The organism is Pseudomonas sp. 28 E 9 (assembly GCF_900004785.1).
Taxonomy (GTDB): Bacteria; Pseudomonadota; Gammaproteobacteria; order Pseudomonadales; family Pseudomonadaceae; genus Aquipseudomonas; species Aquipseudomonas orientalis_A.
The window spans coordinates 115,656-197,888 of record NZ_CVTK01000047.1; the positions used below are offsets into that span (position 1 = coordinate 115,656).

Annotated in this window: 75 protein-coding genes; 48 read left to right on the forward strand and 27 right to left on the reverse strand. The window is 60.9% G+C overall.

Translation table 11 applies throughout. The annotated features are described in order from the left end of the window. Positions 1-18: 18 nt before the first annotated feature. The 3 genes from aat (at position 19) to infA (ending at position 1,782) form a co-directional block, all read left to right on the forward strand. Positions 19-699 carry a leucyl/phenylalanyl-tRNA--protein transferase gene (aat, locus tag BFQ00_RS14540; protein ID WP_065933910.1) on the forward strand — a complete coding sequence of 227 codons (681 nt, stop codon included), beginning with the start codon at positions 19-21 and terminating at the stop codon, positions 697-699. A gap of 56 nt (positions 700-755) precedes the next feature. Further along, positions 756-1,463 carry an arginyltransferase gene (locus BFQ00_RS14545; RefSeq protein WP_065884965.1) on the forward strand — a complete coding sequence of 236 codons (708 nt, stop codon included), beginning with the start codon at positions 756-758 and terminating at the stop codon, positions 1,461-1,463. A 100-nt stretch (positions 1,464-1,563) separates the two neighbouring features. Next, positions 1,564-1,782 carry a translation initiation factor IF-1 gene (gene infA / locus BFQ00_RS14550; protein WP_002553999.1) on the forward strand — a complete coding sequence of 73 codons (219 nt, stop codon included), beginning with the start codon at positions 1,564-1,566 and terminating at the stop codon, positions 1,780-1,782. A gap of 186 nt (positions 1,783-1,968) precedes the next feature. On the opposite strand, the gene clpA is transcribed toward infA, so the two are convergent. Together clpA and clpS are read right to left on the reverse strand one after the other, a co-directional pair. Further along, on the reverse strand, positions 1,969-4,239 hold the full coding sequence (clpA, locus tag BFQ00_RS14555) for an ATP-dependent Clp protease ATP-binding subunit ClpA (RefSeq protein WP_065884964.1): 2,271 nt from the start codon (positions 4,237-4,239) through the stop codon (positions 1,969-1,971). A gap of 29 nt (positions 4,240-4,268) precedes the next feature. Beyond that, complete coding sequence (clpS, locus tag BFQ00_RS14560; protein WP_005789091.1) at positions 4,269-4,637, reverse strand: ATP-dependent Clp protease adapter ClpS; 369 nt, start codon at positions 4,635-4,637, stop codon at positions 4,269-4,271. A gap of 224 nt (positions 4,638-4,861) precedes the next feature. Here clpS and BFQ00_RS14565 point away from each other — a divergent pair, with 224 nt between their 5' ends. Further along, positions 4,862-5,125, forward strand: coding sequence for a cold shock domain-containing protein (locus BFQ00_RS14565; protein WP_065885049.1), 264 nt, complete (start codon positions 4,862-4,864; stop codon positions 5,123-5,125). A gap of 72 nt (positions 5,126-5,197) precedes the next feature. Here the strand turns inward: BFQ00_RS14565 and icd are convergent, their stop codons facing one another. After that, positions 5,198-6,454 (reverse strand): NADP-dependent isocitrate dehydrogenase, encoded by a 1,257-nt coding sequence (gene icd, locus BFQ00_RS14570; protein WP_065885048.1) that lies wholly within the window; start codon positions 6,452-6,454, stop codon positions 5,198-5,200. A 494-nt stretch (positions 6,455-6,948) separates the two neighbouring features. On the opposite strand from icd, the gene BFQ00_RS14575 reads away from it, so the two are divergent. The 24 genes from BFQ00_RS14575 (at position 6,949) to BFQ00_RS14690 (ending at position 34,089) form a co-directional block, all read left to right on the forward strand. Then, entirely contained in the window at positions 6,949-9,174 is a 2,226-nt protein-coding gene (locus BFQ00_RS14575) for an NADP-dependent isocitrate dehydrogenase (RefSeq protein ID WP_065933911.1), read from the forward strand. Between the two features lie 568 nt (positions 9,175-9,742). Continuing rightward, on the forward strand, positions 9,743-10,189 hold the full coding sequence (locus tag BFQ00_RS14580) for an NUDIX hydrolase (RefSeq protein WP_065933912.1): 447 nt from the start codon (positions 9,743-9,745) through the stop codon (positions 10,187-10,189). Between the two features lie 59 nt (positions 10,190-10,248). Continuing rightward, on the forward strand, positions 10,249-11,373 hold the full coding sequence (gene mnmA / locus BFQ00_RS14585; RefSeq protein WP_065884958.1) for a tRNA 2-thiouridine(34) synthase MnmA: 1,125 nt from the start codon (positions 10,249-10,251) through the stop codon (positions 11,371-11,373). After that, a complete protein-coding gene (gene hflD / locus BFQ00_RS14590; RefSeq protein WP_017137510.1) occupies positions 11,370-11,993 on the forward strand; it encodes a high frequency lysogenization protein HflD in 624 nt (207 codons plus the stop codon). The genes mnmA and hflD overlap by 4 nt, the downstream gene beginning before the upstream one ends. A gap of 125 nt (positions 11,994-12,118) precedes the next feature. Continuing rightward, positions 12,119-13,489 carry an adenylosuccinate lyase gene (gene purB / locus BFQ00_RS14595; protein ID WP_065884957.1) on the forward strand — a complete coding sequence of 457 codons (1,371 nt, stop codon included), beginning with the start codon at positions 12,119-12,121 and terminating at the stop codon, positions 13,487-13,489. A gap of 84 nt (positions 13,490-13,573) precedes the next feature. Next, entirely contained in the window at positions 13,574-14,740 is a 1,167-nt protein-coding gene (locus BFQ00_RS14600; protein WP_065933913.1) for a ribosomal protein uL16 3-hydroxylase, read from the forward strand. Beyond that, on the forward strand, positions 14,733-15,155 hold the full coding sequence (locus BFQ00_RS14605) for a GNAT family N-acetyltransferase (RefSeq protein WP_065884955.1): 423 nt from the start codon (positions 14,733-14,735) through the stop codon (positions 15,153-15,155). Before BFQ00_RS14600 ends, BFQ00_RS14605 begins: the two co-directional genes overlap by 8 nt. 211 nt (positions 15,156-15,366) lie before the next feature. Next, positions 15,367-16,104, forward strand: coding sequence for a secretin N-terminal domain-containing protein (locus BFQ00_RS14610; protein WP_065884954.1), 738 nt, complete (start codon positions 15,367-15,369; stop codon positions 16,102-16,104). 177 nt (positions 16,105-16,281) lie between these two features. After that, on the forward strand, positions 16,282-17,607 hold the full coding sequence (gene aceA, locus BFQ00_RS14615) for an isocitrate lyase (RefSeq protein ID WP_025858968.1): 1,326 nt from the start codon (positions 16,282-16,284) through the stop codon (positions 17,605-17,607). 637 nt (positions 17,608-18,244) lie between these two features. Then, positions 18,245-18,658 carry an NADH-quinone oxidoreductase subunit A gene (locus BFQ00_RS14620; protein ID WP_003192109.1) on the forward strand — a complete coding sequence of 138 codons (414 nt, stop codon included), beginning with the start codon at positions 18,245-18,247 and terminating at the stop codon, positions 18,656-18,658. A 10-nt stretch (positions 18,659-18,668) separates the two neighbouring features. Then, entirely contained in the window at positions 18,669-19,343 is a 675-nt protein-coding gene (locus tag BFQ00_RS14625) for a NuoB/complex I 20 kDa subunit family protein (protein ID WP_003174719.1), read from the forward strand. 72 nt (positions 19,344-19,415) lie between these two features. Further along, positions 19,416-21,200: an NADH-quinone oxidoreductase subunit C/D gene (gene nuoC / locus BFQ00_RS14630; RefSeq protein WP_057721785.1), complete on the forward strand. Its 1,785-nt coding sequence runs from the start codon at positions 19,416-19,418 to the stop codon at positions 21,198-21,200. Positions 21,201-21,202: 2 nt separating this feature from the next. Then, positions 21,203-21,700, forward strand: coding sequence for an NADH-quinone oxidoreductase subunit NuoE (gene nuoE, locus BFQ00_RS14635; protein ID WP_003232080.1), 498 nt, complete (start codon positions 21,203-21,205; stop codon positions 21,698-21,700). Beyond that, entirely contained in the window at positions 21,697-23,055 is a 1,359-nt protein-coding gene (gene nuoF / locus BFQ00_RS14640; RefSeq protein WP_065933914.1) for an NADH-quinone oxidoreductase subunit NuoF, read from the forward strand. Before nuoE ends, nuoF begins: the two co-directional genes overlap by 4 nt. Positions 23,056-23,191: 136 nt before the next feature. After that, complete coding sequence (gene nuoG / locus BFQ00_RS14645) at positions 23,192-25,906, forward strand: NADH-quinone oxidoreductase subunit NuoG (protein ID WP_065933915.1); 2,715 nt, start codon at positions 23,192-23,194, stop codon at positions 25,904-25,906. Beyond that, complete coding sequence (gene nuoH, locus BFQ00_RS14650) at positions 25,903-26,910, forward strand: NADH-quinone oxidoreductase subunit NuoH (RefSeq protein WP_003192116.1); 1,008 nt, start codon at positions 25,903-25,905, stop codon at positions 26,908-26,910. The genes nuoG and nuoH overlap by 4 nt, the downstream gene beginning before the upstream one ends. A gap of 11 nt (positions 26,911-26,921) precedes the next feature. Further along, positions 26,922-27,470 (forward strand): NADH-quinone oxidoreductase subunit NuoI, encoded by a 549-nt coding sequence (nuoI, locus tag BFQ00_RS14655; protein WP_003174725.1) that lies wholly within the window; start codon positions 26,922-26,924, stop codon positions 27,468-27,470. A 9-nt stretch (positions 27,471-27,479) separates the two neighbouring features. Further along, positions 27,480-27,983 (forward strand): NADH-quinone oxidoreductase subunit J, encoded by a 504-nt coding sequence (gene nuoJ, locus BFQ00_RS14660; protein ID WP_065884950.1) that lies wholly within the window; start codon positions 27,480-27,482, stop codon positions 27,981-27,983. A gap of 2 nt (positions 27,984-27,985) precedes the next feature. Beyond that, positions 27,986-28,294: an NADH-quinone oxidoreductase subunit NuoK gene (gene nuoK, locus BFQ00_RS14665; RefSeq protein WP_003174727.1), complete on the forward strand. Its 309-nt coding sequence runs from the start codon at positions 27,986-27,988 to the stop codon at positions 28,292-28,294. Further along, a complete protein-coding gene (nuoL, locus tag BFQ00_RS14670) occupies positions 28,291-30,144 on the forward strand; it encodes an NADH-quinone oxidoreductase subunit L (RefSeq protein ID WP_065894935.1) in 1,854 nt (617 codons plus the stop codon). The genes nuoK and nuoL overlap by 4 nt, the downstream gene beginning before the upstream one ends. Before the next feature lie 49 nt (positions 30,145-30,193). Beyond that, positions 30,194-31,726 (forward strand): NADH-quinone oxidoreductase subunit M, encoded by a 1,533-nt coding sequence (gene nuoM, locus BFQ00_RS14675; RefSeq protein WP_065884948.1) that lies wholly within the window; start codon positions 30,194-30,196, stop codon positions 31,724-31,726. Positions 31,727-31,733: 7 nt separating this feature from the next. Then, complete coding sequence (nuoN, locus tag BFQ00_RS14680) at positions 31,734-33,197, forward strand: NADH-quinone oxidoreductase subunit NuoN (RefSeq protein WP_065884947.1); 1,464 nt, start codon at positions 31,734-31,736, stop codon at positions 33,195-33,197. 237 nt (positions 33,198-33,434) lie between these two features. Then, on the forward strand, positions 33,435-33,785 hold the full coding sequence (locus tag BFQ00_RS14685) for a toxin (RefSeq protein WP_065894987.1): 351 nt from the start codon (positions 33,435-33,437) through the stop codon (positions 33,783-33,785). Then, positions 33,775-34,089 (forward strand): helix-turn-helix domain-containing protein, encoded by a 315-nt coding sequence (locus BFQ00_RS14690; protein ID WP_065933916.1) that lies wholly within the window; start codon positions 33,775-33,777, stop codon positions 34,087-34,089. Before BFQ00_RS14685 ends, BFQ00_RS14690 begins: the two co-directional genes overlap by 11 nt. Before the next feature lie 62 nt (positions 34,090-34,151). On the opposite strand, the gene BFQ00_RS14695 is transcribed toward BFQ00_RS14690, so the two are convergent. After that, positions 34,152-34,904 (reverse strand): outer membrane beta-barrel protein, encoded by a 753-nt coding sequence (locus BFQ00_RS14695; RefSeq protein WP_065933917.1) that lies wholly within the window; start codon positions 34,902-34,904, stop codon positions 34,152-34,154. Positions 34,905-35,154: 250 nt separating this feature from the next. Between BFQ00_RS14695 and BFQ00_RS14700 the strand changes: the two genes are divergently transcribed. After that, the gene (locus BFQ00_RS14700) at positions 35,155-35,391 is read left to right on the forward strand and encodes a DUF6555 family protein (RefSeq protein WP_065884944.1); all 237 of its coding nucleotides are present in this window, start codon (positions 35,155-35,157) and stop codon (positions 35,389-35,391) included. Positions 35,392-35,420: 29 nt separating this feature from the next. On the opposite strand, the gene BFQ00_RS14705 is transcribed toward BFQ00_RS14700, so the two are convergent. Next, complete coding sequence (locus tag BFQ00_RS14705; RefSeq protein WP_065884943.1) at positions 35,421-35,615, reverse strand: DUF6021 family protein; 195 nt, start codon at positions 35,613-35,615, stop codon at positions 35,421-35,423. Between the two features lie 14 nt (positions 35,616-35,629). Beyond that, positions 35,630-35,809, reverse strand: coding sequence for a hypothetical protein (locus BFQ00_RS14710; RefSeq protein WP_065933918.1), 180 nt, complete (start codon positions 35,807-35,809; stop codon positions 35,630-35,632). Positions 35,810-35,922: 113 nt separating this feature from the next. On the opposite strand from BFQ00_RS14710, the gene BFQ00_RS14715 reads away from it, so the two are divergent. Next, the gene (locus tag BFQ00_RS14715) at positions 35,923-36,444 is read left to right on the forward strand and encodes a DUF3087 family protein (protein ID WP_065933919.1); all 522 of its coding nucleotides are present in this window, start codon (positions 35,923-35,925) and stop codon (positions 36,442-36,444) included. 4 nt (positions 36,445-36,448) lie between these two features. Here the strand turns inward: BFQ00_RS14715 and BFQ00_RS14720 are convergent, their stop codons facing one another. From BFQ00_RS14720 to BFQ00_RS14735, 4 genes are all read right to left on the reverse strand, one after another. Continuing rightward, positions 36,449-37,576: an MFS transporter gene (locus BFQ00_RS14720; protein WP_065933920.1), complete on the reverse strand. Its 1,128-nt coding sequence runs from the start codon at positions 37,574-37,576 to the stop codon at positions 36,449-36,451. 57 nt (positions 37,577-37,633) lie between these two features. Further along, a complete protein-coding gene (locus tag BFQ00_RS14725; protein ID WP_065933921.1) occupies positions 37,634-39,007 on the reverse strand; it encodes an MFS transporter in 1,374 nt (457 codons plus the stop codon). A 116-nt stretch (positions 39,008-39,123) separates the two neighbouring features. Next, positions 39,124-39,510, reverse strand: coding sequence for a hypothetical protein (locus BFQ00_RS14730; protein ID WP_128876389.1), 387 nt, complete (start codon positions 39,508-39,510; stop codon positions 39,124-39,126). Between the two features lie 80 nt (positions 39,511-39,590). Next, positions 39,591-40,466 carry a Dyp-type peroxidase gene (locus BFQ00_RS14735; protein ID WP_065933922.1) on the reverse strand — a complete coding sequence of 292 codons (876 nt, stop codon included), beginning with the start codon at positions 40,464-40,466 and terminating at the stop codon, positions 39,591-39,593. Between the two features lie 138 nt (positions 40,467-40,604). On the opposite strand from BFQ00_RS14735, the gene BFQ00_RS14740 reads away from it, so the two are divergent. Further along, complete coding sequence (locus BFQ00_RS14740; RefSeq protein ID WP_065894926.1) at positions 40,605-42,221, forward strand: NADP-dependent glyceraldehyde-3-phosphate dehydrogenase; 1,617 nt, start codon at positions 40,605-40,607, stop codon at positions 42,219-42,221. 262 nt (positions 42,222-42,483) lie between these two features. Continuing rightward, a complete protein-coding gene (locus BFQ00_RS14745; RefSeq protein ID WP_065933923.1) occupies positions 42,484-43,545 on the forward strand; it encodes an FUSC family protein in 1,062 nt (353 codons plus the stop codon). Between the two features lie 61 nt (positions 43,546-43,606). Here the strand turns inward: BFQ00_RS14745 and BFQ00_RS14750 are convergent, their stop codons facing one another. Together BFQ00_RS14750 and BFQ00_RS14755 are read right to left on the reverse strand one after the other, a co-directional pair. After that, on the reverse strand, positions 43,607-47,437 hold the full coding sequence (locus BFQ00_RS14750; protein WP_256536530.1) for a hypothetical protein: 3,831 nt from the start codon (positions 47,435-47,437) through the stop codon (positions 43,607-43,609). Between the two features lie 282 nt (positions 47,438-47,719). Continuing rightward, complete coding sequence (locus BFQ00_RS14755; RefSeq protein ID WP_065884934.1) at positions 47,720-48,472, reverse strand: TetR/AcrR family transcriptional regulator; 753 nt, start codon at positions 48,470-48,472, stop codon at positions 47,720-47,722. A gap of 355 nt (positions 48,473-48,827) precedes the next feature. Between BFQ00_RS14755 and BFQ00_RS14760 the strand changes: the two genes are divergently transcribed. Genes BFQ00_RS14760 through BFQ00_RS14775 form a run of 4 tightly spaced genes read left to right on the forward strand, consistent with a single transcriptional unit; the run spans position 48,828 to position 53,439 of the window. Continuing rightward, positions 48,828-49,535 carry an ABC transporter ATP-binding protein gene (locus BFQ00_RS14760; protein ID WP_065884933.1) on the forward strand — a complete coding sequence of 236 codons (708 nt, stop codon included), beginning with the start codon at positions 48,828-48,830 and terminating at the stop codon, positions 49,533-49,535. After that, the gene (locus BFQ00_RS14765) at positions 49,532-50,731 is read left to right on the forward strand and encodes an ABC transporter permease (RefSeq protein WP_065933925.1); all 1,200 of its coding nucleotides are present in this window, start codon (positions 49,532-49,534) and stop codon (positions 50,729-50,731) included. The genes BFQ00_RS14760 and BFQ00_RS14765 overlap by 4 nt, the downstream gene beginning before the upstream one ends. Further along, positions 50,724-52,202, forward strand: coding sequence for a TolC family protein (locus BFQ00_RS14770; RefSeq protein ID WP_065897537.1), 1,479 nt, complete (start codon positions 50,724-50,726; stop codon positions 52,200-52,202). Before BFQ00_RS14765 ends, BFQ00_RS14770 begins: the two co-directional genes overlap by 8 nt. Next, complete coding sequence (locus BFQ00_RS14775; protein WP_065933926.1) at positions 52,192-53,439, forward strand: efflux RND transporter periplasmic adaptor subunit; 1,248 nt, start codon at positions 52,192-52,194, stop codon at positions 53,437-53,439. Before BFQ00_RS14770 ends, BFQ00_RS14775 begins: the two co-directional genes overlap by 11 nt. A gap of 185 nt (positions 53,440-53,624) precedes the next feature. Here the strand turns inward: BFQ00_RS14775 and BFQ00_RS14780 are convergent, their stop codons facing one another. The 13 genes from BFQ00_RS14780 to BFQ00_RS14840 all read right to left on the reverse strand — a co-directional run bounded on the left by BFQ00_RS14780 (position 53,625) and on the right by BFQ00_RS14840 (position 67,398). Beyond that, entirely contained in the window at positions 53,625-55,019 is a 1,395-nt protein-coding gene (locus tag BFQ00_RS14780) for an FAD/NAD(P)-binding protein (RefSeq protein ID WP_065933927.1), read from the reverse strand. 12 nt (positions 55,020-55,031) lie between these two features. Continuing rightward, positions 55,032-55,799 carry an ABC transporter ATP-binding protein gene (locus BFQ00_RS14785; protein ID WP_065894920.1) on the reverse strand — a complete coding sequence of 256 codons (768 nt, stop codon included), beginning with the start codon at positions 55,797-55,799 and terminating at the stop codon, positions 55,032-55,034. Between the two features lie 3 nt (positions 55,800-55,802). After that, positions 55,803-57,143: an ABC transporter substrate-binding protein gene (locus BFQ00_RS14790; RefSeq protein WP_065933928.1), complete on the reverse strand. Its 1,341-nt coding sequence runs from the start codon at positions 57,141-57,143 to the stop codon at positions 55,803-55,805. 21 nt (positions 57,144-57,164) lie between these two features. Next, positions 57,165-58,211: a branched-chain amino acid ABC transporter permease gene (locus tag BFQ00_RS14795; protein WP_065933929.1), complete on the reverse strand. Its 1,047-nt coding sequence runs from the start codon at positions 58,209-58,211 to the stop codon at positions 57,165-57,167. A gap of 4 nt (positions 58,212-58,215) precedes the next feature. Beyond that, on the reverse strand, positions 58,216-59,097 hold the full coding sequence (locus BFQ00_RS14800) for a branched-chain amino acid ABC transporter permease (protein WP_065884925.1): 882 nt from the start codon (positions 59,095-59,097) through the stop codon (positions 58,216-58,218). Next, positions 59,097-59,867, reverse strand: coding sequence for an ABC transporter ATP-binding protein (locus BFQ00_RS14805; protein ID WP_065933930.1), 771 nt, complete (start codon positions 59,865-59,867; stop codon positions 59,097-59,099). The genes BFQ00_RS14800 and BFQ00_RS14805 overlap by 1 nt, the downstream gene beginning before the upstream one ends. Continuing rightward, positions 59,864-60,712 (reverse strand): acyl-CoA synthetase, encoded by an 849-nt coding sequence (locus tag BFQ00_RS14810; RefSeq protein WP_065933931.1) that lies wholly within the window; start codon positions 60,710-60,712, stop codon positions 59,864-59,866. Before BFQ00_RS14810 ends, BFQ00_RS14805 begins: the two co-directional genes overlap by 4 nt. A 111-nt stretch (positions 60,713-60,823) precedes the next feature. Beyond that, positions 60,824-62,257 (reverse strand): LLM class flavin-dependent oxidoreductase, encoded by a 1,434-nt coding sequence (locus tag BFQ00_RS14815; RefSeq protein ID WP_065933932.1) that lies wholly within the window; start codon positions 62,255-62,257, stop codon positions 60,824-60,826. Next, positions 62,257-62,583, reverse strand: coding sequence for an acyl-CoA dehydrogenase (locus tag BFQ00_RS14820; protein ID WP_065933933.1), 327 nt, complete (start codon positions 62,581-62,583; stop codon positions 62,257-62,259). The genes BFQ00_RS14815 and BFQ00_RS14820 overlap by 1 nt, the downstream gene beginning before the upstream one ends. A 12-nt stretch (positions 62,584-62,595) precedes the next feature. Then, complete coding sequence (locus tag BFQ00_RS14825; RefSeq protein ID WP_065884920.1) at positions 62,596-63,792, reverse strand: SfnB family sulfur acquisition oxidoreductase; 1,197 nt, start codon at positions 63,790-63,792, stop codon at positions 62,596-62,598. Between the two features lie 196 nt (positions 63,793-63,988). After that, a complete protein-coding gene (locus BFQ00_RS14830; protein WP_139114993.1) occupies positions 63,989-65,452 on the reverse strand; it encodes a hypothetical protein in 1,464 nt (487 codons plus the stop codon). Between the two features lie 126 nt (positions 65,453-65,578). Beyond that, positions 65,579-66,715, reverse strand: coding sequence for a hypothetical protein (locus BFQ00_RS14835; protein WP_130184034.1), 1,137 nt, complete (start codon positions 66,713-66,715; stop codon positions 65,579-65,581). A 119-nt stretch (positions 66,716-66,834) separates the two neighbouring features. Continuing rightward, the gene (locus BFQ00_RS14840) at positions 66,835-67,398 is read right to left on the reverse strand and encodes a helix-turn-helix domain-containing protein (RefSeq protein WP_065933936.1); all 564 of its coding nucleotides are present in this window, start codon (positions 67,396-67,398) and stop codon (positions 66,835-66,837) included. Between the two features lie 92 nt (positions 67,399-67,490). On the opposite strand from BFQ00_RS14840, the gene BFQ00_RS14845 reads away from it, so the two are divergent. The 10 genes from BFQ00_RS14845 (at position 67,491) to BFQ00_RS14890 (ending at position 76,863) form a co-directional block, all read left to right on the forward strand. Then, the gene (locus BFQ00_RS14845) at positions 67,491-68,420 is read left to right on the forward strand and encodes a DMT family transporter (RefSeq protein ID WP_065933937.1); all 930 of its coding nucleotides are present in this window, start codon (positions 67,491-67,493) and stop codon (positions 68,418-68,420) included. A 188-nt stretch (positions 68,421-68,608) separates the two neighbouring features. Beyond that, positions 68,609-71,533, forward strand: coding sequence for a monovalent cation/H+ antiporter subunit A (locus tag BFQ00_RS14850; RefSeq protein WP_065884915.1), 2,925 nt, complete (start codon positions 68,609-68,611; stop codon positions 71,531-71,533). Further along, positions 71,533-71,877 carry a Na+/H+ antiporter subunit C gene (locus tag BFQ00_RS14855; RefSeq protein WP_003192163.1) on the forward strand — a complete coding sequence of 115 codons (345 nt, stop codon included), beginning with the start codon at positions 71,533-71,535 and terminating at the stop codon, positions 71,875-71,877. The genes BFQ00_RS14850 and BFQ00_RS14855 overlap by 1 nt, the downstream gene beginning before the upstream one ends. Then, positions 71,874-73,556, forward strand: a complete 1,683-nt coding sequence (locus tag BFQ00_RS14860; RefSeq protein ID WP_065884914.1) for a monovalent cation/H+ antiporter subunit D — start codon at positions 71,874-71,876, stop codon at positions 73,554-73,556. The genes BFQ00_RS14855 and BFQ00_RS14860 overlap by 4 nt, the downstream gene beginning before the upstream one ends. Next, positions 73,553-74,041: a Na+/H+ antiporter subunit E gene (locus BFQ00_RS14865; protein WP_065884913.1), complete on the forward strand. Its 489-nt coding sequence runs from the start codon at positions 73,553-73,555 to the stop codon at positions 74,039-74,041. The genes BFQ00_RS14860 and BFQ00_RS14865 overlap by 4 nt, the downstream gene beginning before the upstream one ends. Beyond that, a complete protein-coding gene (locus BFQ00_RS14870) occupies positions 74,038-74,316 on the forward strand; it encodes a K+/H+ antiporter subunit F (RefSeq protein ID WP_010209507.1) in 279 nt (92 codons plus the stop codon). Before BFQ00_RS14865 ends, BFQ00_RS14870 begins: the two co-directional genes overlap by 4 nt. Continuing rightward, positions 74,313-74,651: a Na+/H+ antiporter subunit G gene (locus BFQ00_RS14875; RefSeq protein ID WP_065933938.1), complete on the forward strand. Its 339-nt coding sequence runs from the start codon at positions 74,313-74,315 to the stop codon at positions 74,649-74,651. Before BFQ00_RS14870 ends, BFQ00_RS14875 begins: the two co-directional genes overlap by 4 nt. 429 nt (positions 74,652-75,080) lie before the next feature. Next, positions 75,081-75,416 (forward strand): DUF6124 family protein, encoded by a 336-nt coding sequence (locus BFQ00_RS14880; protein WP_065933939.1) that lies wholly within the window; start codon positions 75,081-75,083, stop codon positions 75,414-75,416. A 194-nt stretch (positions 75,417-75,610) separates the two neighbouring features. After that, positions 75,611-76,096, forward strand: a complete 486-nt coding sequence (locus BFQ00_RS14885) for an Hcp family type VI secretion system effector (protein WP_065933940.1) — start codon at positions 75,611-75,613, stop codon at positions 76,094-76,096. Next, positions 76,093-76,863, forward strand: a complete 771-nt coding sequence (locus tag BFQ00_RS14890) for a DUF4225 domain-containing protein (protein ID WP_065933941.1) — start codon at positions 76,093-76,095, stop codon at positions 76,861-76,863. Before BFQ00_RS14885 ends, BFQ00_RS14890 begins: the two co-directional genes overlap by 4 nt. Before the next feature lie 319 nt (positions 76,864-77,182). On the opposite strand, the gene cysS is transcribed toward BFQ00_RS14890, so the two are convergent. Next, positions 77,183-78,565: a cysteine--tRNA ligase gene (gene cysS, locus BFQ00_RS14900; protein ID WP_065933943.1), complete on the reverse strand. Its 1,383-nt coding sequence runs from the start codon at positions 78,563-78,565 to the stop codon at positions 77,183-77,185. Positions 78,566-78,584: 19 nt separating this feature from the next. Then, on the reverse strand, positions 78,585-80,285 hold the full coding sequence (locus tag BFQ00_RS14905) for a glutamine--tRNA ligase/YqeY domain fusion protein (RefSeq protein WP_065933944.1): 1,701 nt from the start codon (positions 80,283-80,285) through the stop codon (positions 78,585-78,587). Between the two features lie 261 nt (positions 80,286-80,546). On the opposite strand from BFQ00_RS14905, the gene BFQ00_RS14910 reads away from it, so the two are divergent. After that, a complete protein-coding gene (locus BFQ00_RS14910; RefSeq protein ID WP_057721741.1) occupies positions 80,547-81,050 on the forward strand; it encodes a peptidylprolyl isomerase in 504 nt (167 codons plus the stop codon). After that, positions 81,047-81,796: a UDP-2,3-diacylglucosamine diphosphatase gene (gene lpxH, locus BFQ00_RS14915; RefSeq protein ID WP_065933945.1), complete on the forward strand. Its 750-nt coding sequence runs from the start codon at positions 81,047-81,049 to the stop codon at positions 81,794-81,796. Before BFQ00_RS14910 ends, lpxH begins: the two co-directional genes overlap by 4 nt. Positions 81,797-82,233 lie beyond the last annotated feature (437 nt).

Below are 82,233 nucleotides of genomic sequence, written 5' to 3' on the forward strand. Positions count from 1 at the left end.
TCCGTAAGCCTGGATGCCATGCTGACCTGGTTACAACGCGACACCCTGACATTCCCGCCACTGGCCAAGGCCATGCGCGAACCCAACGGCCTGCTTGCCGCCGGCGGCGACCTGTCGGCCGAACGATTGATCCAGGCCTATCGCCACGGCTGCTTTCCCTGGTTCTCCGAAGGCCAGCCGATTCTCTGGTGGTCACCCGACCCACGCACGGTGATCTTCCCCGACGAGCTGCACGTCTCGCGCAGCCTGGGCAAATTATTGCGTCAACAGCGCTATAGCGTGACGTTCGATCAGGATTTCGCAGCGGTCATCCAGGCCTGCGCGGCGCCTCGTGCGTATGCAGACGGCACGTGGATCACCGAAAGCATCCAGAGCGCCTACCTGGAGCTGCATCAGCGTGGTTACGCGCACTCCGTGGAGGTCTGGGACCAGGGCGAGCTGGTCGGCGGCCTGTACGGCCTGGCGATGGGCCAGTTGTTTTTTGGCGAATCCATGTTCAGCCGCGCCGATAACGCCTCGAAATTCGGCTTCGTCACGCTGACCCGGCAATTGCAGGCCTGGGGTTTTGTGCTGATTGACTGCCAGATGCCCAATGATCATCTGCACAGCCTGGGCGCACGCGGCATACCACGCAGCGAATTCGCCGGGTATCTGCGCGATCATTTGGACCAGCCCAGCTCGGGGCCGTGGGTTTCTTAGGCGCCATCCGCGTACCTGGCTTACACTTATTTCAAAGCTTATTCCGAGGGTTGATCATGACCGAGTTGGCGCGCTTGAAGTTTTATGCCACTCAAGCCCACTCTTGCAGCTATCTGCCCGACGAGCAGGCCACCACACTGTTCCTCGATCCCAGCCAGCCGATGGACGTGCATGTGTACGCCGACCTGTCGGAGATGGGCTTTCGGCGCAGCGGCGATCACCTGTACCGACCGCATTGCCAGAACTGCAACGCCTGCGTGCCGGCGCGCATCCCGGTCGCGCAGTTTTTACCGGATCGCAACCAGAAGCGCATTCTCAAGCGCAACGCCGACCTGACGGTAAACGCGGTCAAGCCGCAGTACAGCGAAGAATATTTCGACCTCTATCAACGCTACATCGAACAACGCCATGCCGACGGCGATATGTTCCCGCCCAGCCGCGATCAATTTTCCACGTTCCTGGTGCGTGACCTGCCTTTTTCGCGCTTCTACGAGTTTCGCCTCGACGGACGGTTGCTGGCGGTGGCAGTGACCGACCTGCTGCCCAACGGGCTGTCGGCGGTGTACACCTTCTATGAGCCCGCCGAAGAACGCCGCAGCCTGGGGCGCTTTGCGATTCTCTGGCAAATAGGTGAAGCGCTGCGCCTGGAACTGGAGGCGGTGTACCTCGGATACTGGATCAAAAACTGCAAAAAGATGAACTACAAGACCCAATATCGGCCCATTGAGCTGCTGATTAATCAAAGATGGGTAACGCTTAACTAGAACCCCTTGGCTTGAACACCCTTTTTCGGGCACAATGCACGCCGCTTTTGCCTGGCGCAGTTGCACCGGGCCATTCACTGGATACCGAGGGCTTTACTGCATGTCGAAAGAAGACAGCTTCGAAATGGAAGGCACTGTCGTCGACACCCTGCCCAACACCATGTTTCGTGTGGAGTTGGAAAATGGGCACGTCGTAACCGCGCATATCTCCGGCAAGATGCGCAAGAACTACATTCGTATTCTTACCGGTGACAAAGTGCGCGTCGAGCTGACGCCCTATGACTTGAGCAAAGGGCGCATCACTTACCGCGCTCGCTAAGCAAGTCAATACAAAACGCCCGGTTATGCCGGGCGTTTTTGTGTGCATGGGTTTTATAGAGGCTGCAAAACGACTGTAGGAGCGAGCTTGCTCGCGAAGAACTCAAGAACAACGCAGTGAATCAAAAAGCATGCGTTATCGTTGAAGATTTTCGCGAGCAAGCTCGCTCCTACAGGTTTACAGCGATCAGGCCATTTCCGCCGTGGTTTCGAAGTCGAAGGTCAGTTCGCCATCCTTCAGATCGATATGCACCACGCCACCATGGTCGGAAAGCTCGCCGAACAGGATCTCTTCGGCCAACGGCCGCTTGATCTTGTCCTGGATCAGACGCGCCATCGGGCGTGCGCCCATTGCCGCGTCGTAGCCACCTTCGGCAATCCAACTGCGCGCCGCTTCGGTGACTTCCAACTGCACGCGCTTGTCTTCCAACTGCGCCTGAAGTTCGGTGAGGAACTTGTCCACCACGCTTTTGATAACCTCATGACTGAGGCGACCAAACTGGATAATGGTGTCCAGACGGTTGCGGAACTCCGGCGTAAAGCTCTTCTTGATCACTTCCATTGCATCGGAAGAGTGATCCTGATGGCTGAAGCCGATCGAAGCCCGCGCGGCGGTTTCGGCACCGGCGTTGGTGGTCATGATCACGATCACGTTGCGGAAGTCCGCCTTGCGCCCGTTGTTGTCGGTCAGGGTGCCGTGGTCCATCACCTGCAGCAGCAGGTTGAAGACTTCCGGGTGGGCCTTCTCGATTTCATCGAGCAGCAATACACAATGCGGCTGCTTGGTAATTGCCTCGGTCAACAGACCGCCCTGGTCGAAACCGACATAGCCCGGAGGCGCACCGATCAGGCGCGACACGGTGTGACGCTCCATGTATTCGGACATGTCAAAGCGCACCAGCTCGATGCCCATGGCCTTGGCCAACTGCCGCGCCGCCTCGGTCTTGCCGACGCCGGTCGGGCCTGCGAACAGGAACGAACCCACGGGTTTGTCCGGCGACTTGAGGCCCGCACGCGATAGCTTGATCGCGGTGGACAACGCGTCGATGGCCGCATCCTGGCCGAATACGGTCAGCTTGAGATCACGCTCAAGATTACGCAGCAGCTCCTTGTCGGAACTGTTGACGTGTTTAGGCGGAATCCGCGCGATCTTCGCCACGATGTCCTCGACCTGCGGCACGTCGATGCGCTTTACACGCTTCTCGACCGGCTGCAGGCGCTGGTAGGCACCCGCCTCGTCGATCACATCGATGGCTTTGTCCGGCATATGCCGGTCATTGATGTAGCGTGACGCCAGCTCAGCCGCCGCACGCAAGGCTTCATCGGTGTACTCGATGCCATGGTGCGCTTCGAAACGCCCCTTGAGACCGCGCAGGATGCCGATGGTGTCTTCAACCGAAGGCTCGGACACATCGACTTTCTGGAAGCGCCGCGCCAGGGCACGGTCTTTCTCGAAGATGCCGCGAAACTCCTGGAACGTGGTCGAGCCGATGCAGCGGATATCACCGGACGACAGCAACGGCTTGAGCAGGTTGGACGCATCCATCACCCCGCCCGACGCGGCACCCGCGCCAATAATGGTGTGGATCTCGTCGATGAACAGGATCGCCTGCGGGCGTTTTTTCAGTTCGCCGAGCAGCGCCTTGAAGCGCTTCTCGAAATCGCCACGGTACTTGGTCCCGGCGAGCAATGCGCCCAGGTCCAGGGAGTAGACGACACTGTTGGCCAGCAGATCCGGCACCTGGTTGTCGACGATACGCTTGGCCAGGCCTTCGGCAATCGCGGTTTTACCCACGCCCGCCTCACCGACCAGCAACGGGTTGTTCTTGCGACGCCGCGCGAGGATCTGCGCTACGCGCTCAACCTCCAGCTCACGCCCCACCAGCGGATCGATCCGCCCCTGGCGCGCCAGCTCATTGAGGTTGCTGGCATAGGCATCCAGCGGGTTGCTTGAAGAAGAAGACTCACCGCCCTCGTCGTCCTGCATATCCTGCTCACCCTCGGAATGATCGCCGTGCCCGGGCACCTTGGAGATGCCGTGGGCGATGTAGTTGACGACATCGATACGGGCCACGCTCTGCTGCTTGAGCAGAAACACGGCCTGGCTTTCCTGCTCGCTGAAAATCGCCACCAGCACATTGGCGCCCGTGACTTCACGCTTACCGGAGCTCTGTACGTGGAAGACAGCACGCTGCAATACCCGCTGGAAGCCCAGGGTTGGCTGGGTCTCACGGTCCTCGTCATGCACGGGGATCAGTGGCGTCGTGGAGTCGATAAACTCCTGCAGGTCATGCTTGAGTTTGTCGAGGTTGGCGCCGCACGCACGTAGAACGGTGGCGGCAGCTTCGTTATCCAAAAGTGCCAGCAGCAGGTGTTCGACGGTCATGAATTCATGACGCTTCGAACGAGCCTCCTTGAAGGCAAGATTGAGGGTGACTTCGAGCTCGCGGTTTAACATAGCTTCACCTCATACCCAAGTGGTCGGCGTTAACCGTCCTTCTCGATTTCACAGAGTAGCGGATGCTGGCTTTCCCTGGCGTACTGGTTGACCTGCATGGCCTTTGTCTCGGCGATGTCGCGGGTAAACACTCCACATACTGCCCGTCCTTCTGTGTGAACGGCCAGCATTACCTTGGTCGCCAACTCGCGGTTCAGGTTAAAAAACACCTCGAGCACTTCGACCACGAAATCCATCGGTGTGTAGTCATCATTGAACAAAACCACCTTGTACATCGGCGGCGCCTGTAAAGCAGGCTTGGCCTCCTGAACAGCAATGCCTGCAGAACCGTCGTCGTCATGTTCCTGATCCGGGCGATCCTGATTGAATGTTAGTCGAATCTGGCTATTTGCATGCATGGAAAGAAAGGTTCGTCAGTGGTTCAAATACAGTGGTGGGGGCGACCTGTCAGATTTTCAACTCCAACCCTTTGGTCGCCTTGACTATCGGCAAATCAGTGTTACAACCAATAGAGCCCACAGTGGGTAAAAAAGGTCCGCGCAGTCAACCTTATTTATTCGGGTTAGGACGGATAGACGGGATGATACTCCAGTGATGGAGTCTGGTGCAGAGGGATAAGGGAATGGCTAGTGGTAAGGTCAATTGGTTCAACAACGCCAAAGGGTTTGGGTTTCTTCGAGTGGAAGGCTACGAAGAAGACATTTTCGTGCATTACTCACAAATAGAAATGGAAGGGTATAAAACGCTGAAAGCGGGCCAGCTTGTGCAGTTCGAAAAAATTGTTGAAGGCCGAAAAGGAAAACAAGCCGAAAGAGTTTCTCCTGCCACGACCCCAGCGACCGACGAGCCTTTGGCAATGACCGCCCAGAAAGAAGAAACAGCCTGATCCTGCATCCTGCGTCGGGCGAAAAGACCGGCCACTCCAATCATCGGATGGCCGGCTTTTCATACAGCGGCTTTACATATGCGAAATCAACGCATCACCAAAGCCCGACGACGACACCAATGTCGCCCCCTCCATCAGCCGCTCGAAGTCATACGTCACGGTCTTGGCCGAAATAGCGCCGTTGGTGCCTTTTATAATCAGATCCGCCGCCTCGACCCAGCCCATATGCCGCAGCATCATTTCCGCCGACAGAATCAATGAGCCCGGGTTGACCTGATCCTTGCCCGCGTACTTCGGTGCCGTGCCGTGGGTAGCCTCGAACATGGCCACGGTGTCCGACAGGTTGGCGCCCGGCGCGATACCGATGCCGCCCACTTCCGCCGCGAGGGCGTCGGACAAGTAGTCGCCGTTGAGGTTGAGCGTCGCAATCACATCATATTCAGCCGGACGCAGCAGGATCTGCTGGAGCATCGCATCGGCGATCGCGTCCTTGACCACTACATTCTTGCCGGTCCTGGGGTTCTTGAACTGCATCCACGGCCCGCCATCGAGCAGCGTCGCGCCGAACTCCTCGGCCGCCACTTCGTAGGCCCATTCCTTGAAGGCACCTTCGGTGAACTTCATGATGTTGCCTTTGTGCACGATGGTCAGCGAGTCGCGGTCGTTATCCACCACATATTGCAGGGCCTTGCGTGCCAGGCGCTTGGTGCCCTCTTTCGACACCGGCTTGACGCCAATCCCGCAATCCTGGTCGAAACGGATCTTGGTGACACCCATTTCCTCCTTGAGGAACTTGATCACCTTGATCGCCTCGGGCGAACCGGCTTTCCACTCGATGCCGGCGTAAATGTCCTCGGAGTTCTCACGGAAGATGGTCATGTCCACGTCCCCGGGCTTCTTGACCGGGCTGGGCACGCCTTCGAACCAGCGCACCGGGCGCAGGCACACATACAGGTCGAGTTGCTGGCGCAGGGCCACGTTCAGGGAACGGATGCCGCCGCCGACCGGGGTGGTCAGCGGGCCCTTGATGGACACCACGTAATCCTTGACCGCGTCCAGGGTTTCCTGGGGCAGCCAGGTGTCCTGGTCGTAGACTTGAGTGGCCTTCTCACCGGCATACACCTCCATCCACGAGATCTTGCGCTTGCCGCCGTAGGCCTTTTCAACAGCAGCGTCGACCACCTTGATCATCACCGGGCTGATGTCGACGCCGATACCGTCTCCTTCGATATACGGGATGATCGGTTGGTCAGGAACATTGAGAGAATGGTCTGCATTGACGGTGATTTTGTCGCCGACTGCCGGAACCTGAATCTTCTTGTATCCCATGCTGAACTCCATCTATGGATTGAACATCTGGCTGCGTTCGAGCCTACTCCAGATAAATGGCGACTGAAACCTCGCGCCATGCTCATTTGCGTCGAAAACAGCATAACTTGTCGCCTACAAGCCTGAAATCAAAGGGAAAACCGCCAATCTTGAGCACAACGTGCGACATTGCCCGCACCCGGCCCGCCTGCGACCTTTAGACCAATGGACGACCCACCTTTTGTATGAAGGCTCAGCGTAAGCATAGCGACCTATGTATAATGCCGCCGCTGACCAAAGAGTCACGACGGTTGACCGCTCTAGACAGTAGCCTTCAGCCAGAAAGCAGGACTATTACAATAGTCCAAACGCTTGACGCTCGACTGATGCAACCCAACATCACCGCGAAGAACACTCGACATTTCGCTCATGGATGACTTTGAACGAACGCGCTCCACCCGGCGCATCTCGAGTTTCTGCGCACGCTTTCAGCAAAGAAGAGAGTTAATCCGAATATGCCCACCCGCTCGAAGATCATCTACACCTTCACCGACGAAGCCCCAGCCCTCGCCACCTATTCACTGCTGCCTATCGTAGAGGCCTTCACCGCTTCCGCTGATATTGCCGTGGAAACCCGCGACATTTCCCTCGCCGCGCGCATCCTCGCAAGCTTCCCCGAGCAACTGGGCGCCAAGGCCATCCCGGACCACCTCGCCGAACTGGGCGACCTGGCCGTTACGCCTGAAGCCAACATCATCAAGCTGCCTAACATCAGCGCCTCGACCCCGCAGCTGCAAGCCGCGATCAAGGAACTGCAGGCCCAGGGCTACGCCCTGCCGGACTACCCGGAAACCGTAACCACCGACGCGGAAAAAGAAACCCGTGCACGTTACGACAAGGTCAAGGGCAGCGCCGTGAACCCGGTACTGCGCGAAGGCAACTCCGACCGCCGCGCACCGCTGTCGGTCAAGAACTACGCACGCAAGCACCCGCACAAAATGGGCGCCTGGGCTGCCGACTCCAAGTCGCACATCGCCCACATGAGCAATGGCGACTTCTACGGCAGCGAAAAAGCCGTACAGATCGAAGCCGCTGACGCTGTCAAAATCGAGCTGATCGCTCAAGACGGCACCGCCACTGTCCTGAAGGAAAAGACCTCGGTACAGGCCGGCGAGATCATCGACACCGCCGTGCTGAGCAAAAAAGCCCTGCGCGCATTCATCGCCGCCGAGATCGAAGACGCCAAGAAGCAAGGCGTGCTGCTGTCGGTTCACTTGAAAGCCACCATGATGAAGGTCTCCGACCCGATCATGTTCGGCCAGATCGTCGCCGAGTTCTATAAGGACGCCCTGGCCAAGCACGCCACCGTGCTGGAGCAGATCGGCTTCAACCTGAACAACGGCATCGGCGACCTGTACGCCCGTATCAAGGCGCTGCCGGCTGACCAGCAGGCGCAGATCGAAGCGGACATCCAGGCGGTCTACGCCGCTCGCCCATCGCTGGCGATGGTCAACTCCGACAAAGGCATCACCAACCTGCACGTACCGAGCGACGTGATCGTCGACGCCTCAATGCCGGCCATGATCCGTGACTCCGGCAAAATGTGGGGCACCGACGGCCAGTTGCACGACACCAAGGCCGTGATCCCGGATCGCTGCTACGCCACCATCTACCAGGCCGTCATCGAAGACTGCAAGGCCAATGGCGCCTTCGACCCAACCACCATGGGCAGCGTGCCGAACGTTGGCCTGATGGCCAAGAAAGCCGAAGAGTACGGCTCCCACGACAAGACCTTCCAGATCAAGGCTGACGGCGTCGTCCGCGTCACCGACAGCCAGGGCAAGCTGCTGATGGAACAGTCGGTCGAAGCCGGCGACATCTTCCGCATGTGCCAGACCAAAGATGCGCCGATCCAGGACTGGGTCAAACTGGCCGTCAACCGCGCTCGCGCCAGCAACACCCCGGCCATCTTCTGGCTGGACCCACAGCGCGCACACGATGGCGTCGTGGTCGAGAAAGTTCAGGCTTACCTGAAAGACCACAACACTGAAGGTTTGGACATCCGCATCATGTCGCCGGTCGACGCGATGAAGTTCACCCTGGAGCGCACCCGCAAGGGCCTGGACACCATCTCGGTGACCGGTAACGTACTGCGCGACTACCTGACCGACCTGTTCCCGATCATGGAACTGGGCACCAGCGCCAAGATGCTGTCCATCGTGCCGCTGATGAACGGCGGTGGCCTGTTCGAAACCGGCGCCGGCGGCTCGGCGCCGAAACACGTGCAGCAGCTGGTGGAAGAAAACTTCCTGCGCTGGGATTCCCTGGGCGAGTTCCTGGCCCTGGCCGCGTCCCTCGAGCATTTGGGCGTGACCTACAACAACCCGAAAGCCCTGGTGCTGTCCAAGACCCTGGACCAGGCCACCGGCCAGTTCCTCGACAACAACAAGTCGCCATCGCGCAAAGTCGGCAACATCGACAACCGCGGCAGCCACTTCTACCTGGCGCTGTACTGGGCCCAGGCCCTGGCCGCCCAGACCGAAGACACCGCCCTGCAAGCGCAGTTCGGCGAACTGGCCCAGACCCTGGCCGCGAACGAAGCAACCATCGTTGCCGAGCTCAACGCCGTACAGGGCAAGCCAGTGGACATCGGCGGCTACTACGCGCCGAACCCCGTGCTGACCAGCAAGGCCATGCGTCCGAGCAGCACCCTCAATGCGGCGATTGCCAAGTTGAAGTAAGGTTGTAACGATGCAAAGAAGCCCCGGCCGAGTGCCGGGGTTTCTGTTTCCACTGTTCAACTGAAGAAATCGGTTCAAATGGGCCTGCCCTAACGCCAATCACTCAGGGCTTTTTTTGTAGGAGCGAGCTTGCTCGCGAAAAACGTCAACGATAACGCGTGCTTTCTGAATGAGCGCGGTGCCTGTGGGTTTTTCGCGAGCAAGCTCGCTCCTACAGACGGCGGCGTACACTTAACAACGCAGCCGCGCCCAAACGTAACCACGATGCGAAGCGAGCCGCTCTTGATCTTGCTTTTGATCTCAGGCGCCCCGTTAAACCACGCTGGCCGAACGCAGGCGAGGTGCCGAGTGGTGGGGCAAGAGCGTTTTGCTTACTTTTGCGCTTTTCAAAAGTGAGCCGCTGTAAAAGCGGAACCATTAGCAGCCTTTACCGCAGAAACGGATATGTACCCGGTCCAATCAAACATCCCGACCAGCCCAGAGGCCATCATCAGGAGCAAGCTCCCACATTGCCTGCACAATCCTGCCCCAAGAACGCACCGCCCCTCCCTGAATCTAGAGGCACCCCATGACCTGGCTCCCCCACATCACCGTCGCCACCCTCGTCGAAGAAAACGGCCGCTTCCTGATGGTCGAAGAACTCAAGGGCGGCCGTGCCGTGCTCAATCAGCCCGCCGGCCACCTGGACCCGAACGAAACACTGACCGAAGCCGCCGTGCGTGAAACCCTCGAAGAAACCGGTTGGGACGTCGAAGCCACCGGCATCGTCGGCATCTACCTCTACACCGCCCCGAGCAACGGCGTGACCTATCAACGCGTCTGTTTCATCGCCAAGGCCCTGAAACACCACCCGGACTATCAACTCGACGAAGGCATCCTGCGCGCCCGCTGGCTGACCCGGGACGAGCTGCTGGGCCTGCGCGACGACTGGCGCAGCGAGCTGATCATCCGCTGTATCGATGATTATCTGGCCGGCCAGCGTCACAGCCTGGAATTGATCCGTCCTTCTCTTTAGCCTTGCGGGCCCAGGCCTGCTAGAATCGCGTCCTTTTTCAAGACACCCGTTGAAACCCTATGCGTGATCCAGCCCCTTCTGACACACAAAAGAAGCGCGTCATCGTCGGCATGTCCGGCGGCGTGGATTCTTCCGTTTCCGCCGTTCTGCTCATGGAGCAGGGTTATGAGGTGGAAGGCCTGTTCATGAAGAACTGGGAAGAAGACGATGGAACGGAATACTGCACCGCCATGGACGACCTGGCGGACGCCCAGGCCGTGTGCGACAAGATCGGTATCAAGCTGCACACCGCCAACTTCGCCGCCGAGTACTGGGACAACGTGTTCGAGCACTTCCTGGCCGAATACAAGGCCGGCCGTACGCCGAACCCGGACATCCTGTGCAACCGCGAGATCAAGTTCAAGGCGTTCCTCGACTACGCCATGATGCTGGGCGCCGACCTGATCGCCACTGGCCACTACGTACGCCGCCGCGACATCGATGGCCGTACCGAACTGCTCAAGGGCCTGGACCCGAACAAGGACCAGAGCTACTTCCTGCACGCCGTCGGCGGTGAACAGATCGCCAAGACCCTGTTCCCGGTTGGTGAGCTGGAAAAGCCCGAAGTGCGCAGGATCGCCGAGAAACACGGCCTGGCCACCGCCAAGAAGAAAGACTCTACCGGCATCTGCTTTATCGGCGAGCGCCGCTTCAGTGATTTCCTCAAGCAATACCTGCCGGCACAACCGGGCGAAATCAAAACCACCGACGGTGAAGTGATCGGCCGTCACCATGGCCTGATGTACCACACCATTGGCCAGCGCCAGGGCCTGGGCATCGGCGGCTTGAAGGACGCCGGTGAAGAGCCGTGGTACGTGCTGGTCAAGGACCTGGAAAACAACGTGCTGATCGTCGGCCAGGGCAACGAACACCCGCTGCTGTTCTCAGGCGCCCTGCTTGCTTCGGACATCTATTGGGTCAACCCGATCGACCTGAGCGCCCCACGCCGCCTGACCGCCAAGGTGCGCTATCGCCAGAGCGACCAGCCGTGCACCCTGGAAAAAACCGCCACGGGTTACCGCGCCACCTTCGATGACCCGCAACGTGCGGTCACCCCAGGCCAATCCGTGGTGTTCTATGACGGCGAAATCTGCCTGGGCGGCGGCGTCATCGAAGTCGCGCAAGCCTGGAGCAACCCGGCATGAGCCCGACCCAGGAGCAATTGACGGCCCTTGGCGGTGTATTTCTCGCTGCGGTACTGGTGGACAAGATCGCCAAGACCGGCCAGGTCACCGAGGCAGGCCTGACCTGCATGCTCGGCAGCCTGTTGATCCGCGACCCCAAGGACACCCTGGAAGTCTACGGCGGCGACGACCTGGCCTTGCGTGAAGGTTACCGGGCCTTGATCGGCGCCCTGGAACGCGACCCCAGCACCTTGCAGCGCGAACCCTTGCGCTACGCCCTGTCGATGCTCGGCCTCGAGCGCCAGTTGGCCAAGCGCGACGACCTGCTCGAAACCATCGGCAAACGCCTGCCGCAGATCCAATCCCAGGTTGAACATTTTGGCCCGGCCCACGAAAACGTGATCGCAGCCTGTGGCGCGCTGTACCAGGACACCTTGAGCACCTTGCGCCAGCGCATCCAGGTGCACGGCGATATGCGCAACCTGCAGCAACCGAACAACGCCTCGAAAATCCGCGCCCTGCTCCTGGCGGGGATTCGTTCGGCACGGTTGTGGCGCCAGTTGGGCGGTCATCGTTGGCAGTTGGTGATCAGCCGACGCAAATTGCTCAAAGAGCTTTACCCGTTGATGCGCAACGAATAAGTCGCACCAGCAAAACTTTTTCACGCTGTTACGCGTAATACGCCGGTCAGTTGGCAACGGACCGGCGGATTTTTTCATGTATGATACGCGCCCCATTTCGTTGCCCGACTGTCCGAGAACACCCCATGCAGCTTTCTTCGCTCACTGCGGTTTCCCCTGTTGACGGCCGCTACGCCGGCAAAACCCAGGCCCTGCGCCCTATTTTCAGCGAATACGGTTTGATCCGTGCTCGCGTCCTGGTTGAAGTGCGCTGGCTCCAGCGCCTGGCCGCTCACCCCGCCATCAGCGAAGTGCCGGCGTTTTCCGCCGAGGCCAACGCTGTCTTGAATACCCTGGCGGAAAACTTCTCCCTGGAGCACGCCGAGCGTGTGAAAGAGATCGAGCGCACCACCAATCACGACGTCAAGGCCATCGAGTACCTGCTCAAAGAGCAAGCGGCCAAGCTGCCGGAACTGGCCCAGGTCAGCGAGTTCATCCACTTTGCCTGCACCAGCGAGGACATCAACAACCTGTCCCACGCCCTGATGCTGCGCGAAGGCCGTGATGACGTAATGCTGCCGCTGATGCGCCAGACCGCCGAAGCGATCCGCGAACTGGCGATCCGCTTCGCCGCCGTGCCGATGTTGTCGCGCACCCACGGCCAGCCGGCATCGCCGACCACCCTGGGCAAGGAACTGGCCAACGTGGTGTACCGCCTGGAGCGCCAGATCGCACAAGTCGCCGCCGTGCCGCTGCTGGGCAAGATCAACGGCGCCGTGGGCAACTACAACGCACACCTGTCGGCCTACCCCGAGATCGACTGGGAAGCCAACGCCCGCGCCTTCATCGAAGACGAGTTGGGCCTGGGCTTCAACCCCTACACTACGCAGATCGAACCCCACGACTACATCGCCGAGCTGTTCGACGCGATCGCACGCTTCAACACTATCCTGATCGACTTCGATCGCGATATCTGGGGCTACATCTCCCTGGGCTATTTCAAGCAGCGCACCATTGCCGGTGAAATCGGTTCGTCGACCATGCCGCACAAGGTCAACCCGATCGACTTCGAAAACTCCGAAGGCAACCTCGGCATCGCCAACGCCCTGTTCCAGCACCTGGCCAGCAAGTTGCCGATCTCGCGCTGGCAGCGCGATTTGACCGACTCCACCGTACTGCGCAACCTCGGCGTGGGCTTTGCCCACAGCGTGATCGCGTACGAAGCCAGCCTCAAGGGCATCAGCAAGCTGGAGCTCAACGAGCAGAAAATCGCCGCTGACCTGGATGCCTGCTGGGAAGTCCTGGCGGAGCCGATCCAGACCGTGATGCGCCGCTACAACATCGAAAACCCTTACGAGAAGCTCAAAGAGTTGACGCGCGGCAAGGGCATCACCTCCGATGCGCTGCAAACTTTCATCGACGGCCTGGACATGCCAGCTGCCGCCAAGGCCGAGCTGAAACTGCTCACCCCGGCCAACTACATCGGTAACGCTGTAGAGCAAGCCAAGCGCATCTGATCATCGAACGACCCTTTGAGACGCCCGGCCGCGCCGGGCGTTTTTATTCCTGTCTTAAAAGTGCTTTTTTTCAATAGGTTACACATGAATCCTGATATCCCTCTTCAACTTCTGGGCGGCATCACGGCACGGGAATTCCTGCGCGACTACTGGCAGAAGAAACCGCTGCTGATCCGCCAGGCCATCCCCGACTTCGAAAGCCCGATCGACGCCGACGAACTGGCCGGCCTGGCCCTGGAAGAAGAAGTCGAGTCGCGCCTGGTGATCGAACACGGCGAACGTCCGTGGGAACTGCGTCGCGGCCCGTTCGCCGAAGACGCCTTCAGCACCCTGCCCGAGCGTGAATGGACCCTGCTGGTACAGGCAGTGGATCAGTTCGTGCCGGAAGTCGCCGAGCTGCTCGAGCACTTTCGCTTCCTGCCAAGCTGGCGCATCGATGATGTGATGATCAGCTTCGCCGCACAGGGTGGCAGCGTCGGCCCGCACTTCGACAACTACGATGTGTTCCTGCTGCAAGCCCAGGGCAAGCGCAACTGGAAAATCGGCCAGATGTGCAACTCTGAAAGCCCGCTGCTGCAGCACGCCGACCTGCGCATCCTCGCCGAATTCGAAGAAAGCGCCGAATGGGTCCTCGAACCGGGCGACATGCTTTACCTGCCGCCGCGCCTGGCGCATTTCGGCATTGCCGAAGACGACTGCATGACCTACTCGGTAGGCTTCCGTGCGCCGAGCGCTGCCGAGGTGCTGACCCACTTCACCGACTTCCTCAGCCAGTACCTGACCGACGAAGAGCGCTACACCGATGCCGACGCCCAGCCGGTCAGCGACCCGCATCAGATTCAGAGCGATGCGCTGGATCGCCTCAAGAGCCTGCTGGCCGAGCACATGAGCGACGAGCGCATGCTGCTGACCTGGTTCGGCCAGTTCATGACCGAACCGCGCTACCCGGAGTTGGTGGCAGGCGAAGAGCTGGGCGAGGACGACTTCATCAGCAGCCTGCAAGACGGCGCGATCCTGGTGCGCAACCCGAGTGCGCGCCTGGCCTGGTCGGAAGTGGACGACGACGTGTTGCTGTTCGCCAGCGGCCAGAGCCGTTACCTGCCGGGCAAACTGCGCGAACTGTTGAAACTGGTGTGCTCGGCAGACGCCCTGCACAGCGAGAACCTCGGCGCCTGGCTGGCCGACGAAGACGGCCGCGACCTGCTGTGCGAACTGGTCAAGCAAGGCAGCCTGGGGTTTGCGGATGAATAGGATTCACGTAAGTGTCGCGGACTGGCGAAAGGATATCGACGAGATTCGGCGCATTCGTGAAGCGGTATTCATCGCTGAACAATCGGTTCCCCCCGAGCTGGAATGGGACGCGGACGACGCCGGTGCGATGCACTTTCTGGCGTTCGAAGGTGATTTCCCGATTGGCACCGCGCGGCTGCTGCCCAGCGGCGAGATCGGCCGCGTGTCGGTACTCAAGGACTGGCGCGGGCTGAAGGTCGGCGACAAGCTGATGGAAGCGGTGATCGGCGTGGCCGAGAAGCGCGGCCAGAGCCGGCAATTCCTCAGTGCGCAGGTCTATGCGGCGCCGTTCTACGAGCGGCTGGGTTTCAAGATTGTCAGTGATGAGTTTCTTGAAGTCGGGATTCCGCATGTGGATATGGTGCGCGGGGACTGATCCGGGACCGCGTCGCGGCTATCGGGGGCAAGCCCCCTCCCACATTTTGACCGAGTACATCATCAAGTGTGGGAGGGGGCTTGCCCCCGATAGCTATTTCAGCAACACCACAAAATGCCCTGCCTTGCCAGGGCATTTTGCTGTCTGATATTCAACTTGCGACCCGCCGGGCCGACAAACTGGCACTAAATGAATTGCAGAGATAACGGACATGTCCCTACGCACCCTGCTCACCGCCCTCCTCCTGGCCGCCAGCGCATCGGCCATGGCCGACACCGAAGTGGTCAACCTGAGTAACCGCACCAGCGCCGACCTGCTGCCCGTGGCGCAGAACTTTATCGGCAAGGACGGCACCGTGAGTGCCTATGGCAACCAGCTCATCGTCAACGCGGCGCCGGCAAAGATCGAAGGCCTGCGCACCCTGCTCGCTCAACTCGACACCCCGGCCAAGCGCCTGCTGATCACCGTCGACACCAATGAAAACAACCAGCAGGCCAGCGGCGACAGCCAGACCCGTATCATCAGCTACGGCACCACCAGCCGCGACGGCGGCGTCCAGCAGATCCAGGCCAGCGAAGGCGTGCCGGCACTGATCCAGGTCGGCCAGAGCGTACCGCTGACCACCACCCAGCAGGACAGCTACGGTCGCCTGCAGAACCAGACCCAGTATCGCAACGTCACCCAGGGTTTCTACGTGACCGCCAGCGTCACCGGCGAGACCGTTCACCTGGCCATCAGTACCAATCGTGACCGCATGAGCCAGGAACGTCCCGATGTAGTGAACGTACAAAGTACCGACACAACTGTCAGCGGCCGCCTGGGCGAATGGATTTCCCTGGCCGGCATCAACCGTGAGACCCAGGCCGATAAATCCTCTACAACCCGCAGCTACGCTACTCAGGGCCGCGATGACCTGACGGTGCGGGTCAAGGTCGACACGCTGAACTGAAGCACCAAAAACTGACTGGCGAGTCGTATTAGACTAAATATGTAGTGCCTGAAAAAAAGCACTACAAAACATTTGACGACCCCAAAAAGGCTGTGCATGATGGCCTCGCTCCCGCTAATCAAGGGCCCTGGCAAGGGCCTTCGAACCCTACAAGACGCGACGACGAGGTTTAACTACATGGCACTGACACGCGAACAGCAAATTGCAGCCCTTGAAAAAGACTGGGCTGAAAACCCACGCTGGAAAGGCGTGACCCGCGCTTATTCCGCTGCTGACGTCGTCCGCCTGCGTGGCTCGGTCCAACCTGAGCACACCTTCGCAAAACTCGGCGCCGAGAAGCTGTGGAACCTGGTCACCCAGGGTGCCAAGCCGTCCTTCCGTCCCGACAAAGATTTCGTCAACTGCATGGGCGCCCTCACTGGCGGCCAGGCAGTGCAGCAGGTAAAAGCCGGTATCCAGGCGATTTACCTGTCCGGCTGGCAAGTGGCCGCGGACAACAACTCCGCTGAATCCATGTACCCCGACCAATCGCTGTACCCGGTGGACTCCGTGCCGACCGTGGTCAAGCGCATCAACAACTCGTTCCGGCGTGCCGACCAGATCCAGTGGAAAGCCGGTAAAGGTCCGGGCGACGAAGGCTACATCGACTACTTCGCGCCTATCGTGGCCGACGCCGAAGCCGGTTTCGGCGGCGTACTCAACGCCTACGAACTGATGAAGAGCATGATCGAGGCGGGCGCCGCCGGCGTGCACTTTGAAGACCAGCTGGCGTCGGTGAAAAAATGCGGCCACATGGGCGGCAAGGTGCTGGTTCCGACCCAGGAAGCCGTACAGAAGCTGACCGCCGCACGCTTGGCCGCTGACGTTGCCGGCACGCCAACCATCATCCTGGCGCGCACCGATGCCAACGCCGCTGACCTGCTGACTTCGGACTGCGATCCGTACGACCAGCCATTCGTCACCGGCGAACGCACCCAGGAAGGTTTCTATAAAGTGCGCGCCGGTCTCGACCAGGCGATCGCCCGTGGCCTGGCCTACGCGCCGTACGCCGACCTGATCTGGTGCGAAACCGCCAAGCCGGACCTGGACGAAGCGCGTCGCTTCGCCGAAGCGATCAAGAAGGAATACCCGGACCAACTGCTGTCCTACAACTGCTCGCCTTCCTTCAACTGGAAGAAGAACCTGGACGACGCGACCATCGCCAAGTTCCAGCGCGAGCTGTCCGCCATGGGCTACAAACACCAGTTCATCACCCTGGCCGGCATTCACAACATGTGGCACAGCATGTTCAACCTGGCGCACGACTACGCCCGCAACGACATGACCGCCTACGTGAAGCTGCAGGAGCAGGAATTCGCTGACGCCGCCAAAGGCTACACCTTCGTGGCGCACCAGCAGGAAGTGGGCACCGGCTACTTCGACGACATGACCACCGTGATCCAGGGCGGCACCTCGTCCGTGACCGCGCTGACCGGTTCGACCGAGGAAGAGCAGTTCCACTGAGTGACTGAGTACACGGCCACTGCGGCCCCAGGGAAGACCTAACCGCAGTGCCGCACAGCCATCACGCCCCGACTGGTTCGGGGCGTTTTTTTGCCTGCACATAATCTACTGATGCACCACGAATCCCATGTGGGAGGGGGCTTGCCCCCGATAGCTGTGGGCCAGCAACCGATGTGCTGACTGACACTCGGCAATCGGGGGCAAGCCCCCTCCCACAATGGATTTTGCGCAAAACATTGATCCAGAGCGGTGTCCGCCCGGATCAAATCAGTTAAAAGATGCGCACCCATAACTAAGCGACACTCAACCAAGTAACGGCAACTTACCCCGCTACACGAGAAACATTCGCTTAAACCCCACGCAAACAATATTCATTATCATTTGGAATGAGAAAACTTCGATACCACTTAAACAAAACACATTTGATAAAAAGCCCGCTAATGCCCGCCCTGCAAGGGCTACAGCCCTATAAAGGTGCACTATGTGCTTATTCCGCCGAATAATTTCGCCACAGGAATTTTACTTGCCCGGTGTTTAGCCATAAAATCACCGCGATTGATTGCAGTGCGACATATCGTCACTGCATCGTGACTTTTTCGAGCTCAGAGACCTTTGCTCTCTGTTAAGGATTTCCAGCATGACCGACGCGACAGGACTCATGGCCCACAACTGGGGCTTTGCCATTTTCCTCCTCGGTGTTGTGGGGCTTTGCGCCTTCATGCTCGGCGTCTCCAGCCTCCTCGGGTCAAAAGCCTGGGGTCGCAGCAAAAACGAACCGTTCGAGTCCGGCATGCTACCTACAGGTGGCGCCCGCTTGCGGCTCTCAGCCAAATTCTATCTGGTCGCGATGCTCTTCGTGATCTTCGATATCGAAGCCCTCTTTCTCTTTGCCTGGTCTGTGTCCGTCCGCGAAAGCGGCTGGACCGGATTCGTCGAAGCTCTCGTTTTCATAGCAATTCTGTTGGCAGGTCTTGTCTACCTGTTCCGAGTGGGCGCCCTTGACTGGGCTCCGGAAGCTCGTCGCAAGCGGCAAGCGAAGCTGAAACAATGAGGCTTTGGCGATGCAATACAATCTCACCAGGATCGACCCGGATGCTCCTAACGAGCAGTACCCCATCGGCGAACGGGAAACCGTTTCCGACCCGTTAGAAGACCAAGTCCACAAAAACATCTACATGGGCAAGCTGGAAGACGTGCTGAGTGGCGCGGTCAACTGGGGGCGTAAGAACTCCCTGTGGCCGTACAACTTCGGCCTTTCGTGCTGCTACGTGGAAATGACCACCGCTTTCACGGCGCCCCACGACATCGCGCGCTTTGGCGCCGAGGTTATCCGGGCATCGCCGCGCCAGGCGGATTTCATGGTTATCGCCGGTACCTGCTTTATCAAGATGGCGCCGATCATCCAGCGTCTCTATGAGCAAATGCTCGAACCGAAATGGGTGATCTCCATGGGTTCGTGTGCCAACTCCGGTGGCATGTACGACATCTACTCCGTCGTTCAAGGGGTGGACAAGTTCCTGCCCGTGGACGTCTACGTGCCTGGCTGCCCGCCCCGTCCCGAAGCATTCCTGCAAGGCTTGATGCTGTTGCAGGAATCGATTGGCAAGGAGCGTCGCCCACTGTCCTGGGTCGTCGGCGATCAAGGTGTGTACCGCGCCGAGATGCCGTCCCAAAAGGAACAGCGCCGCGAACAGCGAATCGCAGTCACCAACCTGCGCAGCCCCGACGAAGTCTGATCCAGCCCGCTTCTTTTTATAGAACGAAAACCTGGCTTCATTCTTTACGTTGACCGAAAGCGATAAAAAACCATGACTACAGGCAGTGCTCTGTATATCCCGCCTTACAAGGCAGACGACCAGGATGTGGTTGTCGAACTCAATAACCGTTTTGGCCCTGATGCCTTCACCGCCCAGGCCACACGCACCGGTATGCCGGTGCTGTGGGTGGCGCGTGCCAGGCTTGTAGAAGTCCTGAGCTTCCTGCGCAACCTGCCCAAGCCGTACGTCATGCTCTATGACCTGCATGGCGTGGACGAGCGTCTGCGCACCAAGCGCCAGGGCCTGCCGAGCGGCGCCGATTTCACCGTGTTCTACCACTTGATGTCGCTGGAACGTAACAGCGACGTGATGATCAAGGTCGCCCTCTCCGAGAGCGACCTGAGCGTCCCGACCGTGACCGGTATCTGGCCGAACGCCAGCTGGTACGAGCGTGAAGTGTGGGACATGTTCGGTATCGATTTCCCGGGCCACCCGCACCTGACGCGCATCATGATGCCGCCGACCTGGGAAGGTCACCCGCTGCGCAAGGACTACCCTGCCCGCGCCACCGAATTCGACCCGTTCAGCCTGACCCTCGCCAAGCAGCAGCTTGAAGAAGAGGCCGCGCGCTTCCGTCCGGAAGACTGGGGCATGAAGCGTTCCGGCACCAACGAGGACTACATGTTCCTCAACCTGGGCCCGAACCACCCTTCGGCCCACGGTGCCTTTCGTATCATCCTGCAACTGGACGGCGAGGAAATCGTCGACTGCGTCCCGGACATCGGCTACCACCACCGTGGCGCCGAAAAGATGGCCGAGCGACAGTCCTGGCACAGCTTCATCCCCTACACCGACCGTATCGACTACCTCGGCGGCGTGATGAACAACCTGCCGTACGTGCTCTCCGTCGAGAAGCTGGCCGGTATCAAGGTGCCGGACCGCGTCGACACCATCCGCATCATGATGGCCGAGTTCTTCCGCATCACCAGCCACCTGCTGTTCCTGGGTACCTACATCCAGGACGTCGGTGCCATGACCCCGGTGTTCTTTACCTTCACCGACCGCCAGCGCGCCTACAAGGTCATCGAAGCCGTCACCGGTTTCCGCCTGCACCCGGCCTGGTACCGCATCGGCGGCGTGGCCCACGACCTGCCGAACGGCTGGGAGCGCCTGGTCAAGGAATTCATCGACTGGATGCCCAAGCGTCTGGACGAGTACCAGAAGGCCGCCCTGGATAACAGCATCCTCAAGGGCCGTACCATCGGCGTCGCGCAATACAACACCAAAGAGGCCCTGGAATGGGGCGTCACCGGTGCCGGCCTGCGTTCCACCGGTTGCGACTTCGACCTGCGCAAGGCACGCCCGTACTCCGGCTACCAGAACTTCGAATTCGAAGTGCCGCTGGCGGCCAATGGCGACGCCTACGACCGTTGCATCGTGCGCGTCGAAGAAATGCGCCAGAGCCTGAAGATCATCGAGCAGTGCATGCGCAACATGCCGGCCGGCCCGTACAAGGCGGATCACCCGCTGACCACGCCGCCGCCCAAAGAGCGCACGCTGCAGCACATCGAGACCCTGATCACGCACTTCCTGCAAGTCTCGTGGGGCCCGGTGATGCCGGCCAACGAGTCCTTCCAGATGATTGAAGCGACCAAGGGCATCAACAGTTATTACCTGACGAGCGATGGCGGCACCATGAGCTACCGCACCCGGATTCGTACCCCAAGCTTCCCGCACTTGCAGCAGATCCCTTCGGTGATCAAAGGCGAGATGGTCGCGGACTTGATTGCGTACCTGGGTAGTATCGATTTCGTTATGGCCGACGTGGACCGCTAAGCATGAACAGCACGCTTATCCAGACAGACCGTTTCACCCTGAGTGAAACCGAGCGCTCGGCCATCGAGCACGAGTTGCATCACTACGAAGACCCGCGCGCGGCGTCGATCGAAGCCTTGAAGATCGTCCAGAAGGAACGTGGCTGGGTGCCGGACGGCGCCCTCTACGCCATCGGCGAAATCCTCGGCATCCCCGCCAGCGACGTTGAAGGCGTGGCGACGTTCTACAGCCAGATCTTCCGCCAGCCCGTGGGCCGCCACATCATTCGCGTGTGCGACAGCATGGTTTGCTACATCGGTGGCCACGAGTCCGTGGTCAGCGAGATCCAGGCCAAGCTGGGCATCGGCCTCGGCCAGACCACCGCCGACGGCCGCTTCACGCTGCTGCCGGTGTGCTGCCTGGGCAACTGCGACAAGGCGCCGGCGTTGATGATCGACGACGACACATTCGGTGACGTACAGCCTGCTGGCGTGACCCAATTGCTCGAGGGCTACCCATGACCCTGACTTCCTTCGGCCCGGCCAACCTGATCAAGCGTTCGGCCGAGACCCACCCGCTGACCTGGCGCCTGCGTGATGACGGCGAGCCGGTATGGCTTGACGAATACCAGGCCAAGAACGGCTACGCCGCCGCGCGCAAGGCCTTCGCCGACATGGCCCAGGACGATATCGTCCAGACCGTCAAGGACGCCGGTCTCAAGGGCCGTGGCGGTGCAGGCTTCCCCACGGGCGTGAAGTGGGGCCTGATGCCCAAAGACGAATCCATCAACATCCGCTACCTGCTGTGCAACGCGGATGAAATGGAGCCCAACACCTGGAAAGACCGCATGCTGATGGAGCAACTGCCCCATCTGCTGATCGAAGGCATGCTGATCAGCGCCCGCGCGCTGAAAACCTACCGGGGTTATATCTTCCTGCGCGGCGAATACACCACCGCCGCCAAGCACCTCAACCGTGCCGTGGCCGAAGCCAAGGCGGCGGGCCTGCTGGGCAAGAACATCCTGGGCTCGGGCTTCGACTTCGAGCTGTTCGTGCACACCGGCGCCGGGCGCTATATCTGCGGTGAAGAAACCGCACTGATCAACTCCCTCGAAGGCCGCCGCGCCAACCCGCGCTCCAAGCCGCCCTTCCCTGCCGCCGTGGGTGTGTGGGGCAAGCCGACCTGCGTGAACAACGTCGAGACCCTGTGCAACGTGCCGGCGATCATCGCCGACGGCGTGGACTGGTACAAATCGTTGGCCCGTGAAGGCAGTGAAGACATGGGCACCAAGCTCATGGGCTTCTCCGGCAAGGTCAAGAACCCGGGCCTGTGGGAACTGCCGTTCGGCGTGACCGCGCGCGAGCTGTTCGAGGACTACGCCGGCGGCATGCGCGACGGCTACACCTTGAAAGCCTGGCAGCCAGGCGGCGCCGGCACCGGCTTCCTGCTGCCCGAGCACCTCGACGCACAGATGTATGCCGGCGGCATCGGCAAGGTGGGCACCCGGATGGGCACCGGCCTGGCGATGGCGGTGGACAACACGGTGAACATGGTCTCGTTGCTGCGCAACATGGAGCAGTTCTTTGCCCGTGAATCCTGCGGTTTCTGCACCCCATGCCGCGACGGCCTGCCGTGGAGCGTGAAGCTGCTGATGGCCCTGGAAAACGGCGAAGGCCGCGAGGGTGATATCGAAACCCTGCTCGGGCTGGTGGGTTTCCTTGGCCCAGGCAAGACCTTCTGTGCTCACGCACCGGGCGCCGTGGAGCCATTGGGCAGCGCAATCAAATACTTCCGCTCTGAATTCGAGGCCGGCATCGCGCCAACCCGCGCGGGCGAACTCACTCAGGTGGTATCACCGACCATGGTCGGTGCGTAACGCTTAAAAAGGCGAAGGGTCCGTGCCCTTCGCTTTTCTCATGTGCGGACGCCTTGATGGCTGTGTTGATGCACATGAATAACAAGATTCCATTAGCCACGCCCGCTGACAACGGGCCAACGAAGAACTTTGAACCATGGCCACTATCCACGTAGACGGCAAAGCGCTCGAAGTCGATGGGGCGGACAACCTGTTACAGGCATGTCTGTCACTCGGCCTCGACATCCCGTATTTCTGCTGGCACCCCGCGCTTGGTAGCGTCGGTGCCTGTCGCCAGTGTGCGGTCAAGCAATACACCGACGAGAACGACACCCGTGGTCGTATCGTCATGTCCTGCATGACCCCAGCCACCGACAACACCTGGATCTCCATCGACGATGAAGAATCCAAGGCGTTCCGCGCCAGCGTGGTCGAATGGCTGATGACCAACCACCCCCACGACTGCCCGGTCTGTGAGGAAGGCGGTCATTGCCACCTGCAAGACATGACGGTGATGACCGGCCACAACGAGCGCCGTTATCGCTTCACCAAGCGCACCCACCAGAACCAGGACCTCGGCCCGTTCATTTCCCACGAAATGAACCGCTGCATCGCCTGCTACCGCTGCGTGCGCTTCTATAAAGACTACGCCGGCGGCACCGACCTGGGCGTGTTCGGCGCCCACGACAACGTGTACTTCGGTCGCGTTGAAGACGGCGTGCTCGAAAGCGAATTCTCCGGCAACCTCACCGAGGTCTGCCCGACCGGTGTGTTCACCGACAAGACTCACTCCGAGCGCTACAACCGCAAGTGGGACATGCAGTTCGCCCCGAGCATCTGCCACGGCTGCTCCAGCGGTTGCAACATCTCCCCGGGCGAGCGCTACGGTGAACTGCGTCGTATCGAAAACCGCTTCAACGGTTCGGTCAACCAGTACTTCCTGTGCGACCGTGGCCGTTTCGGCTATGGCTACGTCAACCGTGAAGACCGCCCACGCCAGCCACTGCTGGCCGATGGCGCCAAGCTGAGCCTGGACGCGGCGCTGGATAAAGCCGCCGACCTGTTGCGCGGGCGTAATATCGTCGGTATCGGTTCGCCCCGCGCCAGCCTCGAAAGCAACTTCGCGTTGCGCGAACTGGTCGGCGCCGAGCATTTCTACAGCGGCATTGAAGCCGGTGAGCTGGAGCGTATCCGCCTGGTCCTGCAAGTGCTGAACGACAGCCCGCTGCCGGTACCGAACATGCGCGACATCGAAGACCACGATGCGATCTTCGTGCTCGGTGAAGACCTGACCCAGACCGCTGCGCGTATCGCGTTGTCGCTGCGCCAATCGGTCAAAGGCAAGGCCGAGGAAATGGCCGACGCCATGCGCGTACAGCCGTGGCTTGACGCGGCGGTGAAAAACATCGGCCAGCACGCGCTGAACCCGCTGTTTATCGCCTCCCTGGCTGAAACCAAGCTCGACGATATCGCCGAAGAATGCGTCCACGCCGCGCCGGACGACCTGGCCCGCCTCGGTTTCGCCGTGGCCCACGCCCTCGACGCCAGCGCGCCGGCCGTTGAAGGCCTGGACGCTGAAGCTGTCGAGTTGGCTCAGCGTATTGCCGACGCCCTGCTGGCAGCCAAGCGCCCCTTGATCATTGCCGGCACCTCGTTGGGTTCCAAGGCGCTGATCGAAGCCGCCGCCAACATCGCCAAGGCCCTGAAACTGCGCGACAAGAACGGCTCCATCAGCCTGGTCGTTCCGGAAGCCAACAGCCTCGGCCTGGCCATGCTTGGCGGCGAGTCCGTGGATGCCGCGCTGCAAGCGGTGATCGACGGCAATGCCGACGCCATCGTCGTGCTGGAAAACGACCTGTACACCCGCACCGCTGCGGCCAAGGTTGACGCTGCACTCAACGCCGCCAAGGTGCTGATCGTCGCCGACCACCAGAAGACCGCTACCAGCGAGCGTGCCGACCTGGTGCTGCCAGCCGCCACCTTCGCCGAAGGCGACGGTACCCTGGTCAGCCAGGAAGGCCGCGCCCAGCGCTTCTTCCAGGTGTTCGATCCGAAGTACATGGATGCCAGCATCCTGGTGCACGAAGGCTGGCGTTGGCTGCATGCCCTGCGCGCCACCCTGCTGAACCAGCCGATTGACTGGACCCAGCTCGACCACGTCACCGCAGCCACCGCTGCGAGCGCGCCGCAGTTGGCCCGCATCGTCGACGCTGCACCGTCCGCCGCGTTCCGTATCAAGGGCTTGAAACTGGCCCGTGAACCGCTGCGCTACTCCGGGCGTACCGCCATGCGTGCTGATATCAGCGTGCACGAACCGCGTACCCCGCAAGACATCGACACCGCGTTCGCCTTCTCCATGGAAGGTTATTCGGGGTCGGCCGAGCCGCGACAGCAGGTGCCGTTTGCCTGGTCGCCGGGCTGGAACTCGCCGCAGGCCTGGAACAAGTTCCAGGACGAAGTTGGTGGTCACATCCGCGCGGGCGACCCGGGCACCCGCCTGATCGAAAGCAGCGGCGATTCGCTGAACTGGTTCGCGGCGGTACCGCGTCCGTTCAACCCGGCGCCGGGCACCTGGCAGGTCGTGCCGTTCTTCCACCTGTTCGGCAGCGAAGAAACCTCTTCCAAGGCCGCGCCGGTTCAAGAACGCATCCCCGCAGCCTACGTGTCGCTGGCCAAGTCCGAAGCCGACCGCCTGGGCGTCAACGACGGTGCCCTGCTCAGCCTGAGCGTGGCCGGCCAGACCCTGCGTCTGCCGCTGCGCATCAACGACGAGCTGGGCGCCGGCCTGGTTGCACTGCCAAAAGGCCTCGCCGGGATTCCTCCAGCGATCTTTGGCCACACCGTTGACGGTCTGCAGGAGGCAGCGCAATGACTTGGTTCACTCCTGAAGTGATCGACGTGATCATCTCGGTGGTCAAGGCCATCGTGATCCTGTTGGCCGTGGTCGTCGCGGGCGCCCTGCTCAGCTTCGTCGAACGTCGCCTGCTGGGCTGGTGGCAGGACCGTTACGGTCCGAACCGCGTCGGCCCGTTCGGCATGTTCCAGATCGCCGCCGACATGCTGAAGATGTTCTTCAAGGAAGACTGGACCCCGCCGTTCGCCGACAAGGTGATCTTCACCCTGGCGCCGGTCGTGGCCATGAGCGCCTTGCTGATCGCCTTCGCGATCATCCCGATCACCCCGACCTGGGGCGTCGCGGACCTGAACATCGGCCTGCTGTTCTTCTTCGCCATGGCCGGTTTGTCGGTGTATGCGGTGCTGTTCGCCGGCTGGGCAAGTAACAACAAGTTCGCCCTGCTGGGCAGCCTGCGTGCCTCGGCGCAAACCGTCTCCTATGAAGTGTTCATGGGCCTGGCACTGATGGGCATCGTGGTGCAGGTTGGCTCGTTCAACATGCGCGACATCGTCGAGTACCAGGCGCAGAACCTGTGGTTCATCATTCCGCAGTTCTTTGGCTTCTGTACCTTCTTCATCGCGGGCGTGGCCGTGACTCACCGTCACCCCTTCGACCAGCCGGAAGCGGAACAGGAACTGGCCGACGGTTACCACATTGAATATGCCGGCATGAAGTGGGGCATGTTCTTCGTCGGTGAGTACATCGGCATCATCTTGATCTCGGCCCTGCTGGTCACGCTGTTCTTCGGCGGCTGGCACGGCCCGTTCGGCATCCTGCCGCAGTTGGCCTTCTTCTGGTTCTTCCTGAAGACCGCGTTCTTCATCATGCTGTTCATCCTGCTGCGCGCCTCGATTCCGCGCCCGCGCTATGACCAGGTGATGGATTTCAGCTGGAGATTCTGCCTGCCGCTGACCCTGATCAATTTGCTGGTGACGGCTGCCGTCGTGTTGTTGAACACGCCGGCTGCCGCGGTTCAGTGAGGATTTGACCCATGTTCAAATATATTGGCGACATCGTTAAGGGTACCGGTACCCAGTTGCGAAGCCTGGTGATGGTGTTCGGTCACGGCTTTCGCAAACGCGACACCCTGCAATACCCGGAAGAGGCGGTGTACCTGCCGCCGCGCTATCGCGGCCGCATCGTACTGACCCGCGACCCCGATGGCGAAGAGCGTTGCGTAGCCTGCAACCTGTGCGCCGTGGCGTGCCCGGTAGGTTGCATCTCCCTGCAGAAAGCTGAAACCGAAGACGGTCGCTGGTACCCGGACTTCTTCCGCATCAACTTCTCGCGCTGCATTTTCTGCGGCCTCTGCGAGGAAGCTTGCCCGACCACCGCGATCCAGCTCACACCGGATTTCGAGATGGCCGAGTTCAAACGTCAGGACCTGGTGTACGAGAAAGAAGATCTGCTGATCTCTGGTCCCGGTAAAAACCCTGATTACAACTTCTATCGTGTTGCAGGTATGGCCGTTGCCGGTAAGCCAAAAGGCGCCGCACAAAACGAAGCCGAGCCGATCAACGTGAAGAGCTTGCTGCCTTAAGGAAGAAAGATGGAATTCGCTTTCTATTTCGCATCGGGTATTGCAGTGGTGTCCACGCTTCGCGTGATCACCAACACCAACCCCGTGCACGCCCTGCTCTACCTGATCATTTCGCTGATCGCCGTGGCCATGACCTTCTTTGCCCTCGGCGCACCGTTCGCCGGTGTACTGGAAGTGATCGCCTATGCCGGCGCCATCATGGTGCTGTTCGTGTTTGTGGTGATGATGCTCAACCTGGGGCCGGCTTCGGTCGCCCAGGAACGCGTCTGGCTCAAGCCCGGCATCTGGCTTGGCCCGGTTGTCCTCGCAGCCCTGCTGCTGGGTGAACTGCTGTATGTGCTGTTCGCTCACCAGAGCGGCCAGGCCATCGGCCACACCACCGTGGACGCGAAAGCCGTGGGCGTCAGCCTGTTCGGCCCGTACCTGCTGGTGGTCGAACTGGCTTCGATGCTGCTGCTTGCCGCAGCCATCACGGCCTTCCACTTGGGCCGCAACGAAGCCAAGGAGCAATGACGATGCCTGCTATCCCCTTGGAGCATGGTCTGGCGGTCGCCGGCATCCTGTTCTGCCTTGGCCTGGTCGGCCTGATGGTTCGCCGTAACATTCTGTTCGTGTTGATGAGCCTGGAAATCATGATGAACGCTGCGGCACTGGCGTTCATCGTGGCAGGCGCACGTTGGGGCCAGCCGGATGGGCAAGTCATGTTCATCCTGGTGATCAGCCTGGCAGCCGCCGAGGCCAGCATTGGCCTGGCGATCCTGCTGCAACTGTATCGTCGCTTCCACACGCTTGATATCGACGCTGCCAGTGAGATGCGCGGATGAACATGATCTTTCTGACTTTCGTATTTCCCCTGATCGGTTTCCTGCTGCTGTCGTTCTCTCGCGGACGCTGGTCGGAGAACCTCTCGGCCCTGATCGGCGTAGGCTCGATTGGCTTGTCGGCCATCGTTGCCGCCTACGTCATCTGGCAATTCAACGTGGCGCCGCCGGAAGGCGGTCACTACACCCTGGTGCTGTGGCAGTGGATGTCGGTGGAGGGCTTCAAGCCCAACTTCGCCCTCTATGTCGACGGCCTGTCGATCACCATGCTCGGCGTGGTGGTGGGTGTGGGCTTCCTGATCCACCTGTTCGCGTCCTGGTACATGCGCGGTGAAGCGGGCTACTCGCGCTTCTTCTCGTACACCAACCTGTTTATCGCCAGCATGCTGTTCCTGGTGCTCGGCGATAACCTGTTGTTCCTGTACTTCGGCTGGGAAGGCGTGGGCCTGTGCTCGTACCTGTTGATCGGTTTCTACTACAGCAACCGCAACAACGGTAACGCGGCACTCAAGGCGTTTATCGTCACGCGGATCGGCGACGTGTTCATGGCCATCGGCCTGTTCATTCTGTTCCAACAGGTGGGCACGCTGAACATCCAGGAACTGCTGGTGCTGGCACCGCAGAAATTCCAGGTCGGCGATTTCTGGATCACCCTGGCGACCCTGATGCTGCTGGGCGGCGCCGTGGGTAAATCCGCGCAACTGCCACTGCAGACCTGGCTGGCGGATGCGATGGCCGGTCCTACCCCGGTGTCGGCACTGATCCACGCCGCGACCATGGTCACCGCCGGTGTCTACCTGATTGCCCGTACACACGGCCTGTTCACCCTGGCGCCGGACATCCTGCACCTGGTCGGCATCGTCGGCGGCGTGACCCTGGTACTGGCCGGCTTCGCCGCGCTGGTCCAAACCGACATCAAGCGTATCCTCGCCTACTCGACCATGAGCCAGATCGGCTACATGTTCCTGGCCCTGGGCGTCGGCGCCTGGGACGCGGCGATCTTCCACCTGATGACCCACGCCTTCTTCAAGGCCCTGCTGTTCCTTGCTTCCGGTGCGGTGATCGTTGCCTGCCACCACGAGCAGAACATCTTCAAGATGGGTGGCCTGTGGAAGAAGCTGCCACTGGCCTACGCCAGCTTCATCGTCGGTGGTGCCGCCCTGGCCGCCCTGCCGCTGGTGACCGCAGGCTTCTACTCCAAGGACGAAATCCTCTGGGAAGCGTTTGCCAGCGGTAACCATAACCTGCTGTATGCAGGCCTGGTGGGTGCGTTCATGACCTCGCTGTACACCTTCCGCCTGATCTTCATCACCTTCCACGGTGAAGCCAAGACCGAAGCCCACGCAGGCCACGGCATCTCGCACTGGCTGCCGTTGTCGGTGCTGATCATCCTGTCGACGTTCATCGGCGCGCTGATCACCCCGCCATTGGCCGGTGTACTGCCGCAAAGCGTCGGCCATGCCGGCGGCGCCGACAAGCACAGCCTGGAAATCGCCTCGGGCGCCATCGCCATCGCCGGTATCCTGCTCGCGGCCCTGCTGTTCCTCGGCAAGCGTCGCCTGGTAACCGCCGTGGCCAACAGTGGCATTGGCCGTTTCCTCTCGGCCTGGTGGTTCGCCGCCTGGGGCTTCGACTGGATCTACGACAAACTGTTCGTCAAACCTTACCTTGCGATCAGCCACGTGCTGCGCAAAGACCCGCTCGACCAGACCATCGGTCTGATCCCGCGCGCCGCCAAGGCCGGTCACACCGCCCTGAGCCGCAGCGAGACCGGCCAGTTGCGTTGGTACGCAGCGTCCATGGCGGCCGGTGCCGTGCTGGTGATCGGCGCCATCGTGGTGGTGGCGGTATGACTATGAACTTTGCGAACTTTGCAAACTTGCGAAAGGAAACGAGCCTGTCATGATTCTGCCCTGGCTAATCCTGATCCCCTTTATCGGCGGCCTGCTCTGCTGGATGGGTGAACGCTTCGGCGCCACCCTCCCCCGCTGGATCGCGTTGCTGACCATGTCCCTGGAACTCGCGCTCGGCCTCTGGCTGTGGGCCCACGGCGACTATTCATTCGCTCCGGCACCGGGTGTCGATCCCACCTTCGCGCTTGAATTCAAGCACGTGTGGATCCAGCGCTTCGGCATCAACGTGCACCTGGCCCTCGACGGCCTGTCGCTGTTGATGATCCTGCTGACCGGCCTGCTGGGTATCCTCTCGGTACTTTGCTCGTGGAAAGAGATCCAGCGTCACGTGGGCTTCTTCCACCTGAACCTGATGTGGATCCTGGGCGGCGTTGTCGGCGTGTTCCTGGCGCTGGACCTGTTCATGTTCTTCTTCTTCTGGGAAATGATGCTGGTGCCGATGTACTTCCTCATCGCGCTCTGGGGTCACAGTTCTTCGGACGGCAAGAAAACCCGGATCTACGCGGCGACCAAGTTCTTCATCTTCACCCAGGCTTCCGGCCTGATCATGTTGGTGGCGATCCTGGGTCTGGTCCTGGTCAACTTCAACAGCACCGGCGTGATCACCTTCAACTACGCCGACCTGTTGAAGACCAAGATGTCGCTGACCACCGAGTACGTGCTGATGCTGGGCTTCTTCATCGCGTTCGCGGTGAAGCTGCCGGTGGTGCCGTTCCACTCCTGGTTGCCTGACGCCCACGCCCAGGCGCCGACCGCCGGTTCCGTCGACCTCGCCGGTATCCTGTTGAAGACCGCTGCCTACGGCCTGCTGCGTTTCGCCCTGCCGCTGTTCCCGAATGCCTCGGCCGAATTTGCGCCGATTGCCATGACCCTGGGTCTGATCGGGATCTTCTACGGCGCGTTCCTGGCCTTCGCGCAAACCGACATCAAGCGTCTGATTGCGTTCTCGTCCGTTTCCCACATGGGTTTCGTACTGATCGGCATCTACTCCGGCAGCCAGCTGGCGCTGCAAGGCGCGGTGATCCAGATGTTGGCCCACGGTGTTTCGGCCGCTGCACTCTTTATCCTGAGTGGTCAGCTGTACGAGCGCCTGCACACCCGTGACATGCGTGAGATGGGTGGCGTGTGGTCCCGCATCGCTTACCTGCCGGCAATCAGCCTGTTCTTCGCCGCTGCGTCCCTGGGCTTGCCGGGTACCGGTAACTTCATCGGCGAATTCCTGATCCTGATGGGGGCCTTCGTACAGACGCCGTGGATCAGTGCCATTGCCACCTCCGGCCTGGTGTTCGGTTCGGTCTACTCGCTGATCATGATCCACCGCGCCTACTTCGGCCCGGCCAAGTCCGACACCGTCCTGCAAGGGATGGATGCGCGCGAACTGATCATGGTGCTCGGCCTTGCGGTGCTGCTGATCTACATCGGCGTATACCCGCAGCCGTTCCTGGACACGTCCGCCGCCACGATGCATGGCGTGCAGCAGTGGTTCGGCACCGCCTTCTCTCAACTCGCTTCGGCCCGGTAAGAGCGCTATGGAATTCACGATCCAACACTTTATCGCGCTTGCGCCGCTGCTGATCACCAGCCTCACCATTGTGGTGGTGATGCTGGCGATCGCCTGGCGCCGCAATCATTCGCAAACGTTCCTGCTGTCCTGTGCCGGTTTGAACCTGGCCCTGCTGTCGATCATCCCGGCCCTCAAGGTCGCGCCACTGGCGGTCACGCCATTGATGATGGTCGATGACTTCGCCCTGCTGTACATCGCCCTGATCCTGGTGGCGACGCTGGCCTGTGTCACGCTCGCCCATGCCTACCTCGGCGAAGGCGCCGCCGGCTACCCGGGCAACAAGGAAGAGCTGTACCTGCTGATCCTGCTGGCCGCGGCCGGTGGCATCGTGCTGGTCAGCGCACAGCACCTGGCCGGCCTGTTCATCGGCCTGGAACTGCTGTCGATCCCGACTTACGGTTTGGTGGCGTATGCCTTCTTCAGCAAGCGCTCCCTGGAAGCCGGCATCAAATACATGGTGCTGTCGGCCGCCGGTTCCGCGTTCCTGTTGTTCGGTATGGCCCTGCTCTACGCCGAAGCCGGCAGCCTGAGCTTCACCGGTATCGGCCACGCCCTGGCCGCCACCAACAGCCCGGCGCCAATCGCCCAGTTGGGCCTGGCAATGATGCTGATCGGCCTGGCGTTCAAGCTGTCGCTGGTGCCCTTCCACCTGTGGACCCCGGACGTGTACGAAGGCGCCCCGGCGCCGGTGGCCGCGTTCCTGGCCACGGCGTCCAAGGTTGCCGTGTTTGCAGTGATGGTGCGTCTGTTCCAGATCTCGCCTGCGGCCAACACCGGCGTGCTGAGCAACGTGCTGACCGTGATCGCCATTGCGTCGATCCTGTTCGGCAACCTGCTGGCGCTGACTCAGAACAACCTCAAGCGTCTGCTGGGTTATTCGTCCATCGCCCACTTCGGCTACCTGCTGATCGCCCTGGTGGCGAGCAAAGGCCTGGCCGTGGAAGCCATCGGCGTGTACCTGGTCACCTACGTGATCACCAGCCTGGGTGCGTTCGGCGTCATCACCTTGATGTCGTCGCCGTACAAAGGCCGTGACGCCGACGCCCTGTACGAATACCGCGGCCTGTTCTGGCGCCGTCCGTACCTGACCGCCGTGCTGACCGTGATGATGCTGTCCCTGGCGGGTATCCCGCTGACGGCCGGCTTTATCGGCAAGTTCTACATCGTCGCCACCGGCGTCGAGGCCCACGAGTGGTGGCTGGTTGCGTCCCTGGTACTGGGCAGCGCCATCGGCGTGTTCTACTACCTGCGCGTGATGGTCACCCTCTACCTGATCGAGCCGAACCTGCGCCGTGTGGATGCCGAGCTGCACTGGGAACAGAAGGCAGGTGGCGTGATGCTGCTGGCCATCGCCCTGCTCGCGTTCTTCCTGGGCGTGTACCCGCAACCGTTGCTCACCCTGGTGCAGCATGCGGTGCTGGGGGTTTGATCGTTTAGGTTGATGCAGTCAACAGAACGGCGCCTTTGGGCGCCGTTTTGCGTTTCCAAGGCCTGTTTTTTCCCTTCCCTGCTCGCTGACTTTTCCTTCTTGCTATACCTCTTCCTCTGGCATCTCCCCTGCTGGAAAGGGTTCTATGGTGTTTGCGTTTTAAGAAAGTTCCCACAGCAAGGGCACTTGACCCAAGGCGAGTGGGCCACCAAACTATACGCAGGCTACGTACAGAGCATGGATGCTCTATTTATCGAACTGCCGGCCTTCGAGCGGCATCGCAAGGACTATCTGAGTGACGAGCTTTTCCACGGTTTTCAACAGGAGTTGATGAAAAACCCGGAAGCAGGAGATGTGATCGAGGGAACGGGAGGGTTACGCAAGGTTCGCTTCGTCGATGAGCGACGAAACAAAGGTAAACGCGGTGGCCTGCGGGTCATTTACTACTGGTGGTCAGGCGGCACGCAATTCTGGTTATTCACCTTGTACGGCAAGCACGAACAGAGCGACCTGACACCACAACACAAGAAAGCCCTTAAATACATGCTGGACAGGGAAATCAAAGCGAGAACACACAATGAAACGTGAAATTTTTTCCGAACTGGTCGAAGGCTTCGATGCGCTGGCCGAAGAACGCCATGGCAAGATCACCCTGCGCACCCATAAGGCGCAGCTCAACAAACTCGACCCCCTCACAGCTGAAGAAGTGGTTGCAGTACGCCAGCAACTCAACCTCTCCCGGTCGGTATTCGCCATGTACCTGCGTACCAACACCCGCACCCTGGAGAACTGGGAACAAGGCCGGGCCAAGCCCAATGCACAGGCTGTCACGTTGATACGACTGGTGGCGCGTTTTCCCGAGACCGTGGCGCAACTTGCGGCACTGGGCTGACCTGAAACAGCTGCAAAAAAAACGCCCCGAATGTTCGGGGCGTTTTTTATAGTGCAATAACGTCAGAACGCGATACCGACCTTCAAGCCATACTCATCACGCTTGAGCTTGGTATTGTCGGCTACATAGGAATCGTCATCGAGCTTGTACTCGGTGCGGGTGTAGTACAGGCCCGCCATCACCGGCAGGTTGCCCTTCTGGTTCATCAGCAGGCTGACTTCGGCGTAAGGGTTGGTGCGGTCCTTGAGGTCCACGCTGTCGCTGCCGACGCCGTCCACCTTGAGTTTGGCGCGGCCATCAATGGTATGACGGGCGCCGGCTTCAACGCGCAGGGTCATGTCATCGAACTGATGGTTGTAGCCCAGGGCAGCCTTGGCGAACGGCGACTTGTTGGTGAGCTTCAGGTCGTAGCCGTTGGTGTCCGGCTCGTAGCGGGTCCAGGTGTAGCCACCGCCGACGATCACGTCGACGAAGTTGCGTGCATCCAGCGCGGCGCGCCAGCCGAGGTCGAGGTCGGCCTGGCCTTCCTTGAGTTTGTTGTCGCTCTTTTCGCCGTACTTGGCTTCGATACCGGCCTGGTAGATGAAGCCGGATTCGGCAGTGAGCTTATTGCCGAAGTTGTAGAACAGGCCCGCCTCGGGCATGTGGTCCTTGTCGCTGTCGCTACCGCCTTCGAGTTTGAAGTCGTTATAGCTGCCGAGGATCCCGAAGGTGGAAATCGGGTCGGTCGACGGTGCCGCAAACACCACGCCTGGCGCCGCCACCAGGGCCAGCCACGAGGTGTTCTTGAGGAAGTTTCCGAATAGTTTGGACATCGTTTACATCTCCATTTTTTGAGTGGGCAAAGTATTCAGGAATCAGTTCGAACCTTCGCATTTGCAAAAAGTTCGAACGAATGTGCACCAACATGGAGAAAAAACGGTTCAGCGAAGGCTCTAGCTCAAGACTCTTGGCCATTGATGCGGACTGGATGCGTCACTACGCCGCGCGCCCGTGCGAATTGTCATTTTGAATGAACCTTTACGCGCGGCGGCCTATCCATCTATAACAAGACAGGGAGGCAACATGAGTACCGCAAAAATCTACACCATCAACTACCAGCTGCACGGTAAACCCAAGTCTTTTGTAGTGCGCGCCGAGGTGATGAACAGCACCGAAGCCTGGCACTGGGCGGCCGTCGACGCCGACATCGCGCACGTCAGCCGCATCGGCCGCGTGGGGCATGAGCAGGTGAAAAAGACCACTCGGCCCTGGGCGGAAAAATACGGCATCACCGATGTGAGCTGGAACCCTCCAAAATAAACAAAGCCCCGCACATTGCGGGGCCTGGTTTACTTCTTCAAGTCGCCCAACGGATCGTAGGGCGGCTTTTTTTCCGCTTGTTTTTGCTTGTCCAGCGGCGCGATGGCCGGGCCAATGGGGTCGACCTGCGGGTCAGCCACATCCGGCGAGTCGGGATCGAATCCCAGCTCATCCTTGCCGGTGGCATGTTCGTCGGAGCGCGGGCCGTTCGGGGGATTGCTCATACAGACCTCCTTGCTTACAGCGGGCGGGCTTTGTCGTGGAGGTCTTCCAGGTCGTGCTCGACCTGCTCCACGTCGTGGTTGTCCTGGCGCTCGGCCGGGTCGTTGGGGCGCAGCGCATCGTTATCGCGCTCCTCTTCACCGGGCGTGCGGTGGGGATCGGGCGTGCCAGGCGGCGGTTGCTTGTGTTCGGACATGATGGCTTACCTCATGGTGACTTCAGGATTTAGAGGAAACACCGTTGGCCATCGTTCAACTTGATTGCGTGAAGCGTGAGAAGATGCCCTCCCGTGCTGGAGACCTGACCCGAATGTTCGAACTCAAACCCTGTGACCCTGCCCTCTATCGCCGACAAACCCGCCGCAGCACGCTGATCGTCGCCGTGGTATTCCTGGCCGTGGCCATGTTGTTGTCGAGCCTGGCGGTGATGCTGTTCGGTGAACCTGGGGGTGATAACGTGCGCTTCAATGTCGGCGGAGTGTTTGCCGGAGTGTTGATCACCGTCGCTCTGGTGCGCGGCCCCTTCTGGCGCCAGGCCTGGCTGGCACCGGCGGTCTACGGCTGGCGGCTCAAGCGCAGCCTGATGAGCGTGACCAATGTGATGCACAAGGTCAGCGAACGGGTACAGGCCAATGACCCGGACGCCATCAACGTGTTGCGCTTCTACCACTTGGCGCTGACACAGATGCATGCCCTGGATGCCAACTCCAGCGCCCAGGCGCAACTGGTGGATGAGGTCCAGGCACACAAGGCCAGGATGCAGGCGCTGGGGATCGATACCGAACAAACCCGCCTCGATCCGGCATGGTTGCAAAATATTAAAGGCGCCTAGCGCCTCACAGGCCCCTCGCCCGCCAGCAAAACAGCGCGCTCACCGCAATCGCCGCACCTGCCAGGCCAAACACCCAGTGCGCCGACGCGACGGGCAACAGCAGGCCCGCCAGCAACGGCCCTAAACCCGCACCGATATCCCGCCATACCGCGTTGGACGCCAATGCCGACACCCGCATTGAACCCGGATTGCGCTCGGCGACCAGGGTCGTCACCAGCGGCAACTGCAGCGCGCGTAACACCAACACCGCCGCCGCGCCCACGATGACCCAATAACTGCCAAAGGCCGTCAATGCCAGCGCGCTGAGGAATGAAAACAGCAGCAGCATGGAGGTGGCGCCAAAGCGCTGCGCCGCATGTCCACCCAATGGGCTGAGCAGCAGTTCCGACGCATAGCGCAGGGCCATCAACCCGCCGGCGATCAGCACGGCATCACCGCCCATGATCTTCTGCGCCTGGATCGACAGGCCAAAGATAAACAAACCATCCAGCGCGACGCCTTCTATAAACGACCACATCGCCACGCTGTCGGGCCATTTGAACCGTCGCCCCGGCGTACCGTGCAGGTCATGACTTGCGGTGGGCAGGCCTTTGGCCAACCACAGCCCGATCAGGCAACACACTGCGAGCACCAGGAAAATGGGACGCGGCCCTGCCCATAACGTCAGCAGACCGCCCAGCGGCAGCGCCAGCATCGGCCCGCAGGCGATCAGTGCTCGCGAACGGCCTGCACGGCGTGCAGCGCCTTGCGGCTCGGCAGTGGCCAACACCTGGGTCGACAGATTCAGTGCGGCGAAACACAAACCCCAGATCAGGCGCAAACCCAGCAACGCGGCGAAGCCCGACAACACCGAGTTACCCAGCGCACACAGGGCGGCGGCACCGGCGGCAATCATGCAGGTCAAGCGATCACCGTTGCGCGCGTAGAAATTCAATACATGTCGGTAACCGAAAATCCGCACCAGACGGTTCGCCGCCAGCAATACACCGGCCTGGGCCAGCGTGATGCCGAAAGCGTCCGACTCCATGGGCAACAGCAGGTAGAGCAGCACATCGCTGGGCAGGCAGAAACCGAGGGTCAGCGCGGCGCGGCGGGAAGAAACGTCAGCGATGCGTTGGGCCGGGCTGGGCATAGAACCGAAATATTCAGAAATATATAGATCGCCACACTAGCCTCACCCTGCCCTCTTTTACAAGGGTTCCACGCTGCGTTTATACGGCAGCAAACGCAGCCCACTGGCCACAGCACCGATCAGCGCAAACACGCAACCCAGCCACAGTGCGCAGGCTGGGCCACTGTCCACGAACAGATGAAAACACAAGGCGACCAACGAGGCGCCCAGTGTCTGGCCCAGCAACCGCGAGATCGCCACGATGCCACTGGCCCCGCCGCTGCGGGCCAGGGGTGCGCTGGTCATCAGCGCCTTGAGATTGGGCGACTGGAAAAAGCCGAAGCCGGCGCCACACAAGGCCATGCGCCAGCCGATATCGAAGGCCGAGGCATCATTGCTCAAGGTCGCCAGCGCGGCCATGCCGACACTGAGCATCAACAAGCCAATACCGCACAGCAGGCCCAGTGACACGCGGTCAGCCAGGCGTCCCGCGACCAGGGCCATGACCGCCACCACGGCAGGCCACGGCGTCATCAGAAAGCCGGTCTGCACCTGGCTGTGGCCCAGCGCCGACTGCAACAGGAACGGCAAGGCGACAAACGCCAGGCCCTGGGCACTGAAGGCACAGATCGCGGTCAGCGATGACAACGCAAACAGCGGGCGCTTGAACAGGTCCACTGCCAGCATCGGCGCCGGATGCCCGGCCTCGCGGCGCAGCAGTAAAGCGCCGAACACCAGCGCCAGCGCGATCAGGCCCAGGGTCAGCGCGCCCTGTGCGCCATGCACGGCGGCGCCCAGACCCAGGACCAACAAGGCGAACAAGCCGGCACATAACAGCGCCGCCAACCGATCAAACGCGTGCCCGGTGATCGGCAGCGTCGGTAACGAGCGCAGGCCCAGGCCCAGGGCCAAGAGCCCCAATGGCACATTGATCAGGTACAGCCAATGCCAACTGGCCACTGAGAGAATCGCCGACGCGGCGGTGGGCCCGAGAGTGAACGCCAGCCCCACCACCAGCGAGTTATAGCCCAGGCCACGACCGAGCATTTTCGCGGGGTAGATATGCCTGAGCAACGCGGTGTTGACGCTCATCAGCGCGGCCGCCCCCAGGCCCTGCGCCACCCGCGCGGCGGTGAGGGTCAGCAGCGAATCGGCAAGCCCGCACAATAACGACGAGACAATGAACAGCAGCAACCCGCCGAGGTACACGCGACGATGCCCCAGCACATCGCTCAGCGAAGCAAACGGCAGCACGGTTGCGATAATCGCCAACTGATAGGCGTTGACCACCCAGATCACCGAGGCCGAGTCAGTACCGATGCCCTGGGCCAGTGTCGGCAAGGCGGTATTGACGATGGCAGTGTCCAGCGTCGCCATGCCGATGCCCAGGGAAAGGGCAATCACGGCCGGCAAGCGTTTATCGAGGGGCAGCCCATCGGCAACAGGAGACATGAACAATCCACACAGGTGGCAAGGGTGCCTAGAGTACGGCCAGTGCGGATTTTTTTCAGCGTTCGTTGGCTTGCCTGTCAATCTTTTCATGTTGCCAAGGGCTGGCCCGGCCCGGCTCAATAGGTGATTTGCAGCGTGGTAATGGGTGGGTTCGGGCGGCAATGACAGGCTAACTGATCAGCCGCCATCTTCGGATTCCAGGGACCGATCACGCCGTCGCGCTTGCCGTTGTCATCCACCGAATCCAGCGCCTTCATGACGTTGTCACGCTTGAGCAGCTCGCGGGCCAGTTGGGTTTCATTATCTTTCTGCGCGTCGCCGGTCAGCGAACGTCCCGCCACCTCACGGATTTTATCCGTGGTTGCATTCGGGGTCGTCGGGTGCTTGAACGCCTGGAAGTTGTCGCCAAATGCCTTGGCCAGGTCCGAGTCCGACATCGATGAGTAATCCTTCGGATTCGGACGCGCCGGTGAAACGTTCACGGAAATGCGTGAGACCATCATGATTGAGTGCTCCTGGAAGTGTGCCGAGGTCGCTGTTAAGTGGCCAGCGCCCTCAGGTCAGTTCCAGCGTGCGCGCACCTTCAGAACGGCGTTGCCGGTGTGATCGCACTGAGGTCCAGACACCCTCCCTGCAAGGGCGGGCACCAATAGTAGCCACCGGTCAACGGTGTGCTGATGCGATACAAACCATCGACAATCCCGTCTTCCAGCCCACTCATGCGGCGCAGTTGCGCTTCGAATGCGTCGAAGGAATGGCCGAACGCGAGAAACATCAGCCCGGCCTGGCCATTCTCGGCCCATGGCATCGAACGACGCACCACGAACGCCTGCGGGGTGAAGCTTTCCTGGGCGGTGCGCTTGGTGTGGGCGGAATCGGGGGCGTCGTCGAGTTCTTCATTGTCGCCATGGCGGCGGCCGATGATGTGGTCGCGCTCCTGGGCCGGTAGCGCGGCGAAACCGTCGAGGTCGTGCTGCCACTGCTGGATCGCGGCGAAGCTGGCGCCGCTGTGGGTGAAGGCCGCTTCGACGGCCGCGTCATCGTGAGGGTTCTCGGTGCCGTCTTCGTAGTCGGTCAAGTCGAAACCGGTCTTGTAGCGAAAGCCTTCGGTCATCTGTACCAGACGCAACGCCGGTGCCAGGGCTTTTTCGAACGCGCGGCTGCGCAACAGCAATTCACCACGGTCCACGCCATGCAACCATACCCACAGAGCCTGCTGGGTGGACGGGTTGTGCGCGCCCGGGCCGCTGATGGCCGGGAAGCTGCGCAACCCTTCGATGCCTGCGCCCAGCGCGTCTACCAGGGGCTTGCCGAAACCGACCACCGCCGCTGAATCCGTCAACTGCACCAGCGCGTCCAGCGCAGCGGGCAAGGCATCCCGGGACTCGAGGGCAAAAAACAGATGGCGTGCCTGCAACGGCACGGGTGCGGCAAGAATGCCCGGCTGGTAGTGACTCATGTGAACTCCTTCAAGAAAGCCGCGCAGTTTATCCCGAAGCACCCGCCATGCGCAGGGGAAAGCGCGCAAGCCTTGCCACAGAGCCCTCGTATGGGTGACTCTCTAGTCAAGATTTGCAACTATTCCAGGGGTAGCGACATGACCACCAGCAACCTGCTCACGCAGCTGTTTCCTGCCTCCACCGCAGAGATTCCCGAACAATTTCGCCTGGCGGCGCCGATTGAACAACGTGATTACCTGGTCGATGGCCAGTTGCGGGTGTGGAACGGCCCGCTGGCCCGCGTGCAAAGCCCTGTGCAACTGGGTGACGAACGCGTGCACATCGGCAGCACGCCGCTGCTGGACGCCGAGACCGCCTTGACCGCCCTCGACGCCGCCGTGCGCGCCTATGACCGGGGCCAGGGTGAGTGGCCGACCCTGCGCGTGGCCGACCGCATCCGGCATGTGGAAGCCTTCCTGCGGCGCATGCGCGAACAGCGCGACGCGGTGGTCAAGCTGCTGATGTGGGAGATCGGCAAGAACCTCAAGGACTCACAGAAAGAGTTCGACCGCACCTGCGACTACATCACCGACACCATCAATGCCCTCAAGGAGCTCGACCGCCGCAGCAGTCGCTTCGAGCTGGAGCAGGACACCCTTGGGCAAATCCGCCGCGTGCCCCTGGGCGTGGCGCTGTGCATGGGGCCTTACAACTACCCGCTCAACGAAACGTTCACCACGCTGATCCCGGCGCTGATCATGGGCAACACCGTGGTGTTCAAGCCGGCCAAGCTCGGCGTGCTGTTGATCCGCCCGTTGCTGGAGGCGTTCCGCGACAGCTTCCCGGCCGGGGTGATCAACGTGATCTATGGCAGCGGCCGCGAAACCGTGAGCGCGCTGATGGCCAGCGGCAAGATCGATATCTTTGCGTTCATCGGCACCAACAAGGCCGCCAGCGCCCTGAAAAAATTGCACCCGAAACCCCACCGGCTGCGCGCCGCATTGGGCCTGGATGCAAAAAACCCGGGCATCGTGCTGCCCGAGGTGGATCTCGACAATGCGGTCAGCGAAGCGCTCACCGGCTCGCTGTCGTTCAACGGCCAGCGTTGCACGGCCTTGAAGATCCTGTTTGTGCATGAGGATGTGGTCGACCGTTTTATCGAAAAATTCAACGCCAGGCTGGCGACGCTCAAACCCGGCATGCCCTGGGATGACGGCGTGGCGCTGACCCCGCTGCCGGAAGTGGGCAAGGTGGATTACCTCAACGACCTGGTGGCCGATGCCGCGCAGCACGGCGCCCGGGTGGTGAATGCCGACGGCGGGGCGAGCCGTGGGTCATTCTTCTACCCGGCCGTGCTGTACCCGGTGAACCCGCAGATGCGCGTGTACCACGAAGAACAATTCGGCCCCGTGGTGCCGATCGTGCCCTACCGGGACCTGGAGACAGTGATTGACTACGTACTGGACTCGGACTTCGGCCAGCAATTGAGCCTGTTCGGCACCAATGCCGTGGAGATCGGACGGCTGGTGGACACCTTCGCCAACCAGGTCGGCCGGATCAATATCAACGCCCAGTGCCAACGCGGGCCGGACACCTTCCCCTTCAACGGGCGCAAGAACTCGGCCGAGGGTACGTTGTCGGTACATGACGCGCTGCGCGTGTTCTCGATCCGCACCCTGGTGGCGACCAAGTTCCAGGAGAGCAACAAGGCGCTGCTCGGCGATATCCTGCGCAACCGTGACTCGAGCTTCATCAGCACCGACTACATCTTCTAATATCACCTCGGTCAAATAGGTGGGAGGGGGCTTGCCCTGATGCCAGGCAGTTAGGACTTTTGTAGGAGCGAGCTTGCTCGCGAAAAACGTCAACGATAACGCGTGCTTTCTGAATGAACGCGGTGCCTGTGAGTTTTTCGCGAGCAAGAGCTAGGCGCCCCCCTCGCTCCTACAGACGGCGGTATGCGCTTGACTGACATTAGGGCAATCCCCTCTCACATTGGATCGGTTTGCCCTGACTAATGAGGCCCCCTTAATACCGATGAACCTGCCCATTTTTGCCCGGCGCCTGCTGCGCCCCCTGCTCGACCCGTACCGGCGCTATCGCCACGCCAAGCTGATCCACGCCGTGCGCGTGTCCATCGGCTTATTGGCGACGATCCTGCTGACCACCGGCCTCAACCTGCCGCATGGTGAATGGGCGTCGGTGACCATGCTGATCGTGATCGGCGGTTTGCAGCACCATGGCAATATCGGCAAGAAAGCCGTCGAGCGTGCGTACGGTACGCTGATCGGCGCCAGCGTCGGGTTGCTGCTGGTGGTGCAAAAAGCCTATTTCGGCCAGCCCTTCCTGACGTACCTGCTGATGTCGGCGGTGTGTGGGTTTTTTTCCTACCATGCCATCGGCAAGGGCGGCTATATCGCGCTGCTGTCGGCGATCACGGTGTTTATCGTGGCCGGGCACGGCGACAACCCGATTTCGGATGGCCTGTGGCGCACCGTCGACATCCTGATCGGCATCGCACTGGCCCTCGCGTTTTCCTTCGCCCTGCCGCTGTACGCGGTGTACTCGTGGCGCTACAACCTGGCCGGCGCCCTGCGCGATGGTGCGGCGATCTACAGCCGCATCATCAATGGCCAATCCGTCACCGACGATGAGCACCTCAAGCTGCTCAACCGCTTGAACACGGCGATACTGCAACTGCGCTCGCTGATGCCGTCGGTGTCCAAGGAAGTGCGGATTTCGATGACTGAACTGGACACCATTCAGCGGCATTTGCGCCTGTGCATGAGCACCCTGGAGATTCTCGGCAATACCCGGCCGGACCCTCGGGATGAACAGGCGACCGCGAGGATGCTGGTGATGCTGAAGACCGAGCACCGGCAAATCCGCGTGCAGTTGGTGGGGATGGCGCGGGCGTTGAAGTCGGGGGTGACGGAGCGATTGGAGCGAGAGGCGCCCCCCGTGACAGGCGAAACCGAAATGCAGGCACCGGTGTACAACGCATTGGACGGGTATCGGCTGCTGACAGTGCAATTGGCAACCAATGTCGATGCGCTGCGCCAGCGGTTGGCCGAGTCATCCAGACGCTGGAACATCTAGGTGAGGAAGGACCGCCTGCGCAGACGCATGACGGTCTTCCCCTAACGCCATAGCCTTGGGTCTAGCTGCGGATGACACCGATGCCGAGTGCGCTGTTAATCACATTATCCTGCAGCACACCCAGCGCCCCCGTGGCCAGGTTTATCCCGTAATACCAACTGAGGCCATAGACGTCTTTGTAAGAAAGTGTAATCGACCAATAATTGGCATTCCCCATCGGCCAACGGTTGCCATACGCATCCCTGATTGCATACAGCTCGTCGATATAGACCGAGGTCAGGCCTCGACCGACGGCTCTTGAGCGGATGTCACTCAATGTCCCTCCTCCCAGGCCATAGACATGCCAGACCTCGTAGCCACTGACCGTGCAGTTCCTCGTCTGCGGCGGCGAGGCACTGTCAGACACCGTTATCACGCATTCACCGTTGCCTCGCAATGAAACAAAGCCGGTCGAGTCAACGACCGCCACCGCAGTATTGCTGCTTGTGTACTTATACGGCGGCGTTCCTCCCGAAGCATTGATTCGAACCGAATTACCCGCAGTGAAGTTCGGCAGGAGGTCGGGATAGTCCGGCAGTATGTAGGTGGTCGCATCGAGATAGACGTACGTCTGGTCGATCACCAGTGGCGAGGTGAGACTGATGGTGTACTCCGTGTCCGGGAAGCTCACCGCCGCGAACTCATCTTCGTTGCCGGGCTGATAGTTGACCTTGGTGCTGACCGTGATGCGAGCGCCATCGGGCAGGCTCTGCAGCCAATCTCGGGATATCGCCACGTTCGCCAACCCGTTGGCTTGCTCTATTGGGGTAATGGGATGGTTTTTCAGCAACACCAACGGCTCGACCCCCGGGCTATTGGTGGTGATTGTCGACCAGACGCGCTGGCCTTCCACACTCAGGCGCCATTTGGGCGAGGCCGCCAGTGCATTGCCGTTCAATGCAGGCGGATTGATGGTGCCGCCGTGAGGGATATGGTTGATCAATACTCGCGGCAGATCGGCAGGTGCAAAACTGCCAACTATGACTTTCTGCACCTCGGAAGAACCCACGCCTCCGCTTGCCAGCACAACTGAATATTGCAGGCTCACGGTACTGTTGACGCTGCTGCCCAGGATCAGATTATCGATATTGAACGTGACGGTACCGCCGTCCAACCCGTCCTGAGGGGCGATGTAGGGCTGCGTTCCGTCCGCATAGATCCAATGCAGGATAACGCCGTCGGTACCGTCCTTGTTCATATCGGGATAACTGACGTTGACCTGGCATTTGTTCTCGACCGTCAGCGGATCGACCGATACAACCGGCCCGATGACCGGTATGGAATCCTTGATGTTCGGGTGCGGGAAGATGTGCTGCTGCAGTTGAATCTTGTAGTGCCGGACGTCAAACAGCACAGCGTCTTCAAAGGTGCCGGTGCGATTGAAGGTCACCCAGAAGCTGATCGTCAGATCAGACCCCTCCTGCAAATTGCGCAAGGCCAGGACCGGTGTATCACTGATGATGCCGTAAATAACCTCGTCGGCATTGACGGCTCGCCCTCGATACACTTCGTTGAGGTAGGGCGCGCCGTTACTGCGCACACCTTCATATATAAACCACATACGCTGCTCGGGGAAGGCATAGGGCCAGGCCGGCAAGCGTGTTTCATCGAAGTCCTGAAGCAGCGGAACCTCCAGGACCGCACTGTCACCAATGCTGTCGATGACCGGCCCGGCCAGCTGACGCGGCGGCAACAGGCGCACCTCCAGGACCGGCGAGACGGTTGCAAAACCGTTGCGGACCACCTCAAAGAACACCTTGATGATGCGCCCCAACGGGTGGAGGTTAAAACCGATCACCTGGGTCGGGACAGTGAAATCGATAAAGTCGCCGGCCTGGTTGTCTTTGGACTCCGAGTAAGTGCCCTCTTCGGGCAACCCCTCACAATACATCACAACGTTGTCCATGCGCTTGTGTCCGTACCGCACCCGCACTGTCGCACCGTTTGGCCAGCACCGTGCGGGATCAAGCTCGTCAGGGTCGGTGGTGGCCTCCAGAACCTCGGGCGCAAACAGCTCACCCAGGGCCGTGCCAATCGTCACCAGCAGGTCCTCGGAATACTGGACGGCGCCAAAACGATCACGCAGGTAACTGACCGTCAGCGTGCCGTCCAGGTTGTCCAGAAACAACTGCCGGGGAATATCCAGCAACAACGGATTGGGCGGTGGCGCGCCCAGGGTGTATTGGAACTGCACGACACCGCTCGAGGAGCCCGTGTATTTGACGATGATGATATCGCCCTGTTTGAACTCGGTGCGCAACTCGAGCGTGCCGACACTGCCCACCGCAGCGGGGTCGACATTGCCGTTGACTGCCTCGTGGATGATCGGCGCAGGCAAATCAAGCGCGGCTCGCCCGATCTGCACGTACAGGCGCTCCGACTCGCGCACGTCATTGGCGCCGGAGACTTCATAGTGCACATTCGTATTGCCCAGGCCCTCGAACTTACTGTACTCGGCGTTGACGAAATCGCGAGTGCGTACATGGGTGCCGGCAAGCCGCGTTGACGACACACGTTCCACCGTACCGTCAAGGCGATGCCCCTGAATCTCGACCTTGAGGTTGTCGCCCGGATTGCCGGGTGGCTGGTAATCCGGCATTTCCACGGTAATACGCGCATGGTCCGGCGCGATGAAGGGGCCATAGGCCTCTCTGACGCTGGGTTTGGGCAATTCATAGCGACGGCCGATGACGTTGACGGTCAACTTCTTTGACCCCAAGTCCGCTACGCCATCTCTTACGCGCTCGTAATAGACGGTCAACGAGCTTTGAATAAGGGACCGCACCAGTTCGTTTCTAATGGGAAAGTCGTTGTACCCACGGATCATGTCCTGTTGAACCGATTCGGTCACGAATTCACCGTTGGGGGTGGTGCCTCGCACAGTCACGCGAATGACATCACCGGCCTGGAAGTTCGGGTCATTGCGGGCAACGAATACCGACGCCGTCGCCGGGTTTCGGCCCAGCGTATCGGCGTCCAGTGTCAGGCTGGCGGCGTCGGCCTCGACAATCTCCGGTGGCGCAAGTGGTTCGAGATCCTCCAGGTTGACTTGCACCAGTTGAGGCCTGGACTTGTGTTCCAGCGAACCGGAAATATTCTGCACTTCGTCCAGCAAGTAGAACTGCACGACGTACTGGCCATTGTCGAGCGCCCTCAGGAACTGCGGGTCGATCTGAAACTGCAGGTCACTGCCCACCTGGCTTTCGGTCACTGGCGCAATGGGATACGTATGCTCCCCGATGGACATCCGCGGACTGTCACCGAAGCGCATATTTTCCCAGGCCTTGATGGTGGCGGTCACATTGTCCACCACCGTGCTGTCAATGACGGTGTGCGAAAGCGTCAACACCAGCTTGGAATGCCAACCATCACCGGGTGTTTCGTCTTCGCCGCCTGGACGTGTTTCCTTGATGAACACCACTTGCGGCACAGACGTAATGGGGATGGGTGACCCGTTCCTGCGGACTTGGCCGTATACGTTCGGGATGAAGCCCAATTGCAAGAACTGCCGGGGAACCTTCAGGTAAAACTGCTCGTTGTTCACGTTCGTGATGTCAACATTGCCTTCGGCCAATATGATGCCGTCCATTCTCATCGAGTAGATATCCCCGACCGCGACGTTACCCCGCTCGGGATCATCCCAGCGCTTGAAAATATAGTGCAAGCCGTCTGCGGTATGGCGTATGCCCAGCCCGTATGCAGCGTTCTGCACGGGCACGACCTGCCGAGGCGAGGTGAACGGAGGCTCCAGGGTTTCGATGATCATCACCCCCGGCTCGGTGGGAGACTCTTTCGGCTGGGCCGGTTCGACTATTACAGGTACGGGGCGGGAAACAGGGGGAATGGTAGACATGATAGGCCTCCAGATTGATCAGCGTGCAGCCAGCACACGCGCCTGGAGTCAGGAGACACTTGCCCCTGTCGAACGTCTAGCTGTGAGAATTGACAGTGGCGACCAACGGCATTGCCATGCCGGCTGCCATTTTTTAAAAACGCCAACCTACTTTCATACTTTCTCTTACATATTTTTCACGTTTTATTCACAAGCCGGGACGTAGTGTGAAGCCTCATCCGTTACAAACGTTGCATATCAAGCCCGCCGCCCCAGCGGGCTTTTTTTTGCCCTGGAGTTGGCCTAGCGCGCAACCTTGGCGGCGGGTGCATTCGCCTGCTCACGAATCGCCCGCTGGGTCTCCAGCACTTTGGCCAACGCAGTCTCGGCCTCGGCGCTTTGCTGCGGCACCCGAATCGCCGCCGACACCAGGGTAATCAGCTTGGCCATCACCTCGGCGTCCGTGGCCGGGCGGCCCAGGCTCATGGAGTTCATCAGCAGACGCAATTCGGTGCCGGCCATCACCCCGGAAATCGCCTTGAGGGCAAATTGCAGGCGCACACCCAATTCGTTGCGCGGCAGGTCCGGCAGCGCCAGGGCAAACGCTTCGAAGAAACGCTGGAACACCGGCTGGTAATGGACCTTGAGGTATTCCTGGATAAAGGGCGAAGTGTCGCTATAGACCCGGCCCAGGAAGCGAATGAATGAACGCCCTTCCCCGCTGGCGGGATCGCTGCGCTCCAGCCCCATGGCGGGGGCGAACAGCACACCGAGCAGCGTGTCGCAGTCGAGCGGGCCATCGGCTTGGGCTTCACAACGCGCCAGCAACTCGAGGCGCTGCTCATTGAGCGGCTCGAGGCGCTGCATCAGCAGGGTTTTCATCAGGGAATCCTTGTCCCCGAAGTGGTAATTCACCGCAGCCAGGTTGACTTGGGCACGCTCGGTAATCTGCCGTAATAAAACGGCGTCATATCCGTACTTAATAAAGAGCGCCTCTGTCGCATCCAGCAGTCGAGTCTTGGTAATGTTTGGAGCGCTGAGTTTCTTCGCAGCCATAAGGGTTCCACGGGGGGGAAATATTGTTTTAAAAAATATTTTGATTTTTTATACCGGGGCCTTCGTTCGAAAGCAAGTAATGACACGGTGCCATATGCTCGAAAGCCTCCGCATCCGGCAATGTCGAGAGTTTCCTGCAGCTTTTTGCACACCGCGCAATGGGTTTGAAGCGCTTGTTTCAACGCAGCAAACCGCTCTAAATCCACCGCTGGCGAAGCGCAATGAACGCGGTTACTATTCAAACAATTTTTTAAAAACAAGAAAATAATCAGTTCTCGACGGGCACTGGCAGCTTCCCAAGTTGTTACAAAGATTTACGGGACAGCACCGCACCGTTGAGACGGCAGGCGTAGTCATGATCACAGAGCCCTCCGCGCACCCCCACCTGATTTCCTTGCAGGGCATCGGCAAAAGCTACCAGCTTGCCGGGCAACACCTGTCCATTCTGAATGACGTGTGCCTGTCCATCGCCAGCGGTGACAGCTGCGGCATTCTCGGCGCGTCCGGCTCCGGCAAGAGCACCCTGCTCAATATCCTCGGCCTGCTGGACCTGCCCAACTGCGGCCAGTACCGCTTCGCCGGTCACGATATTTTCAACAGCAGTCCCGATGAACTGGCGGCGATCCGCAACCAGCAGATCGGTTTCGTGTTCCAGAGCTTCAACCTGCTGCCGCGCCTCAGCGCTCTGGACAACGTCGCCCTGCCCCTCAGTTACCGCGGCGTATCCCGCCATGAATCCGTGGAACAGGCCTTGCGCATGCTTGATCAGGTCGGCCTGGCCGAGCGCGCCCACCACCGCCCGGCCGACCTGTCCGGCGGCCAGCGCCAGCGTGTCGCCATCGCGCGGGCGCTGGTCGGCAAGCCCTCGGTAATCCTCGCCGACGAACCCACCGGCAACCTCGACAGCAGCACCGCCCAGGACATCATGGACCTGCTTCTGGCGCTCAATCGCGAGCAACAGGTGACGCTGATCATCGTCACCCACGATGCGCACATCGCCGAGCGGCTGGAGCGCAAGATTCTGGTGCGCAACGGCGTGGTGCACGAGGCCGAGCGCCTATGAGCCTGCGGGTCGAACAGAGTCTGAGCCAACTGTTGCATGAAGCGTTTATCAGCCTGCGTACCCTGGGCAAACGCTCGGTGCTGGCGCTGCTGGGGATCGTGATCGGCAGTTCGTCGGTGGTCGCCTTGATTAATATCGGTCATAACGCTGCGGTGGATGCCGCCATGATTTTCAAGGACATGGGCACCGACACCCTGGTCGTCCAGTTCCCGTCCAAAGGCAGCGCCAATGTGCCGATGCGCACCCGGCTCGACCTGGGCGCGGTGCGCCTGGCCGTACCGGGCATTGCGCACATCGGCGCGCTCAGCCTGTTCAGCGGGCCCATTGTGTTCCATGGGCGCACCGCCAATGCCAACTTCGTCGGCAGCACCCCGGATGTGCAGGCCGCCATGCGCCTGGCGGTGCGTGAAGGGCGTTTCCTGTCGGCCTTCGATGCCAACCAGACCTATGCGGTGATCGGTGACCAGGTCGCCCAGGCTCTCGGCGCACCCGGTGAACCGCTCAAAACGGGTGACCGCGTGCGCATCAACGACTACCTGTTCCTGATCATCGGCATCCTGCAGAACCAGCCACGTGCGATGCTGATGCCGGTGCAAGCCAATGAATCGCTGTTCATTCCCGCCGAGGGCATGCGGCGTATCTTTGCCAACCCGCAAATCAACAACCTGATCATCCGGGCCCGGCCAGGCCAGGATATGGAGCGTGTGGCACGGGACGCCGCCGCCGCGTTGCAACCGCAACTGACCGAGCACAACGTCGACATCACGGTGCCCCAGCAAATGATCGATGGCATGACCCGCCAAAGCCGCACCTTCGCGTACCTGCTGCTGGCCCTCGGCGCGATTTCCCTGGTGGGCGGCGGCGTGGGGGTGATGAATGTGATGCTGATGAACGTGTCCGAGCGCCGTCGCGAGATCGGCATTCGCATGGCCCTGGGCGCTCGGCAACGGGATATCCGCAACCTGTTCCTGCTCGAAGCCGTCACCTTGACCGCTGTCGGCGCGCTGTGCGGCGCGGTGCTCGGCATGACCGCCGCCTGGTTCTACGCCTGGCTGTCGGGCTGGGTATTTTCCCTGGCGGTGGCCGCCCTGCCCCTGGGCGTGGGCAGCACATTGCTGGTGGGGTTGTTCTTTGGCATCTACCCGGCGGTCTCGGCCTCACGCCTGCAGCCGGTGGAGGCCTTGCGCGATGAGTAAGTGGTTACTGCTGCTGGCGCTGCTCAGCCTGCCCGCCGGGGCCGCCGAGGTGGTGATCAAACCCTCGGCGCCCAGCACCACCCGCAGCGGCTATGATCGCGGCGTGTCGCTGAACGCCCAGGTGACCACCCTGACCCTGGGCGACGCCGTGTACCTGGGCCTGCGCAACAACCCGGCGATCCGCAGCGCCTACCTGCAGCGGGTCGCGCAGAAGTTCGACCTGCGGGTCGCCGAAGACGTGTTCAACCCCAAGCTCACCCTCAACAGTTATTACCGTGGCACACGCGGTTCCCAGGACAGTGCGCGCAACGCCAACCTGGCGCCGTCCACCAGCCTGCTCGGCGAATACGGCACCCGCCTGAGCATGGCCTGGACCCAGCAACTGAACAACGCCGACCGTGCCGGCCGTTACCGCAGCGACGGCCTTGACCTGGCCATCATCCAGCCGCTGATGCGTGGCGCCGGCTGGGACGCCACCACCGCGCCGCTGCGCCTGTCACGCCTGGCGGAACAGGCCAACCGTCTCAACCTCAAGGCCACCGTGGCACAAACCATCAGCCAGATCATCGCCACCTACCGCGAGTTGCTGCGGGCCCAGGAGCAACAGGTGATCGTGCAGGACGCGCTCAAGCGCTCCAATACCTTGCTGGAGGTGAACAAGGCGTTGATCAGTGCCGGGCGCATGGCCGAATTCGAGATCGTGCAGACCGAAGCCGACATCGCCACCCAGCAATTGGGCGTGGAGGAAGCGCAGAACCAGCTCGATACCAGTCGCCTGGCCCTGCTGCGCCTGCTGGCCCTGGACCTGTCCACACCGATTCGCGCCACCGAAGCGCTGGAAGCCCGGCCCATGGAAATCGACAAGCGCCAGGCGTTCAACCTCGCGCAAACCCAGCAACCGGAATACCTTGCCGCCCTGCTCGGCAGCCAGCGGGCCGACCTCAATCTGGTGATCGCCAAGGATTCGGGACGCTGGCAAGTGGACCTGGTGGCGGGCGCGAACCAGGTGCGCGACGCCAACGACAGCGATAATGGCCGCACCCATAACCGCAACTGGGACAGCTATGCCGGCGTGCAGGTGCAGATTCCCATCGGCGATATCAGCACGCGCCAGGCCGAAGTCAGGGCCCGGGTGGATGTCGAGGACCAGGAGATCCGTATCACCGACGCCCGCCAGGAACTCGAGCGCGCCGTCAACGATGTGGTGCGCGACCTCGGCACCCGCTGGCGCCAGTACGAGATCGCCCAGCGCGCCGTGGACCTGTCGCGGCGCAAGATCGAGATTGAACGGGAAAAACTCAGCGCCGGGCGCTCCACCAACTTCCAGGTGTTGAGTTTCGAAACTGACCTGCGCAACGCCGAAAACGCGCGGCTCAACGCGCTGATCGCTTATTTGAACGCTCAGACCCAGCTTGACTTGACGCTGGGCATGACCCTGGAAAGTTGGGAAATCGCCCTCAATGACTACTAATCGCAAACGCCTGCTGGGCGCGGTATTGATCCTGCTGTTGGCAGGCCTCGGGCTGGCCCTGCGCCCCTCGGCCGAAAGTCCGGCCGCCACCGGTGACCAGTGGCTGGCGGTGAAACCCGACCCGCTGGTGCATCAGATCGGCCTGGTGGGCAAGATCGAGCCCGACACCACCGTCACCCTCACCGCACCGTTCGACGGCAATGTACTGGTCAATCTGGTGGAGCAAGGCCAGCGCGTCGAGGCCGGCCAGGTGCTGTTGCGCATGGACCCGGCCACCCTCGAAGTGCAACTGCGCGACGCCCTCTCGGCCCAGCTCAAGGCGCGGCGCACCGTGCAGGAAATGCAGGACTGGGACAGCAGCGCCGCCGTTAGCCGCGCCCGGCGCAGCCTGCGCACCGCAGAAATGAACGCCGGCAACACCCGGCGCAAGCTCACCGAAAGCGAAAACCTGTTCAAGCGCGGCATCATCCCGCGCAACGAACTCGACGACCTCAAGCAACAGACCCAGCAGCAGCAACTGGACCTGGCAGCGGCGCGCAGTGAACTGCAACAGGCGCTGGAACAGGGCAAGGGCGAATACCGGCAGATCGCCGATATGGAGCTGACCAACGCCACGGTCAAATACGACGCCCTGCACAAGCTGCTCGAGGGCAAGGAGGTCAAGGCGCCCTTCTCCGGCATCGTCGTGCCCGCACCCGGCAACAGCACGGCCTCCCCAAGCGGCGCCAGCAACAACGCACCGGTACAAGCCGGCAGCAAGGTCAGCCAAGGCCAGGTGTTGTTTGGCCTGGCCAATATCGAACGCTTGAAAATCGTCGCCAGGGTCTCCGAACTGGACATCAATCAACTGCACCAGGGCCAGGCGGTGGAGGTGATGGGGGATGGTTTTGACGGTGAGCGGCTGACCGGTTCGGTCAGCGTGGTCAGCGGCCTGGCAATCGCCAATGACAGCCAGGGCAGCGCGCAGTTTCCGGTAACGTTGTCGATCCCCAGCCTCACGCCGCAGCAATTGCAGCAAGTGCGCCTGGGAATGAGCGCGCGGTTGACCATTGTCACCTATAACAATGCGCAGGCGATTGTGGTGCCGAGCGAGGCAATCGGGCCCGATATGACGGTTGAATTTCGGGAGTCGATGGACAAGCCGGTGGAACGGGTGAAGGTGACGACCGGGCAATCGACGCCCCAGGGCGTTGAAGTGTTTGGCCTCAAGCCTGGACTGGTGAAAATCTCAAAATAAATGCAGATCCAAATGTGGGAGGGGGCTTGCCCTGATGCCAGTCTGTAGGAGCGAGCTTGCTCGCGAAAAACATCAACGATAACGCGTGCTTCCTGAATGAACGCGGTGCCTGTGAGTTTTCGCGAGCAAGAGCTAGGCGCCCCCCTCGCTCCTACACTGGCATCAGAGCCTGCCCCCTCCCACATTTAAATTTGTGTGAGCCTTGCGGCCAGCGCCTTGGCCTGAATCGCTACATCCGTCACCGCCGTACTCTCCCACCACATCCCGCGCAGCGGCGGGCCCATGGCGAACAGCCGCCCGCTCACCTGGCCCTGGGCATCCAGCACCGCGCCTGAAGTGTGCGCCGCAATCCCCAGCGCCAACGGCCCAGGCTGGACCAACCCGCGCTTGAGCAATTGTTGCGGCAACGGCCGGGCCACGCGGCGCCAGTCGTATTCGATGCCGCTGGAGTTGATCAGCGCCGCGCCGGACACCTGTGTGAGTCTCTGCTCGCCGCGATAACGCACGCCAATGGTTACGCCGCTGGCCGAAGGTTCCAGCCCCTTGAACGACGCGGCGTTAATCCGCAACCGCCCCTGCGCGTGCAACCGCTCCACCAACTGCGCACTCAACGGCGGCGAACGGTGGTGATGACTCTCCCACCACGGCCGCACATGGCGCACGAACTGACGCTTCTCGCGTTCGCTCGCCTGGCTCCACAACCGGGCGATATGCACCCGGACCGTGTCCAAGGGCGCCTGCCAATCCACGCCCTGATCGAGCGCCCTGCGGCATTGGCGCCGCACTTCACGCAACAGTTGCCGAGGGCTGCGCAGCGTGTGATCGGCACCCAGAAAATCGTCCCAGCCCGGCGGCTGACGGCGCACATGGGGCAACAGGCCATGGCGCGAGAACACCTCGATCGGCCCGCGATGCCCTGCTTGTTCCAGGGAGACCACGGCATCCACCATGGTCAGCCCGGAGCCGATGATCAGCACGCTTGATTGCGGGTCGAGCCGGGTCATGGCCTGTACATCCCAGGGGTCCAGCGCCGCCGCGTTCACGCCGCTGGATTCGGTCTGCGGCGTACGCGCCGCCGGGAACATGCCGGTGGCCAATACGGCAAAGGCACCCCGCAGGCGTTCGCCGTTATCCAGGGTCAACAGGACGCCGGCCGGGTCGATGTGCATGTCGACCGCCTCTGCACGGATATGCTCGACGGTGGATGCGGACAGCGCTCTGGCCTGCGCCAGGCGCTGCTGCGCGTACAGGCCAAAAATGCCCCGTGGCGGGAACAGTTCGCTGATGGGCACCGGCTGTTGCGCCGACTCCGGCCACCCTCCGGCGCCGATGTAGTCGGTGAGCCATTGGGTCAGGTCATCGGCATTGTCCGGGTCGACACTCATGCGCGCCGCATTGCCGTTCAGTGTGTGACCCAGTTCGACCGCACTGTAGGCCTCGCCGCGCCCCAGTTGCGCACGCGGCTCGATCACCAGCAGGCGCCGCTTGCCCGGCAGGCGCAGCAGTTGCACCGCCAGCATCGTGCCGCTCAGGCCGCCGCCGATGATCAATACATCAGCGTTGCGGATCGATTCACTCATGCACCTTCGCCCTTACTGTTTGCCCAGATAAATGTCATGCAAGTCACCCCGTCCCAGCAGCTCGGCGGCGCTGCCACTCAACACCACTCGCCCAGTATCCAGCACGTAGCCCCGGGACGCATAGGTGAGCGCGACATTGATATTCTGTTCGGCGATCAAAAAGCTCACCTGTTGCTCGCGGTTGAGCTGCGCGATGATCGCGAATATCTCCTGCACGATCATCGGCGCCAGGCCCATCGATGGCTCGTCGAGCAGCACCAGGGCCGGACGGGTCATCAACGCCCGGCCAATGGCGACCATTTGCTGCTCGCCACCGGAGGTCAGGCCGGCGCGGGTGTGGCGCTTGGTCTTGAGCCTGGGGAACCAGGTGTAGATGCGTTCCAGATCCTCAGCCAGTTCCCTGCGGCTCAGGCGCCGTACAAAGCCGCCGCTGCGCAGGTTGTCTTCCACCGTGAGCTGGCCGAACACATGCCGGCCTTCGAGCACATGCACCATGCCCTGGCGTACCCTTTGGCTGGGTTCTACGCCCGCCAGGTTCAGGCCTGCGTAGTCGATCCGGCCACGGCTGACTTCGGCGCGCTCGGCCCGCACCAGCCCGGAAATGGCCTTGAGGGTGGTGCTTTTGCCCGCGCCATTGGCGCCAAGCAACGCAACGATTGCGCCCTTGGGCACACTCAGCGACACCCCGGCCACCGCCAGGATCGCCCCGTCATAGATCACTTCGATGTCATCGACCGTCAGCAGCGCCGGGTGCCCGGGCTCAGTGGCAGGCTGGCTCATGGTTTATTCATCCCCGCTGCAGGTGCGCGGCGTCAGGTGCTTTTCCTTGGCGAACGCGGCGGATTTTTCATCGATCAGCGGACGCAACAACGCCCGGTCGGCGGCGATCCAGTCGCTGATCAGTGTCCAGTTGGCACCGTCCCACTGCTGCACTCGCGCCGAACCGCCGCCTTCATGGTCGCGGCACGACAGCTTGAGGTTTTGCATCAGGCCCAGGTAGCCCATGTCCTTGAGGCGCGCATCATCAATGTTCAAGTGTTCGAGGCCCCAACGCCCTTCCTCGCCATTGAGCGGGCGCTTGCCAAACTTGGCCTGGGCCGTGCGAATCGCCTCCACGGCGACGGCGGCGTTCACCAGGCCCGAGTTGTAGTAGACGCTGCCGAAGTTCTTCAGGTCCTTGAGGTCGCTGTGGCCCTTGTCGAGGACCGACTGCTTGAGACGCTTGTGGATCTCGAAGTCGCTGCCGGCCGGGTACGGCGTGAGCGCCAGATAGCCTTTGGCGGCAGCACCGGCCGGCAGCACGTCTTCGCTGGAACTGGCCCAGATATCGCCGATGATATGGTCCACCGGGAAGCCGAAGCGCGCCGCCGTCTTCACCGCCACCGGGGTGGACACGCCCCAGGTGCGCAGGAATACCCAGTCCGGATTGGCCTGGCGTACCTGGCGCCACTGCGCCGACTGCTCGTTGCCGGGGTCGGCCACCGGAATCTGGATATTCTCGAAGCCGTACTTGTCGGCGAGCAGCTTCAACGGGCCGAGGGTTTCGCGACCGTAGGCCGAGTCGTGATAGACCGTGGCGATCTTCTTGCCCTTGAGTTTGTCGAAGCCGCCTTCGCGCTCGGCAATGTAGTTCACCAGGGTCGAAGCCTCGCTGTAGAAGGTCAGCATCACCGGGAAGTTGTAGGGAAACACCGTGCCGTCGGTGGCTTCGGTGCGACCGTAACCGAGGGTGATCAGCGGAATCTTGTCCACTTCCGCCCGTTCACTCAGTGCATAGGCGGCCGGCGCGCCGTTGGGCTGGTAGACCGCGACCGGCGCGCCATCCAGGCCATTTTTGAAGCGCTCGTAGCATTCGATGCCCTTCTCCGCACTCCATTCGGTCTCGCACTCCTGCCACACCAGCTTCACGCCATTGATGCCGCCCTCGACTTCGTTGATATAGCGCAGGTAGTCGATCATCCCGGCCCACACCTGCACGCCGCTGGAGGCATAGGCGCCGACCCGGTAAGTCGCCAGGGGAATGAATTGCTGGTCGGGCGAAGCCACGACCTGGGGCACAACACCGGCCAGGGCCACCAGCGCGAACGCGGTGCCGAGCAGGGAACGTTTCAAGGATGCAGGCATGGAAGTTCTCTTGAGCAAAGGTTAGAAACGCAGCGGCCACTGCCGCAGACGGTCACGCAGGGTTTGCAACAGGCGAATCAAGCCCTCGGGTTCCTTGATCAGGAACACGATGATCAACACGCCAAAAATGATTTTCTGCAGGTTCTGCAACTGCCCCGCATCGACCGAGCCGCCGAACAGCGCCTGCCCGGCGTGGCTGAGCAGGATCGGCAGCAGGCTGATGAAGGCCGCGCCCACGAAGTTGCCGGCAATGCTGCCCATGCCACCGATAATGATGATGAACAGGATCTGGAACGAGCGGTTGATATCGAAGCTGCTGGCGCTGGCCGTGCCCAGGTAGGCGAACGCCCACAACGCACCGGCAATGCCTAAGTAGAACGAGCTGACCGCGAACGCCAGGCGCTTGTAGCGCACCACCGGGATGCCGACCACGGCGGCGGCGGTGTCCATGTCGCGGATCGCCATCCAGTTGCGCCCGACCTGGCTGCGCACCAGGTTGACGGAGGTCCAGGTCAACAGCAGTACCGTGACCAGGGTCAGCCAGTAGCGGCCCAGCGGCGTGTTGAGGTCGTGACCCAACAGCGTCAGCTGCGGTGCGGAGATGGTCCCGGACGAGCCATAGTTATAGAACCAGGGGAACTTGACGAACAGCCACTCGAGAAAGAACTGCGCCGCCAGCGTCGTGACCATCAGGTAGAAGCCCTTGATCCGCGAACTGGGCAGGCCGAACAACAGGCCCACCAAGGCGCTGATAATTCCGCCGCCCAGCAGCGCCACCGGCAAGCCCAGCTCGGGCAGGCGCAGCAAGAACCCGTAGGTGGCGAACGCGCCCACCGCCATGAAGCCCGCCGCGCCCACCGACGTTTGCCCGGTGTAGCCGGTCAGCAGGTTCAAGCCCAGCCCGGCCAGGGACAGCACCAGAAAGGGGATCAGGATCGCATTGAGCCAATAGTCGTTGCTCCACAGCGGCACCACGACAAAGGCCAGGGCCAGCAGACCGAGCAGGCCCCAGGGAACGCGGCGCTGTACCAGCAAGAGCGGCGCGGTTTGAACAATGGGAATCGACATGGTTTCAGACTCGCTCGATGGCACGCTCGCCGAACAGGCCGGCGGGACGGATATACAGGAAGGCCAGCGCCAATACATAGGCGAACCACGGCGTGATACCGCCGCCGATCAACGGGCCGATGTACACCTCGGCGAGGTTCTCGGCGGCACCGACAATCAGCCCGCCGACAATCGCCCCGCCTATCGAGGTGAAGCCGCCGATAATCAACACCGGCAAGGCCTTGAGCACCACCAGCGACAACGAGAACTGCACCCCCTGGCGCGCGCCCCACAACAGCCCGGCGACCAGCCCGACGATGCCGGCCGCCGCCCAGACGATCTGCCAGATCCGATTGAGGTTGATGCCGATGGACAGCGCCGCCGTGGTGTCATCCGCCACCGCGCGCAGCGATACACCGATGCGGGTCTTGTTGAACAGCAGCGCGAGGATGCTCACCAGCACCACGGCAGCCGCCGCAGCGATCAGGTCGAACTGGCTGAGCATCAGCGGGCCGACAAACAGCGGCACGTCGTCGATGCCCAGGTCCAGCGCACGGACCTGCGAGCCCATCAGGCCCTGGGCCAGGCCTTCGATGATGAACGACAGGCCCAGCGTGGCCATGAACAGGGTGATCTGCGAGCGGTTCACCAGCGGGCGCAGGACCAGCCGCTCGATGAGCAAGGCGCCGACGCTCATCACCACCACCGTCAGCAGCAACGCCAGGGCAAACGGCACGCCCTGGTCGTGCAGGCTGACGAAGGTCAGCGCGGCAAACAGCAGCATCGCGCCCTGGGCGAAATTGAACACGCCGCTGGCCTTGTAGATCAGCACGAAGCCGATGGCGACCAGCGAGTACAGGGTGCCGGCAAGCAAACCGCCAAGCAGGGTTTCGAAGAAAGAGATCATCAGTGCACCGCTCCCAGATAGGCCGCGATCACGTCGGGGTTGGCCTGTACCTGGGCCGGCGTACCGTCGCCGACTTTGCGCCCGTAGTCGAGCACCACCACATGGTCGGACAGGCCCATGACCACGCCCATGTCGTGTTCGATCAACACCACGGTGGTGCCCAGGTCGCGATTCACGTCGGCGACGAAGCGCGCCATGTCCTGTTTCTCATCGGCGTTCATGCCGGCCATGGGTTCGTCGAGCAGCAACAGACTGGGCCCGGCGATCAGCGCACGGCCCAACTCCACGCGCTTTTGCAGACCGTAGGACAGGTTGCCCACCAGCACATCGCGATGGGCTTGCAGCTCAAGAAACTCAAGGATGCCCTGCCCGCGCAGGCGAAACGCCTCGGCTTCACGCCGCGCGCGGGGCAGGCCGAGGGCCTGTTCGATCAGGTGGCTGCGCATATGCCGCGACAGGCCGGTGAGGACGTTGTCGAGCACGCTCATTTTCTTGAACAGCGCATTGTTCTGGAACGTACGGCCGATGCCTCTGCGGGCGGCGCCCAGCGGGTCGATCCGCTGCAAGTGTTGGGCCTCGAACACAATCTCACCGGCATCGAAACGGTAGACACCGTTGAGCACATTGAGCAACGAGCTCTTGCCCGCGCCGTTGGGGCCGATCAGCGCGCAGATCTCGCCGCGCCGCACCTCGAACGACAGCGCATTGATCGCCTTGACGCCCTTGAACGACAGCGAAATATCGCGCACCTGCAAAATGGCCTGGCTCATGCAATGTCCCGTTTTAATTCGGCCAGCCAGGTTGGCTCGGCGGTGGTTTTAAGCGGCTGCCAGATATAGCCCAGGCGCTGAAACCCGAGCAGCTTGCGCACACGGTTTTTCAGCAACCGGCGCAGACCGCCCTGTGGATGGGCGATGGCCCATTCACACAGGCGTCGGCGCCAGGTGCCGTGGGCGGCGAGGCGGCTTTCGATCTCGTCGGCCAGGTACTGCAAACGCTCGGGTGACAGCAGCAGACCAGTGGGGGCGACTTCGCTGCGATCGCGTCGCGCCGAGGCCAGGGTTTCCGGAAACGCCAGGCCGTGGCCGCTGTTGAGCCATTGCTCCAGCACCACGGCGAGACCGCCTTGCCACTGGGTGCCCTCCTCGCTCCACAGCACGGTTTCAGCGCCGGGCTGCCACCAGCGTTGCAGGCGTTGCGCCGGGTCGGACGGGCCGATCAGTTGAGCGAAGTCCACGCGCTGGGTGAATGCCCAATCGGCTTGCCGACCCTGGACGCAGGCGTGGCTGGGGTGGAGGCGCCAGAGCTGTTGCTCCAGGGCTGGCGGCTCCAGATTATCGGCCAGCGTCAGCACCTGCCCGCCCACGGATTGGGCGGCCAGCGCCAGCAACAGCAGGTTCGGCTCAAATGCGCCGCTGAGCGCCAACCGCGACTGTTCGCTGAAGCCTTGCTGGCGCAAGCCATCAGTCGCGCGTTCGACGTCACGCAACACATCGATCCAGCGCCAGGCATGCCATTGGCCCTGGCGTTTGTGGCGCAGGGCAACCTGCAAGGGTGTGAGCTGCGCCCAGTGGTGCAGGCGTTCCAGGGCGGCTTTGGGTTCGAGCACGCTCATAGGGATGACTCCTATTGGATGTTTGAGCGTGCGGTGGTCCGCTGGCTGAAATGTTCAAAACGACACAGGGCAAATGTGGGAGGGGGCTTGCCCCCGATAGCGGTATGTCAGTTAAACCACTGTTGACTGACCCACCGCTACCGGGGGCAAGCCCCCTCCCACAGGGGTTTTGTGTGAACCGGACAGGTCGCGGTAGCCGGCGCCGGGGTGATTGGCGCCCAATCTCGGGCCCTCGCCAAACAGCTTCTCGCGCAACGTGCCCTGGGCGTATTCGGTCTTGTACACGCCACGCTTCTGCAGCTCCGGCACCAGCCACTCCACGGCGTCGACAAAGGTCTCGTGGGTCAGCGCATACGCCAGGTTGAAGCCGTCCACATCGGTCTCTTCGACCCACTCCTGCAGCAGGTCCGCCACCGTCTGCGGGCCGCCGACAAACAGCGGGCCGAAGCCGCCGATGCCAACCCAGTTGGCCAGTTCATTCGGCGTCCAGACCTTGTCGGGATCGGCCGTGGAAAAGGCTTCCACCGCCGACTGGATGGCGTTGGTGTGCACATGCTTGAGCGGCTCGTCGGGTTTGAACTGGCTGAAATCGATACCGGTCCAGCCGGAGATCAGCGCCATCGCGCCTTCGTAGCTGACATAGGACTTATAGTCATCGAACTTGGCCTTGGCCTGCGCGTCGGTCTCGCCGACGATCACCGTCTGCAGGTTGAAAATCAGGATTTTGCGCGGATCGCGCCCCGCCTCGGCCGCACGCCGGCGAATATCGGCGACGGTCTTTTTCAGCAGCACCTTGGACGGCGCGGCCACGAACACGCACTCGGCCTGTTCGGCGGCGAATTGCTTGCCACGGCTGGAGGCGCCGGCCTGGTACAGCACCGGCGTGCGCTGCGGCGAGGGTTCGCACAGGTGGATGCCGGGCACCTGGAAGTGTTTGCCCACATGACGAATCTCGTGGATCTTGCGCGGGTCGCTGAACACCCGGCGCTCGCGGTCGCGCACTACCGCGCCCTCTTCCCAGCTGCCTTCCCAGAGTTTGTAGCAAACCTGCAGGTATTCCTCGGCATAGTCATAGCGTGCATCGTGTTCGGTCTGGGCTTTTTGCCCAAGGTTCCTGGCGCCGCTTTCCAGATAGGAGGTGACAATGTTCCAACCGACCCGGCCCTTGGTCAGGTGGTCGAGGGTGGAGAGCCTGCGCGCGAACGGGTACGGATGCTCGAAGGACAGCGACGCCGTCAGGCCGAACCCCAGGTGCTCGGTGACCAGGGCCATCGGTGCGATCAGCGACAGCGGATCATTGACCGGCACTTGCGTCGCCTGGCGGATCGCCGCGTCGCCATTGCCGTTGTAGACGTCGTAGATGCCCAGCACATCGGCGATGAACAGCCCGTCGAATTTGCCGCGCTCGAGGATCTTCGCCAGGTCCGTCCAGTATTCCAGGTCCTTGTACTGCCAGGAACGGTCCCGGGGGTGCGCCCACAGGCCGGGAGACTGGTGGCCGACACAGTTCATGTCGAAGGCATTCAGGCGAATTTCGCGAGACATCAAAGCACTCCGTTGAGGTGGTAGTTGCCGACGATCCGGTATTTCACGCGCAGCGGGTCATCAAGCGGCGACGGCAGCGCGGTGCGGTGGCCGGTCAATTCGAACTGCGCATTGCTGGCGGCGATAAGGGCTTCGGCGGCGGCGATCTGTGCCTCGGTGACAGCCACCGGGCTCGGGTCGGTTTCGGCGCGCTCGAACAGGGCCGCAGCCACGTCGACACGAATCTGCAAATCGCCGAAGCGGCTGATCACGTAAGGGTCGTCGCTGCGCTCGACAAAGCGGCGGGTGGTTTCCAGCAGTTGGCGCGCATGTTTCAGTGCAGTCATGGGTGAGGGTCCTCAGTTCCAGGCATGGCGTGCGGGCTTCACGCCGTTGAGCACGAAGTTGCCGATCAGGTGGTATTTCCAGCGCGCCGGGTCGTGCAAGGTGTGGGTGCGCGCGTTACGCCAGAAACGGTCGAGGTTGTGCTTGCCGGTGACCGAGCGAGTGCCGGCCAGCTCGAAGAGTTTGCTGCTGGCGAGCAAGGCCGTTTCGGCGGACAGCACCTTGGCCTGGGCGACGATCAGCGAGGCGTTGGCGACGGTGTCTTCAGTCGGTTCGGCGAGGGCCAGGTCGACCGCCCTGCCCGCCTTGGCGAGAATCGCTTCGGTGCCGTGCACGCGCCACGCCAGATCGCCGATGGCGGCAATGGTGAATGGGTCTTGCCAGCCGTGATCCTGCTGGCTGTCGATCCAGGGCCGTGCCTGGCGGGCGTGAATCTTCGCCTGCTCCAGCGCGCCCAGCGCAATGCCGGTATCGACTGCGGCCTGGATAATCTGCGAGATCGGGCCGTCGGCGGTGGGTTGATCAAACGCCAGGTGTGCGGGGATGACCGCACTCAAGGGCACGCTCACACCGTCGAGGGTCACGCCACCACTGGCGGTGGTGCGTTGGCCGAAGCCGTCCCAGCTGTCAATCACCGTGAGGCCGGGCGCATCGCGTTCGATAAAGGCAATCAGCGCCTGCCCGTGCTCGTTGTTGCCGACGGTCGGCACGATGTGCGCAAACAACGCGCCGGTGCAGTAGAACTTCTCGCCGTCAACGCGGGCGAAGTCGCCGTCGATGCGAATCTGCGTGTCGAACGTACCGGCGTTTTTGCTCTTGGCTTCGGAAAAGGCATTGCCGAAGCGATAGCCCGCCAGCACCTTGCCGAAGTAGTGGCGCTTCTGCTCCTCGGTGCCGGTTTGCAGGAGGATATCCACCACGCCGAGATGGTTCTGCGGAATCTGCCCCAGTGACGGGTCGGCGGCGGAGATCAGCTTGATCACCTCGGCCACGGTCACATACGAAACCTCGGCGCCGCCGTAGGCTTTAGGAATGGTGATGCCCCACAGGCCGCTGGCAGAGAACTCGTCGAGTTCCGCCACCGGCAGGCGCCGCTCACGGTCGCGCTCGCTGGCCTCCAGGGCAAACCGCGCCGCCAGCCGCGTGGCGACCTCGATGGCTTCCGCGTCCGAGCGGATGATATGGGCTGAGTGTTGAGGGTGGGCTGACATGGGCCGACTCCAGGCTCCGAATGAATAACAGAGCCTTTGCAGGAGTCGTGCCGTTTATAAATCACCCTGAAAATCAACAGGCTGTAGAAACAAGCGCTGTTTTTCGCGATCTCCGGGCAGCAAAATGTTCAATTGCTGTTGCGCTACCAACAGCTGAACCGGGCGGCGTTTTATGGAAAGCCTGCAACACGCCGCGTCAGATGGTCTGGCTACCAGCGCCAAGGGGTCTGACCTCATACTTGCCCTCGACCACGCTATTGACCGCATGCTCCACCTCAGCCCTCGCCTGTGCTGCGCGCTCAGGGTTATTGGCTTCCCAGCGTTCAATATTTCGCCGCCCGAATTGATCGATAAAGGCGTTCTTCCTGTCGGCCATGATGGTGGTCATTTGTTGTGTGCCGACATTGTGTTCCGGGCTCTTGTCGCGGTACGGGAAGTCCTGACCGCCCGCCACCCAGTTTTCGGTAAAAAATTGCTGGAGTGCGGGCTCGGGCAATACCGATAATCTGTAGGCCACTTCAAGAGCAGGCCCAAGCGCCTTTTCGTGGCTCTGGATATTTTTGGCCTCATAAATATCGTTTTCGGTCTTGACCATATCCTTGATGGTGGAAAGAAGCGGCCTGCTGCGCGGGATGGTGCTGATGCCCGTCAGCGAGGGCGGAAAATCGCTGGAGAAGGTGGAATCCTTGCGCTCGAACAAGCTGGTCGATTGCAACGGATTTTCCGGGCGCGCGCCCTGGGTTGCACGTTCAAAGCTCTCCGCCTTGGAAAGCCCGCCAAATCCCAACGTCCCGCTCCCGCCAAAATCAACCGTCATGCCCCTGTATTGGTCTTTGGCCGTGTCGGGTTGAAAATAACCAAAATTGCAAAATGAAAAATTCAGGTAATCCCAGTTATTAATCAACCGCGAGGCAAAGTAGTGCTGCTGCTGTTCCTGCTTGAGTTCTGGCGGCAGCAAGTCATTGAGTTTCTCCAGCACCGAAAACTTGATCAGGTTTTCAGCCTTTACTTTATCCAGCACGCCCGGCGCCTGCCGATGCTGGCCGTCAGGAAAAGCTTGATAAATATCTTCGAGACGGCTGTCCGCTTTGTTATAGGACTGAACGAGCGCATGATAGGAATCGATGACTTTCTTGACGGCTGGCGCGCTGACGAGCGACTTTTCACCTTCGGCCTTGAGTAATTCAGGCATCACCTTGGTATCTAACAGGAATGTACCGAGGTCCTTGAAGCTCGGCTCGACCTTGGACGCAACACACGCAAATTTTGATAAGTCCGCATTCGCGGAAAAGTCCCCTCTGGTGGTTTTATTAAAGTCAAAAAAACCTTCACAACCATTGCACAGCATCATCTTGGGCGCGCCCAAGCCGGTCATCGAGAACAGATTACCCATTACCACTTCTTCAGCGGCGACGTAATTGGTGTAGTAAGGGTTTTTTACGCGATATAGCTCATTATCATGTTCGATAAACTGGGCATCACGCGTGAATAAAATCCCATTACTGCTGCGCTCCACGGGCACTCCACCCGAGAGGTTGACGGGTGCCTTCGGCATCGTCCCGCGAGCGCGCTCTGTATCGGTGTTGGTTGTTGATGTACTCGAAGGCGCGGTCGTCGAGATATAAGGAACCAATGACGGTGACGTGGAAGAAACTAACATAGCCATGACCTCTGCATGAAATAAACACATTCTAACGATCGCTTCACCCACTCAAGGTCGGCGAAGGGGATTCCAATATCAGCACAGCATTCAATTACTGACCCGACCCATGCTGTATTTACTTTTTCAAGGTTGCTTCCATGGATTGGAAACATAGGTAACAGGAATCCCTTCAAACTGTTTTTTATTCGAAGCCGAATTAAACGACACCCAAAGTCCCGAGCGCGTTCTAGGCATCATCTCCAACACTTTGCCCTTGATAGTGCCGCTGCCAAACGCCTTGTCCTCCAGCACGTCAATAATTTTATCCAGTGCGATACTGCCGGCGTCGGCCTCACCTGCCGGAAGCCGCTGATTCACGCGCACATGAATATGCAGGCCGGCGGTTGAGTCTCCGTAGATCGGGCTGTGCAAATATATTTGCACAGTGTCCTTGCCCGGCTGATAACCGTAAACCTGCTCGATGGAACGCATGCTCACTTCCTTAAAGGATTTAAGCAGGCCAAGGTGTTCTTTTTTCACGTCGATGGGATTCACCAAAAACGTGCGGTTTGTACGTCTTTCATATTCGCCTACACGTTCGCGCACATTCACACCCTCACCGGTATTCATGGGATTTTTGAAAATCTCTTGAAACGCCTGGCGATGTTCAAACAGATCAGGTGGTATCCAGTATCCCACCAGCGCAAAGCCGCCGGTATCACGAGTGCGGGCGCTCAAGTTCAAGGGCTCTGGAAAAATCTCGGGATATTTTTCTATGTATCGCGTATTGGGCATCAATACGATGCCGCCCTGCGAAGTGAACGGCGTTACTGGAAACTGCTCGGGGTGTTGCCGGAAAGCGAGGAACTTTTTGTCGTCAGCCTGCGTAAAAAAATTGTAGATGAAATCAGGCAGCACCTGATTGTGCGTATAGCGAGCGATGCGTGTTTCCAAGCCGGCCTCGGAGACGAGCCCTACTTGAGGCATGTTGTATTTATCGGCGGATTTTTTTGAGCACAATGGGGCTCGGGCCAGGGCGGTTCTATCAACGGGAGGGAGATTGACGCCTTTATCCTCGCGGTAGTTGCGATACCGTAAAGGTGTGGCGAACGTGGCCCGTTTCTTTTCTTCTGCGCCGACCACATGCTCAGCCTCCCAGCTACGCCAGTGTGGCGGGCACTCACTGTTGGACTTGACCGGACTGGCGTGCGTATTGATTAATGACGCATCATTATCTAACGGCGAAGGCGGTCTGGTCATACCAAGTGGGCTTACAGCCATGGGCATCTCCCCTTATTCCAGTGTTCTCCATTTGGAGAACTCGGGAAAAAAGTAATGCACCCAACTTGGGACGTCGCGATGACTAATCCGAGAATCGCGACAGAGCTTTCGGTGTTGCTTCAAATCACCACATTGCGAACAAACCGAACAGCCACGACGCCATCATTGCAATAGACGTGGGTTTGATCGCTGGAAAACATAAAGAACTCACCCGCCGCTATGTGTTTGCTCGTGCCATCCAACGTCAGGGTCAAACAGCCTTCGAACACAAAGACCTGCACGCTCCAGCCTTGCGGATCAGGTTCCGGACGATAGCGATCACCCGGCTCCAGGCGCATCTCCCACAGTTCGACTTCACGCCGCGCCGTGGCCTTGGCCAGCAACACGGCTTTGCTGCCGGGGATATCACCCGCCCAGGCCAGTTCGTTGATGCGACTGTGGTCGCCGGCGTCCGGCGCCTGGATCAAATCGCTGAACGCCACCTCCAGCGCTTCGGCCACACGGTCCAGGGTGGACAGGCTGACGTTCTTTTCGCCGGCCTCGATGGCCACCAGCATGCGCCGACTGACCCCGGATTTTTCCGCAAGCGCGGTCTGGCTCAGGTCGGCGGCATGGCGCAGGCGCCGAACGTTCTGGCTGACGTGTTGCAGGACCGAAGCCCGGTGTGGATTTTCTTTGTGCACTATATTGCTCAATGGGTAGGTGTGCGCAGTATACTGCCCAGCGTGCGGCGCATTGTGCGGTCCGTGCCTTTCCCTTGCAAGACCGAGCCGCCATGACTGCCCCGAACTCCCCTTCGCGTTTCAATCGCTTCAGCAAAGCCGAATGCATCCTGGTGGTCATCACCATGATCTGGGGCGGCACCTTCTTGTTGGTGCAGCATGCCATGAGCGTCAGCGGGCCGATGTTTTTCGTGGGCCTGCGCTTTGCGGCAGCGGCCATTGTGGTCGGCTTCTTCTCCCTGCGTACGCTACGCGACCTGACGCTGTTCGAGTTGAAGGCCGGGGTGTTCATCGGCGTGGCGATCATGTTCGGCTACGGCTTGCAGACCATTGGCCTGCAGACGATCCTGAGCAGCCAGTCGGCGTTCATCACCGCGCTCTATGTGCCCTTCGTGCCGTTGTTGCAGTGGCTGGTGCTGGGTCGGCGCCCGGGGTTGATGCCGAGCATCGGCATTATGCTGGCGTTTGCCGGGTTGATGCTGTTGACCGGCCCGGCCGGTGCGTCGCTGAATTTCAGCGCCGGTGAAATCGCCACGCTGATCGGTGCCGTGGCGATTGCCGCCGAAATCATTCTGATCAGCGCTTTTGCCGGGCAAGTGGATGTGCGGCGGGTGACCGTGGTGCAACTGGCCACGGCGTCGCTGCTGTCATTCCTGATGGTGGTGCCGATGGGCGAGCCGTTGCCGGGCTTTTCCTGGCTGCTGTTGTTCAGCGCGGTGGGCCTGGGCCTGACCAGTGCGGTAATCCAGGTGGCGATGAACTGGGCGCAGCAGAGTGTATCGCCGACCCGGGCCACCTTGATCTATGCCGGCGAGCCGGTGTGGGCCGGCGTGGTCGGGCGGATTGCCGGCGAGCGCTTCCCGCCGATCGCGATGGCAGGCGCGGTGTTGATTGTAGTGGCGGTGATTGTGAGTGAGTTGAAGAGGAGTAGCTCGAAAACTGGCGATGTGCAGGACGCGGTCGAGCAGGAAAATCGGGGGTGATGTGTTGAGCTACAAGCTGCAAGCCACAAGCTGCAAGAGGCAGGCGTTCGGCTTGTAGCTTGCGGCTTGCAGCTTGCCACTTGTAGCTGCTTTACTGCTCCCTTGTAGGATCCTGCCACATCTTGCCGTTTGGTGATCGCGAAAGCGGCACGTATGATGCATCCCAAACTCCCGCAGATTAGAAGCCTATGTCCCTGATAGTTCTACTGCTTCTGCCATTCATTGGCAGCTGTCTGGCGGCCTTGCTGCCGCACAATGCACGTAATAGCGAATCCCTGCTGGCCGGCCTGGTGGCTCTGGTCGGCACCGTTCAAGTCGCCCTGCTCTACCCCCAGATCGCCCACGGTGGCGTCATCCGTGAAGAGTTCATGTGGCTGCCCAGCCTCGGCCTGAACTTCGTGCTGCGCCTGGATGGCTTCGCCTGGCTGTTCTCGATGCTGGTGCTGGGTATCGGTACGCTGGTGGCGTTGTATGCGCGTTACTACATGTCGCCGGACGATCCGGTGCCGCGGTTCTTCGCGTTTTTCCTGGCCTTCATGGGCGCCATGCTCGGGCTGGTGATTTCCGGCAACCTGATCCAGATCGTGTTTTTCTGGGAACTGACCAGCCTGTTTTCCTTCCTGTTGATCGGTTACTGGCACCACCGCGCCGATGCGCGACGGGGTGCGTACATGGCGCTGATGGTCACCGGCGCAGGGGGTTTGTGCCTGCTGGCCGGGGTGATGCTGCTGGGGCACATCGTCGGCAGCTACGACCTGGACCAGGTGCTGGTGGCGGGCGATCAGATTCGCGCGCATTCGCTGTACCCGGTCATGCTGGCCCTGGTGCTGATCGGCGCCCTGAGCAAAAGCGCACAGTTCCCCTTCCACTTCTGGCTGCCCCACGCCATGGCCGCGCCGACACCGGTTTCGGCCTACCTGCACTCGGCGACGATGGTGAAGGCCGGCGTGTTCCTGCTGGCCCGCCTGTGGCCGTCGCTGTCCGGCAGCGAAGAGTGGTTCTGGATCGTCGGCGGTGCCGGCGCGCTCACCCTCCTCCTCGGCGCCTACTGCGCCATGTTCCAGAACGATCTCAAGGGCCTGCTGGCCTACTCCACCATCAGTCACCTCGGGCTGATCACCCTGCTGCTGGGCCTCAACAGCCCGCTGGCCGCCGTCGCGGCAGTGTTCCATATCCTCAACCACGCCACCTTCAAGGCCTCGCTGTTCATGGCGGCGGGCATTATCGACCACGAAAGCGGCACGCGGGACATCCGCAAGCTCAGTGGGCTGGTGCGCCTGATCCCGTTCACCGCGACCCTGGCGATGGTGGCCAGCGCCTCGATGGCCGGCGTGCCGTTGCTCAATGGCTTCCTGTCCAAAGAGATGTTCTTCGCCGAAACCGTATTCATCTCGTCGACAAAATGGGTGGAAGTCATGCTGCCCGTGATCGCGACCATCGCCGGCACCTTCAGCGTGGCCTATGCATTGCGGTTCACCGTGGACGTGTTCTTCGGCCCACCGGCGACCGACCTGCCGCACACCCCCCACGAACCTCCACGCTGGATGCGCGCACCGGTTGAACTGCTGGTGTTCACCTGCCTGCTGGTGGGTATCTTCCCGGCGCAGATGGTCGGCTCGATCCTGGCCGCCGCCGCCTTGCCGGTGGTGGGCGGCGCGCTGCCTGAATACAGCCTGGCGATCTGGCACGGCTGGAACGCGCCGATGATCATGAGCCTGGTGGCGATGTCCGGCGGTGTGGTGCTGTACCTGATGCTGCGCAAGCAACTCAAGCGTGGCCGTTTCACCTATCCGCCGCTGATTGGCTACTTCAACGGCAAGCGCGGCTTCGAGCGTTGCCTGGTGGTGATGATGCGCGGGGTGCGCAAGATCGAAAAACGCATCAGCACCAAGCGCCTGCAAACCCAATTGTTCCTGCTGGTGACCGTGGCGGTGATCGGCGCCCTGATCCCGATGCTCAACAGCGGCCTGACCTGGGGTGACCGGCCGAAGATCCCCGGCTCCGTCGTGTTCGTCACCCTGTGGGTGCTGGCGATTGCCTGCGCACTGGGCGCCGCCTGGCAGGCCAAGTATCACCGGCTGGCAGCCCTGACCATGGTCAGCGTGTGCGGCCTGATGACGTGCATTACCTTCGTGTGGTTCTCGGCGCCGGACCTGGCCTTGACGCAACTGGTGGTGGAAGTGGTCACCACCGTGTTGATCCTGCTCGGCCTGCGCTGGCTGCCACGGCGGATCGAAGAGGTGTCGCCACTGCCCAACACGCTGCGCAAGGCGCGGATTCGGCGGGTGCGCGACTTCCTGCTGTCCACCGTGGTGGGCGGCGGCATGGCGCTGTTGTCCTACGCGATGCTGACACGCCAGACCCCCAACGATATCTCCTCGTTCTACCTCAGCCGCGCCCTGCCCGAGGGTGGCGGCAGCAATGTGGTGAACGTAATGCTGGTGGACTTCCGCGGCTTCGATACCCTTGGCGAAATCACCGTGCTCGGCGCCGTGGCGCTGACCGTGTATGCCCTGCTGCGGCGCTTCCGCCCGTCGAAAGAAAGCATGGAACTGCCGCCGCAACAGCGCCAGCTGGCGCCGGACGTGGCCACCGACCTGGTCAACCCGCGCCAGGCCAGCGACACCGCCCTGGGCTTCATGATGGTGCCGGCGGTGCTGGTACGCCTGCTGTTGCCGATCGCGATGGTGGTGTCGTTCTACCTGTTCATGCGCGGCCATAACCAGCCGGGCGGCGGTTTTGTCGCCGGGTTGGTGATGTCGGTGGCGTTTATCCTGCAATACATGGTGGCCGGCACGCAGTGGGTCGAGGCGCAGATGAGCCTGCGGCCGATGCGCTGGATGGGCTTCGGCCTGTTGGCGGCAACGCTCACCGGGCTCGGCGCGTTGTTTGCCGGCTACCCGTTCCTCACCACCCATACCTGGCATTTGAGCTTGCCGGTGCTGGGCGACATCCATGTCGCCAGCGCGCTGTTCTTCGATGTCGGCGTCTACGCCATGGTCGTCGGCTCGACCCTGCTGATGCTCACCGCCCTCGGCCACCAGTCGGTGCGCGCGCATAAACCGAGCAACCAGCCCAAAGCCGTCGTCAACCCACAAGGAGCTGCCGCCTGATGGAAGAAGTCATTGCAATTGCCATTGGGGTCCTGGCGGCCTCCGGCGTCTGGTTGATCCTGCGCCCACGGACGTTCCAGGTGGTGATGGGCCTGTGCCTGTTGTCATACGGGGTCAACCTGTTCATTTTCAGCATGGGCAGCCTGTTTATCGGCAAGGAGCCGATCATCAAGGACGGCGTGCCGCAAGACCTGCTCAACTACACCGACCCCCTGCCCCAGGCGCTGGTGCTCACGGCCATCGTGATCAGCTTCGCCATGACCGCGCTGTTCCTGGTGGTGCTGCTGGCTTCACGGGGCCTGACCGGTACTGACCATGTGGACGGCCGGGAGCCCAAGGAATGAATTGGGTCAACCAACTGATCGTTGCGCCGATCCTGCTGCCGTTACTGACCGCGGCGCTGATGCTGATGCTCGGCGAAAAACGCCGCCCGCTCAAAGCCAGGATCAATCTGTTCTCCAGCATCATCGGCCTGGGCATCGCCGTATTGCTGCTGTACTGGACACAACAAGGCGGCCCGGGCTCGATCGGTGTGTACCTGCCGGGCAACTGGCAAGTGCCGTTCGGTATCGTGCTGGTGGTGGATCAGCTGTCAGCGCTGATGCTGGTGCTGACCGGGATCATCGGCGTCAGCGCGCTGTTGTTCGCCATGGCCCGCTGGGACCGTGCCGGCACCAGTTTCCATGCGCTGTTCCAGGTGCAGATGATGGGCCTGTACGGTGCCTTCCTCACCGCCGACCTGTTCAATCTGTTCGTGTTCTTCGAGGTGTTGCTGGCGGCCTCCTACGGCCTGATGCTGCACGGTTCCGGCCGCGCCCGAGTATCGTCGGGGTTGCATTACATCGCGATCAACCTGCTGGCGTCGTCGCTGTTTTTGATTGGCGCGGCGATGATCTACGGGGTGACCGGCACGCTGAACTTCGCTGACCTGGCGCTGAAAATCCCGCTGGTGCCCGAGGCCGATCGCGGCCTGCTGCACGCCGGCGCGGCGATCCTGGCCACCGCGTTCCTGGCCAAGGCCGGCATGTGGCCGCTGAACTTCTGGCTGGCGCCCGCTTACTCATCGGCCAGCGCGCCGGTGGCGGCGATGTTCGCGATCATGACCAAAGTCGGCGTGTACACCGTGCTGCGCCTGTGGACCTTGCTGTTTTCCGGCCAGGCCGGCGCTTCGGCGTTGTTTGGCGGTGACTGGCTGGTGTACGGCGGCATGGCGACCATCCTCTGCGCGGCGCTGGCAATGCTCGCGGCGCAACGCCTGGAACGCATGGCGAGCCTGAGCATCCTGGTATCGGCCGGCATCCTGCTGTCGGCCGTGGGGTTTGCCCAGCCCAGCCTGACGGCCGGGGCGCTGTTCTATCTGGTCAGCTCCACCCTGGCGTTGAGCGCGCTGTTTTTACTGGCGGAATTGATCGAACGCTCGCGCTCGGCCAATGACCTGCCGCTGGACGAGGAAATCGACGCCCTGCCCAAGGCCATGGAATCCCTGCATCCACGGCCCGGCGTCAACCTCGACGATGAACAGAAAGCCGTGATCGGCCAGGTGATCCCCTGGACCATGGCGTTCCTGGGCCTGAGCTTTATTGCCTGCGCGCTGCTGATCATCGGCATGCCGCCCCTGTCCGGGTTTATCGGCAAGCTCAGCCTGCTGCATGCGCTGGTCAATCCGCTGGGCCTGGGCAACGCGGTGGATGAACCCATCCGCCCGGCGGCCTGGGGCCTGGTGGCGCTGTTGATCCTGTCGGGGCTGGCCTCGCTGATTGCCTTCGCCCGGCTTGGCATCCAGCGTTTCTGGACCCCGGAAGAACGGCCCTCGCCCCTGCTGCGCCGCTATGAATGTGTGCCGATCTTCCTGCTGCTGGGCCTGAGCATCGCGCTGACCTTCAAGGCCGAGCCACTGATGCGCTACACGCTGGCCACCGCCAAGAGCCTGAACAATCCGGAAAGCTACGTGATGGCGGTGATGGCGACGCGCCCGGTGCCGAGCCCCGAAGCCCAGGCAGCCGCCCTGGAGGTGCAACCATGAAGCGCCTGTTTCCCGCCCCGTGGTTGTCCCTGGCCCTGCTGGGTTTGTGGCTGGTGCTGAACCTGTCCATGAGCCCCGGCAACCTGTTGCTCGGTGCATTGCTGGGCGTGCTGGCGCCGCTGATGATGGCGCCACTGCGCCCGCAACCGATCAGCCTGCGCCGTCCCGGCGTGATCCTGCGCCTGTTTCTGCTGGTGGGGCGCGACGTGATTGTCTCCAACCTGCAAGTGGCCTGGGGCGTGTTGACCTGCGGCTCACGCCCGCCGCGCGCGCGCTTCATCAAGATCCCCATCGACCTGCGCAGCCCCAACGGCCTCGCGGCGCTGTCGATGATTACGACGGTAATCCCCGGCACGATCTGGTCGGAACTGGCGCTGGACCGCAGCGTCCTGCTGCTGCATGTGTTCGACCTGGACGATGAGGCGCAATTTATCGAGCATTTCAAATCCGCCTACGAACGGCCCCTGATGGAGATCTTCGAATGAGCGCCCTGCTCTCCAATGCGATCCTGTTGAGCCTGTTCCTGTTCTCACTGGCGATGGTGCTGACGTTGATCCGCCTGTTCAAAGGCCCGTCTGCCCAGGACCGGGTACTCGCGCTGGATTATCTGTACATCCTGGCGATGCTGATGATGCTGGTGCTGGGCATCCGTTATGCCAGTGACACCTACTTTGAAGCGGCGCTGCTGATTGCACTGTTCGGCTTTGTCGGCTCGTTCGCCCTGGCCAAATTCCTGTTGCGTGGGGAGGTGATTGAATGATGCCGTTATGGATGGAAGCCGTTGTCGGTTTGCTGCTGGTCCTGAGCAGCCTGTTTGCGCTGATAGGGGCGCTCGGGTTGTTGCGCATGAAGGATTTTTTCCAGCGCATGCACCCACCGGCGCTGGCCTCGACGCTGGGTGCGTGGTGTGTGGCGTTGGCATCGATCATCTACTTTTCGGTACTCAAGTCCGGGCCGGTGCTGCACGGGTGGTTGATTCCGATTCTGCTGTCGATCACCGTGCCGGTGACCACCCTGCTGCTGGCGCGCACGGCGTTGTTCCGCAAGCGCATGGCCGGAGATGATGTGCCCGCCGAAGTCAGCAGCCGCCGCTGATTCCTGTAGAGAACATGGTCAAAACTGTGGGAGGGGGCTTGCCCCCGATGGCGGTGGGTCAGTTACCGATGAACTGACTGATCCACTGCTATCGGGGGCAAGCCCCCTCCCACATTTGGAACTGTACTAGGCGAAAGATCGGATTCGCTCGGCCAATTCTGCCAGTTCGGCATCATCCGCCCGCGCGTGGTCGTGGGAAGAGATATCTGATCTTTCCCACGCTCCACGTGGTAATGCCGCCTGGGACGCTCCGCGTCCCGCCGAACAGCTCAAGTCAAGCATGAGGTTCAGGCGGAAATTTCCGACAGCGTTTTAGGGTTGTCACCCGGAAGATAGCTGCCTAATCTTCGGCGGTCGCTGCACATTCAGCGACCGGGTTTCGCAGCCCGATTAAACTCTAGGTGACTCCAATACTCTGGGAGCTTCGCCATGATTAAAGACAGTCCGAATCCACCGTCAGATTCAACCGCATTTCACACTGCCGCTCATCGAGCAATCAATCACTACCTGAACCCGTCTGAAAAACCAGAGCCATCTGTTGAGGATCATGGTTTGTTTACCGTACGCGAAGGATTAGACGTCGAGACGCTGCTGATCAACGCGTCGGAGGATCTTGCGTCGGTTCAGGCATTGGCTAGTCATTTAGCCTTTGAGATTGATGGCACACCACGCTGCGTGGCACTAGGGATTTGCCGAATGGTGGAAACCATCCAGCTTCTGGTGAATGAAGCACTGAATGAGCATTGCGCGGGAATTGAAAAATAGTAGGCGACGAATGCCGTCATTACCTTCGCTCGCACAACCCCAGCAAAACGCCCCAGCATAACGGGGCGTTTTTCTTCTCACACAAACCCGAATAATCCTACATCCCGCTCGCACGATAAAAGGCGAAACATCCGATATTTCCTATTTACATTTTTCCGTATGTTTATGGCGAATGAATCAGGATACCAACGTCCATGGCTAACCACGGCTACATGTCCATTAACGGAAAATCTCAAGGCCTGATTTCGGCTGGCTGCTCAACTCAAGACTCCATTGGCAACAAGTGTCAGGAAGGGCATCGAGACGAAATCATGGTGATGTCCTTCAACCACAATATGCTCAACACCGGCAATGTCAGAGCTTCCACTCATGGCCCGGTGGTCATCACAAAAAGCATTGATAAATCCTCGCCCTTGCTAGCCGTGGCGTTATCCAACAGAGAAGAACTGAACTGCGTCATCAACTTCTATCGAATTTCACAGTTTGGTCGGCACGAAAAATACTACACCGTCGATATAAGGGGCTGCATCATTGCCAGCCTGACCGTAGATGTTCCCCATTCCGTACTCCTGAATGATGTAGACGCACAAGAACATCTGGCGATTCGTTATCGGGAAATTATCTGGACACATCACATCGCGGGGACCAGCGGCTATGGCTCATGGGAAAGCGGGCGATGAACTCAAAGAACAAAAATCAAACGCCTACTTTCTATGACTTGGGGATAGTCAGCCAAGCCGCTGCAAAACTGACCAATCATGCGTGCGCAATAAGTGCCCGACATCTACAGGATGGCGTTAATCGTTCGATATTCAATCGGGAAGTGGCCTATTACGCTCGCAGTATTGTTAACGATGTAGAGCAGGGAAAAAAGACAGTCGCAGAGGGGCTTATTGAGATAAAAAAAGAGCAGCGTAGCTTGCTGGATCAGTCAAAAGAAATCGCACAAAAAGGAGTTGGAGTTGTTGCGGGGGCACTTCAGATCGCCGCAGGCGCTGGAATTTGCTACGCCTCGGTGGGTACGCTCTGCCTCATCGCAGGGGTGCCATTGATGGCGCACGGTGCTAATAATTTATATGAAGGCGGACGTAACCTAGCAACAGGACAATCAGACACCGTCGGACCGGTTCGTGCCATGTATCAATCAGTCGCCTTCGCCGCCGGTCACGGAGAGCGAGAGGCAAACATGGCTTATGGCGCCGTAGATATTGGATTATCCGCCTACAGTATTGTGAGGTACGTGCTGAAGCCTGACGCTTGGCGCTTGTTCAGATACCTAGACGCGGACCGTGTGCGAGCTTATAAAATAATGAGCCCAAGTTCATTGGGAGCTGAAGCGGTTATAAATGGAATTACAATAAATCAGCTTTACGAAGAGCAAAAAAATGATCGCCTGGATCTTCCCGACATTATCCATACTTGGCGTGGCCTGTGCATTCTCACTTAGAGTATTACTTTCCAGTGAAACCTTAGGATACACCAAGCTATTTCTTGGACTAATTCCAAACATGCTAGCTATGGCTCTGCATTTCCAAATCGCGTACCTCAACAAGTTCCCGTTCCTAGGATATAGGCCAGACATAATCGATGAGCATATTTTTATTGGGTGGCTAGCGCTTATTTGCTTCTTTCTGCACGCTAGTGCATTTCCAGTCAAGCAGGACTTAAATTGGTGGTGGAAACGTTAAGGGGCATCTTTTTTTGCTCCTCAAAAAACGCCCCAAACCAGTCGGGGCGTTTTTCATTCAGCCTGTTGCTATCAACGGTCAGTCAGCCAGCCGCCACGTCGTCCCGCCCTTCCCGTCTTCCAACACCACGCCCATGGCGGTCAGTTGGTCACGGATACGGTCGGATTCCGCCCAGTCTTTACCAGCCCGAGCAGCCAAACGCGCCTGAATCAGCGCGTCCACCTGCGCCGCATCCACCCGCCCTTCAGCGCCGGCCTGCAGGAAGTCATCCGCCTCCATCTGCAACACGCCCAGCACGCTGGCCAGCTCTTTCAGACGCGCCGCCAGACCTGCCGCTGCGTCGAGATCGCTCTCGCGCAAACGGTTGATCTCACGCACCATCTCGAACAACACGGCGCAGGCTTCGGGGGTGCCGAAGTCGTCGTTCATGACTTCGGTGAAGCGTGCCACGAAGGCTTCGCCGCCGGCCGGGGCCACTGCGGGCAAGCCTTTCAACGCATGGTAGAACCGCTCCAGGGCGCCCTTGGCGTCCTTGAGGTTGTCTTCCGAGTAGTTGATGGCGCTGCGGTAGTGGCTCGACACCAACAAATACCGCACCACTTCCGGATGGTACTTTTCCAGCACGTCGCGAATGGTGAAGAAGTTGTTCAAGGACTTGGACATCTTCTCGCCATTGATGCGGATCATGCCGCAGTGCATCCAGGCGTTGGCGTAGGTCTTGCCGGTGGCGGCTTCGCTCTGGGCGATTTCGTTTTCGTGGTGCGGGAATTCCAGGTCGCTGCCGCCGCCATGAATATCGAAGGTCTCGCCCAGGCAGCAGGTGGACATCACCGAGCATTCGATGTGCCAGCCCGGACGCCCGGCACCCCACGGCGACTCCCAGCTCGGCTCGCCGGGCTTGGTGGCTTTCCACAGCACGAAGTCGAGCGGGTCCTGCTTGGCTTCGTCGACTTCGATGCGTGCGCCGATGCGCAGGTCTTCGATCCGCTTGCGCGACAGCTTGCCGTAGCCCATGAACTTGGCGACGCGGTAGTACACGTCGCCATTGCCCGGGGCGTAGGCGTAGCCCTTGTCGATCAGGGTCTGGATCATCGCGTGCATGCCAGGGATGTGGTCCGTGGCGCGCGGTTCCATGTCCGGCTTGAGGATGTTGAGGCGCGCCTCGTCCTCGTGCATCGCGGCGATCATGCGCTCGGTCAGCGCGTCGAACGACTCGCCGTTTTCATTGGCGCGGTTGATGATCTTGTCGTCGATGTCGGTGATGTTGCGCACATAGGTCAAGTCATAGCCGCTGAACCGCAACCAGCGGGTCACCAGGTCGAAGGCAACCATGCTGCGGCCGTGGCCGATGTGGCAGTAGTCGTACACGGTCATGCCGCACACGTACATGCGCACCTTGTTGCCATCCAGCGGCTTGAAGACTTCTTTGGTCTTGCTGAGTGTGTTGTAGATCGTTAGCACGACAGTTCCTTAAACAGAATCACTGGCCCCACGAATCACGCAAGGTCACGGTACGGTTGAATACCGGCCGACCAGGTTTGGAGTCCTTGATATCCGCGCAGAAGTAACCTTCGCGCTCGAACTGGAACCGGTCTTCCGGCTGTGCGTCGCCCAAAGAGGGTTCGGCACGACAACCGGTGAGCACTTGCAGGGAGTCAGGGTTGATGTTGTCGAGGAAACTGGCGCTGTCTTCGGCCTTCTCGGGGTTCGGCGAACGGAACAGACGATCGTACAAACGCACTTCGCACTCGATGCTGGCAGCGGCCGGCACCCAGTGGACCACGCCCTTGACCTTGCGGCCTTCAGGGTTCTTGCCCAGGGTGTCGGGGTCGTACGAGCAGCGCAGTTCGACGATGTTGCCGTCGGCGTCCTTGATCGCTTCATCGGCACGAATCACGTAGCTGCCGCGCAGGCGCACTTCGCCGTTCGGCTCCAGGCGCTTGTAGCCTTTTGGCGGCTCTTCCATGAAGTCATCGCGGTCGATGTAGATTTCACGGGCGAACGGCAGCTTGCGCACGCCGAGTTCTTCCTTCTGCGGATGACGCGGCAGTTCGAGGTTTTCGACCTGATCTTCCGGGTAATTGGTGATCACGACTTTCAGCGGACGCAGCACGCACATGGCGCGCGGGGCATTGGCGTCGAGGTCCTGGCGGATGCTGAACTCGAGCATGCCGAAGTCGACCACGCCGTCGGAGCGGTTGGTGCCGACCATGTCGCAGAAATTGCGGATCGATGCCGGGGTATAGCCGCGACGGCGGAAGCCCGACAGAGTCGACATGCGCGGGTCGTCCCAGCCATGCACGTGCTTTTCATCCACCAGTTGCTTGAGCTTGCGCTTGCTGGTGATGGTGTAGTTCAGGTTCAGGCGGCTGAATTCGTACTGGCGCGGCTGGGCCGGCACCGGCAGGTTGCTCAGGAACCACTCGTACAGCGGACGATGGCTCTCGAACTCCAGGGTGCAGATGGAGTGGGTGATGCCTTCGATGGCGTCCGACTGACCGTGGGTGAAGTCGTAGTTGGGGTAGATGCACCACTTGTCACCGGTCTGGTGGTGGTGGGCATGGCGGATGCGGTACATGATCGGATCGCGCAGGTTCATGTTTGGCGAGGCCATGTCGATCTTGGCGCGCAGTACGCGGGCGCCGTCGGGGAATTCGCCGGCGCGCATACGGTTGAACCAGTCCAGGTTCTCTTCCACCGAACGGTCGCGGAACGGGCTGTTCTTGCCCGGCTCGGTCAGGGTGCCACGGTATTCCTTGGCCTGTTCCGGGCTCAGGTCGTCGACGTAGGCCTTGCCGGCCTTGATCAGCTCGACGGCCCAGTCGAACAACTGGTCGAAATACTTGGAGGCATAGCGCACTTCACCGGACCACTCGAAGCCCAGCCACTTGATGTCGCTTTCGATGGCGTCGATGTATTCCTGGTCTTCCTTGGCCGGGTTGGTATCGTCGAAACGCAGGTGCGTGACGCCACCGAACTCCTGGGCCAGACCGAAGTTCACACAGATCGACTTGGCGTGACCGATGTGCAGGTAGCCGTTGGGCTCTGGCGGGAAACGGGTGACGATCTGCGTGTGCTTGCCCGAATCCAGGTCCGCATGGATGATCGGGCGCAGGAAGTTGACCGGGACGGCAGGTCCGGCCTTGGCATTCGGGGTAGGGTCGACAGTGGGCTTGCTCATAGGATCCTTGAACAGACAGGTTCGTGGCCGGGTGGGGCCAGATAAAACAAAGGGCTCATAATAGCCGATGCAGTCAAGACACTGACAGGCCGGGACCGAAAACTGCTGTTTAATTACTGCTTTTATGGCCGGGGCGGTAAAAAACCACCTCGAAATTCCTGCGGGGCACGCTAAACTGCGCGCCTTGGCCGTCGTTTAAGCCAGACAGGTAAGGTGCCCCAGGCACTCAAACCCACGAATTCCCTGAAAAGAGTAGTGAACATGACTCAAGTCAAACTGACCACCAATCACGGTGACATCGTCATCGAGTTGAACGCCGAGAAAGCGCCGATCACCGTCGCTAACTTCATCGAGTACGTCAACGCCGGCCACTACGAAAACACCGTTTTCCACCGTGTCATCGGCAACTTCATGATCCAGGGCGGCGGTTTCGAGCCAGGCATGAAAGAGAAGAAAGACAAGCGCCCAAGCATCCAGAACGAAGCGGACAACGGCCTTTCCAACGACAAGTACACTGTCGCCATGGCCCGTACCATGGAGCCGCATTCGGCCTCCGCGCAGTTCTTCATCAATGTGGCCGACAACGCTTTCCTCAACCACAGCGGCAAGAACGTGCAGGGCTGGGGTTACGCCGTATTCGGTAAAGTCACCGAAGGCCAGGACGTCGTCGACAAGATCAAAGGCGTGTCCACCACGTCCAAAGCCGGTCACCAGGACGTTCCAGCCGAAGACGTCATCGTCGAGAAAGCCGAGATCGTTGGGTGATATTGCTGATTTCAGACTTGCATCTGGAAGAGGAGCGCCCGGACATTACCCGGGCGTTTCTGGATCTGCTCCATGGCCGCGCCCGTGGTGCCCAGGCGTTGTACATTCTGGGGGACTTCTTCGAAGCCTGGATTGGCGACGATGGGATGACCGCGTTCCAGCGCTCCATCTGTGACGCGCTGCGCGAACTGAGCGACAGCGGCACCGCGATTTTCATCATGCACGGCAACCGCGATTTCCTGATCGGCAAGGCGTTCTGCAAAGCCGCAGGCGCCAGCTTGCTCAAGGACCCGAGTGTCGTGAAGTTTTATGGCGAGCCCGTGCTGCTGATGCACGGCGACAGCCTCTGCACCCGCGACCTCGGCTATATGAAGCTGCGGCGCATCCTGCGTAACCCGGTTGTGCTGTTTATCCTGCGCCACCTGCCCCTGGGCACACGCCACAAGCTGGCGCGAAAGCTGCGCAGCGAAAGCCGTGCACAGACGCGCATGAAGGCCAACGACATTGTCGATGTCACCGCCGAAGAAGTACCGCGAGTGATGCAGCAATTCGGCGTGCGCACCCTGGTCCACGGCCACACGCACCGCCCCGCCATTCATAAGTTGCAGATTGGCGACCAGGCGGCCAAGCGGATTGTGCTGGGGGATTGGGACAAGCAAGGCTGGGCGTTGCAGGTGGATGAGCAAGGCTTTCAACTGGCGGCATTTGACTTCGTCAATCCGCAGTTGGCCCTTCCCGGCGCTTGATCCGCAACACCACTGATCCCATGTGAACAGAGATCAAACTGTGGGAGGGGGCTTGCCCCCGATGAGGGAGTGTCAGTTGATACATCTGTAACTGACCCTCCGCCATCGGGGGCAAGCCCCCTCCCACAGTTGATTGCGTTCCAATCCGTTCGGATCAGTGGCCGCTTGCTTCCGGCCCGGCTTTCGCGCCAAACGGCGGCTTGGCCAGCCATACCAGCAACAATCCGCAGTTGACCCTGCCTGGCGCTTGATACCTGACAACACACATCCAATGTGGGAGGGGGCTTGCCCGCGATGAGGGTGTGTCAGTTGATGCATCTGTGACTGACCCACCGCCATCGGAGGCAAGCCCCCTCCCACAGTTGATTGCGTTCCAATCCGTTCGGATCAGTGGCCGCTTGCTTCCGGCCCGGCTTTCGCGCCAAACGGCGGCTTGG

Coding starts and splice junctions, on each gene's coding strand:
- BFQ00_RS14545 (WP_065884965.1), top strand. CDS start 756: ATGACCGAGTTGGCGCGCTTGAAGTTTTATGCCACTCAAGCCCACTCT.
- BFQ00_RS14730 (WP_128876389.1), bottom strand. CDS start 39,510: ATGATGGTCTCACGCATTTCCGTGAACGTTTCACCGGCGCGTCCGAAT.
- BFQ00_RS14710 (WP_065933918.1), bottom strand. CDS start 35,809: ATGTCCGAACACAAGCAACCGCCGCCTGGCACGCCCGATCCCCACCGC.
- BFQ00_RS14875 (WP_065933938.1), top strand. CDS start 74,313: ATGATGCCGTTATGGATGGAAGCCGTTGTCGGTTTGCTGCTGGTCCTG.
- BFQ00_RS14870 (WP_010209507.1), top strand. CDS start 74,038: ATGAGCGCCCTGCTCTCCAATGCGATCCTGTTGAGCCTGTTCCTGTTC.
- nuoL (WP_065894935.1), top strand. CDS start 28,291: ATGAACATGATCTTTCTGACTTTCGTATTTCCCCTGATCGGTTTCCTG.
- clpS (WP_005789091.1), bottom strand. CDS start 4,637: ATGCATGCAAATAGCCAGATTCGACTAACATTCAATCAGGATCGCCCG.
- aat (WP_065933910.1), top strand. CDS start 19: ATGCTGACCTGGTTACAACGCGACACCCTGACATTCCCGCCACTGGCC.
- BFQ00_RS14765 (WP_065933925.1), top strand. CDS start 49,532: ATGAGCCTGCGGGTCGAACAGAGTCTGAGCCAACTGTTGCATGAAGCG.
- nuoN (WP_065884947.1), top strand. CDS start 31,734: ATGGAATTCACGATCCAACACTTTATCGCGCTTGCGCCGCTGCTGATC.
- BFQ00_RS14820 (WP_065933933.1), bottom strand. CDS start 62,583: ATGACTGCACTGAAACATGCGCGCCAACTGCTGGAAACCACCCGCCGC.
- BFQ00_RS14885 (WP_065933940.1), top strand. CDS start 75,611: ATGGCTAACCACGGCTACATGTCCATTAACGGAAAATCTCAAGGCCTG.
- nuoC (WP_057721785.1), top strand. CDS start 19,416: ATGACTACAGGCAGTGCTCTGTATATCCCGCCTTACAAGGCAGACGAC.
- infA (WP_002553999.1), top strand. CDS start 1,564: ATGTCGAAAGAAGACAGCTTCGAAATGGAAGGCACTGTCGTCGACACC.
- BFQ00_RS14580 (WP_065933912.1), top strand. CDS start 9,743: ATGACCTGGCTCCCCCACATCACCGTCGCCACCCTCGTCGAAGAAAAC.
- BFQ00_RS14605 (WP_065884955.1), top strand. CDS start 14,733: ATGAATAGGATTCACGTAAGTGTCGCGGACTGGCGAAAGGATATCGAC.
- BFQ00_RS14775 (WP_065933926.1), top strand. CDS start 52,192: ATGACTACTAATCGCAAACGCCTGCTGGGCGCGGTATTGATCCTGCTG.
- icd (WP_065885048.1), bottom strand. CDS start 6,454: ATGGGATACAAGAAGATTCAGGTTCCGGCAGTCGGCGACAAAATCACC.
- BFQ00_RS14715 (WP_065933919.1), top strand. CDS start 35,923: ATGTTCGAACTCAAACCCTGTGACCCTGCCCTCTATCGCCGACAAACC.
- BFQ00_RS14860 (WP_065884914.1), top strand. CDS start 71,874: ATGAATTGGGTCAACCAACTGATCGTTGCGCCGATCCTGCTGCCGTTA.
- BFQ00_RS14720 (WP_065933920.1), bottom strand. CDS start 37,576: ATGCCCAGCCCGGCCCAACGCATCGCTGACGTTTCTTCCCGCCGCGCC.
- BFQ00_RS14810 (WP_065933931.1), bottom strand. CDS start 60,712: ATGAGCGTGCTCGAACCCAAAGCCGCCCTGGAACGCCTGCACCACTGG.
- BFQ00_RS14835 (WP_130184034.1), bottom strand. CDS start 66,715: ATGGCTGTAAGCCCACTTGGTATGACCAGACCGCCTTCGCCGTTAGAT.
- BFQ00_RS14610 (WP_065884954.1), top strand. CDS start 15,367: ATGTCCCTACGCACCCTGCTCACCGCCCTCCTCCTGGCCGCCAGCGCA.
- BFQ00_RS14805 (WP_065933930.1), bottom strand. CDS start 59,867: ATGAGCCAGGCCATTTTGCAGGTGCGCGATATTTCGCTGTCGTTCAAG.
- BFQ00_RS14620 (WP_003192109.1), top strand. CDS start 18,245: ATGACCGACGCGACAGGACTCATGGCCCACAACTGGGGCTTTGCCATT.
- BFQ00_RS14760 (WP_065884933.1), top strand. CDS start 48,828: ATGATCACAGAGCCCTCCGCGCACCCCCACCTGATTTCCTTGCAGGGC.
- BFQ00_RS14745 (WP_065933923.1), top strand. CDS start 42,484: ATGAACCTGCCCATTTTTGCCCGGCGCCTGCTGCGCCCCCTGCTCGAC.
- BFQ00_RS14905 (WP_065933944.1), bottom strand. CDS start 80,285: ATGAGCAAGCCCACTGTCGACCCTACCCCGAATGCCAAGGCCGGACCT.
- BFQ00_RS14795 (WP_065933929.1), bottom strand. CDS start 58,211: ATGTCGATTCCCATTGTTCAAACCGCGCCGCTCTTGCTGGTACAGCGC.
- BFQ00_RS14825 (WP_065884920.1), bottom strand. CDS start 63,792: ATGTCAGCCCACCCTCAACACTCAGCCCATATCATCCGCTCGGACGCG.
- BFQ00_RS14770 (WP_065897537.1), top strand. CDS start 50,724: ATGAGTAAGTGGTTACTGCTGCTGGCGCTGCTCAGCCTGCCCGCCGGG.
- BFQ00_RS14855 (WP_003192163.1), top strand. CDS start 71,533: ATGGAAGAAGTCATTGCAATTGCCATTGGGGTCCTGGCGGCCTCCGGC.
- BFQ00_RS14785 (WP_065894920.1), bottom strand. CDS start 55,799: ATGAGCCAGCCTGCCACTGAGCCCGGGCACCCGGCGCTGCTGACGGTC.
- nuoJ (WP_065884950.1), top strand. CDS start 27,480: ATGGAATTCGCTTTCTATTTCGCATCGGGTATTGCAGTGGTGTCCACG.
- BFQ00_RS14880 (WP_065933939.1), top strand. CDS start 75,081: ATGATTAAAGACAGTCCGAATCCACCGTCAGATTCAACCGCATTTCAC.
- BFQ00_RS14800 (WP_065884925.1), bottom strand. CDS start 59,097: ATGATCTCTTTCTTCGAAACCCTGCTTGGCGGTTTGCTTGCCGGCACC.
- BFQ00_RS14780 (WP_065933927.1), bottom strand. CDS start 55,019: ATGAGTGAATCGATCCGCAACGCTGATGTATTGATCATCGGCGGCGGC.
- BFQ00_RS14600 (WP_065933913.1), top strand. CDS start 13,574: ATGAATCCTGATATCCCTCTTCAACTTCTGGGCGGCATCACGGCACGG.
- aceA (WP_025858968.1), top strand. CDS start 16,282: ATGGCACTGACACGCGAACAGCAAATTGCAGCCCTTGAAAAAGACTGG.
- BFQ00_RS14865 (WP_065884913.1), top strand. CDS start 73,553: ATGAAGCGCCTGTTTCCCGCCCCGTGGTTGTCCCTGGCCCTGCTGGGT.
- nuoE (WP_003232080.1), top strand. CDS start 21,203: ATGAACAGCACGCTTATCCAGACAGACCGTTTCACCCTGAGTGAAACC.
- BFQ00_RS14740 (WP_065894926.1), top strand. CDS start 40,605: ATGACCACCAGCAACCTGCTCACGCAGCTGTTTCCTGCCTCCACCGCA.
- BFQ00_RS14725 (WP_065933921.1), bottom strand. CDS start 39,007: ATGTCTCCTGTTGCCGATGGGCTGCCCCTCGATAAACGCTTGCCGGCC.
- nuoI (WP_003174725.1), top strand. CDS start 26,922: ATGTTCAAATATATTGGCGACATCGTTAAGGGTACCGGTACCCAGTTG.
- BFQ00_RS14690 (WP_065933916.1), top strand. CDS start 33,775: ATGAAACGTGAAATTTTTTCCGAACTGGTCGAAGGCTTCGATGCGCTG.
- BFQ00_RS14815 (WP_065933932.1), bottom strand. CDS start 62,257: ATGTCTCGCGAAATTCGCCTGAATGCCTTCGACATGAACTGTGTCGGC.
- nuoK (WP_003174727.1), top strand. CDS start 27,986: ATGCCTGCTATCCCCTTGGAGCATGGTCTGGCGGTCGCCGGCATCCTG.
- nuoM (WP_065884948.1), top strand. CDS start 30,194: ATGATTCTGCCCTGGCTAATCCTGATCCCCTTTATCGGCGGCCTGCTC.
- BFQ00_RS14700 (WP_065884944.1), top strand. CDS start 35,155: ATGAGTACCGCAAAAATCTACACCATCAACTACCAGCTGCACGGTAAA.
- BFQ00_RS14790 (WP_065933928.1), bottom strand. CDS start 57,143: ATGCCTGCATCCTTGAAACGTTCCCTGCTCGGCACCGCGTTCGCGCTG.
- BFQ00_RS14830 (WP_139114993.1), bottom strand. CDS start 65,452: ATGTTAGTTTCTTCCACGTCACCGTCATTGGTTCCTTATATCTCGACG.
- BFQ00_RS14890 (WP_065933941.1), top strand. CDS start 76,093: ATGAACTCAAAGAACAAAAATCAAACGCCTACTTTCTATGACTTGGGG.
- BFQ00_RS14910 (WP_057721741.1), top strand. CDS start 80,547: ATGACTCAAGTCAAACTGACCACCAATCACGGTGACATCGTCATCGAG.
- BFQ00_RS14685 (WP_065894987.1), top strand. CDS start 33,435: ATGGATGCTCTATTTATCGAACTGCCGGCCTTCGAGCGGCATCGCAAG.
- BFQ00_RS14755 (WP_065884934.1), bottom strand. CDS start 48,472: ATGGCTGCGAAGAAACTCAGCGCTCCAAACATTACCAAGACTCGACTG.
- nuoF (WP_065933914.1), top strand. CDS start 21,697: ATGACCCTGACTTCCTTCGGCCCGGCCAACCTGATCAAGCGTTCGGCC.
- mnmA (WP_065884958.1), top strand. CDS start 10,249: ATGCGTGATCCAGCCCCTTCTGACACACAAAAGAAGCGCGTCATCGTC.
- BFQ00_RS14705 (WP_065884943.1), bottom strand. CDS start 35,615: ATGAGCAATCCCCCGAACGGCCCGCGCTCCGACGAACATGCCACCGGC.
- BFQ00_RS14575 (WP_065933911.1), top strand. CDS start 6,949: ATGCCCACCCGCTCGAAGATCATCTACACCTTCACCGACGAAGCCCCA.
- BFQ00_RS14845 (WP_065933937.1), top strand. CDS start 67,491: ATGACTGCCCCGAACTCCCCTTCGCGTTTCAATCGCTTCAGCAAAGCC.
- BFQ00_RS14695 (WP_065933917.1), bottom strand. CDS start 34,904: ATGTCCAAACTATTCGGAAACTTCCTCAAGAACACCTCGTGGCTGGCC.
- nuoH (WP_003192116.1), top strand. CDS start 25,903: ATGACTTGGTTCACTCCTGAAGTGATCGACGTGATCATCTCGGTGGTC.
- clpA (WP_065884964.1), bottom strand. CDS start 4,239: ATGTTAAACCGCGAGCTCGAAGTCACCCTCAATCTTGCCTTCAAGGAG.
- BFQ00_RS14750 (WP_256536530.1), bottom strand. CDS start 47,437: ATGTCTACCATTCCCCCTGTTTCCCGCCCCGTACCTGTAATAGTCGAA.
- purB (WP_065884957.1), top strand. CDS start 12,119: ATGCAGCTTTCTTCGCTCACTGCGGTTTCCCCTGTTGACGGCCGCTAC.
- BFQ00_RS14850 (WP_065884915.1), top strand. CDS start 68,609: ATGTCCCTGATAGTTCTACTGCTTCTGCCATTCATTGGCAGCTGTCTG.
- hflD (WP_017137510.1), top strand. CDS start 11,370: ATGAGCCCGACCCAGGAGCAATTGACGGCCCTTGGCGGTGTATTTCTC.
- nuoG (WP_065933915.1), top strand. CDS start 23,192: ATGGCCACTATCCACGTAGACGGCAAAGCGCTCGAAGTCGATGGGGCG.
- BFQ00_RS14565 (WP_065885049.1), top strand. CDS start 4,862: ATGGCTAGTGGTAAGGTCAATTGGTTCAACAACGCCAAAGGGTTTGGG.
- BFQ00_RS14625 (WP_003174719.1), top strand. CDS start 18,669: ATGCAATACAATCTCACCAGGATCGACCCGGATGCTCCTAACGAGCAG.
- BFQ00_RS14735 (WP_065933922.1), bottom strand. CDS start 40,466: ATGAGTCACTACCAGCCGGGCATTCTTGCCGCACCCGTGCCGTTGCAG.